The organism is Sorangium sp. So ce1036 (genome assembly GCF_051369805.1).
Lineage (GTDB): Bacteria > Myxococcota_A > Polyangia > Polyangiales > Polyangiaceae > Sorangium > Sorangium cellulosum_F.
The window spans coordinates 7762888-7878230 of sequence record NZ_JBBMOX010000001.1 but is presented as its reverse complement, the minus strand read 5'-3'; the positions used below and the strand labels follow the sequence as shown (position 1 = coordinate 7878230).

Here is a 115343-nt window from a genome sequence, read left to right as displayed (position 1 = left end):
CGCCAGGCAGGCGAGGCCGTAGGTGCCGATCTTGTTCGCGACGTCGCCGTTCCGCGCGATGCGGTCGGCGCCGACGACGACGGCGCCGATCTCGCCCTTCTGCATGAACCACGCGGCCATCGAGTCGGAGATCACCTCGACGGGCACGCCGTCGCGCTGGAGCTCCCACGCCGTCAGGCGGGCGCCCTGCAGGTACGGGCGGGTCTCGCACGCGAGCACGTGGAGCGACTTGCCCTCGTCGATGGCGGCGCGGATGACGCCGAGCGCCGTGCCGTAGCCGCCGGTCGCGAGCGCGCCGGCGTTGCAGTGGGTGAGGATCGTGCCCGACTCGGGCAGGCGGGCCGCGCCGGTGCGGCCCATCTGGCGGCAGGCGGCGACGTCCTCGCGGTGGATGGCGCGCGCGAGCTCGGCGAGGTCGCGCGCGCGCTCCTCGCCGCGCCGGGCGGCGTGCTCCAGGGCCGTGGCGACCGCGCGCCGCACCGCCCACCCGAGGTTCACGGCGGTGGGCCGGGCGCTGGCGAGGTGCTCCGCCGCGGCCCGGAGGGCGGCGACGTACTCGGCGGCGCCCTCGTTCCGGGCGGCGCGCGCGGCGAGCGCCATCCCGTACGCGGCGGCGATGCCGATCGCGGGGGCGCCGCGGATCACCATCGCGCGGATCGCCTCGGCGACGCCGGCGACGTCGGTCACGGTGACGTAGCGCTCGCGCTCGGGCAGATCGCGCTGATCGAGGAGGAACACGCGGTCGTCGCCCTGCGCGAGCTCGACGGCGGAGTACTCGGCGCCGGACAGCGCGGCGGCCGGCGCCCAGGGGGGCAGGGGGCGCGCGCCGTCGCCGCGCGCCTGGGCGCCGTCGCCGCGCTCTCCGGCGCCGTCGCCGCGCGCCTGGGCGCCGTCGCCCGCCTGGGATCTCGGTTCTGCATCGGAGCTCGTGCTCATTCAGCGCCTCCCGTTCGAGCGCGAGGGTGCTCCCTCGGCCCCTGCGTCCGCCGTCGACCCCTCGCCGCTCGCGGCGAGGCGGCCGCGGATCTCCTCGGCGACGGTCGCGAAATCCTCGGCCGCGTCGGCCTTCCGGTCCGCGAGGTAGGCGCGGAGCGCGTGCGCGGCGAGCAGCGCCAGGCTGGCGTTGATCCCGCGCGACGTGAGCGCGGCGATGACGTCGCCGTTCTTGAGCAGCGCCTCCAGGTCGTCGAAGACCGCGGCGATCTCGGGCCCGGGATCGATGCCGCCGACCGCGCCGGGGCGCGCCTTCTCGTCGTCGCCGCTCACGTCCTCAGCCTCACTTCCTGGTCGTCGTCGCCGTGGGGATCGCGGAGAAGGGGAAGTGCGGCGGCTCGACGCCCGGCACGCACTGGTACCTGGAGAAGTCGGTGACGCCCTCCTCGCGGAGCAGCGCCTCGTCGATCCACGCCTTGCCGCGCCGGGCCGACGGCTCGCGCGAGAGCAGCGCGAGCGTCGCGTCGGCGAGGATGTCCGCCTTGCGCCAGAGCTCCGGGCCGCCGAGGCCGAAATTGAGGGTCGCGTAGCTCTCGATGGCCGTGGCGGGCCAGAGGGCGTGGGCCGTGACGTTGTGGTCCGCGTACTCCTCGGCGATGGCGTGGGCGATCATGGTCATGCCGAACTTCGAGACCGCGTAGGCGCCGTGGTGGGCGCAGGCCGAGGCGTCGACGGGGGGCGACATCATGAGGATGTGGCCGTACTTCTGCGCGATCATGTGGGGGAGGACGGCCTGCGACAGGGCGAACGACGCGCGCACGTTGATGCCCATGATGAGGTCGAACTTCTTCATGGGCGTGTCGAGGACGTCGGCCCACCAGAGCGCGCCGGCGTTGTTGATGAGCGCGTCGACGCGCCCGAAGCGCTCGACGGCGGCGGCGACGGCGCCCCTGCACGCCTCGTCGTCGCGCACGTCGAGCTTGACGGGCAGCGCGCGCCGCCCGAGCGCCTCGACCTCGCGGGCGACGTCGTGGATGGTGCCCGGGAGGCGCGGGTTCTCGGCGACCTCCGTCTTGGCGGCGACGACGATATCGGCCCCTTCGCGCGCGCAGGCGAGGGCGATGGCCCGGCCGATCCCGCGGGACGCTCCGGTGATGAAGACAACGCGGTCCTTGAGGCGCATGGATGGCGGTCATAGCACAGGCGCCGGCGCGGGGGCGATCCTCGCGGCCCACGGTCCGGTCGCCGTCGCGGGGTCGCGCCGTCGTCTGGCTGCTTCGGGTCGCGTCGGGTCGCGTCGGGTCGCGTCGGGTCGCGTGATTGCGCGGCCATGGCGCCTGGGGAGGCTCTGCCGTGGACGTGAGCGAGCGGGCGGCCGCGCCGGGCGGCCTGCGCCGGCTAGGCCGTACGGGACGACCGCGATCGCGCCGGCGCGGATGGATCGCGGGCCGCGGTCTCCTCCGGACGCACGGATACCCACCCTTCGGCTCAACGGAGATGAGGTGTCCCCCTGGCGCCTTGTTGAATACCGATCTTCGCTGGAGAAATGCTGTATCGTCGAGTCCTGTGCATATCGGTTCCACGGCTTCTGAAAAGATCCATGGATGAGGCGGCAAATCATGCGCGCTCGCGTCATTCGCCGCTGGACATGCTGGCGGTCAGGTGACACCGTGCTGTGAGCGAATCGAAGGGAGGCGTTGCGCGGCGCTGCCTTGCGCTGGGCGTCACTCCGCCCCCTGAACAACGCTGTTTTCGGGGGCCTGTCGAGGCGCCGTGAGCCCCGGTGTGTCCGCCGGCGCGAGCCGCGGCGTCGCGCGGGCCGCGCTTGAACAGGCTTGTACATAAGGAGCATGTCTATGAGTGCCGTGCATAGGACGCTCGTCCTCGCCCTCCTCGCCGGTGGTTCTTTCATCGGCTGCCTTGGATCGACCGACGTCGAGCCCCTCGACGAGGAGCTCTCCGACGAGCAGGGCGGAGCGCTGGAGTCCTCGATCTGCGACACCGCCTGGGAGGGCTCGTCGATCACGCTCGCGTGTCCTGCCGGACACGTCATCTCGGCCATCGAGTTCGCGAGCTACGGCCGGCCGAGCGGGGTCTGCGGTAGCTTCAGGGCCGGCTCGTGCAACGCGTCCTCGTCGAAGTCGGTGGTGGAGCGCGCCTGTCTCGGACAGGCGAGCTGCACCGTGAGGGCGAGCGACGCGACGTTCGGGAGCGACCCGTGCAGGCGGAGCTGGAAGCAGCTTTACGCGCAGGCGCGGTGCACCCCTCTGAGCCCGGACGGCGGCGAGGGCGGCGGCGGGGAAGGCGGCAGCGGCGGCCAGAGCGGCGGCGGCGAGGTCTGCGGCAATGGCGTGTGCGGCGGGGGCGAGGACTGCTCGAGCTGCGCGAGCGACTGCGGCGCGTGCCCGGCGTGCGACGGCGCCGCGCCCGACACGACGTCGCTCGACGCCGAGGAGCAGGCGTTCCTCGGCATCATCAACCAGTACCGCGCGCAGAACGGGCTCGGGGCGCTCTCGGCCTGCACCTCGATGAACCGCGCGGCCCAGGGGCACAGCGAGGACATGCGGGATCAGAACTACTTCTCGCACTCGAGCCTCGACGGCCGGTCGCCCTGGGATCGCGCGTGCAACGCGTGTTATGAGCTCGGCTGTGGGCCGAAGACCGCCATGGCCGAGAACATCGCGGCCGGCAACTCGGGGGCGCAGGCGACGTTCGACCAGTGGAAGAACTCGCCCGGTCACAACACGAACATGCTCGGGTCCAGCTTCAAGGTCATCGGCATCGGGCGGGCGACCGGGGGAGGGACGTACCGGTCCTACTGGACCACGGTGTTCGGCGGCAGCGCGGAGGAGAGCTGCAACTAGAGCACCGACGAGGAGGCAGCCCTCGGCGCGGCCCGGTCGACCTTGTGGGCGAAGCGCCCACGTGACCCCCTCGCCGAGGGCCGCGCGCGACCTCGAGCGAACGCGTCTTCTCCGGTCACATTTCAGCGGGCCGCCTTGTCCTTGGAGCGGACCCTACCCGGAGAGGACATGAAGACACTGCTCAGGATCGACGCAAGCGTCCGTACACAGGGATCGACCTCGCGGGCGCTGGCGGACTACTTCCAGTCACGCTGGACAGGAGCGAATCCCGGCGGTCGCGTCGTCGTCCGCGACCTCGCCCGGCACCCGGTGCCGCACCTCGATGCCGCCACCCTCGCCGCGTTCTTCGCCCCCCCGCCGCCCGGCGGGGGGGCGCCGCCCGAGGGCCTCACGTTGTCCGACGCTTTGATCGCCGAGCTGAGCTCGGCCGATCACCTGCTGATCAGCAGCCCGCTGTACAATCTCTCGCTCCCATCCACCCTCAAGGCCTACCTCGATCACGTGGTCCGCACCGACCGCACGTTCATCATGAAGGAAGGGCGCTGCATGGGCCTCCTCACCAGCACGTCGGCCACCGTCGTGACGACGCGCGGCGGCACCGCCTCTCCCGTCGTGGAGGACGATTTTCAGATCGGGTATCTCCGGGCCATCCTGGCGTTCATCGGCATCGTGAAGGTCGATTCGATCGCGGTGGACGGGATGCGCGGAGACGAGGCCTCTCGGTCGCCTCGCATCGCGCGTGCGCGCGCCCAGATCGACCGTCTCTTCCTTGCCCTTGCCTCACCGGACGAGCCGGCGCGAGCCGACGCTTTGCCCGGCTGATGCCCAGCGCCCGCGAGCGAAGGTCATGGACCAGCGAACGCATCTCTTCGAGAGCCACCGCCCCCTCCTCGAGGGCCTCGCCTACCGGATGCTCGGCACGCGCGCCGACGCCCTCGATATCGTGCAGGAGACGTTTATCAAATGGAACCAGGCCGACATCGGGCAGGTCCGCGATGCTCGCGCGTGGCTCGTCACCGTGTGCAGCCGCATCGCGCTGAACGCCTTGCAGTCGGCTCGCTCCCGGCGGGAGACGTACGTCGGCACATGGCTGCCGGAGCCGCTCCTGGACGAGGGCGCGCGGAGCCCCGACGAGGAGCCGCAGGTCGACGAGACCGTCTCCGTCGCGTTGATGCTCGCCCTCGAGCGGCTGACGCCGACCGAACGCGCGGCCTTCCTGCTGCACGACGTGTTCGGTCACAGCTTCGACGAGATCTCTGCCGTGCTCGGCAAGCAGAGCGCCGCGTGCCGGAAGCTCGCCTCCCGCGCCCGCACGCGCGTCCGCAACGCGCGGCCGAAGTTCCCGGCGTCGTCCGCCGAACACCAGCGCCTCTTGACCGCGTTCCTGAGCGCCGCCCGCGCCGGCGAGCTCGACGAGCTCCGCAGCCTGCTCGCGGAGAGCGTGGAGCTCCATGCGGACGGGGGCGGCAAGGCCCGGACCGTGACCGAGGTGCTCCGCGGCGTGGACGCCGTGAGCGCCTTCTTCGTCCGGATCTGGAGCACCAAGGCAGCTTCCGGTGCTCCCTACCGCTTCGTGCTGCGGTGGTTCAACGGCTCCCCTGGTCTCCTCGTCTACGGTGAAGCTCGCCTCGTGGTCGCCCTCACCGTGAGCGTCGACGCCGGCGTGATCCGAGGCATCTACGCCCACCGCAACCCGGAAAAGCTCGCGGCGCTCGACTCCTGTCCGACGAGTTGACGCCCCCCTCCCGCCGAGTGTCGTACCGCACTTGTCGCTGTGCGTCAGGGCGCCAGCCGGCCGAGCTGATGTGTGCCAGCCAGCTCTTCACACCCGCTCCACCTGCGGCCGAGCTGCGAGAGCGCTGGTGTGAAGCGAGGCAAGTGGCGCCTCACGTCATCGACGAATTTCCGTTGCAAAGATGAAATGATCCCCGTAGCGTTGTTGTTCGCGGGGTGCGCGAGCGTACCTGTCTCTGCCTCATCAGGTGATTGACGTCGAGCGGTTCGGGGGCTCGCGCGGTTCGGCGCACGGGAGGGTGAACGAGGCCTCCACGTGGTCTTCCCGGGGACCTGGCGGACGACACGAAGCGCACGTCGGCTCGACATCGGACATCGAGGGGGCTTCGACGGCGTGCCTGGTCATGCCCGACTTCATGGGGGTCAGGATGACATACGGGCTTTTCCTTGAACGATTCTCGTACCGGATGCGCCTGGTCGTGCCGAGCCTCTGATGCTGGACGCTGCCCCTGATCCCCCTGATGCGAGGCCTCGCCGGCGGCGCGCCGGCGTTCGCCTCGGCATCGGCGTCAAGCTCGCCGCGATGACGGTGGCTGTCCTCACGGCGGTCACGGTGCTTGTCGCCAGCAGGGTAATCCGGAATACAAGAGACGGCCTCGTGTCGGCAAAGGCGAGCGCCGCATCGATGATGGCGGATCTGCTCGCGGGGGTGTTGACGGCGCCGCTCGACTTCGGCGATCGGGAGTCCGCGCAGAGCGACCTCGAAGAGCTCAAGTCGAACCGCTCGCTCCTCGGCGCCGCCGCGTGGGACGCCGGCGCCGCCCCCGTCGCCATGGTCGGAGCGCTGCCGGAGGGCCTGTCGAGCTTCACCTCGCGGGGCGCCGAGGACCAGGTCCTCGAGGGCCAGATCCGCGTCGCTCGCCCGATCGTGCGCGACGACGGGCGGCGCCTCGGGACGCTCGTCCTCGTCTTCTCCCTGGACCAGGAGAACGCCGCGTTCGCCACGGCGCGTAACAACATCCTCGCCGCCGCGGGGCTCCTGGGGGCGCTGACGGTGTTCCTGCTCGTCGGGTTCGCTCGATGGCAGATCGTGCGCCCGCTCTCGCAGCTCGTCGATGCGGCGCGGCGTGTCGGCCAGGGGGACCGGGCCGTCCGGGTGGACGTCCGGACCGGCGACGAGCTCGGCCGGCTCGCCGACGGGTTCAACGCGATGAGCGCCGCCATCCTCGAGCGCGAGGAGCAGCTCCAGATGGCGACGAGGAGCCTCCGCGAGCTCTTCGACAACCTGCGTGAGGCGATCGTGGCGTTCGGCCCCGACGGCCGCCTGGGCAGCGAGGTGTCGAGGCAGGCGAGGCAGATCTTCGGTGGGCGCGCCGCGGCGGGCTGCCACGTCGCGGACCTCCTTTACAGCGGCGCGCCGCTCTGCGTCGAGAGCCAGGCGCTCCAGCGATGGGTCGATGTGGCGTTCGACGCGGAGATCGACGCCTTCGCGGAGGTCGCCGAGCTCGCGCCGCGGGAGGTGTGGTTCGAGCGGACGCCGGGCGAGCGCAGGTTCCTGCGGCTCGAGTTCTGCCCCGTGGTCTCCGGCGGGAAGATCGCGCGGATCATGCTGCTCGCGACCGACGAGACCGCGCTCCGGCGCCTCGAGGAGAGCGTGAGGACCAAGGACGAGGAGCACGCGCGCCAGATCGCGGCGATGCGCCGCCTCGTCGCCGGCGGCGGCCAGGTCTTCGTCCGCTTCATCGAGATCTCGCGCGACCGCGTGCTCCGGTGCGGCGAGATCCTGCAGGGCGGCGACCGGCTGAGCCCCGCGGACGTCGACGAGCTCCTGCAGACGCTGCACACCATGAAAGGGGAGGCCCGCTCGTTCGACCTCGATCGCCTGGCGGACGAGATCTTGACGCTCGAGGACGAGCTCTGCGCCGTCCAGGCGCGCGCGCGCTCGGAGAACGGGATCTCGATCGACGGGTGCTCGGCGTCCTGGCGCTCGCGGCTCCGGCGCGTCGAGGACGAGCTCACGCGCGCGCAGGAGACGTTCGTCGACGCGTCGCCCATCGGGCGGGCGATCCTCGACCAGATCACGGTCCGCCGGGCGGACGTCGCGCGCCTCGGCGAGCTCCTGGGCGGGCAGGGCGGGGAGGCGTCCGAGATCGTCCGCCGCCTCGCGGCGCGGCCGTTCGGCGAGGTGGTCGCGCCGCTCGTCGAGCGCGTCCCTCGCTGGGCGGAGAACGAGGGCAAGCGCGCGCGCCTCGAGATCGACGGCCGCGAGGTGCCCGTCCCGCCGGATCTCGCCCGGCTGCTCCCCGGCGTGATCGTCCACCTCCTGCGCAACGCGATCGCGCACGGCATCGAGCTCCCCGACGCGCGGAGCCGGGCGGGCAAGGGCGAGACCGGCGTGATCCGCGCCGTGTGCATCGACGACGCGCCGCTGCCCACGATCGTCGTCGAGGACGACGGCAAGGGCGTCGACTTCGACAGCCTCGCGGCGCGCGCGGGCGTGGATCCGTCGGATCTGCGCCGCGCGCGCGAGCTCCTGTTCGCGCCCGGCGTGAGCACGCAGGGCGACGTGAGCGATCTGGCCGGCCGCGGCGTCGGGCTCGCCGCCGTCCGGGCAGACCTCGCCTCGATCGGCTGGAGCATCGAGGTGGACGCGTCGCGCCGGAGCGGGGCGGCGTTCGTGATCCGATCGTGCAAGCAGGCGGAGCCCCTCAGGAAGGGAGAATGACCCATGGCCCAGGCCGGACGCATCCTCGTGGTGGACGACAGCGAGATCGTGCTGATGCGGATCCGCGTCGAGCTCTCCAGCGCAGGGTACGACGTCGTCACGACGACGCAGCTCGTCGGCACGGCGCGCCACCTGCGCGGCTGCGATCTCGTGATCATCGACCTGCACATGCCGGGCCTGGATGGCAGCCAGATCGTGAGCTCGCTCCGGTCCGCGGTGCCCGCGGGCGAGGCGCCGCCGCTCTTCTATCTCTACACCACCGACGCCGCGGCGGGGCGGCGGTACGCGGAGCTCGGCTTCGACGGCGTCTTCGGCAAGAAGGGCGACCTCCTCGCGCTCACCCCGCAGGTGCAGGCGGCGCTCCGCCTGCGCAAGCTCTCTCTCATGTCGCGGCCGAAGGAACGCGCGACGTGACGCTCCCCCGGCGCGCCTTCGTGCTCGGTCTGTTCGCCGCGGTCGCGAGCGCCCCGGGGGACACCCTGGCGGAGCCCGCGACGGCGCCGTTCGCCGTGCAAGCGGAGATCGTCACGCGCATCCTGCCCTATGACCGGGGCTTCTGGGACAAGGTGACGGGTCACGTCTCCATCGTGCTGCTCTCGAAGGCGGGCGACGCGGAGTCGGCGAGCGCCGCTCACCAGATGAGGAAGGCGTTGCTCGACATCGGCAAGGTGCGCGAGCGGCCGATCCTGGTGCTCGGCGCCGAGTACTCGACGCCGCTCGAGCTCACCGCGCTGTGCCGCGAGCGCGCGATCAACGTCGTTTATGTCTGTCCGGGCCTGGCGAGGGAGGTCGCCGCGATACGCGGCGCCCTCGCGGGCAGCGGCGTCCTGAGCGTCGCGGCCGTGGAGCCCTATGTCACGCAGGGGATCGTGCTCGGCGTCGACGTGGCGAACGGGAAGCCGCGCATGAGCATCAACCTCGCGCAGGCGCGCGCCCAGCGCGTCGATTTCCCTTCATCCATCCTCAAGCTGGCAAGGATCTATTGACGTGAGCTCGACCCGACTGGCTCTGCTCTGCGCAGCGTCGCTCGCGCTCTGGGTCTCCCCCTCGCGCGAGGCGCGGGCCGACGACGTCGGCGCGCTCCTCGAGATCCTGGAGGAGAGCGTCGTCTCCGGCGCCTCCCGCACCGCCGAGCGCGCGAGCGACGCGCCCGCCATGTCGTCGGTGGTGACGGGCGCGCAGCTCAAGCTCTTCGGCGTGCGGCGCCTCGACGAGGCGCTGAATTTCCTCGCGAGCGGCGCGTTCGCGCACACGCGCATGTCGGCGCCGGAGGTCGGCGCGCGCGGGGTCGCGCTGACCCGTGACGGGAACAGCCACGTGCTGGTCGTGCTCGACGGGATGGTCGTGAACGAGCAGGGCGGCGGGACCGTCTTCCTGCACGACATCCCGATCGACATCGTCGATCACATCGAGGTGATCCTGGGGCCGGGCTCGGTGCTCTACGGCGCGCAGGCGATGCTGGGGGTGATCAACGTCGTCACGAAGAGGGCCGCGGATCTCCCCGGCGTGCGCGCCGCCGTGACGCTCGGCGCGTCGCCGCCGCTCGACGCGTCAGGGGACATCATGGCGCCGGGCGGCCACGGCAGCCTGGGCCGGGACAACTCGGTCTCGCTGAGCTACGGGCGCCGCCTCACGCTGCTCGGGGAGCCCGGCGGCGCGGTCGCGGCCGTCGAGCTCGACGACTTCAAGGGGCCGCACATCCGCTTTCCGAAGCAGGAGATGGCCGCGGGCCCACACAGCGGACCGGCCGTGGATCTCGGCCCGCACGCCGAGCCGGGCACCTGGGGCGGTCCGGTGAAGGAGCAGTGGTTCCGGCGCAAGGTCGGCGGCTACGTGCGCCTCGACGCAGGCGATCTGAGCGCCGCCGCGCGGATGACGCACTCGGACTGGGCCGCTCCGCTCATGGACCTTCACGAGAACCGCGTGGGGGCCTATGACGACGCGCGCAACGTCAACACCCACGCGCTGGCGCTGGCGAGCCTGAGCTATCGCGCCCGCCTCGACGAGAGGATCGAGGGCGAGGCGCGCGGGTACTTCGGGTACAGCCGTCTCCTGCGCTCGCGTTACGTGGTGGGCCATGACGCGCCCGTGCCGGGGGTGCCGCTCGGATCGATCGATCCCGAGCAGTGCCCGGCCGGCCCCACCGGGCCGTGCCGGAAGGAGTCGTTGTTCCTCTCCCGCTGGGTCGGGCTGGAGCTCCAGGGGCGCTTCGACTGGCTGCGCGACGGGACCGTCTCGACGCTCGTGGGGCTCGACGGGCGGCTGCGCACGTCCGCCTACGAGGCCGTGGCGTTCGACGAGCTCACGGGCAAGAGCTATGGCTCCGATCCCGCGCAGACGCGCTGGCACGGCGGCGGCCATCGCGTCGAGGACGAGGTCGCGCTGGGCGCCTACGTGCAGCAGACGATCCGCCCCATCCCGTCCCTCGCGCTCAACGCGGGGGTCCGGATCGACCTCGACTCGCGCATCCCGCTCGATTACGTCGCCAACGCGGTCTCGCCGCGCGCCGCGTTGATCGTGACGCCGGACGATCGGGTCTCGCTCAAGCTCATCTACTCGAGGGCGTTCCGCGCGCCGAGCTTCGTCGAGCTCTATTACGTGAGCGGCAGGCTCCTCCCGAGCCCGGACGGCCTCGAGCCGGAGAACGTCTCGTCCTTGGAGGCGGTCGCGTCGTTCCGCTCCGGCGCGCACGCCTTCACGGCGGCGGGGTTCGCCTCGGACTGGCAGCACGTCATCGAGCTTCAGATGCTGAAAGCCCGCGCGCCCAGCGTCTCCCGGTACAACAACGTGCCCGGGATCAGGAACTATGGAACGAACGTCGGATACGAGACGAGCTTCCTCGAGCGACGGCTTCGGCTCGGCATGAACGCCACGTTCGCCCTGACGCGCCGGCGCATGTCGGAGCCGCAGATCGTCCGCAACGCGCGGTTCGGCACCGGCGAGGACGTCCCCGTCACCGTCGCTCCGCAGGTGTACGGCAACGCGCGCATCTCCTACGAGGTCGGCGCCGGCGCCGTCTCGCTCGCGGCCGCCTACATGGGCCGTCGGATCGCCGACCAGGCATATTACGGGGGCGACCCGTCGAACCTCGACCCGCGCCCCGAGGCGCCGCCGCAGCTCGAGCTCCGCGCGGCGCTGACGGGCGCGATACCCGGGGTGGAGGGCGCTGGCTACACGATCGGCGGGCAGTACGCGCTCTCGGCCCATGAGCCGTTCGTCGTCGGGCCGAACCAGGGGCATCCACGCTACCTCGTGGAGGAGGGCCCCTCCGCGAGCCTCGCGCTGGTCAATCGGCTCACGATCTTCGCGGGGATCGAGGTCCATCTCGACGATGCGCCAGAGGCGAGCGGCGCCGGCGCGGCGGCCCGCGCTCCCAGTCCATCGAGCGGCCGGCAGATCGGGCGCGCCGGCGGCGAGGCATTCCAATGAGACAAGCGATCCTTCAATCGCTCCTCGCGAGCGTCCCGGGGCTCGTGGCATGCGGCTGCATCGAGGTGGGCCACCCTGCGGAGGTGGGCTGCATCGTCCCCGCTTACGCCAACGAGCCTGCCTGTCTCCCGGCGGGCGGCTCGGCTCACTCGAGCGGAGCCACGTCGGGCGGCGGCAACCCCGGGGGCGGCGGGGAGGATGTGTCCGGCTCCGGCGGGGCCGACGGCTCCGGTGCAGCCGGCGGCGCGGGCGGCAGCGGCGGCGAGGGGGGGGTTGGCGGCGCGGGCGGCAGCGGCGGCGAGGGGGGGTTTGGCGGCGCGGGCGGCAGCGGCGGCGAGGGGGGGGTTGGCGGCGCGGGCGGCAGCGGCGGCGAGGGGGGTTTTGGCGGCGCGGGCGGCAGCGGGCGGTGAGGGGAGCCGGCATGAGGGAAGGACGTGCGAGGATGGAGGACGTGCGGGGATGATGGACACCAGGGCCACGCAAGAGCAGGACCCGAACGGCTCACGCGCCCAGCGGATGCTCGACGCTGTGTCGGCGATCGCGTGTGTCGTGGATATCGAGGAGAGGCGGCTCACCGCGCACAACGCCGCGCTCGCCCGCGCGCTCGGCTGCGCGCGTGAGGATCTGTCCGCGCGCGGACTCGCGGTGGTCTCCGAGCGCATCCACCCCGATGACGTCGCCCGCCTCATCACGCGCGCGGCGGGGCTCAAGGCGGCGCGCGAGGGCGAGGTGGTCGAGTGCGAGCTGCGGGCGCGCGGGCGCGACGGCGACGAGCGCACCTTCGCGGTCCGCGCCGAGCTCTTCGCCCGGAGCGAGGAGGGATGCGCGCGCGAGATCCTCTTCACCGCCGAGGACGTGACCGAGCGACGGCGCCGCGAGCAGCGCCTCCGCCGGAGCGAGACGCTGCTCGCGGCGTTCTGCAGCCGCGCGCCCGTCCTGATGTATGCGAAGGACCGGGCCGGAGCGTTCTTCCTGGCGAGCCGCTCGCTGGAAGAGCTGCTCGGGGCGGCCCCGGGCAGCTTGCTCGGAAAGACCGATCGCGATCTGTTTCCGCCTGAGGTCGCGTCCATTTACGGCGACGTCGACAACGTGGTTCGCCAGCGGGGCGTCCCGCTCGAGGCCGAGGAGACCGTGCCGCTCCCCCGGGGGGAGAGGACGTTTTTCTCGATCAAGTTCCCGGTCGGGGGCGACGGGATCCCGGAGGGCTCGATCGCCGGGATCTCCGTCGACATCACGGGGGTCAAGGCGGCAGAGCGCGAGCGGGAAGCGGCGCGGGACGAGCTCATCGCGGCGCAGCAGGACACGATCCGGGAGCTCGTGACGCCGCTCCTGCCGATCGCCGAGGGGGTGCTCGTCATGCCGCTCATCGGCTTCGTGGACGATTCGCGGGCGGACCGCATCCTGGAGGCGCTGCTCCACGGCGTGGAGCAGCACGCGGCCCACATCGCGATCATCGATATCACGGGCGTGAAATCGGTCGACGTGCAGGTCGCGGAGATGCTCGTGGAGGCCGCGCGGGCGGCGGGGCTGCTCGGGGCCAAGGTCGTGCTCACCGGCATCCAGCCGGCGATCGCGCGGACATTGATCGAGCTCGGCGTCGACCTGCAGGGCGTGGTCACCGCGGGGACGCTGCGGGGCGGCATCGCCTACGCGCTGAGCCATCGAGGCCATTGGTAGGCCCTCGGACGCCCGCGGCCGTTTGACCCTCTCCGGATCGGGGGCGAGGAGACCGGGAGGGGATGGCAGCATGGTTGAGTGCGTCGCTCGCCTCGTCGCGATGATCGGTGTCAATGGATTCGAAGGAGGAGGGGACTCATGCGTTATCGAGCCGTCTCGGGGTCAATCATTCTGGCGACCGGCGTGCTCGCCTGCGGCGGGGACGAAGTCAAAGCGGTGGATCCGGTGGCCATCGCCTACATCACGCACAGCGAGTGCAATCGGTTCCACGACCTGGCCCGCGCGGGCGCCAGGCAGGCGAGGACGGAGCTCCTGGCCACGAGCGAACGGCCGGTCGAGGTGACGATCCTGGAGCCGGAGTGTCTGGAGCTGGCGGACGACGGGACCACGGGCTCCGACGACCCCTGCTTCGCGTCCCGGCCGCAGATGAAGGTGCTGCAGGAGGCCATCGACCGCAAGGTGGACGCGATCGTCATCGATGTCTTCGACGGGGTCTGCGAGCGCGATCTCATCGACCAGGCGGTGGACGCCGGCGTCAAGGTCGTCACGTACGGCGGCGACGCCCCGGCGAGCAAGCGCCATACCTACTACGGCATGGACAACAGGGCCGCTGCCGCGTTCCTCATGGATGCGCTCGCGACCCTCAACGGGAAGACCGGCAAGATCGCCCTGCAGACGATGATGGAGGACGATGGCGAGGGCGTCTATTCCCCCACGCCGGCGGGCACGTTCGTGGACCGGCTCGCCGGGTTCTCCGACGCGCTGAAGAAGTATCCGGACATGACGAACGTCGCGACCCTCCCGTGCCTCTGCTGCGACTACAAGGATCCTTTCTGCACGCAGCAGGCGGAGGCGGCCCTGCAGGACGATCCCGAGATCACAGGCTTCTTCTTCTCGTACAGCAAGCTGCTCGGCGAGCCGGACCTCGCGGCCAATGCGCCGCTGTTCACCGAGCGGGCGAAGGAGAAGAAGATCCACTCGGTGGCCTTCGACGCGCTCCCGGAGTACTTCGATCGCATGCGCGCCGGGTATGTCGACGTGCTCCTCGGCCAGAAGGTGTTCGGCTGGGGCTACGACACCGTCCTGCTCGCGTACGACATGGTCACCATCCACCGGCAGGTGAGCGATTTCACCGATGCTGGATGGTACGTCGTCTGTCCGAACAACCTGGACGAGTTCGAGCGCAACACCCGGGCGATGGATTACCGGACTCCCCTGCCGGAGTGCAGCTTGCTCCCGTGACCCGGGGCCGCCTCGCGTGGCGGGCCGGCAAGACCTGGTGGCGCGGCCCTACCGCCGCCCCCGGCTCCGCTTGCGCGTCCCCTGGACGATGCGCGACGGGTCGCGCGGCGGCGGCGCCGTGGCGGCCAGCGCGTCGGCGAGCCGGGCGGTCTCCGCGTCGGAGAACGAGCCCTTCCGGAGCGCGGCGATCGCCTGCCCCACCACCTCGCGCGACTCGGGCCGCTCCACCCGCGTCTTCTCCTCGAGCCAGCGCACCACCTCGGGGAAGCGGCCCGAAAGCGTCGCGATCTGCGCGGGCATGTCCCGCCGCAGCAGGCGCAGCCCCTGCAGCCGCTCGTCGGCCCGCGGCGAGCGGTCGGCCAGCGCGAACGCCTCCTCCAGGCGCTCGACCACCTCCGCGCCCGTCCCGAGCCGGGTGAGCAGCGTGCGCTCCGCCAGCGCCTCCAGCGCGGCGTGCGCCTGCAGGTAGCCGTCGGTCCAGGTCGACAGCTCCCCGACCATCGCGTCGCCGCGCGCCGCGATGACCGTGCGGAGCGCCGCGACCACGCCGTCGCGCACGAGGCGCCGCGGGTCCTCGGCGAGCTGCTCGAGCTCCTCCAGCGGATCGAACGCGCCGCGCGCCCGCCGCGGGCGCCCCGCGCGCGCCGCGCCGCCCGCGCTCTCCTGTCGCCCCGCCTGCCCCGCCCGCCCGGCCAGCGCCGCGAGCGCCTGCGCCGCGACGATGAGGGCGTACTCCTCGGCGCTCGAGCAGAGCGCGCGCACGAGCCGCTCCGCCCGCGCGCCGCGGTCGGCGATCGCCCCGCCCACCGCCCGTGCGAGATCCAGGTTCACGCGCGGCAACGGCGCGTTCGGGCCGAGGTCCGGGCCGGGCGCGCGCCCCCCGCCGCGCCGGGCGGGCAGCCCGGAGCTGCGATCCAGCAGCGCGAGCAGCTCGTCCGGATCGCCGAGCTCCACGGCGCGCTCGATCGCCGCGTCGATCTTCGGGTTGCGCAGCGCGCCCGGGGGCGTCGCGCCCCGGCGCTGATCCGACGTGTCGGTCATTCAGAACCCCAGGGAAAGACCGACCTCCGGGGAGAGGACGGCGGTGACGGCAGGAAAGGTGATGCCCGCGCGGAGCGCGAGGTTCAGCGAGAGCGCCTCGATCGGCGCATAGGCAACGCCCGCGCCCACCGACGCGAACCCCTGGCCCGCCTGCCGCGTCGCGGCGAGCGTCTGCTGCCGGGCCTCGACCCGTCCGCTCCGCCCCGGTCGGGTGCACGGGCTCTCGATGTCGGCAGGGTCGGCCCCGCACGCCCCGGCGTCCTCGAGGACGCCGACGTCGACCTCGGCGTCGACCTGCGCGACGCCCACGGCCGCGAGCGCGAACGGGCGGACGCCGAGCCGCGCGAAGGGGCGCGCCGCCAGGAAGTACTGCGCGCGCGCCTCGAGGTGCAGCGGCAGGAACGAGGCGCCGCCGTCCGTCGTGCCGCCCGCGGCGAAGCCGATCCGGGCGCCGACCGTGAGGTTGTCGAGCACCAGCCGGTCGTAGGCGAGCGCGATGCGGAGCGTCGCGAGCGCGAACCCGAGCTTCACGTCGTTCGCGACGTCCGGCGTGGGGGTGCCGTCGTACCGGGTCCGGTCGCCGCGCAGGCAGACGAAGTGGTTGTCCGCCTGCGACGCGACCGTGCACACGTCCCGGCCCGAGAGCAGGGCGACGTCCGGGGAGAAGGAGAGGGACACCCAGCTCCTCCGGACCTCGGGCGCGGCCTTCTTCTCGACCCGCTGGACGCACGCGCCGCCGACGCACGCGAACCCGCGGCTGCACTGGCGGTCGTCGAGGCACTGCCGCGGCCGCTCCTGTTCCTGCACCGGGGCCGCGCCTGCCGCCGCGGGCGCTCCGGTCGCCGCGGGCGCGCCGGCCGCCGCGGGCGCGCCGGCCGCCGCGGGCGCGCCGGCGCCGACCACGGCGCGCGCCTGCTCGAACGCAAACGTGACCTCCGGGGTCGCGAAATCCGGGTCGAGCTGCGCCGACGGGTCGACGCGGAGCGCGTCCGCGAACGCGTCGCGCGCGTCCCCCAGCTCCTTTCTGCCCTGAGCGAGCACGGACCCGAGCGCGACGAACAGCCGCGCCTTGACCGCCGGCGAGCACCCCGCCTCGCCGCAGGCGTCGATGGCCGCCCGGAGCCTGCGCTCTGCCTGGTCGAAGCGCGTCTCGAGGTAGTCGGTCCCCAGCGCCACGGTCAGGGCCGCCTCCGCCTGCGCATCCCCGGGCCGCCCCTGCGCGGCCGCCTCGCCGGCGGCGAGCCACCCCGAGAGGCTCCCCGCAACGAGCGCCAGCAGCGCGCGCCGCGCGCGCCTCGCCGGGGGAGCGGAGCCGTTGCCTGCGGACATCGGCGCGCAACGTATCCCACCGGGGAGGCCGTGAGCTCCACAAAAACTCGACGGCGCACCGCCCCGTTCACCCGGGCCGGGCCGTCACCCCGGCCCGCCGCCCCCCGCCTCGAGATCCTCGAAGCCCACAGGGGGCGAGCCGGTAATCCACAGGTTGTGCCCAGCTTGTGGAAACCCCACACGGGTGCCCTGGCACCGCCTCGATGCCCGACTCTCCTCCTATTTGCGCGGGCGGCAACCCCTCCGCGCCCCGCCGCTGGCCGCACGACCAGACCCGGGCATGGAGGCACCACCACGCCGATTCCATCGATGTTCTGCGATAGGGCACTCCGCGGCCCAGCGCGCCGCAGAACTTCCGGGCGCTAAACTCCCTCCTTCGGCCCCGGTCCGCAACCCAAAAATCACCGGATCGAGCCGGGTTTGCGACTCCACAGGGTTGTCCACAGCTTGGCCACGCGATCTCCGGAGAGCCCTCTCCGGCGCCCCGTCCGAGCGCGCTTCGGTTGACTCCCACGCTCGTTCCTGCCGGGCGGATGCCGGCGTGGGGGCGGCCGTCGCTTGGCCGCGCGGCGGGGGGCGCGGCGTGCTAGCTGGTGCGCATGCGCCTGCCGGAAATGCCCGAGGAGATCGCGCCGGCCCCCCTCGCCGGTGACCCGCCGGCGCGGGCGCAGGTCGGCGCGCGCTCGCTGACCCCGAGGAGCGCGCGCGCCGGCGCGCGGCTCGCCGACCACGACGCCGCCTCGCTCGCGGAGCTCCTCCGCAGGGCCGGCGGAACCGCGTCCGCGGCGCGCGCGGTGGCCGCCAAGGTGGTGCGCCATGCGTTCGGCGCGGACCCGGGCGCCCCGGAGCCCCCCTGGGACGCCGGCGCGCTCGCCGCGCTGGGCGTCGGGGCGTGGGCGCACGAGGCGCTGCTCGCGCTCGACCCCGCCGCCTCGCTCGAGGTCGCCGAGCGCGCGCCCTCCGCCGACGACACGCTCCGGCTCGTCCTGCGCGCGCGCGACGGCGCGCTCATCGAGTCGGTGCTCATCCCGGGGCCCGCCCGCACCACGCTGTGCGTCTCGAGCCAGGTCGGCTGCGCCAGGGCGTGCGCGTTCTGCGAGACCGGGCGGCTCGGCCTCGCGCGGCAGCTCGCCGCCGGCGAGATCGTCGATCAGGTCCGGATCGCGCGCGCCATCGCGGCGGAGCGCGGCGGCGCGCCGCTCCGGAACCTCGTCTTCATGGGCATGGGCGAGCCGTTCGACAACCTCGGAGAGGTCCTGAAGGCGATCCGGCTGCTCACCGACCCGCGGGCGTTCCGGTTCGCGCCGTCGCACGTGACCGTGAGCACCGTCGGCGTGGCGGACAAGATCGCGCCGTTCTTCCGCGAGGCGCGCGCGGAGCTCGCCGTCAGCCTCAACGCCCCGGACGACGCCCGCCGGCAGGCGATCATGCCGGTGAACGCCCGCTTCTCGATGGCGGCGCTGAAGGAGGCGCTCGCGCGATCGCTGCCGTCCGGCCGGCGGGTGCTGTTCGAGTACGTGCTGTTCGACCGCTACAACGACGCCCCGGAGGACGCCGATCTCCTCGCGGCGTACGTCGCCGGGCTCCGGTGCCGGGTGAACGTCATCCCCTGCAACCCCGGCCCCGATCCGGCGCTCCGCCCGCCGTCCGCGGAGCGGCTCGACGCCTTCGTGGCGCGGCTGTCCGGCCACGGCGTGACCACGCTGGTGCGGCGGCCGCGCGGCCGGGACGTGGGCGGCGCCTGCGGGCAGCTCGCGGGGATGGCCCGCCTCAGGCTGCCAGCGCCAGCCTGAGGGCGGCCCCCCGGAAGAGCGGCTCGCCGGCGCGGAGCGCCCCGTTGCCCATGGAGAGCGTCCGCGCGATCTTCCCCGAGCGCCGGTTCATCCGGGCGAGCACCGCCCGCCGGTCCGCCTCGCCCCGGGCCGCGAGCAAGGAGAGCAGGTCGCCCCAGACCCGGTCGCGCCAGCCCCGGAGCAGGAAGAGCGCCACGCTCGAGACCGTGCGCTGCACGTCCCGGGTCACCGTCGCGATCCGGGCGAGCGGGCAGCCGTGGCGCTCGCGCAGGATCTCGAAGATTTCCGGCATCGCCGCCGCGAGAACATCGTTCACAAGATCATGGTCGTGGCGGTAGCGGCGGAGAAGCCGGGCGTCCTGCGCTGCGCCGTGCTGAACGATGTTCCGGTAGAGCCCGAGGGCCAGGTCGTAGTTGATGTGCGCGTTGATGCCGAGCAGGGCGTGCACCGCGGCCGCGGTCCCCTGCGTGCCATTGCACTGGAACGCGACATCCCACGCCTCGATGCCCGTCGTGCGCCCCTCCAGCGACGCCGCGAGCGCCTCCAGGTAGTACTCGCAGAAGATCCCGGCCAGGCGCGAGATCCACGCCGGTTCGAGGAACCGCCCATCCCGGCCATCGACCACCGCCTCCTTCACGCGACGCGTGATGACGGCGTAGACCTCGGGAAACACCGCCCGCGGATCGTTCCTCTCGCGCAACCGGGCCGCGACCGTCTCGAGCGCGGCGAGCGCTTCGACGACGTCCGACGGCCTCCGGGGCACGCCCTGCAAGACGGCGTGACGCGCGGACGATGCCGCTGGACTCTGCGCGATCCACGACCGCGCTTGCTTGCTCCTCGTGGCCAGGGGGCGATCCGAAGTAAGGGTGTTCATGGCTGCGCGGAGCGAGCGAATTCAAGGATCGTGCCCGTATGTCCGGTTCGCAGTCGACCCCAGCCCTGCGACGGACACGGGACACCGAAGCGCCGAGCCCGCGCGTGCGCATCCGGCGCCCGTGCGCCCGTCTGCCCTCCCGGGCAGCCAGAAATTCTCGGCAGATCCAGCGCAAAACGCACGCTCGAACCGGACCGTGACCCGGGTGACCACCCCGGCCGACCGCCGCCGCGCACCGGCCGAGCGAGGGAGAGGGTGGTGCATTCGAGTCCATCTCCCGACATCGTGAGAGCAACGGCCAGCGCGCCAAACTGCCCCATGGGGCAGTTTGTTACGCGCGGACGGCTCGCCTCGACGCAGAATGCGGGACGTCCCGATTTTCAGCGCGCGCGAGCTCGGCCTGTCCGTGCGGGTTGGTGAGCTGGGACCCAGCGCCTGTGTGGATTTTCGGCTCACCGAGCGATGTGCCGTATCCTGGCTGGCGCGGCCTCTGCGCTCCGTCGATCGGCGCGCGGGGGGCGGGCCTTCCGGACCGCACCACCTTGTCCCACCGCCGAGCACCATGCGCTTCCTCAAGATCGTCTGTTCCGAGCCGAGCAACGAGCTGGCCTCTTTCCTCCAGGCCTTGCCGATCGAGCCCGCGGAGCCCGCCGCGGCGCTCGTGCTGAGCGTCGCGGATCTCGCCTATCCCACCGTGGCCGCGCGGACCTTCGTCGCAACGGCCCGGGAGGTGGGCGCATCGCAGCTGCTCTGGGTGGCGCCGTATTTCCCGCCGTCGAGCCGGCTCGGGCGACAGCTCCTCGAGGCTGTGGCGCTGGTGCGCGCGTCCTTCGGCAAGGTGACGGCCGTGTGGCACGGCGCGTTGCTCAGCGCGCTCCACCTCGTCCGCGACGACATCCGGCTCCGGCGCACGCTGCCGCTGCCCCTCGGCGACAGGGCGCTGCCCTGGGTGGCGCCCGCCGACGTGGCCCGCGCGGCGCTCCGCGCGATGGAGACGCCCGGCGTCGAGCCGCCCGTCGTCTGCGGCCCCGAGGACCGCACGGGGGCGCAGGTGGCGAGCGCGCTCTCCCGCGCGATCCGGGCGAGCCTCGCGGGCGCGCGCTTCGCCCGGCGGCGGTTCGAGGAGCTCGATCGCGATCGCAGCCAGGCGCTCAGCACGGACGAGCTCCTGCCCTACCTCACCGGCCTCGGGTTCGTGTCCGACGAGGCGCGGGCGATCCTCGCGGCCGCGGACGTGAACCGGGACGGGACGCTCGATTTCGAGGAGTTCACCGCCGGCGTGGGGGAGCGGCTCGACACCCTGGTCCAGCAGCTGCTCCGCGAGGACCCGTTCGCCGTGCGGTACGTCGACGCGCCGGCCGACCGGGTCGCGGAGGCGATGGTCCAGGCGGGCCTGCGCAGGGCGGCGGCCGAGGCGCTGCTCGAGGGGTGGGCGAGCCTCGCGGGCGAGGGGATCCCCGCGGACGCGCGCGGGGCCGAGGAGGCCTGGCTCGGGCTGCCGCCCGCGAGCGTCGAGGCGTGGGCCGAGCGGCACGCGCTCGACTTCGTGAGCGTCCACCTGCTGCCCGGGCAGGGGCTGCTGTGCCGGAGCGAGGGGACGTTCGACGAGGGCGCCGGGGCGCCGGCCCTCTCGGGCAAGGCCGCGGCGATCTCGAAGGTGGTCGACGGGAAGACCGGCCGGATCCTGGCGCTCTTCCGCGCGCTCGACGGGAGCGGCGTCGCGGCGCGGTGGCTCGATGCGCCGCTCGCGGACGTGCGCCGGGTGTCGTGCGGCGACCCGGAGAAGCGCCGCGCGCTGCTCCTGTCGAACGGCGAGATCGCGGGGCTCGCGGTGGAGGGCGCGTGGCAGGGCCTCCCGTCGGCGATGCGGCTCCTGATGGCGCGCGCCCCGCTGCCGGGCTGGCAGCTCACCGCGTTCCGGGAGCTCGGGGAGCTCACGCTGGAGCGGGCGGCCGCCGTGGGCGAGCCGGGCGAGGTCGTGTGCAACTGCGCCGGCGTCACGCGCGGGCAGATCGCGGGCCTGATCGAGGCCGGGTGCGCGACCCCGGCCGAGCTGTCGGAGCGGACGCGGGCGGGCCAGATCTGCGGCGGGTGCGCCCCGGCGATCGACGAGATGTTCGGCGCGCCGGGCCTCTCGCAGGCCGAGGTGAAGGGCGCGCGGGAGCTCTGCCCCGGGATCTTCCAGCTCCGGCTCGCGCCCGTCGGCGGCGCGCCGGCCGCGTCCGTGCCCGGACAGCACGTGCTCGTGCAGGGGTACCTGGACCGGCGCTGGGTGGCGCGCGCGTACACGCTCTCGGCGCCGGTGCGCGCGGGCGGGGACTACGAGCTCACGGTCAAGCGCGAGGAGCTCGGCGTGTTCTCGCGCTGGCTGTGCGAGCGCGCGGCGGCCTCGCTGCTGCGGGCCTCCTCGCCGCGCGGCGGCTTCGTCCTGCCGGCGCCGCCGGTCCGCCGGGTGGTGTTCCTCGCGGGCGGGATCGGGGTCACGCCGGCGATGGCGATGCTGCGGGCGCTCGACGGGGAGCGCGGCCCGGACGCGCGCCGCTTCACCCTGGACTGGTCGGCGCCGCGCGCCGCGGGGTTCGCCTGCTTCGAGGACGAGCTGCGCGCGATCGCCGGCCGCACGCCCGGCGTCGCCTTCCGGCTGCGCGAGACGCGGACCCAGGGGCGGATCTCGCGGGAAGAGGTGGCCGAGCGGTACCCGTACGAGCCCGGCGCGCGGGCGCTCGTCTGCGGGCCGGAGGGGTTCATGAGCGCCGTGCGCGAGCACCTCGGCGCGGCGGGGTGGCCGGAGGACGCGATCCAGCGGGAGCTGTTCACCTCGAACGTCGACCCCGGGGGGGCGATCCGGCCGATGCCGCTCCGGCGGGGCGGCGGCGCGGTCCGGGCGGCCGGCGGGGTCTGCCCGGTCGAGCACGGGTCGTACCGCCTGAAGCCCGCGGCGCCGGAGGCGGTCCGGACCGAGGCCGAGGCGTTCCTGCGGCAGTGTTATGCGGAGCTCGGGGTGCCGTCCGCGTTCGAGGAGCGGTGGCAGGAGGTGCGGGCGAGCCTGGACGCGCGCGGGACCTACACGCACCTCGTCGACGAGCTCACGTACGGGGCGCGGCTCGCGTGGCGCAACAGCACGCGCTGCATCGGGCGGTTCTTCTGGTCGACGCTCCACGTGCGCGATCTGCGCCACCTGGAGACGGAGGAGGAGATCTTCCAGGCGCTGCTCGAGCACCTCGAGCTGGCGACGAACGGCGGCGACATCCGGGCGATGATGACGGTGTTCCGGCCGGGGGAGCCGCGGATCCGCATCTGGAACGGGCAGCTCATCCGCTATGCGGGCTACCGGCTCCCGGACGGGGGCATCCTCGGCGATCCGGCGAACGTGGAGCTCACGGACCAGGCCCTGGCGCTGGGCTGGCCGGGCGGGGAGCGGACGCGCTTCGATCTGCTGCCGCTCATCGTGCAGATCGGCGATCGCCCGCCGCGGTGGTTCGAGCTGCCGCGGGAGCGGGTGCTCGAGGTGCCGATCGTCCACCCGCGGCATGGGTGGTTCGCGGAGCTCGGCCTGAAGTGGCACGCGCTGCCGGCGGTGTCGAACATGGCGTTCGACGTCGGCGGGGTGCAGTACACGGCGGCGCCGTTCAACGGCTTCTACATGGGGACGGAGATCGGGGCGCGCAACCTGAGCGACGAGGCGCGGTACGACCAGCTCCCGCTCATCGCGGACCGGCTCGGGCTGGACCGGTCGCGCAGCGACACGCTGTGGAAGGACGCCGCGCTCGTGGAGCTGAACGCGGCGGTCCTGCACTCGTTCCGGCAGGCGAAGGTGCGCATGATGGATCACCACACGCTGTCGGACTACTTCAAGAAGTTCGAGGAGCAGGAGCGGCAGTGCGGGCGTCCGGTCTATGCGGACTGGATCTGGATCGTCCCGCCGATGTCGGCGTCGACGATGGCGGTGTTCCACACGGACATGGAGAACCGGATCCTCAAGCCGAACTACCTCTATCAGGACGATCCGTGGAAGGCGCCGAAGGGGTCGTGAGGGCCCCACGCTGCCGGCAGGACACCGGCAGGCCGGCGGCGCGCAGCGGGGCGCCGCCGCCGCCGCCCGCCTTGACGGGCGCGCCGCGACCAGGGATCCTCGCAGGCATGCGCTTCGCCGCGTTCGGGTTGGTCCTGCTGCTCGCGGGCAATGCGTGGGCCGAGCCGGCCGAGCCAGCGGCGAAGGCTCCCCCCGTCGACACCACCCGGCGCGACGTGGGGACCGGCCTCACCGTGGGGGGGCTGGTCGTCGGCTCCGTCGGAGCAGGCCTGTATTTCCTCACCCGATCGAGCGGCGAGGACGACGCGTGTGGTTGCGCGTCCCGTTCATGGGTGTTTCCCACCGTGCTCATGGGCCTCGGAGGCGTCATGGCCGTCACGGGGGTGCCGCTCTGGGTCACGGGGCAGATCCACCTCGATCACGCGAAGACGCGGGCTCAGTTGCAGATTGGTCCGCTCGGCGGGAGCGTCCGGCTGCTGTTCTGAGCCGTGGGGCGCCGTGGTACACTCGGCCGGCTCGATGGATGACGAGGAACTGGCGGCGCAGCGCATCGGCACGCGGATCGGCACCTGGACGGTGGAGCGCGTGCTCGGGGGCGGCGGCATGGCGAGCGTCTTCCTCGGCCGGCGCCCGGACGGGCAGGTCGCGGCGCTCAAGGTCCTCCATCCTTCGCTGAGCCAGATCGAGGAGCTCCGGAAGCGGTTCCTCCGCGAGGGCCCGATCGGCAGCGCCCTCGCCGCCGTCGGCCCGCTCTGCGAGGGGCTGCCGCTCGTGCTCGAGTCGGGCGTCGCGGACGACGGCGCTGCCTACCTGGCGATGGAGGTGCTCGACGGCGAGACGGCCTTCGACCGCATGGCGCGGACGGGGATGCTCCCTGTCGGCGAGGCCCTGGCGCTGGCCGAGCGGGTCCTCGACGTGCTGGTCGTGGCGCACGCGCACGGCGTGGTGCACCGGGACATCAAGCCCGAGAACCTGCACATCGGGACCGACGGGCGCGTGAAGGTGCTCGATTTCGGCATCGCCCGCGTGCTCGATCCCCTCCCGTTCGGCATGGGGGAGCTGCCGGAGAAGACGGCGACGAAGACGGGCGTGGCGCTCGGCACGAGCGAGTACATGGCGCCCGAGCAGGCGATGGGCATGGTCCGCGAGATCGACGGGCGGACCGACCTGTTCGGCCTGGGCGCGACCCTGTTCCGGCTGCTCTCCGGCCGCGCGATCCACGGCGATCTCGCCGACGCGCGCCTGCTCATCGCCGCGGCCACGGAGCAGGCGCCGCCGCTCGATGCGCACGCGCCGGAGGTGCCGTCCGAGGTGTGCGACGTCGTGGATCGGGCCCTGTCGTTCCACAAGGCCGAGCGTTACCCCGACGCGGCGACGATGCGCGCGGACGTGCGCGCGGTCCGGGCGGGCCGCCTGCCGCCGTACGTGGTCGCGGTGGCCGAAGGGCGGATCCAGCCGGGCGCCCGCCTTCAATCCTCCCGCTGAGGGCTGCGGCCCCGCAGAGGGCTCTCGCCCTGCGGCAGGCGCTTGCCCCGCCGAGGGAGCCCTCCGCGGGCGCTGCCCGACTCAGCGGTTGGGCTGGGGGTCGGCGCAGCGGAGCCTGCCGTCGTCGTTCTCGATGTCTCCTCTGCACGACCAGTACTGCTGAAGATACGTCTCGTGAAGACGCCCTCGTCGGTCCTGGCATGTCGCGAACAGCGTGCCGCGGTCGGTCCGGATGTCCCTGCACGTGCTGCGGTAAGAGCCCTCCGGCGCCCGGTCGTCGGGTCGGTCGTCGGGCCGGCGCTCGGCGCAGCGGAGCCTGCCATCGTCGTTCTCGATGTCTCCTCTGCACATCCTGTAGTCTTCGAGGTGCGTCGCGCGGAAGCGCCCTCCTCGGTCCATGCACTCCGCGTACAGCGTGCCGCGGTCGGTCCGGATGTCCCTGCACGTGCTGCGGTAAGAGCCCTCCGGGGCCCGGTCGTCGGGTCGGTCGTCGGGCCGGCGCTCAACGCAGCGGAGCCTGCCGTCGTCGTTCTCGATGTCTCCTCGGCACAACCAGTACTGCTGCAGGTACGTCTCGTGATGACGCCCTCGTCGGTCCTGGCACGTCGCGAACAGCGTGCCGCGGTCGGTCCGGATGTTCCAGCACGTCCTGCGGTAAGAGCCTTCCGGCGCCCGGTCGCCGGGCCGGTGGTCGGCGCAGCGGAGCATGCCGTTGTCGTTCTCGATGTCTCCTCTGCACAACCAGTACTGTTGAAGATACGTCTCGTGAAGACGCCCTCGTCGGTCCTGGCATGTCGCGAACAGCGTTCCACGGTCGATCCGGATGTTCCAGCATGTCCTGCGGTAGGAGCCTTCCGGCACGCGCCCCTGGGCTTGTGCCTGCTCGCCGCTGAGCAGCACGGTCGGCAGTGAGAGCGCGCCGAGGACCAGCGCGAGCAGCGTCGTCTTCATGATTCCCCCCTGGCGCATCGCCCCGCGGCGCGACGCCGTGATGTACACCTGGGGCGGGCGTCCGGGAGGTGCAATCCCGCTGGAACGCGGGCGATCTGGAACAAGAAGGCAAGACGGACGCGTTGGGCTCCAGCACGAGCCCACGCGCGCGGATGCCTGGTCGCGCGGAGAGGTCGGGATGTGGTGGCGCGGCCTCGAGAGGGGGGCGGGTCGATCCAGGACCTGCGCGGAGGGCGTCGGAAGGCCGCGCGGGGAGGTCGGGTCTCTCCTCCTCGAGCCTTGCTACGACCCGCTGCCGGCGCTGCGGCTCAGCACGTCCAAGTAGCTGTGCAGCCCGCGGATGTGGTTCCCGCCGTCGACCAGGATCGACTCCCCGGTGACCCAGCGGGCGTCCTCGCTGCAGAGGAAGGAGACCACGGGCGCCACGTCGTCGGTCTCGCCGATGCGCCCGAGGGGCGTGCGCTGGATGAACTCCTCGGCAGCGGGCCCCCTCGTGAGCCCGACGGCATCGGCGAGCGGCGTGCGGATGAGCCCCGGCGCGACCACGTTGACCCGGATGCCGTGGCGCCCGAGCTCGGAGGCGGCGACCTTGGTGATCTGACCGAGTCCCGCCTTGGCGGCGCAGTAATGCGAGAGCCCGTCGGTCGCCGCCACCTGGTTCAGCGAGGAGATGTTGACGAAGGCGCCCGGCTTGCCCGCGGCGATGAGCTCGCGCGCGACCGCCTTCATGAAGAGAAAAGGCCCCTTCAGGTCGACGGCGAGCACATGATCGAAGTCCTCCTCCGGCATGTCCACCAGCGACGAGAGCGTCGCGGTGCCGGCGTTGTTCACGAGGATGCCGGGCAGCCCGAACGCGGCCTTCGCCGCCTCCACGCCGCGCGCCACGTCCTCGGCGCGGGACACGTCCCCCGCGAACGCGAGCGCCCGCGTCCGCCCCTCCGTGGCTCGATTCAAGGTCTCCGCCGCCGCCTCGACCTTCGCCGCCGTCCGGCCGAAGAGCAGCACGTTCGCGCCGTCGCGAAGCAAGCGCGCCGCGATCCCGAGCCCGATCCCCTGTCCGCCTCCGGTCACGATAGCGCTGTTCGAGATAAGGTTCATTCAAGCCTCCAGACGCGCAGGATACAGGATCGGTGCGCAGGAAGTCGCCACCTTCACCCGGCAGCGCGGCGGTCCCCGTCCGCGATATCCAGAGGAAAAATTCACCATGGCGAGAGGGAGAGTCCATTGACGGATGCTTGCTGCGGGCCCCCGCCCGCGGGCCGCCTACGGGTGCTGCCGGTCCTCGGCGGGGCCGCCGGCGTGGTCGAGGTTGCGCGCCGTGTTGATCAGCCCGACGTGCGAGAACGCCTGGGGGAAGTTGCCCACCAGCCGGCCCGCGCGCGGGTCGTACTCCTCGGAGAGCAGCCCCACGTCGTTCCGCAGCGCGAGGAGCCGCTCGAACAGCGCCCGCGCCTCGTCGAGCCGCCCCTGGAGGGCCAGGTTGTCCGCCAGCCAGAACGAGCAGAGCAGGAACGCGCCCTCGCCGGGCGGGAGCCCGTCGACGCCGGAGTGCGTCGGGTAGCGCTCCACGAACCCGTCGCGGCCGAGGCGCGCCTGGATCGCCGCCACCGTGCCGAGGATGCGCGGATCGGTCGCGGGGAGGAAGCCCACGAGCGGCAGCGTCAGCAGGCTCGCGTCCACGTCCGTGGCGCCGTAGTACTGCACGAAGCTGTTCAGCCCCGGGTCGAAGCCCCGCGCGCAGACCTCGGCGTGGATCTCGTCGCGCAGCCGCCGCCACGTGGCCGCGTCGCCCGGGACCCCGAAGCGCTCGACCGCCCTCACCGCCCGGTCCATGGCCACCCAGGCCATCACCTTGGAGTGGGTGAAGTGGCGGCGCGGCCCGCGGATCTCCCAGATCCCCTCGTCGGGCTCGCGCCACGCCGTCTCGAGGAAGCCCATCACCGCCCGCTGCACCCGCCAGGCCTCGTCGCTGCGGGTGATCCCGGAGCGACGGGCGAGGTGGAGCGCGTCCATCAGCTCGCCGTAGATGTCGAGCTGGTGCTGGACGTACGCGGCGTTGCCGATCCGCACCGGCGCCGCGCCCTCGTAGCCCGGCAGCCAGTCGAGCGTGTGCTCGGTGAGGCGGCGCTCGCCCGAGAGGCCGTACATGATCTGCAGCTTCGCGGGTTCGCCGGCCACGGAGTTGACCAGCCAGGCGCGGAACGCCTTCGCCTCGTCGAGGTAGCCGCCGTTCATCAGCGCGTAGAGCGTGAAGGTCGCGTCGCGCAGCCAGCAGTAGCGGTAATCCCAGTTGCGCACGCCCCCGAGCTGCTCGGGCAGCGAGGTGGTCGGCGCCGCGACGATCCCGCCGGTGGGCGCGTAGGTGAGCGCCTTGAGCGTGATGAGCGAGCGCAGGACGTCCTCGCGAAAGGCGCCGTCGTAGGTGCAGCGGCCCGACCAGGCGCGCCACCAGGCCGCGGTGGCGTCGAGCTCGCGCGCCGGGTCGAGCGCGACGGGCACCGGCGCATACGTGGGCGACCAGGTGAGCGCGAACGGCACCCGGTCGCCGGCGCCGACGGTGAGCTCCGCGACCGTCCGCAGATCCTCGCCGTGCACCGGGACGGGCGTGTGCAAAAAGAGCGTGTCGGGCCCGGCCGTGGCCCGGATGCCGTCGGGCGTGCGCTGGACCCACGGCACCACCCAGCCGTAGTCGAAGCGGATGACCAGCTCCATGCGCAGGGGCACGACGCCCCGCCGGCCGACGACGAGGCGCATCACGTCGGGGGCGGCGTCGCGCGCCGGCATCCAGTCGATGACGGAGACCACGCCGCGCTCGGTCTCGTGCTCGGTCTCGAGGATCAGCGTGCCGGGCCAGTAGCGACGGCGCACGCTGCGCGTCGGCTCGACCGGCGCGATCTGCCAGCGACCGTGCTCGGGGGTGCCGAGCAGCGCCGCGAAGCAGGCGCCCGAGTCGAACCGCGGGAAGCAGAGCCAGTCGATCGAGCCATCGCAGGCCACGAGGGCCCCGGTCTGGCAATCGCCGATGAGCGCGTACTCCTCGATCCGGGAAGGCATGGGGCGGCTCCTCTCAGCGGGCGTGCGGTGACGGGGATTGCGGCGGCGGCGAGCGCGGCGGCGGCGAGCGCGGCGGCGCGGGGGACGGCGGCGACAGCTCGATCACGGCCTTCACGTCCTCCGGTCCGCGGTCGATCGCCTCGCGCCAGCGCTCCAGGGGGGCGCGCCGGGTGATCAGCCGCTCGAGCCACGCGGGGTCGGCCTGCGCGAGGGCGCGGACGGCCGCCTCGTAGTGGCGGCGGTTGGCGTTCACCGTGCCGAAGACCACGTCGTTCTCGAGCACGAAACCCCGGTTGATGGCCGCGAAGTTGGCCTCGAGGAGCCGCTTTCCCGACGAGATGCCGGTGAGGCAGACGACGCCCCCCGGCGAGGTGGAGCGCATCGCGTCGAAGACGAGCTGGCCGACGCCGGTGCACTCCAGGATGATGTCGGCCCCGGGACAGGCCTCGCTCACCTCGCCGGCGTGGTAGGCGGCGCCGAGGTCGCGGACGAGCTGCGGCTTCGGGCCATGGATCACGCGGTCGAGCACGTGGACCGCGAGGCCGCGCTGGACGCCCAGGAGGGCCGCGAGCAGGCCGATCGGCCCGGCGCCGGTGACGAGCACGCTGCGGGGGAACCAGGCCGCGCGCCGTCCGATCCGCTCGATCTGCTCCCAGGCCTTGGCGACCACGCTGGCCGGCTCGACCAGCACCCCGATGCGGTCGAGCTCGGGCGGGAGCTTGACCAGGAACTCGGGCTCGACGCGGACGCGCTCGGCGCAGAAGCCGTGGAGCGCCTTGATGCCGTGCTCGGTGTAACGTCCGTTGCGGCACATGTCCCATTCGCCGGCGGCGCAGCACGCGCACGGCACGGGATCGGGGCGGCGCACGATCCCCACCACGAGGTCGCCCGCCGCAACCCCGGCGCCGGGCGGCGCCTCGAGCACGCGTCCGAGCGACTCGTGGCCCAGCACGAGCCGCTCCTCGCCCGGGGGCGCCGCGCCGTACTGCCCCTCGACGACCTCGCGGTCGGTGCCGCACACGCCGACCGCCAGCACCTCGACCAGCGCCGATCCCGCGGCCGCGTCGGGCTCGGCGATCTCCTCGAGCCGGGCCGAGCCGGGGACGCCGGGGTGCACGGTCAACGCGCGCATCCCGTCGCTCCGGTCAGGGCAGGTGCCCGCCGCGGGGCGACCGCGGCGCGCGAGGAGGGCGGGGAGGCCGCGCGCCGGTCGAGCGCTGCGGTTGCCTGAGCGGAGCGTCCGGGACGGTGAATGGATCGTCCTGCGGACTCGGGCGTGAGCGTCCTCCTTCCACCTTCCGCCATTTTTCGATCCATCACGGCCTCCTGGTGCCTTCGGGAGGCGGGCGGAAGCGGGGGAGGGGCACGCGCCGCGCATTGCGCGCTCGCGGCGACTTGCGGTCGGCCCCCGAGGGCCGATGTTCCCGGGGCACGTTGCGGGTCCACGGGACGCACGAGGGAAGCGAGGGGAGCGCGATGCAAGAGAATGTCGGTACGCTCGATCGAACGGCGCGGTTCGTTGCAGGCCCTCTGCTCATGGGTCTGGGCGCCACCGCGCTCGGCGGCCTCCGGGGTCGACCGAGGGGGCTCCTGGCGCTCGTCGCCGGAGCGCTGATCGCGGAGAGCGCCGTCACCCGGGTGTGCCCGGTGAACCGGCTGCTCGGGATCGACACGCGAGGGAATGCGCGCGGGGGCCTCATGGCCTCTCGAGGCCTGGCCTCCTGGATCGCCCGCGCCCTGGGCAGGTGATCGCGCGCTCGACGTGGGTGACGGCGAGTCGCTGTCACCGCCCAGTACATGACCCGGTGTGCGACCGCGGGCCGCGCGGCGATGTTGCGGCGGTATCGGGAGGAGGCCGCGGTGGCGATCCTCCACGCCGTCGTCACGAGCATCATCAACGCGATACAAGGGAGCCATGAGACGCGCACCGTTTCGCGGGCTGTTGCCCGTGCGGTTCGCACGATCTCCCGGTGGTCCACGAAGGCGCTGCAGCGGCGGTCCTCGTCCCCGCGCGCCTCTGGCCTCATCCCTGGGCCCGGACACGCGGTCCACGAGAGGAGGACGCCATGAAGCGACGATGGGAGAGAGCGGGTATCGAGACGAGCGCGCTGGGCCTGGGGTGCTGGGCCGTGGCCGGGAAGTGGAACGACCCGGGCGCGAGCTGGGAGTGGCACGGCACCGACGATGTCGAGTCGATCCGGGCCATCCGCGCCGGCATCGACGCCGGCGTCACGCTGCTCGACACCGCCGACGTGTACGGGTCGGGGCACAGCGAGGTCCTGGTCGGGAAGGCCATCGAGGGGATCCGCGACCGTGTCACCCTGGCCACCAAGTTCGGTCACCTCTTCGACGAGGAGCAGCACGCCAACCTGGGAAGGACCGACGCCAGCCCGGCGTACATCCGGCGTGCCGTCGAGGGGAGCCTGCGGCGGCTCGGGACCGATCGAATCGACCTCTACCAGCTCCACATCTGGGAACACCCGCCGGAGAAGGCCGGCGAGGTGGTGGAGGTGCTCGAGCAGCTCGTGAAGGAGGGGAAGATCCGCACCTATGGCTGGAGCACCGACGTGAAGGCCTCGGTCGAGGCGTTCGCCCGCGGCCCGCGCTGCGGCGCGGCCCAGATCCTGCTCAACGTGTTCGAGGGGAACGACCGGCTGATCGCGTACGGCGAGGGCAAGGGGCTCGCGCTCCTGTGCCGGAGCCCGCTGGCCATGGGCATGCTCTCGGGCCGGTACACGAAGGGGGAGACCTTGCCCCGCGGTGACGTGCGGACCAGCAACTTCGCGTGGATCACCTGGTTCAAGGACGGCAAGGTGAACCCCAACTACGCCCGCCGCCTGGAGGCCGCCCGCGAGATCCTGACCAGCAACGGCCGGACCCTGGTCCAGGGCGCGCTGGCGTGGATCTGGGCCAAGAGCCCGAACACCATCCCCATCCCCGGCTTCAAGAACACGGCCCAGGCCGTGGAGAACGCGCGGGCCATGGAGATGGGACCGCTCACCGCCGAGCAGGCGCGCCAGGTGTCGGAGCTGGTGGCGTACGAGGATCGGAACCTGTAGGGCCGCCCTGCGGCTCTCGGAGCGCTGGACAAAAACGGACCGAGCGCGGCGCCCGAGGCGCGGAGACGCAAGGCTCAGGGCGAGCGGCCCTCACGGTCCGCATGCCGCTCGACGAGGGCTGAGAGCAGCTCGAGGCCCTCGTCGAGCTTCTCGTCTGCCACGTTGCCGTAACCGATCACCAGCGCGTCGCCATCGCTCGACGGCGCGGCCCGGAACTCGTCCTCGGTCGAGATCCGCAGCCCCTCCGCGCTGCAGGCGTCGGTGAAGGCCGGGCCGAAGCGCCGCCCGCCGAAGCGCACGTGCAGGTGGAATCCGGTCTCGCCGCCGCCGGTGCGGACCTGATCCCCGTACCGGGCCCCGAGGAACGCGAGGATCGCCTCCAGCCGGGCGCGGTAGCGCCGCTTCATGGCGAAGATGTGGCGCTCGAGGTGGCCCTCCTCGATGAAGCGGGCCAGCGTCCGCTGGTGCGGGATGGAGCCCCGGAGGTTGGTGCGCCGCACCAGGTCCGCGATCGGGCCGACGAGGTGGGCAGGGGCGATGAGGTACCCGACCCGCACGAAGGGCGCCAGGCACTTCGAGAAGGTCCCCAGGTAGACGACGCGCTCGGCGTCGAGCGAGGCGAGCGGCGGGACCGGGCTGCCGCGGAAGCGGAACTCGGAGTCGTAGTCGTCCTCGAGCACCAGCCCCTCCGCCGGAGTGACCAGCTCCAGGAACTGCACCCGCCGCGTGAGCGGCAGGAGCGCGCCGGTCGGGAACTGGTGGGAGGGCGTCAGGTAAAAGAGCGCGCCGCGGGGCACCTCGCCCAGGCCGGACGGGAGCGCGCCGGCGTCGTCGACGTGCACCGGGCGGCAGCGGAACCCGGCCGAAGCGAAGGCGTCGCGGGCGAAGGTGAGCCCGGGCTCCTCGCAGAAGAGGGTCGTGGCGGGGAGGAGCCGCGAGAGCAGCGACAGGGAGTGCGAGGTGCCGGCGGTGATGCAGATCTGCTCCGGATCGGCGGCCAGCCCGCGGAACCGGTACAGGTAGTCGGAGATGGCCTGGCGCAGACGAACATCGCCGAGCGGCGGGCCGTACGAGAGATCGGCGGCCTGCGCCAGCGAGAGCGCGTCGTCGGCGGCGCGGCGCCACGCTTGCCGCGGGAACCTCTCGAGATCGGGGATGCCGGGGGTGAAATCGAAGCGGATGGTGGGCCGGCGGCGCCGGAGGGGGGCCGCCCCCGGGACGCTGGCGTGCGGCGCCCGCACCGGCAGCGCGGCGGCGTAGGTCCCGTGGCCCGCGCGGGTCTCGAAGTACCCCTCGCCGGTGAGCTGCTCGTAGGCGTCCGTCACCAGCCGCCGGGAGATGCCCAGCTCCGCCGCGAGCTGGCGCGAGGGGGGGAGCTTCACGCCGGGCGCGAGCTCGCCGGTGACGACCGCCTTGCGCAGCCCGTCCGCGAGCTGGAGCGAAAGCGAGCGCCGCGAGGCGCGATCGAGCACGATGCCGAACACGGCGCCGAGGATAGTGCCTCTCTCGGCACGAGGGGCGCCGGCTGTCGTCGGGATCCCGGCGACGTCCCCGGTCCACGGCTGTCGGGCTCGGCGACCCGACCGTTCGACGTGCTCACGGAGAGCGCGGAGCGCGGCCGGAGCTCACGCTCCGGAGCGTTCTTCTCTGCCGGCCCGCCGGGGCTGTCGGCCTCCTGCCGATCGCCCTGCTGGCGCTGCTCTCGGGCTGCACCGAGGGAGGGGCTCCGCGGAGGGCCGAGGCCGAGGCGCGGCAGGCGGAGAGCAATACCACCGCGAAGAGGCGGAAGGCCAGGAAGGCGGCCGAGGAGCTGTCACGGAGCAGGCATGAGTACGTCGCCCACGATCCGCGCGATGAGGGCAGCCGAGCTCAGCCCGCTGCGCTCACGCGCGCGCCGACCGCGAGGAGCACGCCGAGGAGCGCGCTCGCGCCCACCAGCGCCCACCCCACGCGCTTCAGGGCCCTGGGCGAGGGCGGCGCGGCCGCGATCACGATCGCGATCGGCAGCATCGGCGCCGCCGCGAGCGCTGCGAACCGCGGGAGCCCCCCCGCCCCGGCGGCGAGCGCGAGCAGCCCGCTCACGGCGACCGGCGCGGCGAGCCGGCGCGGCCACGCGATCGGCGACCGCGCGTGCGCGATGACCGTGCGGACCGCGAAGGTCGAGGCGATGAACGCGGCGGACCAGGCCGCCCACGCCCCCCAGGCGGCGCTGACGCTCACGCCCGAGCCCAGCGCGACCGGGAGCGACGCGGACGAGAGCGCCGCCGCCGCGACGATCTCGCCGACCGCCGTCTTCTCGACCCCGCGCGCGATGAGCGCCCCGAGCGCCGCCGCGAGCGCCACAGGGATCGCGAGCGCCGAGCGCGCGGCCGGAGGCACGAGCGCGAGGCCGAGGCCGCCGAGCAGCGCCGTCGCCGCGCCGAGGAGCAGGAGGCGCCGGATCGCTCGCCCGCCGTCCTCGCGAAGGGCGCGCGGCCCCCTGTGTCCCAGCGCGATGAGCGCCGGCTCGTGGCCGAGGAAGGCCGCGGCGCTCGCGAGCGCGAGCGCGCACGCGCCGAGGGTGGGGCGCCCCATCGCCAGCGCGGCGCAGAGCGGCAGGCCGAGCTGCCCGTAGGCGCCGTGCTCGCGGGGCGCGAGCGAGCGCGGCGACGGGCGCGCGCGGGGTCGGGGGCGGGCGCGCGCGTCGCCGTCCGCTCCGGCTGGCGGGATCTGCTGCGAGCCCATCGCCCGGAGCTTCTAGCACGGGGCGTGCTGGACGCGCTGGCGCGGAGACCTGCGCGGTCCCCTCGCCAGCGCCGCGCGTCACTTCGCCTCGACCTTGACGCCGGCGCTCGCCTTGAAGCTCGCCTTCCCGCGGCCGCCTCCGTCCCCGTCTCCCACGGGGGTGGTCGCCTTCAGATCGAACGACGGCGGCGTGTTGGGATCGCACTCCGGCGGCGGCCCGAACCCGTCGGCGTTGAACTTGTACGCGAGCGACCCCGAGGCCGACGGATCCTTTCGGATCGCCTTGATCTCCACCTCGTGCTCCCCGGCGCGCGCCGGCGTGCAGTACGAGAGCAGGTAGAAGCGCTTCATGTGCGCCTCGATCTTCGCGGCGATCTTGTCGAACGACTCCTTGACCTTGGCCTGGTCCGCGGCGAGCTCGGTCCCGTCGCGCCCGATCTCGTCGAGCCGCGCCTTCTCGATCTCGGCGCCCACGCCGACGACGAAGATCTGGTAGTTCTCGTAGTCTTCCTTGTCGATCTCCTCGAGCATGTCCTCCCGGCTCACGCGGTTCGCGCGATCGGTGCCGTCGGAGAAGACGACGAGCGTGCCGAACTTGAGCGGGCGGCGGTCCCTGTCGAGCTGCTTCTTGAGCTCGCGGATGCCCTCGACCACGCCGCCGTGGAGGTTGGTCGACGTGTCCCTCGGCTTGTAGCTGCGGAGCCCCTCGAGCCCGCCCTCGACCGAGCCCTGCGCCTCGGTGAACGGGACGACCGAGTGGATCTTCGCCTCGCCGTCGAACGCGTACACGCCGACCTTCTGGCTCTTGCCGACCCGGTCGCTGAACGACTGCGCCGCGTCGACGAGGGCGTCGGCCTGGCCCGACTCGGTGATGCTGCCGCTCATGTCGACGAGCAGCATCGTGTACATGACCGCCGCGACCTCGGGGTTCTGGATGGTCTGCTTGCTCTCGAACGTCGAGACGAGCTCGCCGTCCTCGTAGATCTCGAAGTCCTCGGCCGTGAGGCCGCCGACCGGCTCGTCCTCGCCGGCGTCGACGCTGAAGAACACCCAGACGTTGTTCGGCTTCTTCTGGGCGGAGTTGATCCGGGTGACCTGCAGCCCGCCGCCGCAGGCCACGCTGGAGAGCGCGAGCAGCGCGGCGAGCAGGATCCGGACCGCTGGAGAACAAAGGAGGATTTTCACGCCCGGGATTAGCGCGCATCGGGCGGCGCGCTGTCAATTCGGTGCCGCGGGCGCGCCTCGGTGCCGCGGGCGCGCCTCGGTGCCGCGGGCGCGCCTGCCGGGCGAGCCCGGCGCTGGACGGGCGGCTCGGCGGACGACTCGGCGGACCAGAGGAGCGGGAAAACAGGGCTCGCCCCGCCTCCCCGGGCCGATCGGCCCGGCCTGGGCGAGGCGCCGCCGCGGCGGCGCGCCCGTCTGCGCGGCGCCTCCGCGGCGGCGCGCCGGTCTGCGCGGCGGCGCGCCGGTCTGCGCGGCGGCGCGCCGGTCTGCGCGGCGGCGCGCCGGTCTGCGCGGCGGCGCGCCGGTCTGCGCGGCGCCGCGCCCGCATCGGGAGGCGATCGCGCCCGTTTACACCGGGAAGGAGACCGCCGTACATAGGCCGGCGCGCGTCCGAGGCGCGCGCGAGGCGCCCCCGGGCGCGCAGCGAGTTGCTCTCCCCAGGTGGATTTCCGTTACCCTGTCGCGGCATGGCACGCATCCTGATCGTCGAGGACTCGCCGGCAATGCGAGCGTACGTACGCTCGACGCTCGAGGACTGCGTCCTGGGGCTCGCGGGGGACGTCGACATCGTGGAGGCGATGAGCGGGTTCGACGCGCTCCGGCTCCTGCCGCGCGGCGCCTTCGATCTCGTGATCACCGACATCAACATGCCCGACATCAACGGGCTCGAGCTCATCCGCTTCGTCCGGCAGAGCGATCGCTACCGCCGCGTCGGTATCCTCATCATCTCGACACAGGCGACCGAGCGTGACGTGCAGCGCGGGCTCCGGCTCGGAGCGGACCGCTTCCTCCCGAAGCCGTTCACGCCCGAGGCACTGCGCGACGCGGTGATCGCCTGCCTCGAGGGGCGGACCGAGCGCGCGGAGGTCGCGGGCATGCCGCCGCCGGCGGACGCCGCGGTCACGCCGCCGCCGGCGCGCCGCGAGGACGCGGAGACGGCCCCGCCGCCGGCGCGCCGCGAGGACGCGGAGACGGCCCCGCCGCCGGCGCGCCGCGAGGACGCGGAGACGGCCCCGCCGCCGCCGCCTCGTCCCGGGCGCCCCGGGCCCGGCGAGGGAGGCGGGCGCTGATGGTCGACAGCGGCGATCGCGCGCGCGAAGAGTTCTTCTCCGAGGCGCAGGAGATCGTCGAGGGGCTCGGGCGCGACCTCCTCGCGCTCGACGAGGCGGTGCGGACCAACAAGGTCGACCCCGACGTCATCAACGACGTGTTCCGGGCCGTCCACACCCTGAAGGGGCTGGCCGGGCTGTTCGGCGCGACGCGGATGGCCACCCTCTCGCACGAGCTCGAGGAGCTGCTCGACAACCTGCGCCTCGGGCGCGTCGAGATCAGCGCGTCGGTGCTCGACCTGCTGTTCCGGAGCGTCGAGCTCTACGGGCGCATCCTCCAGAACGAGAAGGACGGGCGCGACGCGCCCATGCCCGAGGTCGACGACCTCCTCCGCCAGCTCCACCAGGACGCCGGCCCGAGCGAGGCCGGCCTCCAGGACGAGAGCTACGACCTCGATCCGGGGCTGCTCTCGGTGCTCACCGAGTACGAGGAGCACCGGCTCCGCACGAACATCGCGAGCGGGATGACCCTGTTCCGCCTGCGCGTGCAGTTCCACCTCGCCACGATCGACCAGGCGCTCGACGACCTGAAGATCACCGCGAAGCCGTACGGCGAGATCATCACCTACCTGCCGACCGGCGCGGGCGCCGACCAGGACTCGATCGAGCTCGACATCCTGATGGCGTCGCGCGCGCCGCTCGACGAGCTCCAGCGCGCGCTGCACCAGGCCGGCGCGGTGGTGGAGGAGATCCCGCGGCGGGCCGACGGCCACGGGCGGGTCCCGACCGGGATCCCCTCGATGTCGGCGGCGCTCCGGGGCGGCGCGCCCACGGGCGTGTCGCGGGCGGTCGACCTGACCGGATCGATGGCGGCGAGCCCGCCGTCGAGCGCGCGCGGCGGCCGCAAGGGGGAGCTCAGCTCCATCCGCTCGGTCGCCCAGACGGTGCGGGTCGACATCCACAAGCTCGACCGGCTGATGAACATGGTGGGCGAGCTGGCGCTCGTCCGGTCGGCGCTCGGCCGCCTCGTCGAGCGGCTGCGCTCGACGCCCACCGAGCGCGAGCTCTCCCTCGACCTCCACCGGCTGCAGCGGACGTTCGACCGGCACCTCGCCGCCATGCAGGCGGGCATCCTCGAGGTCCGGATGGTCCCGCTCGGGCAGGTCTTCGACAAGCTCGCCCGCGTGGTCCGCCAGATCAGCCGCGACGCCGACAAGCTCGTGAACCTCGTCATCACGGGCGCCGAGACCGAGGTCGACAAGCTCATCGTCGAGGAGCTCAGCGACCCGCTCATGCACATGATGCGCAACGCGATCGATCACGGGATCGAGCCGAAGAGCGCGCGCGAGGCGGTGGGCAAGCCGGCGGTCGGCACGATCGCGCTGAACGCGTTCCAGAAGGGCAACCACGTCGTCATCGAGATCGAGGACGACGGCAAGGGCATCGACGTCGACAGGCTGCTCGACGTCGCGCTGCGCCGCGGGGTCGTGTCCCAGGAGGACGCGCGCACGACGAGCTACCGCGACGTCCTGAACTTCATCTTCCTGCCCGGCATCTCGACGAAGAACGACGTCAGCGAGCTCTCGGGGCGCGGCGTCGGGATGGACGTCGTGAAGACGAACATCCGCAAGCTGGGCGGCGTCATCGACGTGAACAGCGAGCCGGGCATCGGCACCAAGATGACGGTGACGCTGCCGATCACGCTGGCGATCATCAGCGCGCTCATCGTCCGGGTCGCCGACCGGCTGTTCGCCATCCCGCTCACCAACGTGCAGGAGGCGGTGGCGCTCGACGAGAGCACGGTGCGCCAGATCGACGGCCGGGAGATGATCACGCTGCGCAACAGCACGCTGCAGCTCTGCTACCTGGCGCGGCTCTTCGGCCTGAACGAGGAGGAGGAGCTCAGCGCGCGCATCGCCGGGCTGCTCGGCGGGGCGCGCGCCGGCTCGGCGGCGCGGGCGGCGGTGAGCGGCGGGCGGCGGGGCGACGGCCGCGCGACGCTCGGGCTGCAGGGGGGGAGCAAGCGCAAGTACATCGTGGTCGCGTCGGTCGGCGCGCGCAGGCTGGGGCTCGTCGTGAGCACGCTCATCGGCCAGCAGGACGTCGTGATCAAGGCGCTCGGCCCGTCGCTCGCGTCGGTGCGCGGCTTCGCCGGCGCCACGGAGCTCGGCGATCAGCGCATCGCGCTCGTGCTCGACGCCCCGGCGCTCATCGAGGAGATCCTGCACGGCGGCGACCGGCAGCGGAACGATCCGCGGAGCACCCATGGCTAACCTCACCCGAAGGCCCGCCCGGACACCTGTCTCGAAGCGGAACCCGCGCGCCGCCGCGAGCGGGCCGCGGACCGAGTACCTCGCGTTCACGCTCGCGGGCGACACGTACGCCGCGCCCGTGTCGCTCGTGCGCGAGATCCTGAAGCCGCCGCCGCTCACGCCGGTGCCGCGGGCGCCCGAGGCGACGATGGGCATCGTCAGCGTGCGCGGGCAGCTCGTGACGGTCATCGATCTGCGGCGGCGGATGCGGCTGACCGAGGCGGCGCCGACGCGGCGCGCGCGCATCCTGCTCGTCGACGCGGCGGCGAGCGGCGAGACGCTCGGCCTGTTCGTCGACGAGGTCCAGCAGGTCTACCGGCTCGCCGACGCCGAGATCGAGCACGCCGCGACGGCGCTCGGCGGCGACGTGGCGGGCTACATCGCCGGCATCGCCCGGCCGATGCACGGCGCGAGCGCGCCCGAGGGCACCCAGGGCGAGGCGCAGCCGCGCGTCATCATCCTGCTCGACCTGCAGGCCATACTCGCGTCCTAAGGGACGAATCGTCCGCGCCCGGGCGGCTCACAGCGCCCGGGAGCTCGGAGGCTCAGATGCCGTTGACTGGAGAGCGCAGCCGTCCCGACCCGCAGAAGAGCCTCGTCGGCTTCGTCGTCGGCGACGTCCACTACGCCATCGACATCACGCGGGTGCGCGAGATCGTGAACCCGCTCGACGTGACCGCGCTGCCGCACACGCCGCCCGAGGTCGCCGGCGTCGCCAACCACCGCGGCGACGTGGTGCCGGTGATCGAGCTCCGGGTGCGCTTCGGGCTCTCGCCGATCGATCCGAGCCGGAGCACGAAATGGATCCTCGTCGACGTGGGGACCCACACGGTGGGGCTGGTCGTCGACGCGGTGACGGAGGTCTTCGGGGCGAGCGGCGACTACCGGCCGACGCCGCCGGTGGGCGGCAGCAACGATCTGCGGGGCATCGTGGGGGTGACGACCCATGACGAGCGGATGATCTTCGTGCTCGACGTCGGGCGCTTCGTCGAGCTCGCGCTCGCGCTCGCCGCGTCCGGCGTCCTCCCGGAGGCGCAGTGAGCCGCGCGTTCGACGATCTGGGCCTGTTCGGGGGCGCTCGCACGAGCGACGCGGGCCTGTGGCCGGGGGAGGCCGACGCCATCGCGCCGAGCGTGCGGAGCACGCCGGTGCCGATCTCGGCGATCGCCGCGGCGCTCGACGCGGACGACGCGGAGGAGCGCCGCCAGGCCGCCGCGCGGCTCGGGCGGGCGGCGGACATCGCCGAGGCGCTGCCGCTCTTGCTGCGCGCGCTCGGGGATCCCGACTGGCGCGTCCGCAAGGAGGCGACCTACGCCTGCCACCGGCTGATCCAGGCCGCGCCGACCCAGGTGGGCCCGGGCAGCGAGCTTCCGTCCCCGACCCAGGTTGAGGAGGTTGAGGAGGAGGAGCCGACCCTGGTCGTGGCGACCCAGGTTGGGGGAGAGCCGACCCAGGTTGGGGGAGAGCCGACCCAGGTTGGGGGAGGGCCGACCCAGGTTGGGGGAGGGCCGACCCAGGTTGGGGGAGGGCCGACCCAGGTTGGGGGAGGGCCGACCCAGGTTGGGGGAGAGCCGACCCAGGTTGAGGTGACCCAGGTTGGGGCGGGCGCGGCGACCCAGGTTGCGGACGTCACGGACGTCACGCCGAGGAGCCGGCCTCCGGCGAGCGCCTCGCAGCTCCTCGTCGAGGCCCTCCTCGGCGCGCTCCGGACCAGCGACGACGTGGGCCTGCGGAACGCGGCCATCGAGGTGCTCGGCTACTGCGGCCGCGACGCCACGCCGGCGCTCTCGGCGGCGCTCGGCGAGCTCGCGGGGGACGAGCGCAAGCTCGTCGTCGACGCGCTCGGTCGCACGCGCGACCCGGCGGCGCTCACCGCCCTCTACGCCGCGCTCTCGGAGAAGGACGACAACCTGCGCCAGAGCGCGATCGAGGCGATCGCCGGCATGGGGCTCATTGCCCGCGAGCGGGTGACGGAGATCCTCTACGAGCGGCTCAGCGACCGGGATCGCTTCGTGCGGCTCACCTCGCTGAACGGCCTGAACGCCCTCGAGGCGCCCGTCCCCTGGCGGGTGCTCTCGCCGCTCATCGACGACCCGATCCTGCGCCCGGCCGCGCTGGTCGCCGCCGCGCTCGCGGAGAGCCCGGAGGCCCCCCGGGCGCTGGTCTCGGCGCTCGCGACCGCGCGCGGCGGCGCGTTCGCGCAGCTCGTCCGGGCGCTCGCGCGGCTCGCCGACGGGCCGCTCGCCCCGCACGCCGTGGACGCGCTCCGCGCGGCGCCGCCCGAGGTGGGCGCCCGCCTCGTGCAGGCCGTCGCCGCCCCCCACGCGCTCCCCGGCGTCGCCGATCCGCCGTCGTGGCGCGGCCTCGGCGCGGATCCGGTGAGCGGGCGCGCCCAGGCGCTCCTGCTCGCGGCGATGGCGCGCGCGCCGGGCGCGGCCGAGGCCGCGGTGCAGGCCATGATCGAGCCCGCGCTCGTCGAGACGGCGCAGCGCGCGCTCTCGCTGCTCGGCGGCGAGGCGCTGCCCGCGGTGCTCGACTACCTCGACCGGCACGTCGACACCGACCCGGATCTCTGGGAGGGCGTCGACGACGCGACCGCCGCGCTCATCGACGGCGCCGTGGCGATCGCGGAGCAGGACGGCGGCGCGGGCGCCCCGGCGGCGCCGGGCCTCGGGCCGTCGCTCGACCTCTTGCTCGGCGCGGTGCGCGGGTCGGTCCGGAGCCCCTCGACGCTCGTGGCGACGAGCGCGCTCTACGGCCTCGCGAAGATCGGCACCGCCGACGACTTCTCGCTCGTCGTGTCGCAGACGCGCGCCGTCTCGCTGCCGGTCGCGCGCGCCGCGGAGAGCGCGCTCGCGGGGCTCACGGAGCGCCACCCCGAGGCGGCGCGCGCGCTCGCGCGGGAGCTGACGCGCGAGGAGCCGACGTACCTCGCCGCGGCCATCGTGATCGAGGCGCTCGGCGAGGCGGGGCCGGAGGAGATCGCCTTCCTCACGAACGCCGCGTCCACGGGCGACGTGCGCGCGCGCCGCGCGGCCGTGACCGCGGTCGCGGCGGCGGCCGGCGCGGCCCCGGCGCTCGACGTGCTGAGCCTGTCCCTGGCCGACGAGGAGCGCGAGGTCCGGCTCGCGGCGGCGCGCGCGCTCGGCCGCCTGTACAAGGCGCTCCCGGAGCCGGAGAGCGGCGAGCGCGCGCGCGCCCGCGAGCTGCTCCGGCTGGTCCGCGCCTCGGGGGAGCCCGAGCTCGTCGCGGCCGCGGCGCAGGGGGGCGCCCCGTTCCGCTCGGATCCACCCTGGAGCGACGCGGGGGAGCGGCTGACCTTGCCCGGCGCGCAGGGCGCCGGCGAGGGGCCCTCGTCCACGGGGTCGCCCGGTGGTCCGCCGTCGGGGAAAGCCTTGTGAGCCGGCGGGGGCACGACGAGATCCGCCTCCTGCCCGACGAGTTCCAGAGGCTGAGGGAGCTGTTCAACAAGCATTGCGGGCTCCAGTTCGGGCCCGAGGCGCGGACGTCGATGGAGCGCCGGCTGCGCGAGCGGGTCGTCGTGCTCGGGCTCACGTCGTTCAGCCAGTACTACGAGTACCTCCGCTACCACAGCCGCGGGCGGGCCGAGCTCGACGAGGCGCTCGACGTCATCACGGTCAACGAGACGTACTTCTTCCGCGAGGACTACCAGCTCCGCGCCCTCGTGGCCGAGATCGTGCCGATGCTCGTCCGGGCGGGGGGCGGGAGGGGCCGGCTGTCCATCTGGAGCGCGGGCTGCTCGACGGGCGAGGAGGTCTACTCGATCGCCATCGCCGCGCGGGAGTCGGGCGCCGCCGAGCGCTGCGACGTCCGCATCTTCGGCAGCGACATCTCTCGCCGCTGCGTGGTCGCCGCGCGCAAGGGGGTCTACGGCGCCTCGTCCTTTCGCGCGACGCCCCCCGAGCTCAGGCGGCGCTACTTCACCGAGCGGCCCGACGGGTTCCACGTGGTGGACGAGCTGCGCTCGCTCTGCCAGTTCGGCCACCTGAACCTGCTCGACTCGTCGCGGGCCGCGGTGGTAGGGCGGGTGGACGTCATCTTCTGCCGGAACGTCCTCATCTACCTGGACGAGGAGTCGCGGCGCCGGGTGATCGAGATCTTCTACGAGCGCCTCTCGCCCGGCGGGTTCCTCCTGCTCGGCCACTCCGAGTCGCTCCTGAACGTCTCGACCGCCTTCGAGCTCGTGCACCTGCGCGAGGATCTCGTGTACCGCAAGCCGGCTGCCACGCTGCGGCTGGGCCTGTCGGCGATCGCGCCGGAGCGGGGCGATGGGGGAAAGGGTGAATGAGGAGCGCTGGAGGTCGGGGCTGTGCGGGCGACGGGTGGTTTCATGGCGCCCCTGGTGGGCTAGAATGAGCGCCCGGCGGAAGGTTGTGCGCTCATGACATTCGCTCCCCTGCGCGTGCTCGTCGTCGACGACTCCGCGTACAACCGGCGCAACATCGCCGAGATCTTGAGCGGAAGCGACGAGATCGAGGTCGTGGGCAAGGCCGGGGACGGCGACGACGCGCTCCGCCAGGCCGCCCAGCTCAGGCCGGATGCGATCACGCTCGACCTCGAGATGCCGCGGATGGACGGCTTCACCTTCCTCCGGATCCTGATGGCCCGGCAGCCCACGCCGGTCATCATCGTCTCGAGCTACAGCCACAAGGAGAACGTCTTCAAGGCGCTCGAGCTCGGCGCCGTCGACTTCGTGGCGAAGCCGGATCGGCAGTTCACGGCTGACGCGCAGATCCGCCGGGAGATCATCCAGAAGGTCCTCCTGGTGCGGTATCTTCGCCCCCGGTCGCCGATGCCCTCCGTCCGCGTGCCGTCGCCGGCGCCGCCGCGCCCGGCGCAGGAGCCGTCGCGGCTCGGCGTCTCGCTGCGCCACCTCGTGGCGGTGGGCTCCTCGACCGGCGGCCCCACGGCCTTGCTGGAGATCTTCAACCGGATCCCGGACCGCTTTCCCGGCGCGATCCTCATCGCGCAGCACATGCCGGACAAGTTCACGCGCACCTTCGCGGAGCGGCTCGATCGCAAGGGGGGGCTCCGGGTGGTGGAGGCGCAGAACGGCGACCAGGTGGTGGCCCGCAAGGCTTACGTGTGCCCTGGTCGGATGTGCATGGAGATCGCGGTGACGCCGGGCAGCGGGGTGGGCCTGAGCGGAGACATCCGGATCCGCATCGGCGCGCCGGGGCCTGGCGATCGGTACGTGCCGAGCGCGGACCGGCTGTTGCGCAGCGTGGCGCAGGTGGGGGGCAGCCGCGCGGTGGGCATCATCCTGACGGGGATGGGGGACGACGGGGTGAACGGCGCGCGGGCGATCCGCGCGGCCGGGGGCACGGTGGTGGCGGAGAGCGAGGACTCGGCGGTGGTCTACGGCATGCCCGGGGCCGCGGTGCGCGCGGGGGTCGTGAACGAGAGCCTTCCGTTCACGGCGATCGGCGACTTCATTGCCCTGCTCGCCTAGAGCGTGCGCAGGCCGGGCCTGCACACGGCACAGACTCCAGCGGGGGCGGCGGCGGTACACTGTCGCCGCGGCTCCGACGTTGGCGTCGGAATCTTGCGGTAATTTCGTTGGACTACCAAAGTTGACCCCTTGGGCGCGCCATGAGACAGGTCGGTCCCTGACATGCGGATCCAACGTGCCGCACGCAGGCTTGTGTGCCTCGGCTGGATGGCCGCCCTCTCGGGCGTCGCCTTTTCCGGCCTGGCTGCGCCTTCGCCGGAGCCCAGGGCGCGGGCTGCGGCGGAGACCACGGGGCCCGCGAACCGGGGTGGGGCGGCCGAGGGGGGCGCGGCGAAGCCCGCGCCGGCGAGGACCTCGCCGCGCGCCGCGTCCAGCCGGAAGGGCAGCGCCCGGAGCGTGGCCAAGTCGCCGGCGAAGGGGACGGCGCGGTCGAAGGCGCCGAAGAAGAACGCGGTCAAGCGCACGCGCAAGCCGGGTGCGCCCGGCGTGCCGGACGAGGCGGCGCGGCGGATCGTCGCGGGCACCGCGGCGCCTGCGGGGTCGAGCGTGGGTGATTCGCCCGAGCTCCGCGCGATGCGCGAGATCGACCGGGCCCTCTTCCCCGGCGCCGCCCCGAGCGCCGGCCCCGCGTGGCCTGCGGACGGCGCGCTCCTGCTCGGGGCGGGCGAGCCGCGGCTGGAGACCTCGGGCCTGCCGCCAGCGGGCCTGACCGCCGCGCCGGTGGAGGTCGACGAGACCCGCGACATCTCGTGGCTCCGCCAGCTCGAGCTCCCCGACATCCCGGTGCGCTTCGACGGCCGGGTCGTGCGTTACCTCGAGTATTACAAGAACGACCCGCGCGGCCGCTCCGCGGTGGTCATCTGGATGAGGAGGAGCGGCCGGTACGGCGACGCCATCCGCCGCGTCCTGCGCGAGCAGGGGCTCCCGGAGGATCTGCTCTGGCTCGCGCTCGTCGAGAGCGGCTTCGACCCGACCATCCACTCGCCGGCCGGCGCCGCGGGGCTCTGGCAGTTCATGCCGGAGGGCGCGCGCATCTACGGCCTCACCGTCGACCGCTGGGTCGACGAGCGCCTGGATCCCGAGCGCTCGACCCTCGCGGCGGCGCGGTACCTCTCGGATCTGCGGCGCCGCTTCGGCAGCTGGGAGCTCGCGTTCGCCGCGTACAACATGGGGTACGGCGGGTTGCTCGCGTCGATCCGGAAGTACAACACGAACGACTTCTGGGAGCTGTCGCGGATCGAGGCGGGGATGCCGCTGGAGACGGCGCTCTACGTGCCGAAGATCATCGCGATGGCGCTCGTGGCGCGGAACCGGAAGGTGTTCGGCTGCGACGACGTGGAGCTCGATCCGCCGGTGGCGTTCGACAAGATCTCGCTCGGCGCCGGGGTCTCGCTGCAGTCGGTGGCGGCGGCGGCGGGGACGGGCTCGTCGGAGATCGAGGCGTTGAACCCGCAGCTCGTGGCGAAGCGCACCCCGCCGTTGCCGGTGGGCGCGAAGGAGCAGGTGCGCTGGGAGGTCCGGGTGCCGGCGGGCGCGGGGGCGCGCGTGGCGAAGTCGATGCCGAAGGTCCTGGAGCGCGAGCCGAAGCTCGAGCGGTACCTGGTCCGCTGGGGCGAGTCGCTGGACGACATCGCGGCGTCGCGGGGGACGACGCGGTGGACGCTGCAGTCGCTGAACGGCCTGCGCTCCGGCGAGCCGGTGCGCCCGGGCGCGCTGCTGTTCGTGCCGGCGGCGGAGGGCATCGGCGCGGCGGCGGCGGAGCACCTGCTCGCGAACGGCGCGCCGCGGGGCGCGGAGGCGCGGCCTGTGGTCGTGGTCCCGGCGCAGCGTTTCTCGTACGAGGGGCGCCGGCGTGTCTTCTACCGCGTGGTGGCGGGCGACACCCTGCGGGAGCTCGCGGCGGTGCTCTCGGTGCGGCCCGACGAGGTCTGCCGCTGGAACACGCTCGCCCCCGGGGCGGCGCTGCACGAGGGGATGACGCTGCAGCTGTTCGTCCCGAGGTCGCGGCGCTACGACGGGGTCTCGCTGCTCGACGAGGCGGAGGCGCGCGTCCTGGAGGTCGGCACGGAGGAGTTCTTCGCGCACTTCGAGGGGCTGAAGGGGCGGAAGCGCATCGAGATCGCGGCGCGGGAGGGCGACACGTTCAGCAAGATCGCGAGCCGGTACGGCCTCAGCGTCGGCAGCCTGGAGCGGATCAACCAGCGCTCGCGGCGGAGCGAGCTGAGCCCGGGGGATCGACTGGTGGTGTACGTGCCGGCCACGCGGCCGGACGAGGCCGAGCCGGTGGAGTCGCGCGAGGACGAGGTCCGCGTGGCGTCGGCCGAGGTGGCGGGCGCGGTGGACGAGGGGGAGAAGGCGGCAGCGCAGGCCGTGAAGCCGGCGGTGCTGCGGACGCCGGTGGCCTCCGAGGGCGCGGGCGGAGAGGACGGCCGCAAGGCGGCCGGCGACAAGGACGGGCGCGGCAAGCCGGGCGGCGCGGCGGGCGCCACGTCCGGCGGCGAGACGAAGCTCGCGCGGGCCGAGGCGGCGAAGGCCGAGGCGGGCGGGGGCGAGACGAAGCCGGCGCGGGCCGACGGGGCGAAGGTCGAGGCGGCAAAGGCCGACGCGGCAAAGGCCGAGGGGGCGAAGGCCGCCAAGGCGGGCGGGGGCGAGACGAAGCCGGCGCGGGCCGACGGGGCGAAGGTCGAGGCGGCGAAGGCCGAGGCGGGCGCGGGCAAGACGACGCCAGCGCGGGCCGACGCGGCAAAGGCCGACGGGGCGAAAGCCGACGGGGCCAAGGCCGGGGCGGGCGGGGGCGAGAAGAAGCCGGCGCAGGCCGACGGGGCGAAGGCTGGTGCGGGCGGCGAGAAGCGAGGCGACGCCGGGGCCGGCGCGGCGGGCTCGGGCAGGCCGGCAGGATCTGCGCCGCAGGGAGACAAGACGGCAGCCGCAGCGAGCGAGAAGAAGCCGGGGCGGGGCGGCGAGGACGAGAAGAAGCCGGGGCGGGGCGGCGAGGACGAGAAGAAGCCGGCAGGGCACGCCAGGCGGGCGGAGGACAGGGAGAAGCCTGCCGCCGGGGCCGGCACCGCGCTCTGAAGCCAGCGGCCGTCAGACGCGGAGGGCGGCTGAGCGGACCGGAGGCGGCGCCCAGAAAGGTGGGAAGATCCCCGAGGCTCTCCCATCCTCCCGCCTCGATGCCGAGACTCGACCTCCCCGGCCGATCTCGTGCAGGAGGATGCAGGGAATCCGGCGCCGGATCAGGCCTTGCGGGCGCTCTTCAGCGGCCCTCGTCTCGCCCGTGGACGCTGGCGGGCGGGCTGGTTGCTTCCACGGCGGTGAAGGGCTCAATGATTCTGTAAGAATGCGATGCTCCCTTCGGCACCGTCCAGGAGTCGCCCGGATCGAGCCGCACCATTTGCCCTTCGATGTGCAGCTCGGCTCGCCCCTCGATCACGTACCCCACGGTCTCGTAATCGCGCTGGGTCGGTGGTTTGGTCTCGCCCGGCGGCTCGCGCTCCCAGAGGCGCATCGAAACATGGATTCCGGAGGCCAGGTATTTCTGCCCCATCTGGCCTTTGGGAGAGCGGCCGGAGGAGACCTTCATGACGGTGGTGTCGCTCATGTGACCCTCGCTTTCCTCGTGGGCTCAGCCGTCCGATCCTCGGCCCGGCTCGTGGCGAGACGCGTGGGCGGCGAACGTGGCGACGGCCGCGGGGGGAGCGCATCGGGCCTGTCCGTCTTTCCTTGTCCGTGTTTCGTTGCAGACGTCGCCGAGAGCGTACCGCGCCGGGGAGAACTGCTGTAGGATTGCGGGCCTTGGAGGCGCTTCCCGTGGACCTTTGGATCGGATGCTGCGCTGCGCGGGAGCGGGCGCGTGGGGGGGTGCACGGCGCGAGCGGGGGACACGGGCGGGGGCGGGCGGCTGCATCGCGCGCGGCGGACGGCGGGGCGCGCGGCTTCTGGGCACGGACGGCGGGGCGCGCGGCGCTGCGGGAACGCCGCTGATGGCCCAGCCGAAGAGCTCGACGCTGCTCGCGTCCGGCGTGCTGATCGACAGAAAGTACAGGCTCGTGCGCCAGATCGGCGAGGGGGCCATGGGCGTGGTCTGGTCGGCGGTCAACGTGGCGACGGCGCGCGAGGTGGCGCTGAAGCTGATCCACCGCCCCGAGGCCGAGTTCCGGCTCCGGCTGCAGCGCGAGGCGCGCAACTGCGGGGCGCTGCGGCACCGGAACGTCATCGACCTCTACGACATGGGGGAGACGGAGGCCGGGGAGCCGTTCCTGGTGATGCAGCTGCTGACGGGGGAGACCGTGGCGGAGCTGCTCGCGCGGCGGCGCAGGCTCGAGCCGAGGGTGGCGGCGTCGATCGGGCGCGACGTGGCCCGGGGCCTCGCGGCGGCGCACGCGATGCACATCATCCACCGCGACCTGAAGCCGGCGAACATCTTCCTGCACCGCGAGCCGGACCTGGACGAGCCGGTGGTGAAGGTGCTGGATTTCGGGGTCGCGAAGAACCTCGCGGTGAACGACGGCCTGCACACGGTGCTGGGCGGCGCGGTCGGGTCGCCGCTGTACATGAGCCCGGAGCAGGTGAGGGCGGATCCGAACGTGGATCACCGGGCCGACATCTGGGCGCTCGGCGTGGTGCTGTTCGAGATGCTCACGGGCATGCGGCCGTTCCAGGGCGACGCGCAGGCGGTGTTCATGGGGATCTTGACGGGCGAGATCCCGACCGTGGCCAAGTACCTGAGGCGGGCGGATCAGGGGCTGGTCGAGCTGATCGCGCGCTGCATGCGGCGGGATCGCGCGGAGCGGATCGGCTCGGCGGCGGAGGTCGCGGCGCAGCTCGACCGGTACGCGGCGCGGAGCGCGAGCGGGGCGTCGGCGGCGCGGCAGACGTCGTCGGAGCTGGGGGCGGGGCCGAGCGAGGGCGTGGAGGCGGGGGCCTCGGTGGCGCCGCCGGCGCAACCTGGGTCGCCGGCGCAACCTGGGTCGGCGCCGCCGCCGGCGCAACCTGGGTCGGGGTCGGCGCAACCTGGGTCGGCAGGGCCGCAACCTGGTTCGGGGAGCGTGCAACCTGGGTCGGGGTCGGCGCAACCTGGGTCGGCGGGAGCGCAACCTGGGTCGGGGGCGCTGGCGGCGGGAGCGCAACCTGGGTCGGGGGCGCTGGCGGGGCCGCCGGGACCGCAACCTGGGTGGGGACCGCAACCTGGGTGGTGGGGACCGCAACCTGGGTCGGGGTCGATGGCGCAACCTGGGTCGGGGCCGCCGCCGGGGTCGATGGCGCAACCTGGGTCGGGGCCGCCGCCGGGGTCGATGGCGCAACCTGGGTCGGGGAGCGTGGCCGCCATGGCGCGGTCTTCCAGCTCGGACTCAGGATCGGCGAGCGTCGGCGCCCTGCCCCTGTCGCTGCTCGGCAGGGGGCCAAGGGCAGTGGGGCCGGCGCAGGCGGGGCGAGCGTCGTCGCCCAGCGTGAGCGAGGTCGCGGGCGTGGCCTCGCCGCGCGCGGGAAGCTCCGGGCAGCACAACGCGGTGACGGCGGCGGAGGCCTCCCCGTGGGATGAGGGCGCACCCACCGTGCACCTCCCGCGGGACAGCGCGGACGCGGCGTGGTCCGCGCCACCGCGCGCGGGCGCAGGGCAGCACCCGGCGGCGGGACCTCCCGCGGTCGCGCTGTCGACCCCGTTGCCATCGATGGTCAGGGCCTCCGTCCCTGGCGTGATCCAGGCGACCACGGCGCCACCCGGACCCGCGTCGTCTCCCGGACTGGCGCAGCCGTTGCCAGGGACAGCGCTCGAGCGCGCGCTCCCGGGAGGTACGGTGCGCATGCCGCCGTCGCCGATCGCGGAGAGGTGGACCGGTACGGGCGGAGGTCCGGCGGTCGCTCCGCCCGCTGGGTCCGCCGGCGTGCCGTCCGGCTGGGGGGGGCTCCCGTCGCCCGTGAAGCTCGGCGCGGAGGCGGGCGCGAGCGTCGCGGACTCGAGGGCGACCGCCCCCGTGGCGCCGGGCGTCCTGCAGCATCCGGGGAGCTCCTCCACGACGCCGCTCGTCGCGAGCAGCGCATCGGCCAGCCAGACCGGGGCGCACGGGGCCCAGGACACGTCGAGGCCAGCATCGCCGGGCGATGGCCAGAAGCGAAAGACGACGGCCGCGATCCTGGCGCTCTCGGCGGCCGCGCTGTCCCTGATCGGCGCCGGGATGCTCCTCGCGATGCAGTCGCAGGGAGCTGCACCGGCTGTCTCGGATCCGTCCCGGAGCGTGACACCGCCCGGTAGCAGCGCGGGGGCAGACGCCGGCGTGGCGCCGGAGGCCGAACCGGCGCCACAGCCGCCCGCGGAGCTTCCCGCACCACCGTCGGCGGCGTCGCCGGAATCCACGGCGCCGGCGCCGCCCGTGCCGCCGCCGCTGCCGAGCGCCGCGCCGGTCGACTCCCGCGACGAGGCCGCGCCGGCCAGCCCGCCGGGGACAGCGCCCAGCGCCAGCCCGTCTGGGCCGCCGGCCCCGGTCGCGCCGGCGCCTGCGCAGCTCAAGAAAGCCCCGCCGGCGGCGAACCCGTGCGCCCACCTCACGTCGTTCCTCAGGAAGAACTGCGAGGCGAAGCTCAAGAAATAGCCCCGGGGCGACTCCGCCGCGCAGGACGCGCGCGGTGATGGCTGCCCCACCACACCCGCCCCCGCGCCGGCGGGACAGTGCGGCATCACGGCCCCGGCACCCCGCACGCGGCTCGGCTTGACGGTGCGCTTACTCACCTGCAAAACTCGTCCCGAGCGCCCTCGCTCCGCCCGTGCGCCGGTCCTTTTGCGAGCTTCCCGATGTTGTCCTCCTCGCCTCATGCCGCGCCGCCGAAGGGAGCGCCTGGTTGCGGCAAGCGCCGTCGACGTTGCCGGATCGTCGAGGAGGGGATGGGCGCGGTCATGCGACGCTGGTCGCGGCGGCGCTTCTCCTTGGGTTCGGCGTGGCGGTCGGGTATCTCGTGATGCATCTCGTGATGCGCGCCGCCGCGGAGAGCCCGGAGGGCCGCGGAGGACACGTTGCGTTTTCATGAAGCTGCCTCGTTGATGGTAGGTAAAGAGACCTCGCGCGCCGCGGTGCTGCGCCTGGAACAAGCCCGCTGATGCCGATGCCGAAGTCCTTCACGCAGATCGCAGCCGGCCTGGTGATCGCCGAGAAATACAAGCTCGTGCGGCAGCTGGGAGAGGGCTCCATGGGCGTGGTGTGGTTGGCGATCAACCTCGCGACCGCGCGCGAGGTGGCGCTCAAGCTGATTCACCGCCCCGATCCCGAGCTCCGGCGCAGGCTGCAGCGCGAGGGGCGGAACAGCGGGGCGCTGCGGCACCGGAACGTCATCGATCTCTACGACATGGGCGAGACCGAGCACGGCGAGCCGTTCCTCGTGATGCAGCTGCTCGTGGGGGAGACGCTCGCCGACCTGCTCCAGCGCAGGCGGCGGCTCGACGCGGAGGTGGCGGCGTCGATCGGGCGCGACGTGGCGCGGGGCATCTCGGCCGTGCACGCGCTCCACATCGTGCACCGCGATCTGAAGCCGGCGAACATCTTCCTGCACCGCGAGCCGGACGTGGAGGAGCCGGTGGTGAAGGTGCTGGATTTCGGCGTCGCCAAGAACCTCGCGGTGAACGACGGCGTCCGCACCGCGACCGGCGGCGCGGTCGGGTCGCCGCTGTACATGAGCCCGGAGCAGGTGAGGGCGGATCCGAACGTGGATCACCGGGCCGACATCTGGGCGCTCGGCGTGGTGCTGTTCGAGATGCTCACGGGCATGCGGCCGTTCCAGGGCGACGCGCGGGCGGTCTTCATGGGGATCTTGACGGGCGAGATCCCGAAGGTCTCCCGGTACCTGCGGCGGGTGGATCCGGGGCTGGTGGAGCTCGTGGCGCGCTGCATGGCGCGCCACCCCGACGAGCGGATCGGGTCGGCGGCGGAGGTCGCGGAGCTCCTCGACGCGTACACGGTTGCCGGGCGGGCAGCGGGCATGGCCGTGGGGGTCGGGCTCGGTGCCGGGCAGCGGGCGGTGTCCGAGCTGCCGGCGCGGCCGAGCGGCGTGGCGCCGGCGGGGTCGCTGTCTGGGCAGTCGTCGGGCGTGGCGCCGGCGGGGTCGGTGTCGGGGCAGTCGTCGGGCGTGGCGCCGGCGGGGTCGCTGCCGGGGCCGTTGCCGAGCCCGGCGCCGGCGGGGGTGCTGCCGGGGCAGTCGTCGGGCGTGGCGCCGGCGGGGTCGCTGCCGGGGCCGTTGCCGAGCCCGGTGCCGGCGGGGTCGCTGTCGGGGCCGTTGCCGAGCCCGGTGCCGGCGGGGTCGCTGTCGGGGCCGTTGCCGAGCCCGGTGCCGGCGGGGTCGCTGTCGGGGCAGCCGCCCGGCCCTGTGCCGGCGGGGTCGCTGTCGGGGCAGCCGCCCGGCCCTGTGCCGGCGGGGTCGCTGCCCGGGCGTCCGGTCAACGCCGCGCCGGAGCCGGTATGGAACGCCGAGCTGACCCAGAAGCTCGAACCGGAGGCCATGATGGGTGCAGACGCCGGGACCAGCGTCTCGCCTGCGCGGGGCCAGGACGAGCCGGGGAGGTCGCGGCGTCCGACGACCGCATCGCCCGCATCGGGGCTGGAGGCGGGTCGGGGGCAGGGGGCGCAGCCGTCGCCGTGGGCGGCGCGCGCGACGCCGCCGCCGGAGCCGCCTGAGCCCAGGCGGCGGCACCGGACGAATCGCTTCCCTGGTGCAGCCGTGGCGCTGGTGGCCGCCTTCGTGGTTGGCCTGGTGGGGGCGGTGCTCGTCTCGTTGCTGCGCACGCCCGGGGGCGCCGAGGTGTCCACGGAGCCTGAAGCGTTGCCGGGTCCCGGGAGCGCGGGCGAGGTGCCCGTCGCCACGACGGCGGAGACGTCGCCTGCGCCGGCGGCCCCTGCCGCGGATCCGGCGCCTCTCGCTTCGACCGCTGAATCGCCCGGGTCTGCTCCCGGGTCTGAGGGGAATGTGGACGCGGGCGCGGCGGGCAGCTCGGCGGACACGGCGCCGGAGGCCCCGGCGTCTCCGTCGGAGAACCAGCCGGCGTCGGCCACGACAGCGGCGTCGGCAGCGACGGCGGCGCCGGTCGCGGCCGCGAGCGTGCCGGCGGCGGTCGCTCCGCCGCTGCGGCCCGCCGTGGCCGCGCCGCCTGGGGGCACGCCGCCTGCGAAGACGGCTGCGCCGTCGCCGCCGCCGCGTCCGCAGCAACCCTCGAAGCCGCGAACGAGGGTGGATCCGTGCGCGGGGAAGACGGGGTTCATGCGGACGAACTGCCTGCGGGAGCACGAGCGGAAGCGGGATCCTTACGCGCCCTGAGCGGCGCTGGTGGGCTCGCGGCATCGTTACGCGTCCTGAACGGCGTATGGGCTCGCGGCATTGACGCGCCCTGAACGGCGTATGGGCTCGCGGCATTGTTGCGCGCCCTGAACGGCGTATGGGCTCGCGGCATTGACGCGCGGCTCGCGGCTTCTGTGATGCCGGCCGAGCGGTCGCGATGGTAAACCCACCTGGCGGTAGGACCCGGGGGGGACCATGTCGGAACCGATCGAGGCGTGCAAGCTGCTTCCGGGCATGCTGCTCGCGAGGAAGTACCGCCTGACCTGCAGGATCGGGCAGGGCGCGATGGGCGTCGTCTGGGCCGCGAGGAACGAGGCCACGGGGCGCGAGGTGGCGCTCAAGCTGATCGCTCGCCCTGATCCGGCGCTGCGGAAGCGGCTGCTGCGAGAGGCGCAGTCGTGCGGAGCGCTGCAGCATCCGAACCTCGTCGACGTGATCGACGTGGCGCGCACCGAGGGCGGCGAGCCGTGCCTCATCATGGAGCTGCTCGTGGGCGACAGCGTGGCGGCGCTGCTCGAGGCGAGGCGGAGGCTCGACGCGCCGCTCTCGGTGCGGATCGCGCGCGACGTGGCGAGCGCGCTCGCCGCGGCGCACGCCGTGGGGATCGTGCACCGCGACCTCAAGCCGGCGAACGTCTTCCTGCACCGGCCGCCGGAGGCGAGCGACTTCGTGGTCAAGGTGCTGGACTTCGGGGTGGCGAAGAACCTGGCGGCGGCGGGCGGCGTGACGTCGACGCTCCATGCGGTGGTGGGCTCGCCGTTCTACATGAGCCCGGAGCAGCTGCGCGCGGAGGCGAGCCTCGATGCGCGGTCGGATCTCTGGTCGCTCGGGGTGATGCTGTTCGAGATGCTGACCGGCGTGAGGCCGTTCCAGGGGGAGGGGACGCAGCTGCTCTCGCAGATCCTGGCCGGGGAGATCCCGAAGGTGTCTCGCTATCTGCGGCACGTGGACGAGCGGCTCGTGAGGATCGTCGACCGGTGCCTGCGCAGGGCGCCGGAGGAGCGGTTCCGGTCGGCGGAGGAGGTGGCGCGGGAGCTCGAGGGGCTCGTCCGTGGGCGGGCGAGCGAGCCACGCGGGGAGGGGGAGCTGCGGATCCCAGGGGCGCGTGCCGCGCTGCCCTCGGGGGTGACGGCGGAGCAGGAGGCGGCGGTGGCTCCGTTTCGGGGGCGGGGGAGCGGGGTCAGCGCGGAGGAGCTCGCGACGACGGCGCCGCTGGGGCCACGGGACACGCCGGGGAGGCAGAACGGCGGCGAGGACGCTGCGGCGTGGCAGGGGGCGCGGGCGGTGCGCCGCAGCGGGGCTCTGCGCAGCTCGAGCCGGGAGCGACGATGCGCCAGACGACGCTGCCCGTACAGGAGGCGCCGCTGGCAGCGACGGCGGGAGGACGGACGCCGCCCCCGCCGGGGAGCGCTGCCCCTGGAACGGAGCCGACAGTGGAGGAATCGGTGTACGAGGAGCTCTCACGACCTCCGGCGCCGGTGGTCCGCGGCGCATCGACGGCCGACCGGAAGCCTGCGGCGGAGGCGAAGCGGGCGGCGCCGCCTCGGCCGTTCTGAGAACGCTGTCCCGTCGTCCTGGCGCTCGCGAGCGGGCCGGTACGGCGCACCGCCCCTGGATTGGAGCCTCGCGGCCACTGCAAGGCTTGATGCAAGCGTTGCAGCGGGCCACTCGGTGGCAGAGTCGGCGATTTCAACGCTTGAAACGGCCGACTCGGCGACCCAGCGGACCGGATCAACGCTTGAAATGTGCTTCTGGGCCGGCGAGTGGGCCATTTCAAACGTTGAAATCGCCGACTGGCCCGCCGAGTGGGCCATTTCAAGCGTTGAGGCGGGCGATGGTGCGCCGGAGAGGGCGACCTCAGGCGACCGGAGCCGCGCCGGCGTGGCCCTGGGCTGGAGCTACGGGAACTGGAGCGTATCCTGCGCCAACCCGGCGGCGCCGTCGCCGTTGTCGACGGCTTTGCTGCCCGTGCCGCCGGCGCCGGCCGTGCCGACCTCGATGGTGACTGTGTCCAGGGAGGGGGACATGCCCGTGGTGTCGCGGTAGGCGATGCCGAGGGAATGGCCGCCCAGGCCGCCGCCGCCGCGTCCTCCGTTGCCGCCGGTGCCACCTGGGCCGCCGTCGCAGCCTGGGTTCATTGGATAATCTCTCAAATCGAGGTTGACCGGAACCCGGCCTCCCGGGCCGCCTTGACCGCCTGCTCCGCCGAGCTGACCGGCGCTGCCGTCCCCTCCTTTGCCGCCGCGCCCAGCTTGCAGAAGGACGTCCTGGAAGCTGACCTTCGCGTCGAGGATCACGAGGGCGATGCTGGATCCCCCTGGACCCCCGCCTTTGCCCCCCTTGCCGCCGCAGCCACCAGCGCCGCCGCTTCCGCCGCTGGCGCCGCCATTGGAGTTGGAATCCCGGCATCCTTGAAGATCCCAATCAATCAATGCGGTGCCGCCTTTCGATCCGGCGCCACCCCCGCCGCCCTGGGCGGTCTTCCCATCGGTGCCAGCGCTGCCGGGGTTGCCTGTATAGCCGGTGCTCGTGAGCGCACCGAGTCCATCTGCCCCGGCGCCGTCCGTCCCGTTGTCACCGTTGTGGCCCGCCATGCCGTTGTTGCATTGATGGCTTGCCGCAAGGTAAGCACCGCCATTCGGGTACATCGCCTCGCCAGGAGACCCTGGGCTTCCTGACGTCGCATAGCTCGAATCACCCTCTCCGCCCCGTCCACCGATGGAATCATCGCCGGTATCAACGGGTGTTCCGCAATCGTTCACGGGAGGATCATTGGAAAGTACGTGGTCTGCCGAGCACGCATCCCTCCCGCTGCTGCCGTCCTGGCCCGCGGTGGCACTCGTTGAAAAAAGCTCCCCATCGGCCCCTGGCGCCGCGTCGCCGGCCTGGAGGGTGCACCGCGTGAGTCTGGCCTGGCAGCGATCGGCGATCGCCGCGATCGACGAGATACCGAAATGGCCCTCGCCGATCGATGGCGCCACCACATCCATGTCCTCGATCGACACCGTCTCGCCCACCGCGCGCATCACGAGCGGCACCGTCCCCGCCGTCGCATCCTGCGGTGTCGTGAGGGTGGTCCTCTTGCTACCGTCCCACGCCCAGTGCGCGGCACAGTCGAGCCCACCATAAAGGGCCACCCCCTCCTCGACGGTGACGGCTTCCTCGAAGGTCTCGGCGCACGCGTACACTCGCCGCCCGCGCTCCGCGGCGAGCGCGATGGCGTGCGCCAGCGTCTTCACCGGGGACTCCGAGGTACCAGGATTGCCGTCGTCCCCCAGCCCGGCTGACACGAACACGCCGCAGCGCTCGTCCGCCGTCCAGCCCGGCCCCTCGCTGGGCACGCACTGCGGCGGTCCGGGGGGCTGCCCTCCCTCGCCGCCTACGCCCGCGCCGCCCGTGCCTGCGCCGCCTGCGCCCGCCCCGGCTGCACCGCCCGCGCCTGCTTCGCCTGTGCCCGCGCCGCCTGCGCCGGTCCCGCCTCCCCCGGGGCAACCGAAGATGTCCTCGCAGTCCGTGTCGTCCGACGGATGGGCATAGGGGAACCCAAGCTGGCCGCACCCGGCTCCCACGGCTCCCAGGGCCATCGTCGTCAGAAAGACCACAGACGCGACACGAGCGCGATCACGCATGGTGCAATCTCCTCCCTTCAAGCATGCGAGCTCAGAGCCGTCCACGGAGCGAGAGCCCCGCGGCGCTCGGCCCGAGGAGCGGCGCCACCTGGACGCCCGGGGTCGGCTCCGAAGGCTTGCTCGTCACGAGCCCGTACACCAGCGTGCCGGTCCCGACCGCCCCGGCCGCCACGAAGGTCCAGAACGCCGCGTTGCTGAGATCGACGGTGGCAACCGAGGTGTCTCTCAGCGCCGCGCAATCGGGGCTGCTCACGCCATGACATGACGTGCGATCGTAGCCCTTGTCACGGTTCAGGCGGCTCCTCATGCTCTCCGCGTCGCTCGCCCGCGAGTTGGCCAGCACGGTGAGGATCACCCCCGCCGCGACGCCCGCCCCGGCCGCGATGCCTCCGCCAACGAGCACCGCCGTCCGCGTGCCGCGGTCCGCCTCGCCGCCCGGCGCCGGCGGGGCCAGCGGCCCGGGGCGCGCCGCCACCTCGAGCGCCGGCTTGCGCTGCAGCCGGAGCGACATCGCCTCCGTGCCGCCCTCCGTCGCCACGATCGTCCGCGCCTCCGGCACGTGCCCGTCGAGCTTCGCGCCGATCTCGTGCTCGCCCGGATCGAGGAACACGGGATCCACGAGCGGCGCTCGCCCGATGGCCCTCCCGTCGATCGTCACCTCGGCCCCCTCCGGCGCGACCTCGACCGTGACGGCCGTGACCTTCGCCAGCGCCTCCTTCAGCGCGCCCTCCGCGATCTGCCGCTCCTGGACCTTCGTCGCGGGGGCCTCGCGGAGGTAGATCGTGAGGTACTCCGCGGCGTCACGGGGCTTGCCGACCCGGAGCGAGGCCACGCCCAGGTTCGAGGCGATCTGGTAGTGCGGCTTGAGCCCCCACGCCGCGAGGAACGACGCGTGCGCATCGGCCCACCTCCCGGCCCTGGCCGCCTTCACCCCCTCCTGGAAGAGCTCGCGCGCCTTGTCCGTCAGCGCGTCGCTCTCCTGCGCCGCGGCCTCGGGCGCCGCTGGCGCCGCGTCGGCGAGCGGCGCGAGCAAGGCAAGGGCTACGCTCCAGGTCCACAGCAGCGGGCGCTTCGTGAGCAGCGGACGCTTCGTCATCATCAAAATTCCGGCGTTGCTTCAGGAGCTGCGGTTCGGATAACGGTGACGGCAGAACCTTACCCACCCTGGCGCGGGAACCCCAATCCCTTCTGCGCGGTCGCGGATGCTTTTGTGCTCCCGTTCCACCCAGGGTGCGAGAGGTGCAGCGATGCCGCGCCGAGCCAGCCGGGCAGCGGCATGGTGGTCATCGTGAGGGGCGGGGGCAGTTTCGTGAGGGGGCTTGCGAGGGAGGGGCTTGCGAGGGAAGGGCTCGTGAGGGAGGGGGCGCGCACCCGGCGCTCCGGCGAGGGGCGTCGAACTTTTCTCAGATGCCCCAGCGCGGCTTCGTTTCCCCGGGCGACCGCCGCTCGCCGGTGCTCGTCGGCCTGGGCACCTGCGAGGTGGACGCAGGCGGCGAAGGGCGGGGCCGAGGCTGCGCGCTGGCCGCTGATGCCTGAGGGCTGCGTTCCGCCGTGGGGGTGGGGGAGGGGGCTGCTGCGGAAGCGCTGTGTTCCGTTGCGGGAGTGCCGGCGGTGGCTGTGGAAGGGCTACGCTCCGCTGCCGGGGCGCCGGTCGACGTCGGGGCGCCGGTCGCCGCAGGCTGCTGCGCCGGAGTCGGCTGCTGCGCCAAAGCCGGCTGCTGCGCGGATGCTTCCGCAGCCGTCTCCGCACTGGGCGCGCTCGGTGGCGTCGACGGTGTGACGGCAGGCGCGGTGCCCGCCGACCCTGCGGTGCGACTCGTGGGGGCGACGTTGCCCTCGGTTGCCGGATCCGAGGCAGCGAGCTCGGTGGTCGTCTGGGCATCTGCTGTCGTCTGGGCATCTGCCGAAGAAGGAGGCGCCCCGTACCGGTCATAGAGCGCTGCCATGGCGACACCGAAACCGCCCAGCGCGACCGCGGCCCCGGCGGCGAGGAGCCAGACGGCCCGCCCGGTGGAACGGCGTCCGCTGGACGACCTGGCCGCGTCCACCGCGCCGGTCAGCGTGCCCGCCGAGACGGGATCCGCCGGCTGCGGCGCCGGGAGCGGCGCAGCGGGTGCCGTGGTTCCCGGCCCGAAAGGGGCTCCGGGCAGAGGCGTCGCCACGCTCGGGACGAGGCCGGCGGGCGGCTGGTGGAAGGGACCATGCACGTCCGAGACCGAGGTCGTGAACCTCGGCGCGCCCGCGATGCGCGCGAACTCGTTGACCAGCTCGCGGACGGTCTGGAACCGGTGGGCCCGATCCCGCGCCAGCGCCCGGTGGAAGAAAGCGTCGATGGCCGGGGGCAGGTCGGGGGCGAGCTGGGTCGCATAGGGGATCGGCTCGACGAGGATCCTGGTCATGACGTGCGCGAGCACATCGCCGGGGAAGGGGAGGCGCCCCGTGACCATGCGAAACAGGATGACCCCGAGCGCCCAGAGGTCGCTGCGCGCGTCGAGGTCGCGCTCGGCGCGGAGCTGCTCCGGGCTCATGTAATAGGGCGTGCCCATCACCGCGCCGGTGGTGGAGGCGTCGGCCACGAGCTTCGAGGTGGTCTCCTTGGCGATGCCGAAATCGAGGAGCTTTATCATGTCCTCGTCCTCGCCGTCGACGCGCGCGAGGAAGAGGTTGGCGGGCTTGAGGTCGCGATGGACGAGGCCCGCCTCGTGCGCGCTGCGCAAGGCCTTGCCGGTCTGGACGAGGATGCGATGCGCCTCGGCGAGCGGCAGGCGGCCGCGCCGCTGGAGACGCGCGTTGAGGTCCTCGCCCTGGAGGAGCTCCATGACGAGGTAGGGGACGTCCTCGTGAAAACCGAAGTCGTGCACCTGCACGACGTGCGGGGTCCTGAGCTGGGCGGCGGCGCGCGCCTCGCGCTCGAAGCGGGTGCGATACGCGGCCGAGCTGGCGTAGGTCGGATCCATGAACTTGACCGCGACCAGCGTGCCGAGCTGGAGGTGCCGCGCGACCCAGACCGAGCCCATGCCGCCGCGTGAGAGCGGGCGCTCCAGACGATACTTGCCAATGAGGACCGAGCCGGGGCCGAGGTGCATGGGAGAAGGTGAGGGAGAGCTGGAGGCAGGCTAGCGGATCCGGGAGCGGTGGAGGAGCGGGGTGGGAATGGGGGGAGTGATTTTGATGGGGGCGGTCGGGGAGGTGGTGGGGACTGAGCTGGTTGCGGGGGGCTGCGGTGCGCGGTTCGGCTTGGTGAGGGAGAGCTGGAAATGCCGCGAGGGGGTGGGAAGCGGGGGCGGGAAGCGGGAGCGGGGAGCAGGGTGCGAGAAGCGCGGAGCGGCGAGCAAGGCGATGGTGGTGACCGGAAGGTCCAGGAGGGAAGGGGAGTTCGCGCCCGTGGAGGAGACCCAGACTGAGCAGCCCGCGGGACCTCCGGGGCACCGAGCGTGCTGCCATGGAGCGTGCTGCGGCTACGGGAACTGGAGCGTGTCCTGCACCACCCCGGGGGCGCCGTCGCCGTTGTCAACGGCTCTGCTGCCCGTGCCGCCGGCGCCGGCCGTGCCGACATCGATGGTGACTGCGTCCAGGGAGGGGGACATGCCCGTGGCGTCCCGGTAGGCGATGCCGATGGAATGGCCGCCCTGCCCGCCACCGCCCCGTCCACCGTCGCCGCCGGTGCCTCCAGGGCCGCCGTTGCAGCCAGGGCTCATTGGAAAGCCGTCCGTATTGATGTCGTCCGGAACCCGGCCTCCCGGGCCGCCTTGACCGCCTGCTCCGCCGAGCTGGCCGGCGCCGCCATCCCCTCCTTTGCCGCCGCGCCCGGCTTGCAGAAGGACGTCCTGGAAGCTGACCTTCGCGTCGAGGATCACGAGGGCGATGCTGGATCCCCCTGGACCCCCGCCTTTGCCCCCCTTGCCGCCGCAGCCACCAGCGCCGCCGCTTCCGCCGCTGGCGCCGCCATTGGAGTTGGAATCCCGGCATCCTTGAAGATCCCAATCAATCAATGCGGTGCCGCCTTTCGATCCGGCGCCACCCCCGCCGCCCTGGGCGGTCTTCCCATCGGTGCCAGCGCTGCCGGGGCTGCCCGTATAGCCAGTGCTCTTGAGCTCGCCGATGCCGCTTGCCCCCGCACCGTCAGCCCCGGCGCTGCCGTCGTTGCCCACCGTGCCGTCGTTGCATTGTTGGTTTTCGCTCAGGTAGGCGCCGCCATTCGGATGCGTCGCTTCGCCAGGAGCTCCTGTGCTTCCTGAGGTCGCATAGTCTGAGTCACCTTCTCCGCCCCGCCCCCCTTGCGAGTCATCGCTGGGATCGGCGGCGGTTCCGCAGTCGTTCACGGGCGGATCATTGGCAAACACGTGGTCCGCCGAGCACGCATCCCTCCCGTTGCTGCCGTCGTCGCCCTCAGCGGCGCTCTCTGGATAAAACGCCCCCTCGGCCCCCGGCGCGGCATCTCCGGCCTGGAAGGTGCACCGCGTGAGCCTGGCCTGGCAGCGATCGGCGATCGCCGCGATCGACGAGATGCCGAAATGGCCCTCGCCGATCGACCGCGCCACCACATCCACGTCCTCGATCGACACGGTCTCGCCCTCCGCGCGCATCACGAGCGGCACCGTCCCCGCCATCGCATCCTGCGGCGTCGTGAGGGTGGTTCTCTTGCTACCGTCCCACGACCAGTGCGCGGTACAGTCGAGTCCACCGTAAAGGGCCACCCCCTCCTCGACGGTGATGGCTTCCTCGAAGGTCTCGGCGCACGCGTACACCCGCCGCCCGCGCTCCGCGGCGAGCTCGATGGCGTGGGCCAGCGTCCTCATCGGGGAAACCGAGGTACCAGGGTTGCCGTCGTCCCCCATCCCGGCTGACACGAATACACCGCAGCGCTCGTCCGCCGTCCAGCCCAGCCCCTCGCTGGGCACGCACTGCGGCGGCGGCGCGGGAGGCTGCCCTCCCGCGCCGCCCACGCCGCCGGCGCCCGCTCCGCCCGTGCCTGCGCCGCCGGCGCCCGCTCCGCCGGTCCCGCTCCCGTCCCCGCCGGCTCCGCCCGCGCCTGGTCCGCCCCGCGCGCCAACACAAGGCGTTCCCTCGCAGTAATTGCTGGTCTGCGACGACCAGGGGCCGCACCCGGCCCCGCTGGCGCCCAGGGCCGAGAGCGCCAGAAAGAGAACTGATTCTGGACGGACGCGATGGCGCATGGTGGACCTCCTGCCGTTCATGCTTGCCGGCTCAGAACTGGCCACGGAACGAAACCCCCGCGGCCTCGGTCCCGAGGAGCGGCGTTACCTGGACGCTCGAGCTCGATTCCGCCGAGCTCATGGTCATGAGCCCGTACACCAGCGTGCCAACCCCGACCGCGCCGCCCGCCACGAAGCTCCAGAACGCCACGTTGGTGAGGTCGACCTTGGCCATGGCGGCGTCCTTCAGCTCGGCGCACTTCGATGGATCGATGCCAGGGCACAATGCGAAGCCATGTCCCTGTGCGATCAGCTCATTCCTCAACCGTTCGGCGTCGCTGGCCCGGTCATTGGCGAGCACCGTGCAGAGGGCGCCTGCAGCGAGCCCGAGCCCTGCCGCTGCGCCTCCGCCGATCAGCACGGCAGTCCTCCGATCCGTGTCCAACCACCCCATCGCGTGGCGCGCTCCGTCGGCCGATCCCCGCGCCTCCGCCGGACCGAGCCGAGGAGGCTGCGGGCCTGCCTCGCTCCCCGGCGGGGTAACTGCGGGCAGCGCATCGATTGTGGCCTGATCGAGCTCGATCCGTTCCCTCGCCCCCTCGATCAGCCGAACCTTCTTCGTCAGAGGACGGCGCCCGGGGGCTCGAACGACCACCGTGTATTCGCCGGGATCGCGCTGCACCGGGGTCGAAAGGGCGACTGGCAGGCCATCCAGCGTCGCCTCCAGGCTCAGACGGACGTCGCCCGTGGTCACGAGCTCCACGGTCGGGATACGCAGCTCCACGGCGGCCTGCTCCACCTTTGCGGTGGCCTGCGCCTCTCGAAAAGCCGGCGGCGCGTCGGGGGCAAGCTTCTCGTCGAGGATGAGCTGATACGCGGCGCGCGCGTCGAGGAGACGGCCGAGCTTGGCGTAGCAGCGCGCCACCATGAGCAGGAACGGGGGCGCATGAATGGTCGCCTCGGCCTCGCGAAAGGCCTGGAGCGCGTCGGTGTATCGGCCCGCCTCGTAGTGAGCCCAGCCCTCGTCGGCGCGCGCGACGGCGGCGGCTTTGGTCTGTGCTGAAGTCTGTTGTCCTTGCGCCGCCACAGGCCACGCCAGCAATGTGCCGAAGAGGACCAGGCAGGCCGCTACCGAACGGTATCCCATCTCATTCTGTGCCCACGAGAAGGATTCTTGTGAAGATAGGCGTTGTGCGCCGGCGCGACGATCGAGACTTGGCCCTGCTGAACCAGTTCATGGCAGCGGAACGGGTGCAGCGAGCTACTGGGCGAATGAGACTATGCTCTCCGCTTCCCCATCAGCGCCCTTGCCACTGGCGCCCTCACCACCGAGACCGGGTTGACCGGGGGTGATGCTAGGGGGCTCGCTGCTGTCTGTCACCTGGCTGCCGCGCCAGGCGATGCCGACGGAGTGACCACCCTGCCCGCCGCCGCCTCGACCGCCGGTGCCCCCGGTGCCGCCAAGGCCTCCATCGCAGGCCGGAAGGAGGCCGTAGCTACCCGGCACAAGCTCTCCGCGGCGTCCGCCCACGCCGCCGTTGCCGCCTTCCTGGCCGAAGCCGCCGTCGCCGCCGTCGCCGCCCTTGCCGGCGCGAAGGGTCACGTCTTCGAAGGACAGCGAAGCATCGATGCTGAGGAGGGCAATGCTGGAGCCGCCTGGCCTGCCGCCTCGTCCGCCCTTGCCGCCGCAGCCGCCGGCCCCGCCGGAGCCGCCGCTTGCGCCGGCGCGGGCCTGTCCGCCGGCGTCTGGACAACGGCGATCCTGACTGTTTGCCGGCGCCCCCCGCGCGCCACCCCCGCCACCGCCGCCCTGCCCGGGTTTCCCGCGCTGGCCATCGGCGCCGGGAGCGCCGGCGTAGCCGTTTGACGAGATGGTCCCCGGGGCCGGGGCGTTGTCTCCGGGGGCGCCGTTGCCTCCGGCCTCGCCTGCGCCACCTGGGGTGCAGCTCTCTCCTAATGCACTTTCGCCGCTGCCGCGATTGTCCACAGGGCTAGCCGGGCCCGTGGGAGATCCCTGATTGCCATAGCCCCCGCTGGAAACCTGACCAAGGCCACCACTGCCGCCGGACGAATCATCGTCCAGTTCAGGCGTGCCGCAGTCGTTGGTCACTTCAGCTCCGCCGAGCGCCGCGGCACCCTCGGAGCACGCGTCGACACCCGGCAAGCCGTCCGGACCGTTTGGAGCAGAGAACTCGTCACCCTCGTACGGCGCCCCGTCTGCTCCCGGCGCCGCATCCCCGGCCTCCAGCGCACATCGTTTGAACTGTACCGTCATGCCGTCGACGATCATCGCGATCGACGACATGCCGTCGCCCTTTCGCTCCCCCTCCGGAACTTGCGCCCCGGTCGACTGCGCCACGATGTGAAGATCTTCAAGATGCACGGTCCCCGCCCCGCGCATCCTGAGTGGAACCTCCCCTTCGCCAGCGGTCAGCAACGTCTTCGTGTCTCCCCCGATCCACTCCCAGGCGCTGGCGCAGTCGAGCCCGCCGTAGATCGTCACGCTCTCCGACACGACGACCTGCTCGGTGAACGTCTGACCTTCGCCGGCGCATGCATAGATGATCCTCGCACCGGCCCTGGAGTAGGCGAGCTCGATGGCTCTTCCGAACGTCTTGACCGGTTCGTCCGGTGTCCCGCGGTTGCTGTCGTCTCCACGGGCCGACACGAACACCCCGCACGTGCCGTCGGCGGCCCAGCGCTCGCCATCATCTGGCACGCACTGCGGCGGCGGTGGCGGCGGAGGTTGCTCTACGTCGCCTGTGGACCCAGCGTCGCAGTCTTCCAGGATGAGCGGGCTCCGCTCCGCGCATGCGGAGGGGGGAGGGTCGCCGCTGCAACCGAGCTTCGTGGCGCCCATGGCCATGGTCCCCACGAAGAGCACAGAAGCAACACGGGCACGACGACGCATGGTATGGCCTTCTCCTCCTGGGTGCGTGAGCTCAGAATTTACCGCTGAACGAGAGCCCGGCAGTGCCTGGTCCGAGGACGGGCGTCACCTGCGTGCTCGGGGTCGGCTCTGCTGGCTTCATCGTCACGAGCCCATAAACCAGCGTGCCGACGCCAATGGCTCCACCTGCTACGAAGCTCCATAGCGACACGGCACCGAAGTCCACCGCAGGATACACCGCATCTTTCAACTCTTTGCATTTCGGCGGGTCCCCGTAAGGACATCTCCGCTCGCCGTTCCACTGAGCGGATAGCGCGTTCCTCAGCTCTTCGGCGCGGTTCGAACGCGCATCGTCCAGCAGCATGAAGATCGCTCCCGCAGCGAGCCCGAGCCCTGCTGCCGCGCTTCCGCCGATCAGTACCGCAGTTCGCCGCTCGGAGCCCACCCACGACGAGAGCTCGCTGGCGTCTGCCTCGGGTGGTCGACCCGCCGCGGCGCCAAGGCGAAGGCCCCGCTGGGCCGCCACGCCTCCCGGCAGCGCGGTTGCCGGTTGTGCAACGATCTCGGCACGATCGATTTCAACCCGCTCTCTCTTCCCCTCGACCAGCCGGATCGTCTTCACCAGCGGCTCGCGCCCGGGGGAGCGGACGACCAGCGTGTGATGCCCCGGGTCGCGCTGCACCGCGGTCGTGAGGGCGATCTCCACTCCATCGAGCGTCAACGCCAACGCTTCAGGAACCGTGCCTGACACCACGACCTCCACGGTCGGGATACGCAGCTCCAGGGCGGCCTGCTCCACCTTTGCGGTGGCCTGCGCCTCTCGAAAAGCCGGCGGCGCGCCGGGGGCAAGCTTCTCGTCGAGGATGAGCTGATACGCGGCGCGCGCATCGAGCAGGCGGCCGATCTTGGCGTAGCAGCGCGCCACCATGAGCAGGAACGGGGGCGCGTGGATGGTCGCCTCGGCCTCACGAAACGCCTGGAGCGCCTCCGTGTATCGGCCCGCCTCGTAGTGGGCCCAGCCCTCGTCGGCGCGCGCGATCGCGGCGGCTTTGGCCTGGGCTGATGGTTGCTGTGCTTGCGCCGCGACAGGCGACGCCAACAATGTGCCGAAGAGAAGCAGGCAGGCCGCTACCGAACGGTATCCCATCTCATTTCGTGCCCGCGGAAAGGATTCTTGCGAAGACAGGCGTCGTGCGTCGGCGCGACGATCGAGACGTGACCCTGCTGATCCAGCTCACGGCAGCGGAGCGGGGAGCAGCGAGCTACTGGTCGAATGAGCCGATGCTCTTCGCTTCCCCATCAGCGCCCTTGCCACTGGCGCCCTCGCCACCGCGACCGGGTTGACCGGGGGTGATGCTAGGAGGCTCGCTGCCGTCTGTCATTTGGGTACCGCGCCAGGCGATGCCGACGGAGTGACCACCCTGCCCGCCGCCGCCTCGACCGCCGGTGCCCCCGGTGCCGCCAAGGCCTCCATCGCAGGCCGGAAGGAGACCGGTGCTGCCCTGCACAAGACCTCCGCGCTCTCCGCCCGCGCCGCCGTTGCCGCCTTCCTGGCCGAAGCCGCCGTCGCCGCCGTCGCCGCCCCTGCCGGCGCGGAGCGTCACCTCCTCGAAGGACAGCGAAGCATCGATGCCGAGGAGGGCAATGCTGGAGCCGCCCGGCCTGCCGCCTCGTCCGCCCTTGCCGCCGCAGCCGCCGGCTCCGCCGGAGCCGCCGCTGGCGCCGGGGCGGGCCTGTCCGCTGGCGTCTGGACAACGGCGATCCGGATTGTTTGCCGGCGCCCCTCGCGCGCCACCCCCGCCACCGCCGCCCTGCCCGGGCTTCCCGCGCTGGCCATCGGTGCCGGGGACACCAGTGTAGCCGTTTGACGAGATGGTCCCCTTGGTCGCTGCGTTCTCGCCGGGGGCGCCGCTGCTTCCCGGCTCGCCCGGGCCACCCGGGCTGCAGCTCGTTCCCGACAGAGCTTGGCCGCTGCCGCCATTGCTCACGCTGTTGGGAGAGATGGTGGGTTGGCCCTGGTTTCCGTTGCCCCCGCTGGAAACCTGACCGTTGCCGCCGCTGCCGCCGATCGAATCATCGTCCGGTTCAGGCGTGCCGCAGTCGTTGGTCACCTCAGCTCCGCCGAGCGCCGCGGCGCCCTCGGAGCATGCATTGACACCCGGCAGGCCGTCCGGCCCGCCTGGAGCAGAGAGCTCGTCACCCTCGTACGGCGCCCCGTCTGCTCCCGGCGCCGCATCCCCGGCCTCCAGCGCACATCGTTTGAACTGTACCGTCATGCCGTCGACGATCATCGCGATCGACGACATGCCGTCGCCCTTTTGCTCCCCCTCCGGAACTTGCGCCTCGGTCGACTGCGCCACGATGTGAAGATCCTCAAGATGCACGGTCCCCGCCCCGCGGATCCTGAGTGGAACCTCCCCTTCGCCAGCGGTCAGCAACGTCTTCGTGTCTCCGCCGATCCACTCCCAGGCGCTGGCGCAGTCGAGCCCACCGTAGATTGTCACGCTCTCCGACACGACGACCTGCTCGGTGAACGTCTGACCTTCGCCGGCGCATGCATAGATGATCCTCGCACCGCCCTTGGAGTAGGCGAGCTCGCTGGCCTTCCCGAACGTCTTGACCGGTTCGTCCGGTGTCCCGCGGTTGCTGTCGTCTCCACGAGCCGACACGAACACCCCGCACGTGCCGTCGGCGGCCCAGCCCTCGCCATTGCTCGGGACACACTCTGGCTTTGGCGGCGGCGGCTGCTCTCCGGAACTCCCGATCGGTTCACAGCCCTCCGGAGCCTCCAGCGTCTCGTTGGGCCATTTCGACTTGCAGGGAGGATCGCTGCTGCATCCACCTGCCATGGCGCCTGGGGCCAACGTCGCCAGCAAGAGCGCAGAAGCAAGATGGACACGACGACGCATAGACTGCCTTCTCCCTATCCTGGTACCTGAGCTCAAAACCGTCCGCTGAGCGACATCCCGGCAGCGCCTGGCCCGAGGAACGGCGCCACCTGTGCGCGCGGGGCTGGTTCCGCAGGCTTCATCGTCACGAGCCCGTAAACCAAGGTGCCAACCCCGATCGCGCCGCCTGCCACGAAGCTCCAGATCGCCCCGCTGCGGAGATTATACTTGTCGTAGACCGCAGTCTTCAGCTCTGCGCATCTCGTCTGATCCCCAGAGGGGCATCGGTGCTCCCCGCCCCATTCCTTGAGGAGCGCACTCCTTATCCCCTCGGCATCGCTGGCTCGTCCATTGGACAGCACCGTGAGCACCACGCCCGCCGCCACGCCCGCGCCCGCCGCGATCCCGCCCCCCACGAGCACCGCCGTCCGCACGTCATCCCGCGGCGGCGGCGCCACCGGCCCCACGACCACCCCGGCTCCAGCCCCCACCCCCGCGTCGGGCGCCGGCCTGCGCTCTAGTTGCAGCACCACCGTCTCCGCGGCGCCCGCCGCCGCCTCGATCGGTCGCTTCGCCGGCATGTGCCCCTCGAGCCTCGCGCCGATCTCGTGCTTGCCCGGATCGAGAAACACAGGATCCGGAAGCGGCGCCCTGCCCACGGCCGCCCCGTCGACCGTCACCTCCGCCCCCTGCGGCGCGACCTGGACCGTGACCGACGCGACCTTCGCGAGCGCCTCCTTCAGCGACGCCTCCGCGGCCTGCCGCTCCCTCACCTTCGAGGCGGGCGCCTCGCGGAGATACCGTGTCAGGTACTCCGCCGCATCACGGTGCTTGCCCAGCTTGAGGCACGCCACCCCGAGGTTCGAGGCGATCTGGTAATGGTTCTTGATCGCCCACGCGGCGAGGAACGACGCGTGCGCGTCGGCCCATTGCCCGGCCGCCGCCGCCGCTCGCCCCTCTTCGTAGAGCTGTCGCGCCTTGTCCGTCAGCGCGTCGGTCTCCTCGGCCGCGGCCGGGGTGGCCGCCTGTTGCGCGCTGGCGACGGGCGCCATCAACGCCATGGCCACGCTCCAGCCCCACAGCAACGGACGCTTCGTCATCGTCAAGGTCATCAGAAGTCGGGTTTCCCTTCGGGGAGCGGCGGCTCGGAGGTGCTCGGCGGCGGCACCTTACCCCCTCCGGGTTTCGGTTTGAAGCGCTCCGACGGGGCCCCTCCCGCCGGGGTGCTCCTGTTCCGCCCTGATGCCTTCGGCTTCGACCCGGTCTCGCCCTGCTGCGCCTGTGGCTTCGACTCTGGCTCGCTCGGCTTCGGCTGCGGCTTCGGTCCCTCCGCGGTCGGCTTCGCGGTCGTCTCCGGCTGCGCCGACGGCTCCGCCGCCGCCGAGGGCGAGCCCGTCTCCACCGTCGCCGCCGCGGCGGCCGCGGCGCTCGGCCCTGGCGTGGCGCTCGGCCCTGGCGTGGCGCTCGACCCTGGCGCAGCGGTCGCCGGCGGCGGCGTCACGCCCGCGCCCGTCGCCTCCGGCACGGCGGGCCCCGCCGCCGGAACCCGCTGCGTTACCAGCACGGCGGCGACCCCGGCGACCGCCGCCAGGCTCAGCCCCGCGACGGCCCAGATCCACGTTCGCGACGACGCCGGCCTCTCCACGATGACCGGGATCTCGTCGCGATCATCCCCTCCGCCGCTGGCCGGGCCGCTGCCGGCCTGCGCCGCCGGAAACGGCCCCGCCGGCGCAGGCGCGCTCCACGCCGCCCCGCCCGCCGCCCCGCCCGGCGGCGGCTGCGACGGCACCACCGCGGCCGCAGGCGGCTCCGGACCCCGCCGCGCCGCGGCCGGGCTCCCCGCCTCGATCCCCTCCGGCAGCGCCTCGCCCCGGACCGCGCCCCGCAGCAGCCTCTCCGCGTCGATGACCAGCGTGCCCTTCGGCCCGACCTGGTGCCCCGCCGCCGCTGCCGAGAGCCCCACCGCGCCGGGCCCCGCCTCCTGCCGCGCCCCGCCAGCCATCCCGGGCGCGTGCGCCTCGCCCCGCCCGGCGCCCCGCGGCGACGGCGGCGAGGGCACAGGCGCCCGCCCCCACTCGGGCAGCGTTGCCGGCGCGCCGCCCCCGGCTACGCCGACGGCGCCGGCTGCACCGACGACGCCCGCTGCCCCGACGGCTCCGGCTGCGCCCACGCCCCCGGCCGCACCCACGCCCGCGCCGCCTCCTCCGCCCCCGAACGTCTGCGAGAGCAGCGCGGCGCCCCCTTGCTGCGCCGCGAACCGCTCCCGCCACCCGCCGAACCGCGGCTTCTCCTCCTCCTCGCTCCGCGGCCTGGCCCCGAACACCCCCCGCGCGATCTCCCCCTCGTCCTCGGCGAGATCCTCGATCTTGAGGAGCATCCCGTGCCGGTCCTCCATCGTGACGTCGCGCTCCCGCACGAACCGCACCGACACGCCCCCGGGGATGTCCGCCTCGCGCCCGCTCGTGATCGACGTCCACTTGAGGTTCGACCGGTACAGCACCGTCGCGATCTTCGCCGCCGCGTGCGCGATCGCGCCGAACGGCTCATCGTGCTTGTGCACGATGACCACCCGCTTCGGCTGCGCCGCCTCGTCCGCCAGCCACTCCCACGTCGCGCTGCTCCGCCGGAGATACGGCAGGTCCCGGAACTCGTCGATGTACCGCTCCAGCACGTCCGACACCCGGTCGGGCCGCTCCCGCACCGCGCTCACGTACTCGCGGTAGAACATCCCCGCCGACGAGTTGACCTCGGTGGCGTTCATCACGTGCCGGTAGAACGTTGCCGACGCCTCCAGGAGCGACGTGTACCCGAGATCCCGATCCACCGCGACGATCCCGTGCGCGAACGGCGGATTGCCCCGGCCGGCGTGATCCATCGCCCCGCCGATGCGGAACCCGCAGATGAGCCCCACCGCGCCGTGCCCCGGCTCATGCTGCGTGTCGTCGCGCGACAGGTTGCCGATCGCGAACGCGTGCGTCGCCCCCGTCTGCGGCTCGATGTACTTCATCAGCCGGGCCAGGTGGCTGAAATGCGTCGTCGTGAGGGGCCCCTGGGGCACCTCCGGGCAGTACATGAAATCGATCTGATGGCCGGGGATGTTCCCGTGCAGCACGTGGTACCACGCCGCGTCCGCCGGCGCGCGATACCGCGGGATCACATACCCGGCGCCGCCCCCGCTACCGTACATTGGGTCGGACCTGCTGCGGGTGCTGCGGGTGCTGCGGCTGCTGCGGGTGCGGGGGCTGCTGCGGCAGCTGCGGGGCCGGGAGCTGCGCCGTCCGCGCGAGCGCCGAGCTCGCGTTGACGTCCTGCTTCATCCGCTGGAGGAGCTGCGGATCATACGCGTTCTTCGGGAGGATGCGCTCCACGAAGTGCGAGAAGAGGTGGTGTGTGCTGTGACCGTAGCTCGCCGAACCGACGAGCACCCGGACGTCGATGGTGTTCTTGTACCGCTCGAGGCTGTCGATGAGCGACTTGTAATAACCCCGCGCCTCCCGCTCGACCTCCGCCGGCGTCCCGGAGAGCACGTCGGACTTGTTGATGAACAGCACCACCGTCTTGCACGACGCCAGCGTCTTCGGGCTGAAGAAGAACTGGAGCGACTGCGGCTGAAACTCGCGGAGCTGCTCCTGGATCCGCGCCGGCTCGATCTTCTGCCCGTCCTTGCCCGCGAGATCCACGACCATCAGGAGCCCGTGGATCTCCTCCATGATGAGCTCCTGCTGCGCGTCCACGATGTGCTCGCCGCCCCAGTCGCCGATCTCGAACACGTGCTCCGTCAGCACCTCTTTCGTGAGCACGTGGCTCACGGTCCTCTCGTAACGCTCGATCTTCGTCCCCTGCAGCGTGCCGAGATCGACGAGCGGATTCGCCCACTTCAGCGTGAGCGACGTCTTGCCCGTCCACTTGATCCCGAGCGTCAGGATCTTGTACCGCTTCTGCGTGATCTTCGGCCGGGTCTCGAGCTCGGTCCGGAGCCAGTCGATCTCCTTCTGCTGCGCGTCCAGCCAGTCGACCTTCTGCCGGTCCTCGCCCCGCGCGACGTCGAGCGCCTGCTGGAGCTGCGCGCACTGCGATCTCGCCTGATCCAGCTGGCCCTTGGCCTGCCGGAGCGCCTCGATGTGCTGGTTCGCGTCCTTGAGCTGCCGCTTGAGCTCAGCGCTCTGCATCATCAGGAACACGGCGCCCGCGCCGCTCGCCAGCGCCACCAACCCGAACACGATCGCTAGAACAAGGACCATGGCTCACACACCTCGCGCCCCGCAGGGCGACACTCTCTCGCTATCCTGTGCGGCCGGGGAGACGGCCAGCGCGCGCCAGCCTGAATCTTGAGCTCTCATCAGACCACGCCTCGACACGATGAACAAGCCCGAGGTAATCCCAAGAACCAGCCGAACCTTCGTTGTCCCACGTCGCCTCACGCCGCCCGCCTCGCGCCTTGCTCCTTGCACGGCTTCCGGCGCGCGGGCGCTCCGGCAGCTTATCGCACGCCGCCGCCCTTGCGGGTCACCCGCGGGAGCGCCGTCCGCGTCTCCGGCGCGAGATCGAGCGCGTCCCGCTCCCCGGCCGCGAGCCGCAGCGCCCCGGCATAGGCGATCATCGCCCCGTTGTCCGTGCAGCTCGCGAACGGCGGGATGAACAGCGCGAGGTCCCGCCGCGCGCACGCCGCCGCCATCCGCGCCCGGAGCCCGCGGTTCGCCGCGACGCCGCCCGCGAGCACCACCCGCTCGACCCCCTCCGCCCGCGCCGCCCGCACGGTCTTCTGCACGAGCGCGTCGACCACCGCCCCCTGGAACGCCGCGCACAGGTCGCGCAGCGCCTGCCCCTCCGGCCGCCCGCGCCGCGCCACGTGGCGCGCCACCGCGGTCTTGACGCCCGAGAAGCTGAACTCCAGCGAGTCCTTGCGCGCCATCGGCCGCGGCACCGCGTCCTTCGCCGCCGCCGCGTCGCCGCCCTCCGCGAGCCGGTCGACCACCGGCCCGCCCGGGTACCCGAGGCCGAGCAGCTTCGCCACCTTGTCGAACGCCTCGCCCGCAGCGTCGTCGCGCGTCGCGCCGAGCTCGCGGATCGCGCCGAGCGACGGCCCGTCCACCCGGTAGATCGCCGTGTGCCCGCCCGAGGCGAGCAGCGCCACGTACGGGAACGCCGGCCGCTCCGCCGGCGCGCCGCCCCGCCGCAGGAACACCGCGAGCAGGTGCCCGACGAGGTGGTCCACGCCGACGAGCGGCTTGCCCGCCGCCCACGCGAGCCCCTTCGCCGCCTGCAGCCCCACGAGCAGCGCGCCCGCGAGCCCCGGCCGCGACGTCACCGCGACGCCGTCGAGGTCCGCCGCCGTCACGCCCGCGCGCGAGAGCGCCTCGCGCACGACCGGGACCACCGCGCGCGCGTGATCGCGCGCCGCGACCTCGGGCACGACGCCCCCGTACGGCGCGTGCAGCGCCACCTGGCTGCGCACGACGTCGGAGAGGACGTCGCCCCCCTCGGTCACCACCGCCGCCGCCGTCTCGTCACACGATGTCTCGATCCCTAGAACCCGCATGTCCCCGACCGCCGTGTCAGCCTGAATACGCCGAAGATCTGCCGCTGTCCCGCCCCGAGCGCCTCGCCCGAGGCCGGCTCCTCGTGGCCCGGCCGGAGCAGGCGGACCTCGACCGATGCGTCGGTCCGCAGCGACACGATGGCGAGGAGCGGCTCCGCCCCCGGATCCGACGCGCTGACCGCAACCACGGCGTTGCGCTCCCGGCCGTCGCCGAACTGGAGCCGCGAGAGCGGGTCGTGGGCGAGCGCGCCGATCGGCCGGAGCTGCGCGCCGTCGAGCAGGCGCCGCTCCGGCGTGGCCCCGTCGGGCGCCTCGTAGGTCCACAGCGCGCCCGGTGGCTCCGGGCCGTCGAGCGCGTCCGCGTCGAGCACGAGCCGCATCTGCACCCGCGGGCTCAGGCCGGCGCGGAAGGCGCCGCCCAGGGTGATCGCGCCGCAGTAGGCCTCGCCCTCGGCCGTCGAGAACCGGCTCACGTCGTCGCAGCCGGCCGCGGCGCCGGCGCCGGCGAGGAGCAGCAGCGCGAGCCGCGGCCCGGCGCGCCGCGGCCCGGGCGGGGGGGCAGCGCTCACGGGGCGGCGCTCCGCATCAGCTCGGCCGCGGCCTCGCGCACCCGCGGCTCCGGATCGCGCGCCGCGAGCTGCCGGAGGACCGGCGCCGCCGCCGCGCGGTCCGCCGAGGCGAGGGCGCGCGCCGCCGCCTCGCGGACCAGCGCGTACGCGTCGGAGCGGGCGGCCGCGCCGAGCGTCTCCACGACCGGGCTCGGACTGCCGCCGCCGGCGGCCCCCGGGGCAGCGGCCGCGCCCGGGGCGGCCGGCGAGCCCGCCGCGCCGAGCCGGCCGAGCGCCTCGGCCGCGCGCACGCGGAGCGGCCAGCTCGACGAGGTCCGCAGGACCTCCGAGACGGCCGCGATCGTCGGGCCGTGCCGGACCGGGCCGAGCGCCGAGAGCGCCGCGCGGCGCACGCTCTCCTCCGGATCGCCCAGCGCGTCGACCACCGCGGCCTGCGCCTCCGGCTCGGGTCGGGCCGCGAGCAGCTCCACCGCGCGCGTGCGCACCTCGATCGCGGGGTGCCGCACGAGGGCCACGAACCCGCTCACGACCGCCGCCGCGATCCCCTCCACCGTGGCCTCCACCTGCCTCCGGAGCTCGGGGGCGAGCTCCGCGCCCGCGGCGCCGTCCGTGAACGGCGCGAGGCCGACCGCGGCCCCGCCGCCGTCGCGCCCGCCGCCCGCCCCGCCCGCGCCCCGCGCGCCGCGCGAGAGGATCGCGTCGGCGACGACCAGCGCCCGCTCGGGCGACGTCGCCACCGCGGCGACCGCGGCCCTCTGGAGCGCCGGGCCGAGCGCCACGAGCGCGGCGGCGCGGTCCCCGGCGCTGAACGGATCCGGGTCGAGCCCCGCGAGGACGTCCTTCACCGTCAGCGCCCCGTCCGGCACCGGCAGCGGCTCGCGGGCGCGCGGGTACGCCCGCCGCGTGAACGCGGCCGCCGCGGCCGCCGCGGCCGCGCGCAGCCCCTCGTCCGACGAGAAGGCGCCGGCCGCGATCGCCTCGGCGGCCCCGTGCGGGGCGGGCGCCTCGGCCTCGCCGGCGCCGCCCGCCCTCGGGCCGCCGTCGCCGCCGAGCCGCGCCAGCGTGAGGAGCGCCGCGCGGCGGAGCTCCGGCTCGTTCGCGTCGGCGAGCGACACGAACAGCGCGGGCCCCTCGCCCCCCCCGCCGAGCTCGCCCAGCGCGCGGACCGCGGCCGCGCGCGGGACGGCGCCGGCCTCGGGCGCCCTGGCGAGCGCCGACAGCGCCGGCGCGTGCCTCCGGTTGCGCGTCAGGCCGAGGCCGATCGCGGCCATCGCCCGCACCTCCGGCGCCGGGGAGGTCAGGAGCCGCGCGAGCAGCGCCTCCGCCTTCGCCGCGGGCCGACCGCCGGCCGCGGCGAGCCGCGCGACGGCCCACGTCGCGGCGACCGCGACCGCGTCGTTCGGCAGCACGCTCGCCGCCGCGTCCCTCGGCGCGAGCATCTGCTCGTAGCGCCCCAGCATCGCGGGGTCGCGCAGCGCGCCGCAGGCGAGCATCGCGCGGGCGCGCAGGCCCTTGTCTGCCTGGCCGGTCGCGAAGTTGTAGAGCGCCGGCCCCGCGCTCCGGTTCTCGACGTAGGCCAGCACCTCGATCGCGATCTTCTGCTGCGACTCCCGGTCGTCGGCGAGCGCGTCGAGCAGCGGCTTCACGGCGCGCGCGCCGATCTTCGCGAGCTCGGCGCGGGCGGCCGCGCTCGCGTCGCGCGCGTCGCCGCGGACCTTCTGCATCAGCGGGAAGGTCATCGCGCCGTAGAGCTCCACGAGCAGCCGCCGGTAGAGCGGCCGCTGCGGGTTGCCGACCGCGACCGGCAAGAGCTCGCGCTCGAGCACGTCGAGCGAGCCCTTGCCGAGGTTCACCTGCATCGACATGCGCGCCGCGCGGGCGACGAGCTCCTCGTCGTTCGACGCCCGCACGACCCGGCGGAAGAGCCGGTCGGCCTCGTCGGTCTGCCCGGCGGTGAGCAGGAGCTCGGCGAGGTCGAAGTACACGGGGAAGAGCCGGTCGTTCTTGGCGAGCGCCTGCCGGTACTCGGCGATCGCGCGCGGGAAATCCTGCCGCCGCCGGTACATGTCGCCGAGCTTCTGGTGGCCGCCCGCGTCCTCCGGCGACAGCTCCACGGCCTTCGCGGCGTACCGGATCGCGTCGTCGTCCCGGTAGAGCTCGGCGGCGTACTGCGCCATGCGCTGATACAGCTCGCGCGCCCGCTTCGGGTTCACCTCGACCAGCTTGCCCAGGACGTCGATGGCGCCGAGCAGGTCCTGCTGGAGCACGAGCACGCGCTCCAGCGCGAGCAGCGAGCCCTCGTCGCCCGGCGCGGCCTGGATGATCCTGCGCAGCGTGGCCTCGGCGTCCGGCAGCCGGTGCAGCTTGCGCTGCACCTCGGCGAGCAGCCGCCCCGCCTCGAGATCGGGCGGGGCCGCGTTGAAGCGCGCGCTGAGCGGCGCGACGCGGCCCGGCAGCTCGTGGGTGAGCGCCCAGAGGCTGACGATGTGGTTCCGCGCCTCGCGCGCGAGCAGCCTGTCGTTGCCGGCGCCGGCGAGCAGCTGCTCCCAGAGCGCGCGCGCCTCCGCGTAGCGCGCCCGCGGGTTGCTGACGGAGCTCGCCGTGCGCTCCAGCGCGATCGCCAGCGCCTTCTTGTAGCGGGGGTTCGCGGGCTCGAGCTGCGCGGCCTCCCGGAGCGCGGCGAGCGCCTCGGCCACCATGTCGTGGTCGAGGTACACCTCGCCGAGGGTGGCCGCGGCGCGCGCCCGGCTCGGCACGACCTGCCGGATGCGCGCCCACGTCTCCAGCGCCTTCTTCTTGTCGCCTGCCTGGAAGTAGCGGTCCCCCAGATCGACGAGGTGGCTCGGATCGCCGGTCGCGGCGCCGGCGAGCCGCTGCAGCACCCGGAGCGCCCGGTCGTTCTCCTCGACGCGCTCGTAGAAGTCGGCGACCGCCGCGAGCGTCTCGGGCTCGTCCGCGACGCGCCGCTCGAGCTCCGCGAGCAGCGCGAGCGCCTTGGGCCGGTCGCCCCGCTGGATGAGCGTCTCGCACAGCTCGAACACGAAGTCGGCGTTGTGCGGGGCCGCCTTGATCAGGAGCTCGTACTCGCGGATCGCGGCGTCGAGCTCGCCGGCGGTCTGGAGCAGGTGGACGAGCCGGAGGCGCGTGTCGATGTGCCTGCCGCTCAGCGCGAGCGCCCGCCTGTACGTCGCGATCGCCTTGTCGACGTCGCCGGTCTCCTCGTACAGCGCGCCCAGGGTCGCGAGCCGCTGGAAGTCCTGCCCCCGCTCGGCCTCGAGGATCGCGATGAGCTCCGCGAGCCTCCCCTCGGCGCGGAACGCGTCGGTCATGATGAGCAGGATCTCGGCGCGCACGCCCGCGGCGCCGCCGGCGACGGCGAGCGCCCGCTTCAGCACCGCGAGCGCCTCGTCCATCTTCTTCTGCTTGGCGAGCGCCCGCCCGAGGTCGCGCAGCGCCGGCGCGAGCGCGCGGTTGTCGCCGGCCGCGGCCTTGACGAGCTCGCGGAACTCGGCCTCGGCGCGCGCGTGGTGCCCGCGCGCGGCGAGCTCGCGCCCGAGCTCCGCCTTGACGAACAGCGAGCCCTGCGAGGTCTTCACGAGCGCGTCGTGGTGCGCCTCGGCCGCGGCGAAGTCCGAGAGATCGAGGCAGAGCCCGAGCAGCGTGCGCCGCGTCTGCTCGACGTCCGCGGAGGCCTTGAGCAGCGGCAGCGCCTTCTCGTAGTGCGCGCGCGCGCGGCCCTTGTCGCCGCGGTCCGCCTCGAGCTGGGCGAGCGCGAGCATCGCCGAGGGGGCCGACGGCCGCTCCGCGATCGCCGCCTCGTACGTCTTGATGGCGTCGTCGTACCGCCCGTCCTGCTTGTAAATGCCGGCGAGCACGACCCTGGAGGCCCAGGCGTCCGCGCCGGGCTGGGCGGCGCGGCGCTCGAACTCCTCGACGAGCTTCTTCAGGTTCCCGTCGCGCTCGCGGTAGAGCTGGGCGAGGCGCTGGAGCGGGAACGGCGCGCTCGGCTGGCTCAGGACGATCGCGGTGTAGCGCGCGATCAGCGCGTCGCTCGACCGGCCGCCCGGCCTCGCATCGCCGGACTCGGCGGGCCTGGGCTTCGCCTGGGGCGGCCGGGCGGGCGCCGAGCGCGCGGCGCCGGGCCTGGGCGCCTTGGGCCTGGGCCGCCTGGTGCGGCCGGCCGGATCGAAGTCCGCGGCGTCGGCGCGCGGGATCGCGAGCGTCGCGGCCGCGGGGAGCAGGACGGCGAGGCAGCCGGCCAGGACGTGGGATCGCACCGGAGTAGCGTAGATCGGTCGCGCTCCGCGGGCCATGCGGCGGCCGCGCCGGGCCGGGCGCCCACCGGCGCCGATGCGCTCCGGGGACACGGGGCGCGGCGCGGAGGTCATGCGGGTCACCAAGCCGCGCCCGGCCAGCGCTCTCCTTTGGCTCCGGCGTTCATTATGAGCCTGGGGCGAGCCCGGTTCTGGATATCCTGGGCCACGGCGATGGGCTCGTCCGACGCACCGCACTGGCGAGCGCTGCGGTCCCCGGGGCCGCCGGAGGGGCACCGCTGATGCGCGAAGGCGACCTCGTCGGCGATCGCTTCGAGATCGAGGCGCACGCGAGCGCCGGCGGCATGGCGCAGGTCTTCCGCGCCCGCGATCGGCTCACCGGCGAGCCGGTCGCGCTGAAGGTCCTGGAGCGCCGGGGTCCCCAGGAGACGCACCGCTTCGTCCGGGAGGCCCACGCGCTCGCCGCGCTCCGCCACCCGGGCATCGTCGGGTACATCGCCCACGGCACGACCGAGCGCGGCGAGCTCTACCTCGCGATGCCGTGGCTCACCGGAGAGACCCTCGCCGAGCGCTTCCTCCGCGAGCCGCTCACCGTGCCCGAGAGCCTGACGCTCGGCGCGCGCGTCGCGTCCACGCTCGGCGCCGTCCACCGGCTCGGCGTCGTCCACCGCGACCTCAAGCCGAGCAACCTCCTGCTCGTCGGCGGCTCGGTCGACGACGTGATCCTCCTCGACTTCGGCGTCGCGCGCGTCGCGGAGGCCGGCCAGGAGCTCACCCTGCCCGGCGTGATGCTCGGCACGCCCGGCTACATGGCCCCGGAGCAGGCGCGCGGCGAGCTCACCATCGGCGCGCGCGCCGACGTCTTCGCGCTGGGCTGCGTCCTCTATCGCTGCCTCACCGGCCGGCCGCCGTTCGTCGGCCGCGACGGCCTCTCCGTGCTCGTGAAGGTCCTCCTCGAGGAGCCCCCGCGGCTGCGGGAGCTCCGCGGCGAGATCCCCGCCGCGCTCGACGACCTCGTCACCCGCATGCTCGCCAAGGATCCGCGCGACCGCCCCGCCGACGGCGCGTCCGTCGCCGCCGAGCTCGCGTCCCTCGGCGAGCTCGCGCCCGGCTCGCGGCGCGGCCTCCCTTCGCCCGCCGGCGCCCCGATCCCCGAGCTCACGACCGGCGAGCGCCGGATGATCTGCCTCATCCTCGCGCGCGACGGCGCGCTCGACAGCGACGCGACCCGGTCCGAGGGCGAGGACGCGCTGCGGGCGCGCGCGCTCGGCGCGCTCGCCGAGCGGCACCAGGGCCGCCTCGAGATCATCGACGCGCGCTCGCCGGTCGTCGTGCTGTCGGGCGCCGTCGCGCCGACCGACCTCGCGGCGCGGGGCGCGCGGTGCGCGCTGGCCATGCAGGTGCTGCTCGGCGGCGCGCCGGTCGCGCTGGTCGCCGGTCGCGCCGAGATCTCCGCCCGCTCGCCGATCGGCAAGCTCATCGATCAGGCGGCCGCGCTGCTCGCCGGCGACGGGGCGCGGCACGGCGTGGTCCGCGTCGACGAGGTCACGGCCGGCCTGCTCGGCGCGCGGTTCGAGGTCGACGCCGACGCGTCGGGCCACCTCCTGCGCGGCGAGCGCGACGACCTCGAGGCCGCGCCGCGCCTGCTCGGCAGGCCGACGCCGTGCGTGGGCCGCGACCGGGAGCTGTCGCTGCTCGAGGCGACGTTCCTCCAGTGCGTCGAGGAGCAGACGCCCTCCGCCGTGCTGATCACGGCCCCCGCGGGCATGGGCAAGTCGCGCCTGCGCGCCGAGCTGCTCCGGCGCCTCAGGGCGCGGGGCGAGCGGATGGCGGCGTGGATCGCGCGCGGCGATCCGATGAGCGCCGGGTCCGCCTTCGGCCTGCTCGCGCAGGCGCTCCGGCGCGCGCTCGGCGTGGCCGAGGGGGAGCCGGCGCAGGCGGTGCGGCGCAAGATCCGCGAGCGCGTCGCGCGGCACGGCGAGGCCGGCGCCCGCATGGCGCCGTTCCTCGGCGAGCTCGTGGGCGCGCCGTTCCCCGACGAGGAGAGCGCGGCGCTCAGGGCGGCGCGCCGGAGCTCCGTGCTCATGGGCGATCGGCTGCACCTCGTCTGGGAGGAGTTCCTGCGCGCCGAGAGCGCGGCGCACCCGGTGCTGCTCGTCCTCGAGGACCTGCACTGGGGCGACCTGCCCACGGTCGCCATGATCAACAGCGCGCTCCGCAACGTGCGCGACGCGCCGTTCATGGTGCTCGCGCTCGGCCGGCCCGAGGTGCGCGAGGTGTTCCCGAGGCTGTGGGCCGGGCGCGGCGTGCAGGAGATCGAGCTCGTGGGGCTGTCGCGCCGCGCCAGCGAGCGGCTCGTGCGGCAGGCGCTGGGCGGCGACGTCGCCGAGGAGGTCGTCGCCACGCTCGTCGAGCGCGCCGACGGCAACGCGTTCTTCCTGGAGGAGCAGATCCGCGCCGCCGCCGAGGGGCGAGGGGCCGCGCTGCCCGAGACGGTGCTGGCCATGGTGCAGGCGCGGCTGGAGGCGCTCGATCCCGAGGCGCGGCGCGTCCTCAGGGCGGCGAGCGTCTTCGGCCAGAGCTTCCGGCCGGCCGGCGTCGCCGCGCTGCTCGGCGGCGCCGACGCCGAGGTGGCGGGCCGGCTCGCCGAGCTCGTGGAGCGCGAGGTGATCCTCCCCGGGCGGCAGCCCGGCGGCGCCGGCGCGCGCGACAGCGGGCTCTCGTTCACGCCCGTCGTGCCCGTCGCGCCCGCCGCGCCGGTCGACGCCGCGGCGCTCGAGCAGGGCGCCTGGGGCGGGGCCGGCGAGCCGGACGCGGCCGAGTACAGCTTCCGGCACGCGCTCGTGCGCGAGGCGGCATACGGGGCGCTGACGGACTACGACCGGCGGCTCGGCCACCGGCTGGCGGGCGAGTGGCTGGAGCGGGTGGGGAAGGGCGACGCGGCGGAGCTCGCGGAGCACTTCGAGCGCGGCGCCGAGCCGGGGCGGGCCGCGGCGTGGTACCGGCGCGCGGCGGAGCAGGCGCTCCGCGGCAACGACCTGCTCGCGGCGATCCGGCACGCCGAGCGCGGCGTCGCGTGCGGCGCGGCCGGGGCGGAGGCGGGCGGGCTGCTCCTCGTCGAGGCCGAGGCCCGCGTCTGGCACGGCGACTTCGCCGTGGCCGAGCAGCGCGCGCTCGAGGCGGTCGCGCTGTTCGAGCCCGGCTCCTCCTCGTGGTACGCCGCGGTCACCTGGGTGATCATGGCCGCCGGCAAGCAGGGCGCCCTCGACGTCGTGGAGTCGTGGGTGGCCGCGGCGCGCGCCGCGCCGCCCGGCGAGGGCGCGCTGACCGGGAGGGACATCTGCCTCGCCGGGGGGGCCCACTGGCTGGTCTTCGGCGGTCGCTACGCCGCCGCGGACGGGATCATCGAGGCGCTCGAGCGGAGCGGGGAGGAGGGCAGGCCGCTCGACCCCGGGGTGCTCGCGACGCTGTACGAGGCGCGCGCCATCCGCGCGATGACCTCCGGCGATCCCGGCGCCTGCCTCGAGGGCATCGAGGCGGCGCTCGCGGTGCACGAGCAGAGCGGGGATCGCCGCAACGCCTGCTCGCTTCGGGTGAACCTGGGCGCCATCACCATGGAGCTCGGCGACGCCGCGGGGGCCGAGGCCGCGCTGCGCGACGCGCTCCGCGCGGCGGAGCAGATGGAGCTCACGGACCTGGCCGCGTTCGCCAGGAGCAACCTGGGCAACGTCCTCATCGCCCGCGGCGAGCTCGACGAGGCCCGGCAGGTCGAGGCGGCGGCGATCGCGACGTTCCAGCGGCTGGGCGATCCGCGGGCCGAGGGGGTCGCCCGCGCCTACCTGGCGAAGGCGGCGCTGCTCGGCGGGGACCTCGAGATCGCCGAGGCCGAGGCCCGCGCCGCCGCGGAGCTCCTCCAGAGCGCCCCGCCGCTGCGCGCGGCGGCGTGGGCGCTCACCGCGCGCGTGCTGCTCCGGAAGGGCCGCGTCGGCGAGGCGCTCTCGCTCTCGGGCGAGGCGCTCTCGCTCCTGGAGTCGCTCGGCGCGGTCGAGGAGGGCGAGTCGTTGATCCGGCTCGTCCGGGCCGAGGCCCTCTTCGCGAGCGGCCAGATGGACGACGCGCTCACCGCGATGGCCACGGCGCGCGACAGCGTGCTCTCCCGAGCCAGGCAGATCTCGAATCCTCGCTTCCGGGACCTTTTTCTGTCCACACCCGACAATGGCGAGACGCTCGCGGTGGCCGCGCGATGGCTTGGTGATCGCGACGCTCCGTAGTATAGCGGGTCATCTCATGTAGTCGTTCCTGCTCACGGCTCTCCCGAGGTCCGTGTGCCTCCCACGTGCGCGCCTGTCTGGCGTTCTCGTGACGGCTTTCAGGACGTCGCCACAGATCCGCCTTTTCTGGGGCGCTCCCTGAAAACCCATTGAGGAAATTCCTGATGCGTGTTCTGTTATTTTCTGAGGGGGTTGCGCGAATGAGAGCCGGAGTCGCGATCTCGTATCTGGGTCTTCTGGGTGCCTGCTCGACCGCCTGTATCGGGGAGGCCGAGCCCCTCGGGGAAGAGAGCTCCACGGAGGAAGAGATCGCCACTGCGGAGCAGGCGGCGTTCACGAAGAACGCGTTCACGAAGAACGCGCTCACGGCCAGCGCGCTCACGCGCAACAGGCTCGCGACCGAGGCGCTCACGGGGGGCCCGCTGACGAGCAGCGCGCTCGCGAGGAGCGGAGAGGTCATGCGCGCATTGCGCGACCCGCTGGCCCGCGAGTTCCTGACCTACGCGGCGGGCTGTGCGCTGCCGGAAGGGCAATCGGTTCAGGTCACGCTGGACGGCGAGACCCATGTGTTCGAGGGAGAGCTCGGGCTCGCGCCCGAGTGGGCCCGCGCGCACGGGCAGTGCAACGCCCGGTGTCAGGGATGGGTATCGGCCTGTATGCTGGCCAGGGTCAACTACCTCGGGGAGAGCGTCCCTCTCTCGATGCGCGGCAAGAACAGGGCCCTCGAATCGCGTCCCGAGGAGAGGAAGGCCTTCCCTCACCGGGAAGCGGCGTATTTCGGTGATCTCTTCGCGCCGGAGCAGCTCCGGTTTGCGTGCAAGTCGCCCGGGTCGACGCTCATCCGCCGCGTGTGCGGCGGGACGGGCGAGGACACCGACGGGTGCATCGTCGATGTCCTCGGCGATTGCAACGATCTCTGCGGCGCCCCGGCGCCGGATGGCAGCTTCTCGAACTGCGCTGTCGGTAACCGCACGATCCGGACGACGGTGACGATCTTCCGGGAGTAAGGGCGCCCGCCCGGCCTGGTCGCGGCGCGCCTCCCCGGGCCGCGGCGCGCGCCTCCCCCCGCGACGCACCCCCGCTTTCGTACTAGAGTCGCGGCGCCATGAACCGAAGGCTGCCGCCTGCCCTGCTCGCCTCGCTGCTCCTCGCCGCCTGCGCCGCGCCGGAGCCTCGGCCCAAGGAACCCCTCGGCCAGATCCCCGAGGCGACGACCACGGCGAAGCCCGAGTGGATGCCCTTCCGGATCCGCGCCGGCAAGAGCGTCCCCGCCGATCCTCGCGAGAAGCACCTCGCCGACGTCCGGCAGCTCACCTTCGGCGGCGAGAACGCCGAGGCGTACTGGTCGCCCGACGGCAGGAAGCTCATCTTCCAGTCGACCCGCGACGGCAACAAGTGCGACCAGCAATATGTCATGGACCTCGAGAGCGGCGAGGTCCGCCGGGTCTCGAACGGCAAGGGCAAGACGACCTGCGGCTACTTCCTCTTCCCCGCGCCCCCGGCTCCTGCGCAGGCGCGCGTCCTCTTCGCCTCGACCCACGCCGCCGGCGAGGCGTGCCCGCCGAAGCCCGATCACTCCCAGGGCTACGTGTGGCCGCTCGACGATTTCGACATCTACACGTCGAACGCCGACGGCTCGGATCTCCGCCCCCTCATCCAGGGCGAGGGCTATGACGCCGAGGCGACCGTCGCGTTCGACGGCTCGCGCCTCGTGTTCACGAGCACGCGCGACGGCGACCTCGAGCTCTACACCGCGAAGCTCGACGGGTCCGACGTCCGGCGCATCACGAGCGCGCCGGGCTACGACGGCGGCGCCTTCTTCTCCCCCGACGGGACCAAGCTCGTGTGGCGGGCGAGCCGCCCGACCGGCGCGGCGCTCGACGACTACCGCGCGCTGCTCGCCAAGGGGCTCGTGCGCCCCAGCGCGCTCGAGATCTTCGTCGCCGACGCCGACGGGCAGAACGCGCGCGCGGTGACGCGGAACGGCCGCGCCAACTTCGCCCCCTATTTCCTGCCGGACTCGCGCCGGCTCCTCTTCGCCTCGGATTTCAGCACCCCGCAGGGCGCGCGGGGGATGCCGAACTTCGACCTCTACCTCGTCGACCCCGAGGCGCCCCCTTCGGCGGACGGCGCGCCGCCGGTCCAGCGCGTGACCTACTTCGAGGGGTTCGACAGCTTCCCGATGTTCTCGCCCACCGGCGAGCACCTCGTCTTCGCCTCGAACCGGTACGGCGCGAAGCCCGGCGAGACCAACCTGTTCGTGGCCCGCTGGGTCGAATGAGCGCGACGCGGTCGCGGCCCCGGGCGCCGATCGCCCTCGCGTCGGCGTGCGCGCTCGCGGGCTGCTCCGGCGCCCCGGCGCAGCCGGCCCGCCCCGCCGAGGCCCCTCCCGCCGCGGTGGAGCTCGTGGGCGCCGCCTACGCCTCGCCGGCGCGCTGGAGCTACCACCCGGCGGCGCCCGAGTCCGCGGTCGCGTGGGCGCCCTTCGGCGGCGGGTGCGTCGTCGTGGCCCAGGGCGGCCAGCGCTGGACGGTGACGCCCGAGCGCCCCGCGCCCGCGGCGGGCGCCGCCGCGCCGGCGGACGCGCGCTGCGCGGGCCAGGGCAGGGCGAGCGGATCGCCCGCGCCGGAGGAGCTCACCGCGGTCGTGCGGCGCTCCTCGACCTCCTGGATGTTCGTCGGCGCGAGCGGGGCGATCTACGAGGCCACCTCGCCGCTCGGCCAGCTCACGCGGACGCTCTCGCCGCCCGAGCCGCTCGCGCAGGTCGCGGGCGCCGGCGGCGCGCTGCTCGGGGTGACCCGGAGCGGCGGCGTGCTCCGGTGGCGCGAGGATCTCGGCTGGAAGCCGGTCCAGCTCGACGGCGCCGCGGGGCAGGGGGGGCGCACGCCGCCGCGGGCCCTCGGCGTCGCCATCGCCGAGGGCGGCAGGGCGCTCGCGCTCGCGCTGCCCGAGGCGCTGTTCGCGAGCGAGGACGGCGGGGCGACCTGGGCCCGCGCGCCGCTCCCGCCGATGGGCCTCTCGCAGGTCGGCGTCCTCGGCGGCGAGCTCGTCGCCGAGGGCGTCCTCGCCTCGGCCACGTGGGATCCGCGGCGCACGCCGGCGTTCGCGCGCAGCGCGGCGGTGCTCCCGCCGGCCGACGTCGAGCTCGCCGTCGCGGTCCCGCGCGCCCCGTCCGCCGCCGCCGTGTCGGTCGGCCGGGCGGCGATGGCCGGCGATCGCTACGTCGAGGCGATCCGCCCCGACGACGCCGGCGCGCCGTGGCTCCTCGCGCGCGGCCCCATCGAGGGGCCGCTCAAGGTGGCGCCCCTGCCGGGCACGGCCGACTGCGGCAGCATCCGGCTCGGCGCCGGCGGCGCGAACGGCCGACACCTCGTCGCGGTGTGCGCCGAGCCGGAGGGCGACCGCATCGTGGCGCGGGTGCTCCGCAGCGCGGACGGCGGCGGCGCGTGGTTGCCGTACGCCACCCTGGAGACGCTCGACATCGACCAGGTCGGCGTCGCGGTGGCGCCCGAGGGCGCGGCGCTGCTGACCGGCGTCTGCAAGCCGGGCGACGACGCGGGCAGCTGCAAGCCGACCGCGCCGCTCCTCCTCACCCAGGAGGGTGACCCGGGCGGCGCCCAGCCCGGGGATCGCGCGGCGGTGATCGTCACGGCGGCCCCGACGCTCAGCGCCCCCGCCGCCCTGCCCGCGTTCTCGGCGGACGGTCGCTCCGCCTACTTCGTCGGCTACCGCGGCAAGGACGAGCGCCTCGCGCTGTTCGTCTCGCACGACGGCGGCGAGACGTTCGCGCCGCGGCCGCTCGACCTGCGCGGCCCGGCGCAGGCCGCCTCCCCGGGCGACGGCGCCGAGGACGACGTGGAGACCGAGGAGGACGGCCCCGGCGGCCCGACGCCCGCCGGGCTCGAGATCGTCGAGGAGAGCGCGCTCCGCCCCGCCGACGACGGCGCGGTCGGCCTGCTGCTCTCGGACAGCGGCGCGCTCACGTACCTGATCGCCGACGAGGACGGCCGGGGGCTCACCGTGGCCTCTCCGCCCGCGGAGAGCGCGCAGCTCGCCGGCGTCGGCCGGCGCGTCGTCGCGCTCGCGCCGCGCGCGGCCTCGGGCGGCGACGAGGAGGTCGCGGCGATCTGGGAGTCGCTCGACGGCGGCGTGAGCTGGGCCGAGCTCCCGGAGATGCCGGCGCTCTCGCGCGAGCTCTCCCAGAGCCCGGTCGTGATGGCGTGCGGCGGGAGCGGCTGCCTCTTCGGCGATACGGTGACCCGCGTCGGCTGGGGCGGCCAGTCCGAGGGCGCGCCGTCGCGCGCGCCTCTCCCGGCGCCGCGCCGCGCGCCGGCCGTGCGCACGCCCATCGTCTGCGAGGCGCTGCCGGCCTCGAAGTGGACGCGCATCGACCATGTCGACGGGGGCGGCCTCGGCCTGCCCGGCGCCGGCGAGGCGCTGCGGGGCCGCTCGGTCTGGTCGGTGCTCACGCACGCCCCGAGCGGGGCGGTCGACGTCGTCTCCGCGCTGCTGCCCGAGTCCGGCGCCGGCGAGGCGCGCGTCGTCACGCGCGCGCTGCTGCCCGCGGTGCCGCGCGGGGCGCGGACCGCGAGCAACGTCACCCTCCAGATGGAGGGCTACGCCGCGGCCCGCGTGCGGCTCCCCGCCGGCGGGGGGAGGCCGGGCGAGCCGATGCGCCACGTCGAGCTCGCGTGGGAGAACTTCATGGACGGCACCTCGGGGCGCGGCGTCATCCCGGACGCCGGCCCGTTCGAGCTCGGCGACGTGAAGCCCGTCCCCGGCGCGGCGCGGCGGGCCCCTGCGGGCGCGCGCTCCGGGCCTGGCCCGGCGGGCGCGGCGCCGCGCCCGATGCCGCCGCTCGACGACCTCTTCGACCCCGCGCTCCTCTCCGTGTCGCTCCGGGGCATCTTCCTGCGCCCGCACTCCGGCAGCGCGCGGTCGGCGCTCACGTTCTTCTACGAGCCCTCCGGAAAGCTCCAGCGCTTCGATTTCCCGCTGTGGCCCGCGTCGGGCCTCCGCGGGAGCCTCGACGTCCGCGCCGATGCCGTCCTCGCGGACGGCCAGCCCGTCGGCGTGGGGATGCTCCGGCAATCGCTGAACGGCCCCGTGACCGCGATGCTGCTCGCCCACCGCCCGGCGTCGGCGTCCGGCGGGCCCGGGCGGCCGGACGCCGGCGCGGCGTGGGCGATCGACGCCGTCACCGTGGCGCCCCCGGCGGGGCGCGATCGCGTCGCGCACGTCGACTGGTCCTATGCCGGCAAGACGATCGGCGTGACGACGCTGGTCGCCGATCCGAGGCACGCGGCCGCATGGGCGATGTTCCAGCCATTTCGAAATGACGGAACGCTCGGCCCCGCACAGCCGCTGCCGACGCCGTTCGACCTCGGCGACACGCCGCGCCCTTGCTCTGCCGCCGAGCGCGCCGCGAGCGCGCGCCATGAGGCGCCGCTCTTCCTCGGCAGCGAGGCGCTCTTCCCGGGCACGCGCCACCCCGTGCTGGTGACCGACGTCGCCGGCCCCGCCGGCCCGTCCGACGCGATGACGCTCCTGACGTCCTCCGTGGTGCTCCACGGCACGCCGGCCGCGCCGTGCGTCGCGGGCTGGGAGGCGCGGTCGCTCGGGCGGTCGCCCGTTTCTGCCATCGTCCCGGGCGATCTCGCGCAGGCGTGGCTGTTCCGGGTCGCGGCGGGCCCGACCCCGGCGACCGGCGCGGCCATCGAGCTCCGGCCGATGACCTGCCGCTTCGAACCGGGCGCGAGGGTGCCCGAGGCAGTGTGGAGCGAGCCGGCCACGGAGCGGGTCGAGTGATGAAAAGGATGTATGAAATGAAGCAGACGGCGGGCTGAAACGATCCTGGATCCGGGTTCGCGGTAACCTTGCAGCGACCGGCGTCCGAGCCGCGGCGCTTGCGCTCGTGGTCTCGGCGAGGATAGCCTCAGCTGCCTGAAAGGGAGGCAGCATGATCCGGAAGCGGCGGCGGTTCGAGCTCAGGAAGACGCTGTTCCTGCTTCCGAACCTGATCACGCTCTCGTCCATCTTCTGCGGCTTCGACGCGATCCGGCGCTCGGCGACCGCGCAGTCGGAGGATGATTTCTACCGGGCCGCGCTGCTGATCGTCTTCGCGATGTTCTTCGACACGCTGGACGGGCGTGTCGCGCGGATGACGAAGACCCAGAGCGCCTTCGGCCTGCAGATCGACTCGCTGGCCGACATCGTCTCGTTCGGCGTGGCGCCGTCGATGCTGGTCTACCAGTGGACGCTGCACCGGTTCGATCTCGCGGGGCTGCTCGTTTCGTTCCTCTTCACGGCGTGCGGCGCGGTCCGGCTGGCGCGCTTCAACGTCCTCTCGATGGGGGAGGCGGGCAAGCCCACGAAGCCCTCGAAGTACATCGTCGGCCTGCCGATCCCGGGCGCGGCGGGGATCCTGGTGTCGATCGTGGTGGCGAACCACGCGGCGGCCGGCGAGATCGGCAGCGCGCGCTACGCGTCGGCGATCCTCGCGACCACGACGCTCCTGTCGTTCCTGATGGTCTCGACGATCCGGTTCCGGTCGTTCAAGGATCTCCGGCTCAACGCCCGGACGGTGCTGTTCGTCGCGTTCGCGGTCGGCTCGAGCGCGGTGATCTCGACGCAGCTGCAGCCCGCGTTCGTCCTCGTGTGGCTGCTCGGGTTCTACGTGCTGCTCGGGATCTTCGAGTCGCTCTGGCACCTGCCGGCGCGCCTCCGCGGCCTGTCGCGGGACTCGGTGCCTCCTCCCAGGGTGCCTCCTGCGGCCTGACCCCGCCTGGACGCCGGCGCGCCGGCGTCGCGGCCCCACCTGTCGGGCCCATTTTTGAGTAGACTCCTCGCGATGAAGAACCGCGTGTTCTTTCCGCAGGCCGCGCTGGACGACTGGATCGCGAGCGACCGCGTCGATCTGAACAACGACGAGCTGCTGATCAAGACCGAGGGCCGCCGCTACAAGATCATCGAGGCGATCCGCGTGCTCCGCGAGGTGTCGGGCGCGGCGGACATCCACGAGGTCATCGGCCGGGTCAAGACGCGCGCCTTCCTGAGAGAGCTCGGGGCGGAGATCCTCGAGGGATCCATGATCATCGGCGACAACGCGTACGACGTGATCCCGGGGTTCATCGGCGCGCCGGTGGGCACGTTCGCCGAGCATCGCAAGGCCGCGCCCGCCGCGACGGCGATGGACAGCAGCCTCACCAGCGACGAGGAGCTCCTCGCCGCGTTCCTGACGAGCAACCTGTAGCGACGGCGGCGGCCTCCGCGGGCGAGCGACCGCGACGGTCTCCTCGGGCGCGCGAGGAGGGCGAGCACTCCCGGCCCGCGAGGGCGGCGAGCCCTTCCGGCCCGAGCGGCGAGCGGGGCCAGCGCTTCCCTCACGGGCCGGCCTCCGGGGGGCCTGTCCGGCGCTGCGCCCGTCGGGCCTGTTCCTAGGAGAGTACGCCTCAGCCTCTGCGGCCGGCGGGCCATCCCCGGTGAGGCAGGCTATAAAGGGGGCCATGCCCGAGGTCGTCGCATCCGGGGTCAGCTTCGCGCTTGCGCTGCTGTTTTACAGCTCCGCCAGCGCCCTCTTCTTCCTGGACATCGCCCGCAGCCGAGCTCGGCTCCCCAGCGCGGCGGACAGCGCGGGGCCGGGCCGCGACGCCGCCGCGCGGCCGAGCGCCGCGGCGGCCCTGCCCGCTTCCCGCTTCGCGCCCCGGCTGCTCGGCGCGGGCGCCCTCGGGCACGCGATCTACGTGACGCTCGCCAGCTTCGTCGCGCGCGTCTGCCCGGTCCACTCGGTCCACTTCATGCTCTCGGTCGCGTCCCTGCTCGCGATCGCCGTGTACCTCGTCGCCCGCCGCCGCTTCCACATCGACGCGCTCGGGCTCCTCATCGGCCCGCTCGGGCTCGCCTTCCTGCTCGGCACCTTCTTCCTCGGAAAGCCGAACCCCGAGCCCAAGCTCAACCCCCTGTTCATCGTGGCCCACGTCATGGCGAACCTGCTCGGGATCGCCCTCTTTTTCCTCGCCGGCGCCGCCGCCGCGCTCTACCTCGTCCAGGAGAAGCGGCTCAAGCGGAAGCGGCACATCGAGCGCATGGGCAACCTCCCGGCGCTCGACACCCTCGACCGCGCCGTCCACCGCTTCCTGACCGCCGGCTTTCCCCTGCTGACCCTCGGCCTCGTGACAGGAACCTACTGGGCGCACCACCTCGAGATGGGCAGCACCGAGGAGGTGATGCGCGCGGTCTTCGGCTACGCGACCTGGCTCCTCATCGCGCTCGTGTTGCTCCTGCGCGCCGCCGCGGGCTGGCGCGGCCGCCGCGCGGCGTACGGCACCATCGCCGGGCTCGCCTGCGCCTCGGCGGTGCTCGTCATCTATCTCGTCCGTCCCGCCGCGGGGCTCGGAGGCTAGCGCCCTTGATTTTCGTCGGGCTCTCCCACAAGACCGCGCCCATCGACGTGCGCGAGCGGCTCGCGATCGGGCGGGATCGCCTCCCCGAGGTGCTCGCGCGGCTCACGGCTCACCCCGCCATCGAGGAGGCGCTCGTGCTCTCCACCTGCAACCGCGTCGAGGTCTACGCCTCGCCGCGGCAGGGCGCGCCCGGGCTCACCCGCCCCGGGAGCGCGCCGCCCCCCGCGTCCGCCGTGGAGCTCCCGCTCCAGGACGAGGCGCTGCGCGCCGTCGTCTCGGTCCTCATCGGCATCGGCGGGGAGGCCGTCCGCGGTCACCTCGTCGGCCGCCTCGGCGGCGAGGCCGTCGTCCACCTCTTCCGCGTCGCCGCCTCGCTCGACTCCATGGTCGTCGGCGAGCCGCAGATCCTCGGGCAGATGAAGGACGCCATCGAGATCGCCCGCGCGGCGAGGGCCCTCGGCGCGCGGCTCGGCCGCGCGGCCCACCGCGCGATCAAGGTCGGCAAGCGCGTGCGCACGGAGACGGCGATCGGCGCGGGCCAGGTCTCGGTGTCCAGCGTCGCCATCGACCTCGCCCGCCAGATCTTCGACGATCTCGCCGGCCGCACGGCGCTGCTCGTCGGCGCGGGCGAGATGGCCGAGGCCGCCTCGAAGCTCCTGGTCCGGGCCGGCGCCCGCCTGGTCGTCGTCAACCGGAGCCCGGAGCGCGCCGCCGCGCTCGCCCGCGAGGTCGGCGGCGCCCCCCGCCCGTGGGCCGAGCTGGAGCGCGCCGTCATCGACGCCGACATCGTGATCTCGTCGACCGCGAGCCCGAGCTACGTGCTCACGCTCGACCTCGTCCGCCGCGCCCGCAAGGCCAGGAGGGGCAGGAGCCTGTTCCTCATCGACATCGCCGTCCCGCGCGACATCGATCCCGCCGTCAACAAGCTCGACAACGTCTATCTCTACGACGTCGACGACCTCTCGCAGATCGTGGCGCAGTCCGTCGAGGGGCGCGCCGCCGAGGCGGCGCGGGCCGAGGCGATCGTCGCGGACGAGGCGCAGGCGTTCGAGGCGTGGACGCTCGAGCGCGCCCTGACCCCCACCATCGTGGGGCTCCGGACGCGCACGCGCTCCATCCTCGCGGCCGAGGTCGAGCGCAGCCTCGCCGGCAAGCTCCGGCACCTCGGCCCGGCCGAGCGCCAGGCCCTCGCCATGATGATCGACGCCGCCACGAACAAGCTGCTCCACGTGCCCACGACGCGCCTCCGCGCGATGGCCAGCGATCCCCGGGTCGCCGAGCACGTCGACTCGCTCCGGGAGCTCTTCGACATCGACGGCGCGCAGGCCGACGGCGCCGCCGCCGCCCCGGCGCTCGCCGAGGCGGCGCTGCGCGAGCCCGCGAGCGGCCCCCGCAGCGCGCCGCCCGCGCGCCGGGACGAGCCGCACCTCGCCGGCGAGCGCGGCGACGGCGGCGCCTCGCCCCGGCTCGCCGGGCCCCGCCCGCACGTCGCGGAGGGCAACGGCGCCTATGCCCGGCAGCCCGCGGCGCGCTCCCAGGGGGACGCCGGCGTGATGGCCGTGGCGAATCCGGCCGCTGCCGTGCAGGCGGCTGGGCTAAAGGGAGCGTGACCGACATGGAGCTCACCCTCGCCACGCGCCGCTCGGCGCTCGCCCTCGCCCAGTCCCGCGCCTTCGCCCGAGCCCTCGAGGCGGCGACGCCCGATCTCTCCCTGCGCGAGCTCGAGGTGGTGACCTCGGGCGACCGGACCCAGGATCGGCCGCTCCAGGACATCGGCGGCAAGGGGCTGTTCATCAAGGAGCTCGAGGAAGCGCTCCTGGACGGGCGCGCCGATTTCGCGGTCCACTCGATCAAGGACGTCCCCGCCGAGCTCGCCCCGGCGCTGCGCCTCGCCTGCATTCCCGCGCGCGAGGATCCGCGCGACGCGCTCGTCACCCGGAGCGGCGCCCCGCTCGCCGAGCTGCCGGCGGGCGCTCGCGTCGGGACCTCGAGCCTCCGCCGGGCGGTCGCGCTGCGCGCGGCGCGCCCGGATCTCCAGATCGCGCCGGTCCGCGGCAACGTGGACACCCGGCTGCGCAAGATGGCGGAGGGGGTGGTCGACGCCGTCGTGCTGGCGCTCGCGGGGCTGAAGCGGCTCGGCCTCGCGGACCGCGCCACGGAGATCCTGTCGCCCGAGGTGTCGCTGCCGGCGATCGGCCAGGGGGCGCTCGGCATCGAGTGCCGCGCGGAGGACGCGCGCGTGAGCGACGTCCTGGCGCGGCTCGCCGATCGCGAGACCACGACCTGCGTCACCGCGGAGCGGGCCGTGATGGCCGCGGTGGAGGGCAGCTGCCGCACGCCGGTGGCCGCCTACGCGGTGCGCGACGGCGGCGCCCTGTGGCTGCGCGCGCTGCTCGCCGAGCCCGACGGCTCCCGGCTGCGGACGGGAGAGCGGCGCGCGGCGTGGCCAGGCGACGTCCGGGAGGCGGCGCGCCTGGGCGCGGATCTCGGGGCGGAGCTCAAGAAGGGGTAGGGCCGCCGCCCAGCGTTCGATGCCGGGCTACGTCGCCCTCGTCCTCCACGCCCACCTCCCGTATGTGCGGCACCCCGAGCACCCCCGCTCGCTGGAGGAGCGCTGGTTCTTCGAGGCGCTCTGGGAGTGCTACCTCCCCTTGCTCGCGGTCCTCGATCGCCTCGCCGACGACCGCGTCGTCGCGCCGCTGACCCTCTCGGTCTCGCCGCCGCTCCTCGCGATGCTGCGCGACGAGCTGCTCCTCGGCCGCTTCGAGGATCACCTCCGCCGGCTCACCGCGCTCGCCGCCCGGGTCGAGGCCCGCTTCGCCGGGAGCGGCTTCGCGGAGGCCGCGGCGTTCTACCGCGCGCGGCTCGCCGGCGCGTCCAGCGCCTGGGAGGCGCTGGGCGGCGATGTCCCGGGCGCCCTGGTTCGCCACGCCGAGGCCGGCCGCATCGAGCTCATCACCACGGCCGCGACGCACGCCTACTTGCCCGGCCTGCTCCCCGCGCCCGCGTCGATCCGGGCGCAGCTCCGGCTCGGCCGCCGCGCGTTCGCGGCCCTCACGGGCGCCCCCGAGCCCGCCGGCCTCTGGCTCCCCGAGTGCGCCTACGATCCCTCGCTCGGCGCCGATCTCGCCGCGGCCGGCGTGCGCTTCACGGTGCTCGACGCCCACGGCCTGCTGCTCGGAGCGCCGCCGCCCGCCGGCGCCTCCGTCCCCGTGCTCTCGCCGGCCGGCGTCGCGTGCTTCGGGCGCGATCGCGACAGCGCCCGCGAGGTCTGGTCGCGCGACGCCGGCTACCCGGGCCACCCCGTTTACCGCGAGTTTTACCGCGACGTCGGGTTCGACCTGCCCGAGCGCGATCTCGACGGCGAGATCGGCCCTGACGGGGCCCGGCTGATGACCGGCCTCAAGCTCCATCGCGTGACCGGGCCCGGCTCCGACAAGGCGCCCTACGAGCCGGCCCGCGCCTTCGCCCAGGCGCGCGCGCACGCCGCGGAGTTCGTGGCCCGCCGCGAGGCCGCGCTCGCGTCGGGCAGCGGCGCGCCCGCCGCGCCCATCCAGGTCGCCCCGTACGACGCGGAGCTCTTCGGTCACTGGTGGCTGGAAGGCCCCGAGTTCCTCGAGCACGCCCTGCGCCGCCTCGCGGCCTCGGAGCGCGTCGTCCCCATCACGCTCGGCGCCTACCTCGAGCGCCATCCGCCCCGGGAGATCGTCGAGCCTGCGGCCTCGACGTGGGGCGAGGGCGGGTTCGGCTCGTTCTGGACGGGCCCGAGCGCCGCGCGCCTGTGGCGTCACGCCCATCACGCCGAGCGCGCGGTGCGCGGCGCGGTCGCGCGCTGTCACGGTGCGGGCGGCCTGCCCGGCCGCGCGCTGGACCAGGCGATCCGCGAGCTCCTCCTCCTGCAGTCGAGCGACTGGGCGTTCATGATGACCACCGGGGAGATGGTCCCCTACGCCGAGGCGCGCGTCCGCGCCCACGCGGCCCGCGCCCGCCGGCTCGCGAGCCTGGCCGAGCAAGCGCTCGCCGCGCCCGCCGACGCCGCCTGGCTCGATGCGATCTGCACGCTCGACCCGTTCCTCTCCGAGCTCACCGGCCCTGCGCTCCGCGACGCCTTCGACCCGTGGCGCTGAGTCCCGCCCTCTCCGTGCGGCCAGCCTCCCGGATCCTCGTGCACACATCAGGAGACGAGTTCTGTGTAAGTAAAATTTTACTGTGTAGCGGTATTGATGTCCTGATGATCCTGTAACGGGATTGTCACCCAGAGGGCATCGGTTCACATCACAGCGATCGGTTCAATGGCTCCAGAGGGCAGTCGGAGGGGCCGGTGTGGTCAGTCGCCCGGCCGCGTCCCCCCGGCGTCCGGCGCCGTGTCCTCCCGGCTTCCGGGGATGGACGCGGCGATTTCACGTCTGCAACGCGCGCCGCGAGCGCGTCGTGCAGCACGAATTCTTCGGGTGTCAGACCACAGTCGTGCGAGGTGGACGGAGCCTCCGGCTGGAGGACCCCTTGATGACCGGCCGGTCAGCACCCTACTGTGGGTGCCGCGTCAGCTTTGCTCCTGGACCGCACCGGCAGGTGCTGGCAAGAACCCGAGCGAACCCCCCATGAAACAATCCTTTCGCGGACCCGAGCTCCGTATCGCTCGATGGGCCTTCGGCGCTCGTAGCGTCGCCTCGAATCACCCCCGCGCCGCCGTCCTCGCCGCGCTGCTCGCGGCGCTCGCGGCGCCCACGTTGACCGCCTGCCGCAACCCGGACGCGGGCGCGCAGCCGGCGCAGGACACGACGGCCGCTCCGCGCGAGAAGCCCGTCGTGCGCTTCGGGAAGGTGGTCACCCGCTCCCTCCCGCAGACGCTCGACATCAGCGGCACCCTCGTCGCGGACGAGACGAGCGAGGTGGCGACGCAGGTCGCCGGCTCGGTGGTGCGCGTCGCGATCGACGTGGGCTCCCGGGTCAAGAAGGGGGAGCCGCTGGTCGTGCTCGACGCGAGCAACGTCGCGCTCCAGTCCCAGTCGGCGAACGCCGCCGTGGCGCAGGCGCGGGCCAAGCTCGCCCTGAAGCCCGGGGAGTCGCCGAAGGGGATCGATCCCGACCAGGTGCCGGAGGTGCGCGCCGCGAAGCAGAGCATGGAGCTCGCGAAGGCCGAGGCCGAGCGCGTGAAGCAGCTCTACGACCAGGGCGCCGTCCCCCAGTCGACCTGGGACGCGGCGCGCACGCAGGCCCAGAACGCGGCCGCGCAGTACGACGCCGCCGTCAACGGGATCCGCGCGACGGTCGCGGCGCTCACGTCCGCGCAGGCGCAGGCGGGGCTCGCCTCGAAGGCGGTCGCCGACTCGACGGTGCGGGCGCCGTTCGACGGCGCCGTCGCGGAGAAGCGGATCAGCGTCGGCGAGTTCGCGGGCCCGGGCCGCGTCGTGGCGGTCGTGGTCCGCGACAACCCGCTGCGGCTCCGCATCGACGTGCCGGAGGCGGACATCGCGAGCATCGAGGTGGGCAAGCCGGTGAACGTCTCGGTCGCCGCCTTCCCCGGCCGCACGTTCCCGGGCGTCGTGAAGCGGATCGGCGCGAGCCTCAAGGAGTCCTCGCGCACGCTGCCCGTCGAGGCCGAGTTCGACAACAGCGATGGCAAGCTCCGCCCGGGCCTCTTCGCGCAAGGTCAGCTGACGCTGACCGGTGAGTCAAGAAAGGCGATCCTCGTCCCCGAGCAGGCGATCGGCAGCTCCGGGTCCAGCGCGCGGGTGTTCGTGAAATCGGGCGATCGCGTGACGGAGAAGCTGGTCAAGACGGGCCGCAAGATCGACGGCCTCGTGGAGGTCGTGGGCCCGCTCTCCGAGGGGGAAGAGGTCGCGATCGACAAGGTGGACGAGCTGGCGGACGGCATCGAGGTCGCCACGGCGCAGTGAGCCGGGCGCGGCCCGCGTTCCATGACTGAAGAAAGGTAGCGACGATGCAATGGCTCGCGGCAATCTGCATCCGTAGGCCGGTGTTCGCCTCGGTGATCGTCCTGCTCCTCACGGTGCTCGGGACGTTCTCCTACTTCGGCCTCGGGGTCGATCGGTTCCCCAAGGTGGAGTTCCCGTTCATCGTCGTGACGACGACCCTCCCCGGCGCGGCGCCCGAGGAGGTGGAGACGGAGATCTCCGACAAGATCGAGTCCGCGGTCAACACGATCAGCGGCATCGACGAGCTGCGCTCGGTGTCGGTCGAGGGGCTCAGCCAGGTCATGATCTCCTTCCAGCTCGAGAAGGACGTCGACGTGGCCGCGCAGGAGGTGCGCGACAAGGTCGACGGCATCCTCGCCGAGCTGCCGGAGGGGATCGATCCGCCGATCGTGGGCAAGCTGGACCCGGACGCCGCGCCGATCCTCACGCTGGCCGTCTCGTCTGCGAAGGCGGACGTCCGCGAGGTGACCGAGTTCGCCGACAAGACGCTGCGGCGCGAGCTGGAGTCGCTCGCCGGCGTCGGTCAGGTGCTGGTCATCGGCGGCCGGAACCGGCAGATCAACATCTGGATCGATCCGGAGAAGCTCGAGAAGTACGCGCTGACGGGCGGCGTGGTGGCCCAGGCGCTGGCGACCCAGAACGTCGAGATCCCGGCCGGCCGGGTCGAGCAGGGCGGCAGGACGCTCACCCTGCGGACGCGCGGCCGGGTGCAGTCCGTCGACCAGATGAAGGACATCGTGCTCGCGAACCGCGACGGCTACTCCGTCCGGCTGAGCGACGTGGCCGAGGTCCAGGACGGCATGGCAGAGCCGGAGTCCGCCGGCTTTCGCGGCAGCGCCCCCGCCGTGCTCCTCAGCATCCGCAAGCAGAGCGGGACGAACACCGTCGAGGTCATCGACGGGCTGAAGGAGCGGATCAGCGAGGTCGAGAAGCGCCTCCCCCCGGGCTACGAGATCGTCATCGCCCGAGACCAATCGGAGTTCATCAAGAACTCGGTCAACGCCGTGAAGGAGCACCTGGTGCTCGGCGGGCTGCTCGCCGCGATCATCGTCGCCATCTTCCTCGCGAACGCCCGCAGCACGATCATCTCCGCGATCGCCATCCCGACGAGCATCATCTCCACGTTCGCCCTGATGAAGGTGGCGGGCTTCACGATGAACGGGATCACGCTCCTCGCGCTGACCCTCGCGGTCGGCATCGTGATCGACGACGCGATCGTGGTCCTCGAGAACTGCTACCGGTGGATCGAGGAGAAGGGGGTGAGCGCGTGGGAAGGGGCGCTCCAGGGCACGAGGGAGATCGGGCCCGCGGTGCTCGCGACGACGCTCTCGCTGATCGCGGTGTTCGTCCCGGTCGCGTTCATGAGCGGCATCGTCGGCCGCTTCCTGAACTCGTTCGGCCTGACCATGGCGTTCTCGATCCTGGTCTCGCTGATCGTGAGCTTCACGCTGACGCCGATGCTGTCGGCGCGGTGGCTGAAGAAGCCGGAGAAGCATGACGCCAAGAGCTCCAAGGAGTCGCGCTTCTACGGCCCGATCGAGCGCAGCTACATGGCGATGCTCCGCTGGTCGATGGCGCACCGCTGGGTGATCGTGCTCGCCTCGGTCCTGGCGCTGTTCTCGATCCCGGTCCTGGGCGGGCTCGCGAAGTTCAACTTCCTCCCGACCGAGGACGAGTCGCAGTTCCAGGTCAGCCTGCGCGCCCCGGAGGAGACGAGCCTCGACGGGACGCGCGTCATCGCCACGCGGATCGCCGCGGAGCTCGAGAAGCTCCCGGGGGTGTCCTACACGCTGACGACGATCGGCGACGACCCGCAGAAGACGCCGAACCTCGCCAGCATCTACGTGAAGCTCAAGCCGGCGAACGAGCGCAATTTGTCGCAGGAAGCCCTCATCGATCGCGCCCGGCGCGAGCTCACGCCGAAGTTCGAGGAGGCGGACGTCCGGGCGAACATCGGCCCCGTGCCCGCCTTCTCGGGCGGCCAGAGCTTCCAGATCGCCTATCAGGTGCAGGGGCCCGATCTCCAGAAGATCGCCCAGTACTCCGGGGTGCTCCTCGAGAAGCTCAAGGCGATCCCGGGCGTCGTCGATCCGGACACGTCGCTCCTGATCGGCAAGCCGGAGCTCCGCGTCGTCATCGATCGCAAGAAGGCGGCGGACCTCGGCGTTCAGGTCAGCGACGTGGCCAGCACGCTGCGCCTGCTCGTCGGCGGCTACAAGGTGTCGACGTACAACGAGGGAGGTGAGCAGTACGAGGTGCGCGCGCGCGCGCTGCCGAGCTTCCGCTCCGACAAGGAAGGCCTCGCGAAGATCACGGTCCCGTCGGCCAAGCTCGGCGCGGTGACGCTCGACAACGTGGTGACGTTCTCCGAGGGGACGGGCCCGTCGCGCATCGAGCGGTACAACCGCCAGCGCCAGGTCATGGTGATGGCCAACCTCGAGGCGGGCTACTCGCAGCAGAAGGTCGTCCAGGAGCTCGACAAAGCCGTGGCGGAGATGAACCTCGCCTCTGGCTACTCCGCCAGCCCGGTCGGCACGTCGAAGGAGCTCGTCAAGATGATGCGGAGCTTCCTCGTCGCCCTCCTCCTGTCGTTCGTCTTCATGTACCTCGTGCTCGCGGCGCAGTTCGAGTCGTGGCTGCACCCGATCACGATCCTCCTGTCGCTGCCGCTGACGGTGCCGTTCGCGTTCCTCTCGGTCATCATCTTCCAGCAGTCGCTCAACATCTTCTCGCTGCTCGGCATCGTCGTGCTGTTCGGCGTCGTGAAGAAGAACTCGATCCTGCAGATCGATCACACGATCAAGCTGCGCGAGCACGGGATGCCGCGGGCGCAGGCCATCCTGGAGGCGAACCGCGACAGGCTCCGGCCGATCCTGATGACCACGCTCGCGTTCGTGGCCGGCATGATCCCGCTCGTCGCCTCGAGCGGCGCCGGCTCGGGCACGAACCGGGCGACGGGCTTCGTGATCATCGGCGGGCAGACCATGGCGCTCCTCCTGACGCTGCTCGCGACCCCGGTCGCCTACTCGCTGTTCGACGACATCTCGTCGTGGCTGAAGCGGGTCGTGCCCTTCCTGCGGGGCAGCGGCGAGCAGGGGGAGCCCCGCGGCGGGGGGGCGGACGGCGTCGTCCCGGCGGGCGAGGGGGCCCTCGCGGCCGGGCACCACGGCGTGGCCGCGCGCGTCGCCTCGGCGCACGAGGCGGGGCGGCCGGCGCCGGCGCACCTCGACTGACCCGACGACCGGTGGGCGGCGCTCCGGGGCCGCCGCGCGCGCTGCGCGGCCCCGGAGCGATCACCGCGCGGCGACGCTCACTCCTCGTCGCCGTGGACCTTGCGCAAGATCACATCGAGGAGGCCGTCGAATGCGTCGCGCATCGCCCAGGCCTGGGCGGCGCTGTCGTCGAGCCTGGCCGCCTTGCGGCGGCCCTCGGCGAGGGCCCGCTTCGGGCCCCGGCACGCGGCGCCGAGCCGGCGCTCCATGTCGAGCGCCGCGCCCTCGTAGATGTGGTAGCAGGACGCGAAGTCCCCCTGGTTGTAGAGGGGTGAGCCGACCTGGATCGCCCCGTCCATCGTCCGCGCCATCACGAGGAGGTCGCCCTCGTTGCAGCCGCGCAGGAGCGTGAGCGCGTGGTGGGGCACCGAGCGCTTGACCGCCGGCAGCGACGGCGCCTCATCGGCCGTCTCGGCCGCGAACGTCGAGAGGGGGACGGGATCCGGGTGGACGAGCAGCTCCTTGAGGTAGACCGCGGGCACGCCGAAGTTGAGGTTCTGCCCCTGCGTCGCGACCGCGGCGGCGACGCCGATCACCTCGCCGCGCTCGTTGAAGAGCGGCCCGCCCGACGAGCCCGGCGCGATCGGCGCGGAGATCTGCAGCAGCGTCAGCGCGGGGTCGACCACGCGGACCGCGCTCACGAGCCCGTTCGACACGGTGTCGGCGAGGCCGAGCGGGTGACCGATCGCCACGACGGGATCGCCCGGGCGGACCGCGCCGCTGTCGCCCAGGGGCAGCAGCGGGAGCTTCCGTGGCGCGTGGATCCGGATGATCGCCAGGTCCCGCTCCTCGTCGAACGCCAGCACCTCGAGCACCGGGTGCTCGCTCTCGTCCGACAGGACCACCTCGAGATCCGGGATCCCGGCGATGACATGGAAGTTCGTCGCGATCCAGCCGTCGTCGCGGACGAGGAAGCCCGCGCCCAGCGAGCCGTCGCCGCGGATCGTGACGACCGCCGGCGTGGCGCGCGCCGCGATCTGCGCGGGCGTCATCGCGGCGGCGAGCCGCTCGGCCGCGCTCGCCGGCGGGCCGGACGAGCCCGCCGCGCCGCAGCCGAGCGCCGCGAGCGCGGCCGCGGCGACCGTGCCGGCGAGGCGCGGCCAGCGGGGCCGGGGGGGGCTGCACGCCGGGGGCTCACCTCCGGGGCCTGCGCTCCGGCGAGCCCCTCTCGTGGCGCGCCGGCGCTCCGTCCCCTCCGGTGCGCCCCCGGCGTGCAGCCCCCCCCGGCCCCGCTGGGGACGCGGCGGCGGAGCAGCGCCGGGACGCTGGTCGTCGTCATGGAGCTCGCCTGGCAGGCTGCGGTGGTTCATGTCGCTTCCCCGGGGTCCCGTGCGGTCTCCCTCCCCCGCAAGCGTAACGAAGACGCGCCGGATCGTCTCGCGCGCGTGGAGAAAATCGGGCGCACCCGCCTATGCTGTCGTCGTGAGCCAGAACCACGACGCGCGCGATCCGATCTTCGCCCTCAGCGACGAGCTCGTCGAAGCCTTCGCTGCCCAATGCCCCGCCCACGCCACCCTGGCCGGCGTCCCGTGCGACGACGGCGCCTGGAACGACTGGAGCCCGAGCGGCGCCGCCTCCTGGGCCGCCACGCTCGCGTCCTTCCAGGAGCGGCTCCGGTCGCTGCCTGCGCCGTCCCCCGGGCCGGAGGCGCGGTGGGGCCGCCTCGCACGCCGCGTCATGTCCGATTATCTGGACGAGCGGCTCGACGACATCCGGCACGGCGAGCACCTGCGCGACCTCAACAACATCGAGTCTGCCTTCCAGCACCTCCGGATGGTCTTCGACCTGATGGATGTCCGGAGCGCCGCGGGGTGGGAGGCCGTCGCGTCGCGCCTCGCGACCCTCCCGGAGGCCTGCGAGCGCTACCGCGCGTCGCTGGAGGAAGGGCGTCGGACGGGTCAGGTCGTCGCGCGCCGCCAGGTGCTCGCCGTCCTCTCGCAGGCGCGCCACCAGGCGGGCGAGGGGTCGTTCTTCCTCACCCTGCCGGCCGCCTACGAGGCGTCGGGCTTCGCCACGGACGCCGGCCGCGCGCGCCTCGCCGCCGGGGCGGAGGGGGTGCGCGCCGCGTTCAGCGCGCTCGCCGGCTACCTGGAGCAGATCTACCTGCCCAGCGCGCGCGAGGCCGATGCGGTCGGGGAGGAGCAATACCTGCGCCTCGCGCGCCGCTTCCTCGGCGCGAGCATCGACCCGATCGAGACGTACGCCTGGGGTTGGTCCGAGGTGCACGCCATCGAGGCCCAGATGGCGCGCCTCGCCGCCGAGATCCGTCCGGGCGCGTCGCTGCCGGAGGTCATCGCGTTGCTCAAGACCGACCCCGCCCGGTGCGCGCACAGCGCCGACGAGTTCCTCCGCGTCATGGCCGAGCGCCAGCGGAAGGCCCTCGCCGAGCTCGACGGCGTCCACTTCGACATCCCCGAGCCGCTCCGCCAGATCGACGTGAGGCTGGCGCCGCCGGGCGGCGCGCTCGGCGCCTACTACGTGCCCCCGAGCGACGGGTTCAAGCGGCCTGGCACCATCTGGTATGCCCCCGGCGACAAGCAGCAGTTCCCGCTCTACGACGAGATCACCACCGCGTACCACGAGGGCTTTCCCGGCCATCACCTGCAGTGCGCGCTCCAGGTGTACCTCGATGATCGGCTGAGCCGTCTCCACCGCTTCCTGGTCATGTACTCCGGCCACGCCGAGGGGTGGGCGCTCTACGCCGAGCAGCTGATGTACGAGCTCGGCTATTTCGAGCGCCCCGAGTACGTGCTCGGGATGCTCGCCGCCAAGCTCATGCGCGCCTACCGCGTCGCGCTCGACATCGGCATGCACCTCGAGCTGTCCATCCCCCGGGATGCCCCGCTCCACGCGGGAGCGCCGTGGAGCTATGACATCGCCGTCGAGTACCTCCACCAGCGGGCGTTCCTCACGATCGAGCACGCGCGCAGCGAGGCGACGCGCTACCTCGGCTGGCCGGGGCAGGCCATCTCCTACAAGGTCGGCGAGCGCGTCGTCCTGCAGCTGCGCGAGGAGCTCCGGCGCCTGCAGGGCGAGGCGTTCGATCTGAAGGCGTTCCACGCCAGGGTGATCGGCTCGGGCTCCGTCGGGCTCGACCACCTGCGCGAGATCGTCCTCGAGGACGCCGCGGCCGGCGCGGCGGGCTGAGCCCTCCGGGCTCTCCGCTGCGCCCCCGCCGCGTCGCCGGGCGTGACCGGAGAGCCCGCCTGTCCGCCTCGCGGCTCGACGCGGGGGCGCGAGCGTGCCAATCGAGCCGCGTGAGCTCTCTCCCAGCGAGCGAGGGCCCCGAGGCGCGGCCGAGCGGCTCGGACCTCTGCACCGCGTGCGGCCTGTGCTGCACGGGCCTGCTCTTCGACATCGCGCCGCTCGAGGAGCAGGAGCTCCCGCGCGCCGAGGGGCTGCGCTTGCCGCTCGCCTGCAACCAGTACCACGACGCCTTCCGGCTGCCGTGCCCCTGCCATCACGACCGGAAGTGCACCGTCTACGAGGCGCGCTTCTCGGTGTGCAAGAGCTACGAGTGCGGCCTGCTCCGGCGCTGCAAGGAGGGCGAGGTGCCGCTCGGCGAGGCGCTCGCGCGCGTCGAGCGGGTGCTCCGCCTCGCGGACGCCGTGCGCCGGCGCGTGCCCCCGGAGGACCCTCCGCGTCCGCTCTGGGACGAGGCGCGCGAGCACATCCGGGAGCGCGACGCCGCGGACACGTCGCCGGCGTGGCGGGCCGAGCGCGAGTCGCTCGTGGCCGCCCTCGAGGAGCTCAGGGCCGCGTGCAGGCAAGGGCTCGATCCGTAGCGCCGGCGGGTTCCGTGGAAGGAGGGCCGCGAAGGACACGGAGGGCGGGGGAGGGACAGCGCTGTCGTGTTCCCTCCAGCGCTGTCGTGTTCCCTCCGCGGCTCACGCCGGGGCGCGTGCGAGCGCCGTCTGGGCCGCTCGTGCTTCGTCCGGGCCAACGCGTTATCGCGCCTTGAGCCGCGCGACGCGCCTCGTGCGCGCACGCGCCTCGTGGTCTCCCGGCGGCATTCGCCGGTTCATAGTTACGTTCTATGGACCCGACGATCCGCCGTATGACCAACAGGTATTCAGCCATAACGGCCGTGACGAGCTTCGTCACGCAGCCCGTCCCCGGCGCAGATGAGCTGATCGTGATTCCTCTTCATTATCGCTTCGCGGTGCTGCTCACGCGGCAGCGGGGCGTCCCGCTCCGCACGGCGCCGTGGTGGCAGGTGAGCAAGATCATCTGGGGCGGAGCGGCCGTGCGGCTCCTCGCCAACTTCACGCTCGGCCTCGTCCCGGTCGCCGGGCTCTTCTCCAACGCGATCACCGCCGTCGCCCTGACCGAGCTCCTGGGCCGCTACCTCGACGAGGCGCTCAGCAGCCCGGCGCCGCCCCCGGCGGTCTCCATGCAGACCATCCGCGACGCCGTGCAGGATTCGCTTCGATCCTGGAGGCTCGAGCGGCTCTGGCCTGGAAACCGGCACGTCCGCCGCGGCGCCGGGCACGAGGTGACTCCGCCGTGAAGCGGCTCGTCGCGACGTCCAGGCGCCGGGTCATCTGCCATACCGCCGCACCGCCGCTCGCCCGCGCTGCGCGCGGCGGTCGTGGCCGGCCCGCGCGGCCGCGCGGGCGAGGGGGGCGTCGTCCGGGTCCGGGTTTCCAGCCTGCCAGCCCGTCCGGTGAGCGCCCGGCGCGCAGCGCCCTCGCGGCGGTCTCTCCTGGCGATCGCCGCCCAGATCGAATAGATCCCCGGCCATGCTCTCCGAGACCCGCGAGAAAGTCCTGGACATCAAACGGCGCTTTGAGGCGCTAAGGGGGCATCTTTGACGTCCCTAAGCTCGAACGGATGCTCCAAGACCTGACCCAGACGACGCTGTCGTCCGGGTTCTGGAACGATCAGGAAAAAGCCCAAGCCGTCCTCCGCAAGCGGGCCCAGGTCGAGTCGAAGCTCGACATGGCGCAGAAGCTCGGCCGCGAGATCGACGATCTCGCGGAGTACCTCGAGCTCGGCGCCGCCGAGGGCGACGACGGCGTCATCGCCGATGCCAGCGCGCAGGCCGACGCCATCGCCGCGCGGCTCCGCAAGGCCGAGCTCGACCGCATGCTGTCCGGCCCGGCCGATCGCGGCAACGCCATCGTCAGCATCCACCCGGGCGCTGGCGGCACCGACGCGAAGGACTGGGCGTCCATGCTGCTCCGCATGTACCTGCGCTTCTGCGAGCGCCGCGGGTACAAGACGGAGATCATCGACTACCAGGACGGCGACGAGGCCGGCATCGACGCGGTCACGTTCACGGTGAGCGGCGACTCCGCCTACGGCTACCTCCGCTCCGAGGCGGGCGTCCACCGCCTCGTGCGGATGAGCCCGTTCAACGCGGACCACACGCGGCAGACCGCGTTCGCCGCCGTCGAGGTCACCCCGGACAGCGACGACGAGATCGACGTCCAGATCAACGAGAAGGACATCGAGATCACGACCATGCGCGCCGGCGGCAAGGGCGGGCAGAACGTGAACAAGGTCGAGACCGCCGTCCGCCTCCGGCACATCCCGACCGGCCTCAACATCGTGTGCCGCGCCGAGCGCAGCCAGCACCAGAACCGCGCGATGGCGCTGAAGGTCCTCAAGGCGAAGCTCTACGAGATGGAGCTCCAGAAGCGGGAGGCCGAGGTCCAGGCCTACAACGCCGCGAAGAGCGCCATCAACTTCGGCAGCCAGATCAGGAACTACGTCCTCGCGCCCTACCGGCTCGTCAAGGACGTCCGCACCTCCACCGAGGCCACCGACGTGGACTCGGTCCTCGACGGCGACATCGACGCCTTCATCGAGGCCTACCTGCTCGCCGCGGCGGGCGGCTCGCTCAAGAAGGGCGGCGCCGTCGCGGAGGATGACGCTCCGTGAGTCAGCAGAGAGACAAGCCCAGCGACAAGAAGGCCGAGCGGCTCATGAAGGAGGCCGCCGAGGCCGCGCGCGCCGAGGAGACGCTGATCGCCACGCGCAAGGCGAAGGCGGCGCGGCTCCGCGCGCGCGGCGAGAACCCGTTCGCCAACGACGTCACGACGGGCGCGCCGCTCACCGAGCTCGCGGCCGTCCGCGCCCGCTTCGACGGGGCGCGGCTCGCGGCCGAGCCCCGGCCGGCGGGCACGGCGGCGGATCGGTCCGCCCCGCCGCCCGCGGATCGCTACGACCCGGCGCGCGTCGAGCCGCTCCCGTTCCGCGTCGCGGGCCGGGTGCTCTTCGTGCGCTCCTTCGGCGGCGTCACGTTCGTCCGGCTGCGCGACCGCACCGGCGAGCTCCAGCTCTACTGCGAGCAGGGGAGCCTCGCCGGCTTCGAGCGGCTCGAGGAGATCGACCTCGGCGACTTCGTCGAGGCCCACGGCGTCGCGATGGCGACGCAGAAGGGCGAGCTGTCGATCCGCGCCGAGCGCCTGCGGCTGCTCACGAAGGCGTACCGCCCGCTGCCGACCAAGACGAGCTTCAAGGACGTCGAGTCGCGCTACCGCATGCGGTACGTCGACCTCGTCGCCAACCCGCACGTCGCGGGGGTCTTCCGCGCCCGCACCGCGATCGTCGCCGCGCTCCGCGAGTTCCTCGACGCGCGCGGCTTCCTCGAGGTCGAGACGCCGACGATGCACACGCTCGTCGGCGGCGCGGCCGCGAAGCCGTTCAAGACCCACCACAACGCGCTCGATCTCGAGCTCTTCATGCGCATCGCTCCCGAGCTCTTCCTGAAGCGGCTCGTGGTCGGCGGCTTCGAGCGCGTCTACGAGATCGCCCGCTGCTACCGGAACGAGGGGCTGTCGACGCGGCACAACCCCGAGTTCACGATGCTCGAGTACTACCAGGCGTACGCGACGTACGAGACGCTGATGGACCAGACCGAGGCGATGCTCCGCCACGTCGACGCCCGCCTCGCCGAGCGGCTCCCGGCCGAGCACGCGGCGTGGGCCGTGCAGCGCACGTACTCGCTCGAGCGCTTCGCGCGCGTCCCCATGGCGGAGGGCATCGCCCGCGCCCTGTCGAGGTCGGGCCTGCCGGCCGACGTCCCGCAGCGCGTCGCCGCGGACGACGCCCCGATCAAGGAGTGGGCGAAGGCGGCGAAGGCGAGCGGGCGCGAGATCGACTGGGCGAACTTCCGCGCGGGCGCGAAGAAGTGCGAGTCGCCCGGGGAGCTCGTCTTCTGCGCCTACGAGTACGTGGTCGAGCCGTTCCTCACGCGGGACTACCGCACCGAGGCGGGCGACAAGAGCCTCCCCGTCTTCGTCATCGACTACCCCTTCGAGGTCTCCCCGCTCGCGCGCAAGAAGGACGGCGACCCCTCCCTGGTGGACCGCTTCGAGCTGTTCATCGACGGCCGCGAGCTGTGCAACGCCTTCAGCGAGCTCAACGACCCCGAGGACCAGGACGCGCGCTTCCGCGCGCAGGTCGCCAAGAAATCGCGCGGCGAGGAGGAGACGATGGATTACGACGCCGACTACGTGCGCGCCCTGGAGCACGGCCTCCCGCCCACGGCGGGCTTCGGCATGGGGATCGATCGGCTGACGATGCTCCTCACCGGCGCGACGTCGATCCGTGACGTCATCCTGTTCCCACTCCTGAGGCCTGAAGCGAGTGCCGCCGATCCCTGAGCCCGTCTACATCGCCCTCATCGTCGTGGTGCTCGTGGTGAGCGCGCTGCTCGTCGTGCGCGGCGCCCGCCGCCTGAAGAAGAGCGTGCCCCGCGCGCTGTTCTGGTGGTTCGGCGGCGCGCTCGGCGTCGCCTTCGCCGTCCTGTCGACGATGGCGGCCCGCCTCCCGGTCACCCGCGGCTCCGCGCCCATCGTCCTCCGGAACGAGGTCATCCGCTTCGGCGCGCTCGGCACCGGGGTGATCTTCCTGCTCATCGCGCTCACGGCGCTGCTCCCGATCCTCCTCGACGCCCTCGAGCGACGGAGCTTCGCCTCCTACGTGGGCGCCCGCCACGTGCGCGCGACGAAGAGCGGCTTCCTCACCGTGATCTCGGTGCTCTCGATGGCCGGGGTGGCCGTCAGCTCGTGCGCGCTCTGCTCGGTGACGAGCATCATGGGCGGGTTCGGCGCCGATCTGAAGCGCAAGATCCTGGGGAACAACGCGCACATCGTCATCGACGCGAGCCGCCCCGGCGGCTTCGGCGACTGGGAGGACCAGCTCACGCAGGTCCGCGTGGCGCTCGCGCCGCTCGGCGGCGCCGCGACGCCCGTCGTCGCGGGCGAGGCCATGGGATCGAGCGCCTCCAACACGGCCGGCTCGCTCGTGCGCGGCATCGACCCCGACTCGATCAGCCAGGTGATCGACCTGGTCAACAACATCGAGGTCGGCAAGTTCGAGTACCTGCGCGACCCCGAGAAGCTGACGAGCCTGCCCCCCGACGAGATCATCGGCCGCGGGCCGGGCGGAGAGCCGTACTTCAAGGGGCCCGATTTCCGCTTGCCGGCGGAGGTCGACCCCTCGGTGCGCGACTACCTGAAGCGGCAGACCCGCGTGTACCCGGGCGTCATCATCGGCCGTGAGCTCGCGAAATCGCTCCACGTGCTCGTCGGGGACGAGGTGACGCTGCTGTCGCCCGTGGGCGAGCTCGGCCCCACCGGCGTGATGCCGCGCTCCCGCAGGTTCCGCGTGGCGGCGATCTTCTACAGCGGCATGTACGACTACGACGTCACGCACGCGTACGTGCTGATGGACGAGGCGCAGAAGTTCTTCGGCCTCGAGGGCAAGATCACGCACATCGACATCCGGGTCCCGGATCCGGAGCGCGTGCAGGAGGTCCGCCCGGCGGTGGAGGCGGTGGTCGCCGCGAGCGCGCGGGCCGACGCGCCGCCGCCGGAGGGCGGCAAGCCGCCGCCGGAGCTCCGCGTACGCGACTGGATGGAGATGAACAGGAGCCTCTTCAGCGCGCTCAAGCTGGAGAAGATCGCGACGTTCATCATCCTGTCCATCGCCATCGCCGTCGCGAGCTTCTGCATCGTGTGCACGCTGCTCCTCATGGTGACGGAGAAGGGCAAGGAGATCGCCATCCTGAAGGCGCTCGGCGCCTCGGACGGCGCCGTGATGCGCGTGTTCATGATCGAGGGCATCATCATCGGCGCCATCGGCACGGTGTTCGGCGTCGGCACCGCGCTCGCGTGCTGCACGGGCCTGTCCTGGTTCGGTGTCCGGCTCGATCCGGACGTCTATTACATCGACCGGCTGCCCGTGAACGTGAACGGCGCCGACTACGCGATGGTCGCGGTGGCGGCGCTGCTCATCTGCACCATCGCCACCCTCTACCCGGCCCGCGCCGCGTCCAAGCTCTCTCCGGTCGACGGGCTGCGCTACGAGTAATCACCCCATGTCCACTCCGCTCGTCGTCGTCGAAGATCTCCGCAAGACGTTCGTCCACATGGGGCGCGAGCTCCACGTGCTCTGCGGTATCGATATCGTCATCAACCAGGGCGAGGTCGTGGCGTTCGTGGGCCCCTCGGGCGCCGGAAAGAGCACGTTCCTCCACTGCATCGGCACGCTGGACGTCCCGACCAGCGGCCGGATCCGCCTCGGCAACGACGAGCTCACCGGCCTCTCGGGCGCGCGGCTCGCGGCGATCCGGAACCGGACGATCGGCTTCGTCTTCCAGTTCCACCACCTCCTGCCCGAGTTCAACGCGCTCGAGAACGTGATGATGCCCGGCCTCATCCAGGGCAAGACGCGGCGTGAGATGGAGCCTTTGGCCACGGCGCTGCTCGCGGAGGTCGGCCTCGCGGCGCGCACGACCCACCGGCCTGGCGAGCTGTCCGGCGGCGAGCAGCAGCGCGTGGCCCTGGCGCGGGCGCTGGTCCTCTCGCCGAAGCTGATCCTCGCGGACGAGCCGACGGGCAACCTGGACACCACGACGAGCGGCTCGATCCACGAGCTCTTCTTCGAGGTGAACCGGCGGCACGGCACGACCATCATCGTCGTGACGCACAACCTCGGCTTCGCGGAGTCGATGCCCCGGGTCGTCACGATGCGCGATGGGCGCATCGAGAGCGATCGACGCAAGGAAGAGGCGGAGCGGCCGCTCCCCGCCGCCGAACCGGCCACGGCCACGGCCTGACGGGCGGGGCCTCGGTCTCGCGCCGCCGGGTGGAGGGGCGTCAGCTCGAGAGCCTGTCGCCGATGATCTCCGCGGCGCGGAGCGACATCGCCATGATGGTCATCTGCGGGTTCACGCCGAGCGACGACGGGATCGCGCTCCCATCGCACACGTAGAGCCCCGCCACGTCGTGCGCCTGGTGATCCGGCCCGACGCAGGACGACCGAGGATCGACGCCGACGCGGCACGTCCCGAGCGGGTGGAACGCGGCCACGTCGAGATCTCCCGCCTTGATGCGCCGCGCCCTCAGCCGCTCCAGGTCCCCGGGGCTGTTCACCTCGTCGCACCCGGCCACGAGCGGCAGGACGCGCCGCGCCCCCGCGGCCAGGAACACCTCGCAGAGCAGCTCGATCCCGCGCTGCATCTTCGCGACGTCCTCCTGGTTCATCGTGTAGAGCAGGAGCGGCGAGCCGCCGGGCCCGAGCCGCACTTCCCCGCGGCTCGTGTCCTTGATCATGAACCCGAACGTCGCGAGGCGCGGGTACTGCTCCATCAGCTCCGTGAAGCGGCGCCCCGTCCAGGGCACGGCGAGCGCGGCCACGTCGAAGGGGAGCGAGCCCCCCTCGAACATCAATCCCTCGTCGGCGAAGTGGTCGATCTGGTAGCCCTGCGGGATGCCCTGCCACTGATCGATCCGGTCGTCGAACAGCGCCATCACCTTCGAGGCCGGGTGGATCGAGAGGTTCTTGCCCAGCATCCCGCTCGTGAGGCACGCGCCGCTCCGGCGCAGGAGCAGTGGCGTCATGAGCGCGCCCCCGGCCACCACGACGGCCTCGGCCCTGACCACGAGCCGCGGCCGTCGCTTCGCGCCCGTCCTCGCCCGGCCGCCGTTGCGCCCGTCGCCCCGGCCTTCGCCCAGCACCGCGGTCGCCCCGCGCGCGCGGCCCGCCACGATGTCGATCGTCCTCACGCGCGCCGCCGTGATGAGCTGCGCGCCGCGCTTCAGCGCCTCGGGCACGTAGCTCACGTCGGTCGAGCGCTTCGCCCCGGTGGGACAGCCGAAGCAGCAGACGCCCTGCCCGTCGCAGCCCGGCGCGTTGCGCGGGAGCGGCCCGTGCCGGTAGCCGAGCCGCTCCGCGCCGCGCCGGATGATCGGCCCGATCGCCCCGAGGTGCAGCGGATCGGCCGGGGTGACCTGGAGCATGCGCTCGACGCGCTCGTAGTAGGGTGCGAGCCCCTCGGACGAGAACTCCGCGGGCAGCCCCATGCCGCCTCGCCATGACGCGAAGGTGCTCTCCGGCGCCCGGTAGCAGGTGCCCGAGTTGATCACGGTGCTCCCCCCGACCGCGCGCCCCGAGAACACCGGGATCCCCACGTTGCCGAGCGCCATGTCGAGCCCGTGATTCCGGTACATGTCCCGGTAGGCGCGCGCGGGCCGCCCGCTGAAGCTCGAGCGGCGATGGTAGTCGCCCTCCTCGAGCAGGAGCACCGCGTGCCCCCGCGACGCGAGCTCGTAGGCCGCGGCCGCGCCGCCGGCCCCGGTGCCGATCACGAGGACCTCGCACTCGAGCTCCATGTCCTCCTCGATCTCGCGCCCGTTCGTCACCTGCGCGAGCCAGCGTGGCGCCTCGTCGCGGACCGTGGGCAGCTCGTAGCGGCAGCCGACGTGCTGGAACATCTCGGGCCGGTCGAAGTGGAGGAACCTGAGCGGCGTGAGCACGGCGCGCAGCAGCGAGCGCAGCGCCAGCGCGCGGCTCTGCTCGAAGCCGCGGAGCACCTCCATCCGCTCCTCGAGCGGCAGCGCCGACAGCGGCCGGAGCCGCGTCGGCAGCGGGGCGAGCTCCATGGCCCAGAGCGCCGCGCGCAGCCCCTGCGCGAGGTGCGGCGGGATCGACGAGAGCCACGCCGCGAGGCGGCTGGCCGTCGCGGCGCCCCCGCCGTCGAGGAAGCGCCCGGGCGGCATGGCCGCCTCCGCGAGCGCGGCGGCGATGCGCACCTCGCGCCCCGAGAGCCCGGGCTCCTCGCCCCGGCTGCCCCCTTCCGCGGGCGCGCGCTCGGCGCCGGTCTCGCTGTCCTGCTTCGCCGTCCCCGGCCAGAGCCACCTCCGCTCCAGCGCGGGCAAGCGCCCGAAATCGAGGTCCAATCCCAGGGTCATCGTCGCCCGAACCCCCCTGTGATAACTTCTGTTATTTCTGTAGCAACAGAATGTTCGAAACGCAAGACAGCTCGACCGCTCGCCTTGGCGCGCCCGGGTCAGGCGCGCGGCGCCGCCCGGCTACGGCATGGGGAGGACCCAGACCGGCGAGAGGGGCTTCAGGCCGAGGTGCTCCCAGGCGTCCTCGGCGATCGCCAGGGTGCGCTGTCCCTCCTCGCGGAAGCTCGCGGTGACCGCGCGGAAGTAAGGCGGCTCGGGGTCCTCGAGCGCGATGATGCCCTTCGGATCCGAGGGGCTCGGCGTGAGCGGCCGGCCGGCCTTGGCCCGCCGCGTGTCGCTCACGAGCGAGATCTCGTCCATGTGGGCGGTGAAGTGCGGCCCGCCGTCGAACGGATCGACCCGGTGGGCGTAGCGGAAGCCGATGCGGCGCAGGAGCTTCTCCACCCCCCGCGTCTGCGCGCCCACCTTGCCGATCACGCGCTGCGCGTCGTCGGGCAAGAGCGTCGCGTAGATGGTCCCCTCCGGGAAGAGCCCCTTGATGAACTCCTTGTTCTTCTTGGAGAGCAGATCGGCCTCGGCGTAGCTCATGCCGGTGAATTTGCGCCCGAGCGCCTCCCACAGGTGGCTTGTCCCGTCGGGCTCGAGCGGGGGCATCAGCTCGGCCAGGATCTCTTCCTGGAAGAGCTCCTGGCGCGCGGCCATGTAGAGGAAGCGGACATAGGAGATCATCGTGCCGAGCCTGTCGGGCCCCTGCCGGTACTCGGGCATGAGCACGAGTCCACCGATCTCCGTGGGGCCATTGTACGAGTAGCCGATGCGCAGCACGGTATGGTGAAAGTGCTTGTCGATCGTGGCCGAGTACTTCTCCTCGTCGAGCACGTCGAAGTAGATGTACGGCACGCCGCGCCGGCCGAGCTGCGCGATGATCATCGAGGTCCCGACGATCGTCCCCCGCTCGCCCTTCGTCAGGTCGACGAGCACGAAGACGTACTGGCGCAGGCGAGGGTCCTGGATTGCCCCGCTGAAGCTCCTGTGGCTCTCGGCGACGATCTCGTGGATGGCGTCACGGTTGTTCGGCAGGTTCACCGAGTTCAGGTGGCGCGCGACATGGAGGAGCTGCTCCTCGTCGCCGGTCACGGCTGCGCGTATTTCATACGAGATCATCGCCGCAAGCGTACGCGCGGGGCTCGCCCTCCGCCATTGTCGAGGCGCCGGCGCGCGAGGGGTACAACCGACGTCGCGAGGTCTCCGCGTCTCCTCGTCGCCGCGCGCCGCCCGGCCACGGGCGGGTCGGGCGGCGCGGCCGCGGCCCGGGGCGGCGCGCGTCAGCCGAGCTGAGCCCTGAGCGCGGCGTCCATGGCGTCGAGCGGCGGCTCTCGCCCGGTGTACAGCCGGAACTGCTCCGCCGCCTGGTGGAGGAGCATCCTCCCGCCGTGAACGGCCGTCGCGCCGCGCCGCCGCGCCGCCTCCACGAGCTCCGTGCGCATCGGCTTGTACACGATGTCCATCACCAGGAGATCCTCCCGGAGCGCCTCTTCCGGGATGGGGCTCCGCGGATCGACCTCGGCCATGCCCCGCGAGGTGGCGTTCACGAGGACGTCGTGGTCGGGCGACAGCGCCTCCGGGCCGAGCGCCACGGCCGTCCCGCCGATCGCCGCCGCGAGCGCGCGCGCCTTCTCGAGATCGCGGTTGGCGACCGTGACGGACGCGCCGCGCTCCGCGAGCCCGAACGCGACCGCGCGGGCAGCGCCGCCGGCGCCGAGGAGCAGCGCCCGCGCGCCCGCGAGCGGCCTCACCTCCTCGAGGGCCCGGACCGCGCCGATCCAGTCCGTGTTGTGGCCCTTGAGACACCCGTCGTCGTTGACGATCGTGTTGACCGCCCCGATCCGGGCCGCGACCGGATCGAGCTCGTCGAGCAGCGGAATTACCGCCTGCTTGTAGGGCATCGACACACCGAGGCCGCGAATTCCGAGCGCCCGCATCCC

General features: G+C 73.2%; 77 protein-coding genes (2 of these 77 only partly in view). 46 read left to right on the top strand and 31 right to left on the bottom strand.

Going from position 1 to position 115343, the window contains the following annotated elements; genetic code table 11:
* The 3 genes in view from mtnA to WMF31_RS29610 are tightly spaced (at most 10 nt apart) and all read right to left on the bottom strand, a layout consistent with a single transcriptional unit that may run on beyond the window.
* Window positions 1-936, bottom strand: partial view of an S-methyl-5-thioribose-1-phosphate isomerase gene (mtnA, locus tag WMF31_RS29620; protein ID WP_436605165.1) — the 5' portion only. Its footprint begins 264 nt before the window's first position; the window shows 936 of its 1200 coding nt (coding positions 1-936); it begins with the start codon at window positions 934-936; its stop codon lies off the left edge, out of view.
* On the bottom strand, window positions 937-1266 hold the full coding sequence (locus WMF31_RS29615) for a hypothetical protein (RefSeq protein ID WP_436605164.1): 330 nt from the start codon (window positions 1264-1266) through the stop codon (window positions 937-939). It abuts the gene before it with no gap.
* Between the two features lie 10 nt (window positions 1267-1276).
* Complete coding sequence (locus tag WMF31_RS29610; RefSeq protein WP_436605163.1) at window positions 1277-2116, bottom strand: SDR family oxidoreductase; 840 nt, start codon at window positions 2114-2116, stop codon at window positions 1277-1279.
* 673 nt (window positions 2117-2789) lie between these two features.
* Here WMF31_RS29610 and WMF31_RS29605 point away from each other — a divergent pair.
* The 10 genes from WMF31_RS29605 to WMF31_RS29560 all read left to right on the top strand — a co-directional run bounded on the left by WMF31_RS29605 (window position 2790) and on the right by WMF31_RS29560 (window position 14604).
* A complete protein-coding gene (locus tag WMF31_RS29605; protein WP_436605162.1) occupies window positions 2790-3797 on the top strand; it encodes a CAP domain-containing protein in 1008 nt (335 codons plus the stop codon).
* Window positions 3798-3932: 135 nt separating this feature from the next.
* Window positions 3933-4619, top strand: coding sequence for an FMN-dependent NADH-azoreductase (locus tag WMF31_RS29600; protein WP_436605161.1), 687 nt, complete (start codon window positions 3933-3935; stop codon window positions 4617-4619).
* Between the two features lie 25 nt (window positions 4620-4644).
* Window positions 4645-5532 (top strand): RNA polymerase sigma factor SigJ, encoded by an 888-nt coding sequence (gene sigJ / locus WMF31_RS29595; RefSeq protein ID WP_436605160.1) that lies wholly within the window; start codon window positions 4645-4647, stop codon window positions 5530-5532.
* A gap of 684 nt (window positions 5533-6216) precedes the next feature.
* Window positions 6217-8256, top strand: a complete 2040-nt coding sequence (locus tag WMF31_RS29590; RefSeq protein ID WP_436605159.1) for a HAMP domain-containing protein — start codon at window positions 6217-6219, stop codon at window positions 8254-8256.
* Between the two features lie 3 nt (window positions 8257-8259).
* The gene (locus WMF31_RS29585) at window positions 8260-8670 is read left to right on the top strand and encodes a response regulator (RefSeq protein ID WP_436605158.1); all 411 of its coding nucleotides are present in this window, start codon (window positions 8260-8262) and stop codon (window positions 8668-8670) included.
* Complete coding sequence (locus WMF31_RS29580; protein WP_436605157.1) at window positions 8667-9242, top strand: YfiR family protein; 576 nt, start codon at window positions 8667-8669, stop codon at window positions 9240-9242. The genes WMF31_RS29585 and WMF31_RS29580 overlap by 4 nt, the downstream gene beginning before the upstream one ends.
* 1 nt (window position 9243) lies before the next feature.
* Window positions 9244-11685 carry a TonB-dependent receptor plug domain-containing protein gene (locus tag WMF31_RS29575; RefSeq protein WP_436605156.1) on the top strand — a complete coding sequence of 814 codons (2442 nt, stop codon included), beginning with the start codon at window positions 9244-9246 and terminating at the stop codon, window positions 11683-11685.
* Window positions 11682-12095 (top strand): hypothetical protein, encoded by a 414-nt coding sequence (locus WMF31_RS29570; RefSeq protein WP_436605155.1) that lies wholly within the window; start codon window positions 11682-11684, stop codon window positions 12093-12095. The genes WMF31_RS29575 and WMF31_RS29570 overlap by 4 nt, the downstream gene beginning before the upstream one ends.
* Window positions 12096-12144: 49 nt before the next feature.
* Window positions 12145-13362, top strand: coding sequence for a PAS domain-containing protein (locus WMF31_RS29565; protein WP_436605154.1), 1218 nt, complete (start codon window positions 12145-12147; stop codon window positions 13360-13362).
* A 138-nt stretch (window positions 13363-13500) separates the two neighbouring features.
* Window positions 13501-14604, top strand: a complete 1104-nt coding sequence (locus WMF31_RS29560; RefSeq protein WP_436605153.1) for a substrate-binding domain-containing protein — start codon at window positions 13501-13503, stop codon at window positions 14602-14604.
* A 48-nt stretch (window positions 14605-14652) separates the two neighbouring features.
* Here the strand turns inward: WMF31_RS29560 and WMF31_RS29555 are convergent, their stop codons facing one another.
* Window positions 14653-15645 carry a hypothetical protein gene (locus WMF31_RS29555; RefSeq protein ID WP_436605152.1) on the bottom strand — a complete coding sequence of 331 codons (993 nt, stop codon included), beginning with the start codon at window positions 15643-15645 and terminating at the stop codon, window positions 14653-14655.
* Window positions 15646-16974, bottom strand: a complete 1329-nt coding sequence (locus WMF31_RS29550; RefSeq protein WP_436605151.1) for a hypothetical protein — start codon at window positions 16972-16974, stop codon at window positions 15646-15648.
* Window positions 16975-17573: 599 nt separating this feature from the next.
* Between WMF31_RS29550 and rlmN the strand changes: the two genes are divergently transcribed.
* Window positions 17574-18767 (top strand): 23S rRNA (adenine(2503)-C(2))-methyltransferase RlmN, encoded by a 1194-nt coding sequence (gene rlmN, locus WMF31_RS29545; protein ID WP_436605150.1) that lies wholly within the window; start codon window positions 17574-17576, stop codon window positions 18765-18767.
* Here rlmN and WMF31_RS29540 read toward each other — a convergent pair.
* Window positions 18745-19530 carry a DUF5995 family protein gene (locus WMF31_RS29540; RefSeq protein WP_436605149.1) on the bottom strand — a complete coding sequence of 262 codons (786 nt, stop codon included), beginning with the start codon at window positions 19528-19530 and terminating at the stop codon, window positions 18745-18747. The genes rlmN and WMF31_RS29540 overlap by 23 nt on opposite strands.
* Before the next feature lie 673 nt (window positions 19531-20203).
* On the opposite strand from WMF31_RS29540, the gene WMF31_RS29535 reads away from it, so the two are divergent.
* The 3 genes from WMF31_RS29535 to WMF31_RS29525 are packed head-to-tail and all read left to right on the top strand — an operon-like array spanning window position 20204 to window position 25159.
* A complete protein-coding gene (locus tag WMF31_RS29535) occupies window positions 20204-23674 on the top strand; it encodes a nitric oxide synthase oxygenase (protein ID WP_436605148.1) in 3471 nt (1156 codons plus the stop codon).
* Window positions 23650-24159 carry a hypothetical protein gene (locus WMF31_RS29530; protein WP_436605147.1) on the top strand — a complete coding sequence of 170 codons (510 nt, stop codon included), beginning with the start codon at window positions 23650-23652 and terminating at the stop codon, window positions 24157-24159. The genes WMF31_RS29535 and WMF31_RS29530 overlap by 25 nt, the downstream gene beginning before the upstream one ends.
* A gap of 34 nt (window positions 24160-24193) precedes the next feature.
* On the top strand, window positions 24194-25159 hold the full coding sequence (locus WMF31_RS29525; RefSeq protein ID WP_436605146.1) for a serine/threonine-protein kinase: 966 nt from the start codon (window positions 24194-24196) through the stop codon (window positions 25157-25159).
* A gap of 81 nt (window positions 25160-25240) precedes the next feature.
* Here WMF31_RS29525 and WMF31_RS29520 read toward each other — a convergent pair whose 3' ends face one another.
* From WMF31_RS29520 to WMF31_RS29505, 4 genes are all read right to left on the bottom strand, one after another.
* Window positions 25241-26110 carry a CVNH domain-containing protein gene (locus tag WMF31_RS29520; protein ID WP_436605145.1) on the bottom strand — a complete coding sequence of 290 codons (870 nt, stop codon included), beginning with the start codon at window positions 26108-26110 and terminating at the stop codon, window positions 25241-25243.
* A 282-nt stretch (window positions 26111-26392) separates the two neighbouring features.
* The gene (locus WMF31_RS29515; RefSeq protein ID WP_436605144.1) at window positions 26393-27208 is read right to left on the bottom strand and encodes an SDR family NAD(P)-dependent oxidoreductase; all 816 of its coding nucleotides are present in this window, start codon (window positions 27206-27208) and stop codon (window positions 26393-26395) included.
* Between the two features lie 165 nt (window positions 27209-27373).
* Entirely contained in the window at window positions 27374-29164 is a 1791-nt protein-coding gene (locus WMF31_RS29510) for a glycoside hydrolase family 15 protein (RefSeq protein ID WP_436605143.1), read from the bottom strand.
* A gap of 13 nt (window positions 29165-29177) precedes the next feature.
* Window positions 29178-30296: a glucose 1-dehydrogenase gene (locus WMF31_RS29505; protein WP_436605142.1), complete on the bottom strand. Its 1119-nt coding sequence runs from the start codon at window positions 30294-30296 to the stop codon at window positions 29178-29180.
* A gap of 344 nt (window positions 30297-30640) precedes the next feature.
* Here WMF31_RS29505 and WMF31_RS29500 point away from each other — a divergent pair, with 344 nt between their 5' ends.
* Both WMF31_RS29500 and WMF31_RS29495 read left to right on the top strand, forming a co-directional pair.
* On the top strand, window positions 30641-30913 hold the full coding sequence (locus WMF31_RS29500) for a YgaP family membrane protein (protein WP_436605141.1): 273 nt from the start codon (window positions 30641-30643) through the stop codon (window positions 30911-30913).
* A 317-nt stretch (window positions 30914-31230) separates the two neighbouring features.
* The gene (locus WMF31_RS29495; RefSeq protein ID WP_436605140.1) at window positions 31231-32223 is read left to right on the top strand and encodes an aldo/keto reductase; all 993 of its coding nucleotides are present in this window, start codon (window positions 31231-31233) and stop codon (window positions 32221-32223) included.
* A gap of 74 nt (window positions 32224-32297) precedes the next feature.
* Here WMF31_RS29495 and WMF31_RS29490 read toward each other — a convergent pair whose 3' ends face one another.
* The 3 genes from WMF31_RS29490 to WMF31_RS29480 all read right to left on the bottom strand — a co-directional run bounded on the left by WMF31_RS29490 (window position 32298) and on the right by WMF31_RS29480 (window position 36132).
* The gene (locus WMF31_RS29490; RefSeq protein ID WP_436605139.1) at window positions 32298-33707 is read right to left on the bottom strand and encodes a PLP-dependent aminotransferase family protein; all 1410 of its coding nucleotides are present in this window, start codon (window positions 33705-33707) and stop codon (window positions 32298-32300) included.
* 385 nt (window positions 33708-34092) lie between these two features.
* Window positions 34093-34947, bottom strand: coding sequence for a YwiC-like family protein (locus WMF31_RS29485; RefSeq protein ID WP_436605138.1), 855 nt, complete (start codon window positions 34945-34947; stop codon window positions 34093-34095).
* Window positions 34948-35025: 78 nt separating this feature from the next.
* Complete coding sequence (locus WMF31_RS29480; protein ID WP_436605137.1) at window positions 35026-36132, bottom strand: VWA domain-containing protein; 1107 nt, start codon at window positions 36130-36132, stop codon at window positions 35026-35028.
* A gap of 506 nt (window positions 36133-36638) precedes the next feature.
* Between WMF31_RS29480 and WMF31_RS29475 the strand changes: the two genes are divergently transcribed.
* The 8 genes from WMF31_RS29475 (at window position 36639) to WMF31_RS29440 (ending at window position 48080) form a co-directional block, all read left to right on the top strand.
* On the top strand, window positions 36639-37241 hold the full coding sequence (locus WMF31_RS29475; RefSeq protein WP_436605136.1) for a response regulator: 603 nt from the start codon (window positions 36639-36641) through the stop codon (window positions 37239-37241).
* Complete coding sequence (locus tag WMF31_RS29470; RefSeq protein WP_129346362.1) at window positions 37241-39493, top strand: chemotaxis protein CheA; 2253 nt, start codon at window positions 37241-37243, stop codon at window positions 39491-39493. The genes WMF31_RS29475 and WMF31_RS29470 overlap by 1 nt, the downstream gene beginning before the upstream one ends.
* Window positions 39486-40025, top strand: coding sequence for a chemotaxis protein CheW (locus tag WMF31_RS29465; RefSeq protein WP_129346363.1), 540 nt, complete (start codon window positions 39486-39488; stop codon window positions 40023-40025). Before WMF31_RS29470 ends, WMF31_RS29465 begins: the two co-directional genes overlap by 8 nt.
* 56 nt (window positions 40026-40081) lie before the next feature.
* A complete protein-coding gene (locus WMF31_RS29460) occupies window positions 40082-40573 on the top strand; it encodes a chemotaxis protein CheW (protein WP_436605135.1) in 492 nt (163 codons plus the stop codon).
* Window positions 40570-42933: a HEAT repeat domain-containing protein gene (locus WMF31_RS29455; protein WP_436605134.1), complete on the top strand. Its 2364-nt coding sequence runs from the start codon at window positions 40570-40572 to the stop codon at window positions 42931-42933. Before WMF31_RS29460 ends, WMF31_RS29455 begins: the two co-directional genes overlap by 4 nt.
* Entirely contained in the window at window positions 42930-43841 is a 912-nt protein-coding gene (locus WMF31_RS29450; RefSeq protein ID WP_436605133.1) for a CheR family methyltransferase, read from the top strand. The genes WMF31_RS29455 and WMF31_RS29450 overlap by 4 nt, the downstream gene beginning before the upstream one ends.
* Before the next feature lie 93 nt (window positions 43842-43934).
* Entirely contained in the window at window positions 43935-45005 is a 1071-nt protein-coding gene (gene cheB, locus WMF31_RS29445; RefSeq protein WP_129346366.1) for a chemotaxis-specific protein-glutamate methyltransferase CheB, read from the top strand.
* 207 nt (window positions 45006-45212) lie between these two features.
* Entirely contained in the window at window positions 45213-48080 is a 2868-nt protein-coding gene (locus WMF31_RS29440; protein ID WP_436605132.1) for a transglycosylase SLT domain-containing protein, read from the top strand.
* Between the two features lie 181 nt (window positions 48081-48261).
* Here WMF31_RS29440 and WMF31_RS29435 read toward each other — a convergent pair whose 3' ends face one another.
* Entirely contained in the window at window positions 48262-48606 is a 345-nt protein-coding gene (locus WMF31_RS29435; RefSeq protein ID WP_436605131.1) for a cupin domain-containing protein, read from the bottom strand.
* A gap of 382 nt (window positions 48607-48988) precedes the next feature.
* Here WMF31_RS29435 and WMF31_RS29430 point away from each other — a divergent pair, with 382 nt between their 5' ends.
* From WMF31_RS29430 to WMF31_RS29420, 3 genes are all read left to right on the top strand, one after another.
* Window positions 48989-51595: a protein kinase domain-containing protein gene (locus tag WMF31_RS29430; RefSeq protein ID WP_436605130.1), complete on the top strand. Its 2607-nt coding sequence runs from the start codon at window positions 48989-48991 to the stop codon at window positions 51593-51595.
* Between the two features lie 502 nt (window positions 51596-52097).
* Entirely contained in the window at window positions 52098-54302 is a 2205-nt protein-coding gene (locus WMF31_RS29425; RefSeq protein WP_436605129.1) for a protein kinase domain-containing protein, read from the top strand.
* Window positions 54303-54518: 216 nt separating this feature from the next.
* Window positions 54519-56369 carry a serine/threonine-protein kinase gene (locus WMF31_RS29420; RefSeq protein ID WP_436605128.1) on the top strand — a complete coding sequence of 617 codons (1851 nt, stop codon included), beginning with the start codon at window positions 54519-54521 and terminating at the stop codon, window positions 56367-56369.
* A gap of 1614 nt (window positions 56370-57983) precedes the next feature.
* On the opposite strand, the gene WMF31_RS29415 is transcribed toward WMF31_RS29420, so the two are convergent.
* The 13 genes from WMF31_RS29415 to WMF31_RS29355 form a co-directional block, all read right to left on the bottom strand.
* Complete coding sequence (locus tag WMF31_RS29415; RefSeq protein ID WP_436605127.1) at window positions 57984-59051, bottom strand: PEGA domain-containing protein; 1068 nt, start codon at window positions 59049-59051, stop codon at window positions 57984-57986.
* A 304-nt stretch (window positions 59052-59355) separates the two neighbouring features.
* Entirely contained in the window at window positions 59356-61038 is a 1683-nt protein-coding gene (locus WMF31_RS29410; protein WP_436605126.1) for a protein kinase domain-containing protein, read from the bottom strand.
* A 372-nt stretch (window positions 61039-61410) separates the two neighbouring features.
* Window positions 61411-62751, bottom strand: a complete 1341-nt coding sequence (locus tag WMF31_RS29405; RefSeq protein WP_436605125.1) for a hypothetical protein — start codon at window positions 62749-62751, stop codon at window positions 61411-61413.
* Between the two features lie 409 nt (window positions 62752-63160).
* Window positions 63161-64255, bottom strand: coding sequence for a tetratricopeptide repeat protein (locus WMF31_RS29400; RefSeq protein ID WP_436605124.1), 1095 nt, complete (start codon window positions 64253-64255; stop codon window positions 63161-63163).
* A gap of 114 nt (window positions 64256-64369) precedes the next feature.
* Window positions 64370-65827 (bottom strand): PGRS family protein, encoded by a 1458-nt coding sequence (locus tag WMF31_RS29395; RefSeq protein WP_436605123.1) that lies wholly within the window; start codon window positions 65825-65827, stop codon window positions 64370-64372.
* Between the two features lie 223 nt (window positions 65828-66050).
* Window positions 66051-67145 (bottom strand): tetratricopeptide repeat protein, encoded by a 1095-nt coding sequence (locus tag WMF31_RS29390; protein ID WP_436605122.1) that lies wholly within the window; start codon window positions 67143-67145, stop codon window positions 66051-66053.
* Between the two features lie 115 nt (window positions 67146-67260).
* Window positions 67261-68907, bottom strand: coding sequence for a PGRS family protein (locus WMF31_RS29385; protein WP_436605121.1), 1647 nt, complete (start codon window positions 68905-68907; stop codon window positions 67261-67263).
* 32 nt (window positions 68908-68939) lie between these two features.
* The gene (locus WMF31_RS29380; protein WP_436605120.1) at window positions 68940-69986 is read right to left on the bottom strand and encodes a PEGA domain-containing protein; all 1047 of its coding nucleotides are present in this window, start codon (window positions 69984-69986) and stop codon (window positions 68940-68942) included.
* Between the two features lie 11 nt (window positions 69987-69997).
* Entirely contained in the window at window positions 69998-72073 is a 2076-nt protein-coding gene (locus WMF31_RS29375; RefSeq protein WP_436605119.1) for a hypothetical protein, read from the bottom strand.
* Window positions 72063-73127, bottom strand: coding sequence for a hypothetical protein (locus WMF31_RS29370; protein WP_436605118.1), 1065 nt, complete (start codon window positions 73125-73127; stop codon window positions 72063-72065). The genes WMF31_RS29375 and WMF31_RS29370 overlap by 11 nt, the downstream gene beginning before the upstream one ends.
* 239 nt (window positions 73128-73366) lie before the next feature.
* Window positions 73367-74425, bottom strand: a complete 1059-nt coding sequence (tsaD, locus tag WMF31_RS29365) for a tRNA (adenosine(37)-N6)-threonylcarbamoyltransferase complex transferase subunit TsaD (protein WP_436605117.1) — start codon at window positions 74423-74425, stop codon at window positions 73367-73369.
* Window positions 74413-74994 (bottom strand): hypothetical protein, encoded by a 582-nt coding sequence (locus WMF31_RS29360; protein WP_436605116.1) that lies wholly within the window; start codon window positions 74992-74994, stop codon window positions 74413-74415. Before WMF31_RS29360 ends, tsaD begins: the two co-directional genes overlap by 13 nt.
* Entirely contained in the window at window positions 74991-79271 is a 4281-nt protein-coding gene (locus WMF31_RS29355; protein ID WP_436605115.1) for a HEAT repeat domain-containing protein, read from the bottom strand. Before WMF31_RS29355 ends, WMF31_RS29360 begins: the two co-directional genes overlap by 4 nt.
* 278 nt (window positions 79272-79549) lie before the next feature.
* On the opposite strand from WMF31_RS29355, the gene WMF31_RS29350 reads away from it, so the two are divergent.
* From WMF31_RS29350 to WMF31_RS29295, 12 genes are all read left to right on the top strand, one after another.
* Window positions 79550-83539, top strand: a complete 3990-nt coding sequence (locus WMF31_RS29350) for a serine/threonine-protein kinase (RefSeq protein WP_436605114.1) — start codon at window positions 79550-79552, stop codon at window positions 83537-83539.
* 200 nt (window positions 83540-83739) lie between these two features.
* Window positions 83740-84546, top strand: a complete 807-nt coding sequence (locus tag WMF31_RS29345) for a hypothetical protein (protein ID WP_436605113.1) — start codon at window positions 83740-83742, stop codon at window positions 84544-84546.
* 98 nt (window positions 84547-84644) lie between these two features.
* Complete coding sequence (locus WMF31_RS29340) at window positions 84645-85820, top strand: TolB family protein (RefSeq protein ID WP_436605112.1); 1176 nt, start codon at window positions 84645-84647, stop codon at window positions 85818-85820.
* Window positions 85817-89347 carry a hypothetical protein gene (locus WMF31_RS29335; RefSeq protein ID WP_436605111.1) on the top strand — a complete coding sequence of 1177 codons (3531 nt, stop codon included), beginning with the start codon at window positions 85817-85819 and terminating at the stop codon, window positions 89345-89347. Before WMF31_RS29340 ends, WMF31_RS29335 begins: the two co-directional genes overlap by 4 nt.
* A gap of 151 nt (window positions 89348-89498) precedes the next feature.
* A complete protein-coding gene (gene pssA / locus WMF31_RS29330; RefSeq protein WP_436605110.1) occupies window positions 89499-90317 on the top strand; it encodes a CDP-diacylglycerol--serine O-phosphatidyltransferase in 819 nt (272 codons plus the stop codon).
* 72 nt (window positions 90318-90389) lie between these two features.
* Window positions 90390-90791: a hypothetical protein gene (locus WMF31_RS29325; protein WP_436605109.1), complete on the top strand. Its 402-nt coding sequence runs from the start codon at window positions 90390-90392 to the stop codon at window positions 90789-90791.
* 253 nt (window positions 90792-91044) lie between these two features.
* On the top strand, window positions 91045-91941 hold the full coding sequence (gene ccsA, locus WMF31_RS29320) for a cytochrome c biogenesis protein CcsA (protein WP_436605108.1): 897 nt from the start codon (window positions 91045-91047) through the stop codon (window positions 91939-91941).
* Between the two features lie 5 nt (window positions 91942-91946).
* Entirely contained in the window at window positions 91947-93551 is a 1605-nt protein-coding gene (hemA, locus tag WMF31_RS29315) for a glutamyl-tRNA reductase (RefSeq protein WP_436605107.1), read from the top strand.
* Window positions 93548-94453 (top strand): hydroxymethylbilane synthase, encoded by a 906-nt coding sequence (hemC, locus tag WMF31_RS29310; RefSeq protein WP_436605106.1) that lies wholly within the window; start codon window positions 93548-93550, stop codon window positions 94451-94453. The genes hemA and hemC overlap by 4 nt, the downstream gene beginning before the upstream one ends.
* 19 nt (window positions 94454-94472) lie before the next feature.
* Complete coding sequence (locus tag WMF31_RS29305) at window positions 94473-96068, top strand: glycoside hydrolase family 57 protein (RefSeq protein ID WP_436605105.1); 1596 nt, start codon at window positions 94473-94475, stop codon at window positions 96066-96068.
* 474 nt (window positions 96069-96542) lie between these two features.
* Window positions 96543-97841, top strand: coding sequence for an efflux RND transporter periplasmic adaptor subunit (locus tag WMF31_RS29300; RefSeq protein ID WP_436605104.1), 1299 nt, complete (start codon window positions 96543-96545; stop codon window positions 97839-97841).
* A 44-nt stretch (window positions 97842-97885) separates the two neighbouring features.
* Window positions 97886-101113: an efflux RND transporter permease subunit gene (locus WMF31_RS29295; RefSeq protein ID WP_436605103.1), complete on the top strand. Its 3228-nt coding sequence runs from the start codon at window positions 97886-97888 to the stop codon at window positions 101111-101113.
* A 77-nt stretch (window positions 101114-101190) separates the two neighbouring features.
* Here WMF31_RS29295 and WMF31_RS29290 read toward each other — a convergent pair whose 3' ends face one another.
* Complete coding sequence (locus WMF31_RS29290; protein WP_436605102.1) at window positions 101191-102462, bottom strand: S1C family serine protease; 1272 nt, start codon at window positions 102460-102462, stop codon at window positions 101191-101193.
* A gap of 112 nt (window positions 102463-102574) precedes the next feature.
* Between WMF31_RS29290 and WMF31_RS29285 the strand changes: the two genes are divergently transcribed.
* From WMF31_RS29285 to WMF31_RS29255, 7 genes are all read left to right on the top strand, one after another.
* Complete coding sequence (locus WMF31_RS29285; RefSeq protein WP_436605101.1) at window positions 102575-104299, top strand: DUF885 domain-containing protein; 1725 nt, start codon at window positions 102575-102577, stop codon at window positions 104297-104299.
* Window positions 104300-104409: 110 nt separating this feature from the next.
* Window positions 104410-104937 (top strand): YkgJ family cysteine cluster protein, encoded by a 528-nt coding sequence (locus WMF31_RS29280; protein WP_436605100.1) that lies wholly within the window; start codon window positions 104410-104412, stop codon window positions 104935-104937.
* 272 nt (window positions 104938-105209) lie between these two features.
* Window positions 105210-105662 (top strand): hypothetical protein, encoded by a 453-nt coding sequence (locus tag WMF31_RS29275; RefSeq protein ID WP_436605099.1) that lies wholly within the window; start codon window positions 105210-105212, stop codon window positions 105660-105662.
* A 232-nt stretch (window positions 105663-105894) separates the two neighbouring features.
* Window positions 105895-107038, top strand: a protein-coding gene (prfB, locus tag WMF31_RS29270; protein WP_436605098.1) for a peptide chain release factor 2 whose coding sequence is annotated in 2 segments (ribosomal slippage) — window positions 105895-105963 and window positions 105965-107038 — 1143 coding nt in all. Because the reading frame shifts where the segments join, the coding sequence is not laid out codon by codon here.
* 44 nt (window positions 107039-107082) lie between these two features.
* Window positions 107083-108765, top strand: a complete 1683-nt coding sequence (gene lysS, locus WMF31_RS29265) for a lysine--tRNA ligase (RefSeq protein WP_436606614.1) — start codon at window positions 107083-107085, stop codon at window positions 108763-108765.
* Window positions 108749-110476 (top strand): FtsX-like permease family protein, encoded by a 1728-nt coding sequence (locus tag WMF31_RS29260; RefSeq protein ID WP_436605097.1) that lies wholly within the window; start codon window positions 108749-108751, stop codon window positions 110474-110476. Before lysS ends, WMF31_RS29260 begins: the two co-directional genes overlap by 17 nt.
* Before the next feature lie 7 nt (window positions 110477-110483).
* Window positions 110484-111224: an ABC transporter ATP-binding protein gene (locus WMF31_RS29255; protein ID WP_436605096.1), complete on the top strand. Its 741-nt coding sequence runs from the start codon at window positions 110484-110486 to the stop codon at window positions 111222-111224.
* A gap of 40 nt (window positions 111225-111264) precedes the next feature.
* Here WMF31_RS29255 and WMF31_RS29250 read toward each other — a convergent pair whose 3' ends face one another.
* From WMF31_RS29250 to WMF31_RS29240, 3 genes are all read right to left on the bottom strand, one after another.
* Entirely contained in the window at window positions 111265-113358 is a 2094-nt protein-coding gene (locus WMF31_RS29250; protein WP_436605095.1) for an FAD-dependent oxidoreductase, read from the bottom strand.
* Between the two features lie 120 nt (window positions 113359-113478).
* The gene (locus tag WMF31_RS29245; RefSeq protein WP_436605094.1) at window positions 113479-114522 is read right to left on the bottom strand and encodes an arginine N-succinyltransferase; all 1044 of its coding nucleotides are present in this window, start codon (window positions 114520-114522) and stop codon (window positions 113479-113481) included.
* A gap of 161 nt (window positions 114523-114683) precedes the next feature.
* Window positions 114684-115343, bottom strand: the 3' portion of a protein-coding gene (locus WMF31_RS29240; protein ID WP_436605093.1) for a shikimate dehydrogenase. The gene runs 186 nt beyond the window's last position; the window shows 660 of its 846 coding nt (coding positions 187-846); its start codon lies off the right edge, out of view; it ends in the stop codon at window positions 114684-114686.

Coding starts and splice junctions, on each gene's coding strand:
- WMF31_RS29500 (WP_436605141.1), top strand. CDS start 30,641: ATGCAAGAGAATGTCGGTACGCTCGATCGAACGGCGCGGTTCGTTGCA.
- tsaD (WP_436605117.1), bottom strand. CDS start 74,425: ATGCGGGTTCTAGGGATCGAGACATCGTGTGACGAGACGGCGGCGGCG.
- WMF31_RS29495 (WP_436605140.1), top strand. CDS start 31,231: ATGAAGCGACGATGGGAGAGAGCGGGTATCGAGACGAGCGCGCTGGGC.
- WMF31_RS29405 (WP_436605125.1), bottom strand. CDS start 62,751: ATGAGGACGCTGGCCCACGCCATCGAGCTCGCCGCGGAGCGCGGGCGG.
- WMF31_RS29515 (WP_436605144.1), bottom strand. CDS start 27,208: ATGAACCTTATCTCGAACAGCGCTATCGTGACCGGAGGCGGACAGGGG.
- WMF31_RS29475 (WP_436605136.1), top strand. CDS start 36,639: ATGGCACGCATCCTGATCGTCGAGGACTCGCCGGCAATGCGAGCGTAC.
- WMF31_RS29385 (WP_436605121.1), bottom strand. CDS start 68,907: ATGCGTCGTCGTGTCCATCTTGCTTCTGCGCTCTTGCTGGCGACGTTG.
- WMF31_RS29390 (WP_436605122.1), bottom strand. CDS start 67,145: ATGGGATACCGTTCGGTAGCGGCCTGCCTGCTTCTCTTCGGCACATTG.
- WMF31_RS29400 (WP_436605124.1), bottom strand. CDS start 64,255: ATGGGATACCGTTCGGTAGCGGCCTGCCTGGTCCTCTTCGGCACATTG.
- WMF31_RS29505 (WP_436605142.1), bottom strand. CDS start 30,296: ATGCGCGCGTTGACCGTGCACCCCGGCGTCCCCGGCTCGGCCCGGCTC.
- pssA (WP_436605110.1), top strand. CDS start 89,499: ATGATCCGGAAGCGGCGGCGGTTCGAGCTCAGGAAGACGCTGTTCCTG.
- WMF31_RS29570 (WP_436605155.1), top strand. CDS start 11,682: ATGAGACAAGCGATCCTTCAATCGCTCCTCGCGAGCGTCCCGGGGCTC.
- WMF31_RS29275 (WP_436605099.1), top strand. CDS start 105,210: ATGACCAACAGGTATTCAGCCATAACGGCCGTGACGAGCTTCGTCACG.
- lysS (WP_436606614.1), top strand. CDS start 107,083: ATGAAGGAGGCCGCCGAGGCCGCGCGCGCCGAGGAGACGCTGATCGCC.
- WMF31_RS29605 (WP_436605162.1), top strand. CDS start 2,790: ATGAGTGCCGTGCATAGGACGCTCGTCCTCGCCCTCCTCGCCGGTGGT.
- WMF31_RS29565 (WP_436605154.1), top strand. CDS start 12,145: ATGATGGACACCAGGGCCACGCAAGAGCAGGACCCGAACGGCTCACGC.
- WMF31_RS29370 (WP_436605118.1), bottom strand. CDS start 73,127: ATGGTCCTTGTTCTAGCGATCGTGTTCGGGTTGGTGGCGCTGGCGAGC.
- rlmN (WP_436605150.1), top strand. CDS start 17,574: ATGCGCCTGCCGGAAATGCCCGAGGAGATCGCGCCGGCCCCCCTCGCC.
- WMF31_RS29550 (WP_436605151.1), bottom strand. CDS start 16,974: ATGTCCGCAGGCAACGGCTCCGCTCCCCCGGCGAGGCGCGCGCGGCGC.
- WMF31_RS29350 (WP_436605114.1), top strand. CDS start 79,550: ATGCGCGAAGGCGACCTCGTCGGCGATCGCTTCGAGATCGAGGCGCAC.
- WMF31_RS29420 (WP_436605128.1), top strand. CDS start 54,519: ATGTCGGAACCGATCGAGGCGTGCAAGCTGCTTCCGGGCATGCTGCTC.
- WMF31_RS29535 (WP_436605148.1), top strand. CDS start 20,204: ATGCGCTTCCTCAAGATCGTCTGTTCCGAGCCGAGCAACGAGCTGGCC.
- ccsA (WP_436605108.1), top strand. CDS start 91,045: ATGCCCGAGGTCGTCGCATCCGGGGTCAGCTTCGCGCTTGCGCTGCTG.
- sigJ (WP_436605160.1), top strand. CDS start 4,645: ATGGACCAGCGAACGCATCTCTTCGAGAGCCACCGCCCCCTCCTCGAG.
- WMF31_RS29465 (WP_129346363.1), top strand. CDS start 39,486: ATGGCTAACCTCACCCGAAGGCCCGCCCGGACACCTGTCTCGAAGCGG.
- WMF31_RS29560 (WP_436605153.1), top strand. CDS start 13,501: ATGCGTTATCGAGCCGTCTCGGGGTCAATCATTCTGGCGACCGGCGTG.
- WMF31_RS29415 (WP_436605127.1), bottom strand. CDS start 59,051: ATGATGACGAAGCGTCCGCTGCTCACGAAGCGCCCGCTGCTGTGGACC.
- WMF31_RS29410 (WP_436605126.1), bottom strand. CDS start 61,038: ATGCACCTCGGCCCCGGCTCGGTCCTCATTGGCAAGTATCGTCTGGAG.
- WMF31_RS29300 (WP_436605104.1), top strand. CDS start 96,543: ATGAAACAATCCTTTCGCGGACCCGAGCTCCGTATCGCTCGATGGGCC.
- WMF31_RS29305 (WP_436605105.1), top strand. CDS start 94,473: ATGCCGGGCTACGTCGCCCTCGTCCTCCACGCCCACCTCCCGTATGTG.
- WMF31_RS29590 (WP_436605159.1), top strand. CDS start 6,217: ATGATGGCGGATCTGCTCGCGGGGGTGTTGACGGCGCCGCTCGACTTC.
- WMF31_RS29460 (WP_436605135.1), top strand. CDS start 40,082: ATGCCGTTGACTGGAGAGCGCAGCCGTCCCGACCCGCAGAAGAGCCTC.
- WMF31_RS29435 (WP_436605131.1), bottom strand. CDS start 48,606: ATGAGCGACACCACCGTCATGAAGGTCTCCTCCGGCCGCTCTCCCAAA.
- WMF31_RS29345 (WP_436605113.1), top strand. CDS start 83,740: ATGAGAGCCGGAGTCGCGATCTCGTATCTGGGTCTTCTGGGTGCCTGC.
- WMF31_RS29245 (WP_436605094.1), bottom strand. CDS start 114,522: ATGATCTCGTATGAAATACGCGCAGCCGTGACCGGCGACGAGGAGCAG.
- WMF31_RS29295 (WP_436605103.1), top strand. CDS start 97,886: ATGCAATGGCTCGCGGCAATCTGCATCCGTAGGCCGGTGTTCGCCTCG.
- WMF31_RS29555 (WP_436605152.1), bottom strand. CDS start 15,645: ATGACCGACACGTCGGATCAGCGCCGGGGCGCGACGCCCCCGGGCGCG.
- WMF31_RS29525 (WP_436605146.1), top strand. CDS start 24,194: ATGGATGACGAGGAACTGGCGGCGCAGCGCATCGGCACGCGGATCGGC.
- WMF31_RS29335 (WP_436605111.1), top strand. CDS start 85,817: ATGAGCGCGACGCGGTCGCGGCCCCGGGCGCCGATCGCCCTCGCGTCG.
- WMF31_RS29325 (WP_436605109.1), top strand. CDS start 90,390: ATGAAGAACCGCGTGTTCTTTCCGCAGGCCGCGCTGGACGACTGGATC.
- WMF31_RS29425 (WP_436605129.1), top strand. CDS start 52,098: ATGCCGATGCCGAAGTCCTTCACGCAGATCGCAGCCGGCCTGGTGATC.
- cheB (WP_129346366.1), top strand. CDS start 43,935: ATGACATTCGCTCCCCTGCGCGTGCTCGTCGTCGACGACTCCGCGTAC.
- WMF31_RS29255 (WP_436605096.1), top strand. CDS start 110,484: ATGTCCACTCCGCTCGTCGTCGTCGAAGATCTCCGCAAGACGTTCGTC.
- WMF31_RS29430 (WP_436605130.1), top strand. CDS start 48,989: ATGGCCCAGCCGAAGAGCTCGACGCTGCTCGCGTCCGGCGTGCTGATC.
- WMF31_RS29510 (WP_436605143.1), bottom strand. CDS start 29,164: ATGCCTTCCCGGATCGAGGAGTACGCGCTCATCGGCGATTGCCAGACC.
- WMF31_RS29375 (WP_436605119.1), bottom strand. CDS start 72,073: ATGTACGGTAGCGGGGGCGGCGCCGGGTATGTGATCCCGCGGTATCGC.
- WMF31_RS29380 (WP_436605120.1), bottom strand. CDS start 69,986: ATGACGAAGCGTCCGTTGCTGTGGGGCTGGAGCGTGGCCATGGCGTTG.
- WMF31_RS29250 (WP_436605095.1), bottom strand. CDS start 113,358: ATGACCCTGGGATTGGACCTCGATTTCGGGCGCTTGCCCGCGCTGGAG.
- WMF31_RS29290 (WP_436605102.1), bottom strand. CDS start 102,462: ATGAACCACCGCAGCCTGCCAGGCGAGCTCCATGACGACGACCAGCGT.
- WMF31_RS29440 (WP_436605132.1), top strand. CDS start 45,213: ATGGCCGCCCTCTCGGGCGTCGCCTTTTCCGGCCTGGCTGCGCCTTCG.
- WMF31_RS29520 (WP_436605145.1), bottom strand. CDS start 26,110: ATGAAGACGACGCTGCTCGCGCTGGTCCTCGGCGCGCTCTCACTGCCG.
- WMF31_RS29585 (WP_436605158.1), top strand. CDS start 8,260: ATGGCCCAGGCCGGACGCATCCTCGTGGTGGACGACAGCGAGATCGTG.
- WMF31_RS29470 (WP_129346362.1), top strand. CDS start 37,241: ATGGTCGACAGCGGCGATCGCGCGCGCGAAGAGTTCTTCTCCGAGGCG.
- WMF31_RS29340 (WP_436605112.1), top strand. CDS start 84,645: ATGAACCGAAGGCTGCCGCCTGCCCTGCTCGCCTCGCTGCTCCTCGCC.
- WMF31_RS29610 (WP_436605163.1), bottom strand. CDS start 2,116: ATGCGCCTCAAGGACCGCGTTGTCTTCATCACCGGAGCGTCCCGCGGG.
- WMF31_RS29485 (WP_436605138.1), bottom strand. CDS start 34,947: ATGGGCTCGCAGCAGATCCCGCCAGCCGGAGCGGACGGCGACGCGCGC.